Genomic DNA, 115,343 nt, shown 5'->3' on the forward strand with positions numbered 1-115,343 from the left:
GGACGCGGAGGAGTACGCCTTCCTTCGCCGCGACAAGCGGAACCCTGACCAGAGCCTGCCACTGACTAAGGAGCAGGTCTTCAAGGACCTTTTCGCGGCGGAGGGCTCCCCGTACTGGCGGCTCAAGCAGGTCATGGACGCGTGGTGCGCGCTGTGGTTCTGGCCGCTGGAGAGGGTGGGGCTGCTAGATGGGGCGGACGCGGAGTACGCGACGGCTCCGGTGGTGACGGCGCAGGCCGGGGCCGACCTGGACGCGTTGTTGTCGTCGGTGGCCGGGCCGGTGGTGGAGGTCGCGGAGCGCGCGCCCGAGCCCACGCCTGTGCCTCAATTCCTTGAGCCCGGCCTGCTGTTCATCATGGACGGCGACCAGATTTCCCTGGGTGAGGCTGAGAGCGACGACGAGGCCGGGAAGAAGAAGACGGCCAAGAGGACACGTGGTTCCTCTGCTCCCAAGAAGCCCAGTGGACCGGCGCGCCGCCGCGATGTCATTCCGCTGGCGGACATGGACGACTGGATCGCCTTCCTGGAGTCCATGCTCGGCACGGGATCGGTGCCGGAGGAGACCTTTGCCACGACGGTCGACTCCCTGGAGGAGCTGAAGAAGCTCGAAGACCTGGTCCAGGCCGAGATGGGTATGGACGACGCCCGTAAGGCGGTTGAGACGCGGTATCCGTGGATGCGGGTCGTCCGTGATATCGCGGAGGGCCAGGGTTTCCTTCACTGGGAGTTGGACTTCGCTGGTGTCTTCACCGGCGAAGCGGGGGGCTTCGACCTTCAGGTGGGTAACCCGCCATGGGTGCGACCGGAGTGGAAAGAGGATCCGGTCCTGGCGGAGTACGAGCCTTGGTTCATGCTCACGGAGAAGCCAAAGGCGGAGGACAAGAACCGGCGGCGGGGTGTCGAACTCGCACGCGAGGAGGTGCAGGAGTACCTGCTCGGCGAGGTGACGAACACGGTGACGATGGCGAGCTACCTCTCGGCGGCCCCTGTATATCCGCTGATCTCGGGAAGTCAGCCAGATCTGTACCGAGCGTTCATGTGTGAGGTGTGGGCCCACGCGGGGCGCGGCGGAGCAGCCGGGATGGTGCACCCTGACACCCATTTCGCGGGGGACAAGGAGGCCGCGCTGCGGGCAGCGGCGTACCGGCGGCTGCGCGTGCATGGTGACTTCGTCAATGCGGGCAATCGCTTCTTCCCGCCGCCGGTGGGGCGGTCGAGCCACTTCGGTGTGCACATCTACGGGGCCGAAGGCGAAATCTCCTTCGATTCGTTGTCGTGGCTCTTCACTGTCGACACGCTTCGGTTGTCCGCCTCCGCCGAGAACACGGGCGCCGACCCCGGAGTCAAGTACGACGGCGACTGGGACGAACGCCCCCACCCGAAGCGTGTCGTCCACGTAACCCCGGACACCCTCAAGCGGTGGCGTCGGCTGGCGGGTGATGAAGGGCCCTTGGAGCACACGCGTCTGGTCACGCCGGTGAGTACGGCGGAGGACCCGGCGATCGACGCGCTGGGTACCTATGCCTTGCGCCTCGGCGCGCTGCATCCGGATATCTCACCTGGGTACCACGAAAGCGGCGCCAAGAAGGCGCACTTCGGTCCGAAGAAGGACCAGCGGCTCATCGACTACAACACCGGTATCGACGGCCAGGACGACTACCACGCGAAGACGTGGAGCGACGTCATCCTCAAGGGACCGCAGATCGGCGTTGCCAACCCGATGTTCAAGCAGCCCAGCCAGGGCGGCGGTGAGGTACGCGGCCTTGACCCGAAGGGGCTCGCGAACGACGCGGTGCCGGAGTCGGAGTACCGGTGCGTGGCTCCCCAGGACGTGTTCCTGGGCGAGCAGGACAAGTGGCCCGACTGGGAGGAGTACGAGGCGCTGCTCGCATCGCAGGAGGAGCGAGCACAGGCTCGGCTCCGGATCGCGGAGAAGCGCGAGGTGGAGCTGGAGGAGGTAGAGGACGAGCAGGTCGAGAAGTTCCTGCTTGCCAAGGCGAGTTATCCGTACAGCGAGGACTATCGGATTGCGTGGCGCCAGATGATCGCGCCGGACACTGAGCGTGCCTTGTATTCAGCGTTGTTGCCCCGTGAAGTCACGCACGTGGACAACGTGCAGAGCATGCGCGTAGGCAGCGAGAAGCGCACAGTCCTCGTTAGTGGCATGTGGGCGGGGCTTCCCCTGGACTATCTGCTGCGCATCACCGGGCTTGGGCACTTGCGGATCGGTGCCGCAAGCGCCCTTCCGGCCCCTCAGGAAGACCACCCCCTAGCCCCCGCCCTTCTCCTCCGCACCCTCCGCCTCAACGCCCTCACCACCGCCTACGCCGACCTCTGGTCAGAGCTCTACGACCCCAAGTGGCCCGGCTACGAACCCTGGGCGATCAACTGGCCCAACCTCAAGACCGAGCTGCACAACGTCACCCCCACCTGGCAGCGCGACACCCCCCTCCGTACCGAGTACGCCCGCCGCGCCGCCCTCGTCGAGATCGACGCCCTCGTCGCCGTGTGGCTCGGCATCGACGCGAACACGCTCATCGCCATGTACCGGGCCCGTTTCCCGATCATGCAGGACTTCGACCGGGTGACCTGGTTCGACGCCGAGGAGCGGAAGATCGCCGGAGACCGGTACACCTACGGCTTCGACCAGACCAAGGACCACTGGACCCAATTCGAGAAATACCGCGAGGCCTACGACAAGGACCCGCACACCGACACCCCCGTCCCCGACGGCTACACCGCCCCCTTCTACAAGGCCAACCGCGAACGGGAAATGCGCAAAGCCCACGCCTACTTCAAGCAGCGCCTCGACGAAGCCGTAGCCAAGGGTCTGTGGGACCCGCAGAAGATGGAGGTCCCGACCCCGTGAGGCCGACCCTCGAAGCACAGGGACTCAAGGAGAGCCTGCTCCAGTACCTGTCCACGACGTACGGCCTGGCAGACGAGGGTGCCCGTAAGGCCCTGAACTCCTTCCTCGGGGACGAGACGACGGGTATGTTCCGCGGCCCGTACCTCCGCCTGCGTACCCCCTTCACTCCGGCCGACGACGGCTGGCAGCAGCACCTGGACTGGGTCCGTACCGACGGCTGGACGCCGTACGCCCACCAGGCCCGCGCCTTCGCCCGGCTCACCTCCAAGGACGGCCACACACCTCAGCCCACGCTCGTCACGACAGGCACTGGTTCCGGCAAGACCGAGTCGTTCCTCTACCCCGTACTCGATCACTGCGCCCGCGAGCGCGCGGCCGGGAACAACGGGGTCAAGGCGGTCTTCCTGTACCCGATGAACGCCCTGGCCACCGACCAGGCGGCCCGTATCAACGATCTGCTCACCGATTACGACGAGTTGAGCGGTGTTCGCGCTGGCCTGTACATCGGGGAGAAGGCGGCGACGCACTACGACCGGGTCTACACTCGCCGCCAGGACATGCAGCTGTCCCCGCCGGACATCCTGATCACCAACTACAAGATGCTCGACCTGCTGCTCCAGCGCGCGGCCGACGCCCCGCTGTGGGACGACAGCGACATCCGCTACGTGGTCGTTGACGAGTTCCACACGTACGACGGTGCGCAGGGCACCGACGTCGCCATGCTGCTGCGCCGCCTCGCTATCGCCGTCGATGCCAACCGGCCCGGCATGCCGCTCGGCTTGATCACCCCTGTCGCCACCTCCGCGACCCTCGCCTCCGGCACCGATGAGGACGGGGTACAGCAACTCCTCTCCGTGGCCACCAACGTCTTCGGCGCGGAGTTCACCGAGGATGCGATCGTCGGCGAGGACCGGCTGACGGTCGACGAGTTCATCCTGGGCGAGGACGAGTCGATCCCGGACGCGAGATTCCTTCCCGGCCAGGCCACTCCCCCCGAGACCCTGACCGCTCTGCCAGACCCGGCGTCCGGCCCCGAAGAGCTCGCGGACCTCGCCGAGGCTGTCACCGGAAGCCGTGTCACCGACCCGGTCGCCCTCGGTGCCGCGCTCAAGCGCAACCGGCTCACGTATGCGGTCCTGAACGCCTTCGACGGCACGGTGCACACCTACGACGAGGTGCTCGACGTGATGCGCCGCAGTGGTGCGAAGAGCTGGGACGAGGCGATCACGACGCGGCCGCAGATCGCCGCGCTGGCACTCGCCCGCTTCGTGGCCCTGCTGTCCGAGGCTCGCGACCCGGAGGCGCCGGCCGCGATCAGCCGCCCCTTCGTCCAGATCGAGGTGCACCAGTGGGCGCGGTCCGTCACCCGCATGCTGCGTGGCGTACTGCCGTGGCCGAGGGCCGAGTTCGCGTGGGACATGGCCGGGGCGCAGAGCCAGTCGCGTACGACGCCGGACACCACCACCTCCCGCGACACCAAGGTCTTCCTGCCCGCGGTGTACTGCCGCGAGTGCGGGCGTTCCGGTTGGTCGGTCCTCGCCCCCGAGTCGGACTTCGAGGAGCTGAACTTCGAGGCCCACAAGATCCGTCGGGCCACCGTCACCGCGGAGAAGGCCAAGGTGCGCACCCTGGTGGCGGCCACCGACAACGAGGCCCGCGAGGGCAACGGCCGTACCGCCATGGATCCGGCGGCGCAGAAGTCTCTGACGACCGGCGGTGCGGGCGTGCTCATGGTGCTCGACGGTCTGTCCCAGCGCCTGCGTCTGCCCGATCCCCAGGGCGACTACGACGACGAGGGCAACCCGGCGCCCGCCGGTCCCGACTCCGCCTTCGTCCTCGTCCAGCTCGGCGACACCGCGGAACGGGCCGCCAAGGACGACTGGTGCCCGGCCTGCGGTACGCACAACGCGATCCGCTTCGTCGGTACGGGTGCCGCCGCGCTGGCCGCCGCGTCCGTCACCCAGCTGTTCACCGGAGGGGAGATGGACAAGGAGCAGCGTGAGACGAAGACGCTGATGTTCAACGACTCGGTGCAGGACGCCGCGCACCGGGCCGGGTTCGTCGCCTCCCGCTCGTACACCTTCTCTCTGCGGGCTGTGTTCACCAAGCACCTGAGCGAGCAGCGGCCCAGCGCGCTCAACGACCTCGTAGCCGACGTCGTCGCGGCCACGACCGACCGTGAGACGCTCGCCGCCGTTGTCCCGCCGGACCTGCACGACGACACGGGTGTGGCGCGCCTGCTGTCCGGCCAAGGACGCGGCGGGGACAAGAAGACCTGGGACCTGATCGGTGAACGGTTCGCGTTCGAGGCCGTGATGGAGTTCGGGCACCGCTCCCGCAACGGCCGTACCCTCGAACTGACCCGTACCTCAGCCGCTTGGGTGGACATCCCCGACGAGCAGGGGGCCGTGGCGCTCGTACGCGCCGCTCATGAGGAGGCCGCCCACCGTGGGCTGACGCTCACCGAGCACGATGACGCCCGCTATCTGGCGTTCCTGCGCGGCCTGTTGGAACGGCTGCGCACGCGGGGAGCGGTCGGGCACCGGTGGCTGGAGAAGTTCCTCGACGAGGCGGGCACCAGCCGCTACTTCATCTGGGGCGGCCGCCCGCGCGGTATGAAGGCCTTCCCCAAGGGGGTCTCCGCACCGAGCTTCCTGCTCGCGCGGCCCAAGCCGAGCAGCGAGTTCGACTTCGCCGCCGGACGTCTGTCTTGGTACCAGACCTGGGCCCAGCGCTGCCTCGACATGACCCGTGAGCAGGCCGACGAGTTCTGGGTGCGGCTGCTGCCCGGGCTCACCGACGCCGGGCTGCTCGCAGCACGTACCCCGAGCGACACGGCCGCCCGCCTGTACGGCCTCCAACCAGGGGCCATCCGGCTGCAGTTGCTGACCGACGCCCAGGTCAACGAGTCGTATGTGCGCTGTCCGAAGTGTTTCTGGGAGCAGACCGTCCACCCTTCGCTGCTGGCCCAGTACCACGGGCAGCCCTGCCAGGCGTACCGCTGTACGACCGGGCGGCTGGTCGCTGGCGACCGGTGGCTGGAGACCGTGGACCGGCACGACCGGGACCGCGACTACCGCGACGACTACTACCGCAGCCTTTACCGGCGAGCGGGTACCTATCAGGTCATCACCGCCGAGCACACCGGTCTGCTCTCCCGCGGTAAGCGCGAACGCGTCGAGGACGCCTTCCGCAACGGTCAAGGATTCAACGACCCCAACGTGCTGTCCTGCACGCCCACCCTGGAGATGGGCATCGACATCGGCGACCTGCCCGCCGTCGTCCTTGGCGCCCTGCCACGCCGCCCGGCCAACTATGCCCAGCAGGCGGGCCGGGCCGGACGCCGTACGGGAAACGCCTTCCTGCTGACCATCCCCGACCGCAAGCGCCGCGACCTGTACTTCCTCGACCGGCCACGGGACATGATCGACGGACGGATCGTGCCGCCGGGCTCGTATCTGTCGGCCATCGAAATCCTGCGCCGCCAGTACACCGCCCACCTCCTCGATCTCGCGGCGCGCGGACGGCTGCTGCGCGAGGACGGCAGGCCGCTGGCCGCGCTGTCACGCCGGGTCGACGAACTCTTCGGCCCCTCCGGCTACCTCGCCGACTTCACCGACGCCGCCCTCGCCCACGGCGAGGAACTCGTCGCGGGCTTCCTCGCGCTCTTTCCGACCGGCGTGAGCGACACCGCCAAGGAGGAGTTGGAGAAGTACGCGGTTCGCGGTATCCGCAGCGCGATCGAGAAGGCCGAGCGGGAGTGGGAGCGCGAGAACCAGAAGCTGCGCACCCGTATCCGTACGATCCGTTCCGCGATCGACGAGCTCAAGGACGGCGACGACGAACAGGCGGACACGAAGGCGGAGTTGGAGGCCGAACTCGGCGCCCTCTCCAAGCAGGGCGCCACGCGCCAGCGCCAGCCCGCCCAGACCGTGCTGTGCGATCTCGGCCTGTTGCCCAACTACGCCCTCATCGACGCCACGACCACCCTCGACGCCACCGTCTTCTGGCCCGAGGGCACCACACCCGAAGGCCGGCCCCGCTACAAGTCGAAGTCGTTCTCCTACGGGCGACCGCGCGGCTTCGCCCTGTCCGAACTCGCCCCCGGCAACACCTTCTACGCCGAGGGCTACAAGCACCGGATCACCGGCATCGACATCGTCACCGGCCGAGACCAGGACTGGCGCCATTGGCGCTTCTGCCCCTCGTGCGGCTATGTCCGCACCGAGAACGCCGAGAACGACATCACACCCTGCCCGCGCTGCGGGGAGACGGGCATCGCCGACTCCGGCAGCCTGTGGCAGATCGTCCAGCCCAGTGTCGTGACGGCCCGCGACAAGCGGGAGGACGCCAGGATCGGCGACGAGAGCGACGACCGCGACCGCCGCTTCTACACCGTCGTCGACATGGTCGACATCCACCCCGACCACTTCGCCAAGGGCAAGTCCTGGCGGCACACCAAAGAGATCTTCGGCGTCGACTACACCCGCCGTGCCGTCATCCGTCGTATCAACACCGGACCGCTCAGCATCGGCGCCCAGGAGAACGACCAGCTCGCCGGAAAGCCGGTGCGCATCGCCCCCTTCCACGTGTGCACCGCCTGCGGAGCAGCGAGCGCAGACGGACGGCCGGTCTTCGACGACGACCGGGACGCCGTCGACAACTCCGCCAACCGTCAGCGCGAACTCAAGCACCACACCCCCTGGTGCCCACTGCGGCGCGGCAAGAAGGGCGTATCCCAGGAACCGGTCCTGCTCGCCCACGAGCTGGAGACCGAGGCGCTGCGCATCCTGTTGCCGGCCGCGACCGTCCTCGTCGAGGAGAAGGTCCACTCCTTCCAGGCGGCCCTGCGCCTGGGCGTGGACGGCGCCTTCGGCGGCGACCCGCAGCACCTCGCCACCACCCTCGCCACCATGCCGGACCGTGACACCGCGGAGACACGACACTTCCTGGTCCTGTACGACCGCCTCCCGCACGGCACCGGCTACCTCGACCGGCTCACCGACCCCGCGGCCTTCCGTCAGGTGCTGGAGGGCGCGCGCCGGCTGCTCGTGGAGTGCCCCTGCAACGAGGAGGGCGGACCGGCCTGTCACCGCTGTCTGTACCTCTACGCCGACGAGCAGTACATCGAGCGCGTGTCCCGCCAGGCCGCCTTGGAGATCCTCGACGAACTCCTGGGCACCGACACCGACGCCTGGGACACCAAGAAGGTCGGCAACACCGATCAGATCGGTCTCGACGGACAGGTCGAGTCCGATCTGGAGGCACGCTTCCTCAAGGCACTGCGCGGGTGGGCCGGACAGCGCGGCGACGCCGTGCTGGAGGAGAGCGGCGACAACAGCGCCTATCTGCGTCTCGACGAAGTCGGCACCGTGCACGGCTGGCGTCTGACCGCCCAGCGCAACGAGGGTTACACGCGTACCGACTTCACCTTCGAACGCGTCGAAGGCCCCAAGCAGAAGATCACCGTTTACCTCGACGGTCACCGCTTCCACGCCTCCCGCCGGCACAACCGGCTTGCCGGCGATGCCGACAAGCGCAGCCGGCTCCGGGCCGAGGGACGTGCCGTCTTCCAGCTCACCTGGGACGACCTCGACGCCTTCGAGCGGCAGACGAACACGGCCGAGTCCGGCGCGGGGCGGGAGGCGGCCGAGCCGGTGTGGCCGCCGTACCCGCGCAGTGCCCAGGACCTCGCCAAGCGGCTCTTCGCCGACCGTGGCGGCGACGACCTCGCGGCCACTGCCTTCACCGACCCGATGACCATGCTCCTCGCCTACCTGCGCAGCCCGGACGACGCGGCCTGGGGCCGGCGGGCATCAGCCATGGTCGGCGGGCTCCTCGGGACCGGCCAGGAGATCCTCGTCGGCAACGGCACCCCCGACCAGACGCGCCAGACGCTCAGCGGGCTCCTTGACGCCTGGGGCCGCACCGACGGCATCGACCCGGCGCCCGTCCAGGGCACCGGCACGCTCAACCTGTTCCAGACCTGCGACCAGTCCGGTCTCCCCGTCGCCTTCCTCGTCGACGGGGCCACCGGCCACTGGTCCGCCCTGGCCTGCCTCGACGACACCGCGCTCGACCAGCTCGGCACACCCGAACACAAGGCGCGCTGGCGCGCCTGGCTCCAGTGGTCCAACATCCTGCAGTTCCTCGCCCACGATGGCGGCGATGGTATTCAACTCACCACAGCCACCGCGGCGCGCTTCGACATCTCGGTCCTCAAGGCCTTCGGCGGCCTTGGTGAACTCGAATCCCTCGTCGTGCGGTACGGCACCGGCACACCCGCGCCGCAGCCCGTACCCGCAGAGGACTCCAACGAGACTCCTCTCGAAGCAGCGGTGCGGGATCTGCTGTGGGACCAGGAGATCCTCGAATACCTTGATGAGGACGAACCCGACGCCCCCCTCACCCGCCTCGCCCACGTCTTGGCCGACGGCGGCAAGAAGGCCCCTGCTTACGGCTACGAGCTCGGCGAACGCGGTTGGCTCGCCGACTTCGTCTGGGACCACGGCACCCCGCAGATCGCCGTCATGGCCGAGCCGTACGACCAGGAGGACGAGGAAAGCGACAAGACCTGGAGCGCTTATCGCGACGCCGGGTTCACCATCCGCTCGGCCGACGACTGGCTCGCCGATCTCGATGCTCTGTTGAGCGTGCTCCCCGACGCGACCGCCCGTCCCGACTCCGAAGAACAGAGTGCCGCACGATGACCGCACGCCTGAGCCTCTACCAGAAGGCCGAGAACGAGCTCTACAAGATGGACTCGTCGGTTAAGACGAAGTTCTACGACTTCTGCCACCAGTTCCGCCTCGACCCCGATCACCCCAGCCTCGACCTCAAGCCCCTCAAGGGCGACGGCCGGATCTTCCGCGCCAAGATCGACCGCTCGTACCGGGCGCTCCTTGCCCGGGCGGGTGTCGGCGCCGACGGTGTCCAGCAGTGGCTGATCGTCGCCGTCCGCCACCGCAAGGACGTCTACGAAGAACTCACCGTCGCCATCAACCGGATCACCGGCGAGATCGAGTTCGTCGACCTCGGCGTCGTCGGCCAGAGCGTCCTCCAGCGCGCGGGACTCCAACTCACGCCAGCCCAGGACGAGCACACCGCACCGGCCGAGCCCACGCCCGCCCTCGTCGTGACGCCACAACCGGCTGCCCCCGCCGAACCGCTCCTCGTCGGCTGCACCCCCGAGGACCTGCGCCGGCTTGGTGTCGCCGACGCTCTCATCGGCCCGGCCCTCGCCGTCACGACAGACGAGGAACTCGACCAACTCATCGCCGGCGCCCCGCGCCTGACCGCCGAGGTCCTAACGGGCCTTGGCTCCGGCATGTCCGTCGCCGAGGTCGAGCGTGAGATCACCCAGCCTGCCTCCACCGAGCTCGAACCGGGCTTCGAGAACGACATGGCGGCGGCCCTCACCCGTACCGCGGTCACCACGGTCGACGACGACATCCGCAACGTGCTGGCCGAGGGCGACTTCCGAGCCTGGAAGGTCTACCTCCACCCCACCCAGCGCAAGATCGTCGAACGGAACTACAGCGGCCCCGGCCGGGTCAGCGGCGGCCCCGGCACTGGCAAGACCATCGTCGCCCTGCACCGGGTCGCCCGCCTCGCCGCGGCTCTGCCGCCCGGCCACGGCAAGCCGATCCTGCTGACCACGTACACCAAGAACCTCACCGCCGACCTGCGCTCCCGGCTCACGTCGCTCATGGACCCGGCGCTGCTCGGCCGTATCGACATCAAGCACATTGACCAGCTCGCCCAGAGCGTCCTCAACGAGAACACCGCGCCCGGCGCGCAGCGCAGCCTGATCACCGACGACCGGGCCCTAGACGTACTGCGCGAAGTCCTCTTCGAACACGACGAGCAGCGCTGGGACGCCGAATTCCTCTTCGACGAATGGGAACAGATCATCCTCGGCCAGTCCCTCGCCACCCGCCAGGACTACTTCAAGGCCCGTCGCGCCGGCATGGGCCGTGCCCTCAACCGCCCCGAACGCGCCGCCATTTGGAAGCTGCTCGACCAGTTCAACCTGCGCCTCAACGGCCTGGGCCGCGAGACCTGGGCCCAGGCCGCCGAACGCGCGGCCCGCTACGAGATGGAGCGCGCCCGCAAGATCCAGATCCGGGCCGAGCGCAAGGAGGACATCGGCGGCGGCGACCTGGCCCACCTCGACGACAACAGCTCCGGGATGCGTTACCTCCGTCATCGCTACCAGCACATCGTTGTCGACGAGGCCCAGGACCTCAGCCCCGCCCACTGGAAGATGCTGCGCGCCATGGTCGCGCCCGGCGCGGGCGACCTGTTCATCGCCAGTGACACCCACCAGCGGATCTACGACCGGCAGGTCACCCTTTCCACCGTCGGCGTCAACATCCGTGGCCGCTCCTCGAAGCTGACTCTCAGCTACCGCACCACTCAGGAGATCCTCGACCAGGCCGCCAAGGTCGTCCGCGGGGCCACCTATGACGACCTCGACGACGGCACCGACACCCTTGAGGGCTACCACTCCCTGCTGCACGGCCCAGCCCCCGAGTACGTCGCCTGCGCCGACTGGACCGACGAGATCGCCCAGCTCGCCGAGGCCCTCAAGCAGTGGCGCGCGGACATCACCCAGCCTGCCGAGGACGGCACCGTACGCGATCCGAGCGGCACCATGGCCGTCTGCGTCGCCGACGGCGAGATGGCCGGCCGCGTCGCCGCCGACCTGGAGATGAAGCACGGCATCACCACAGCGACCCTCACCAAGGACGGTCCGCAGGGCGGCGGCGAGGTCCACATCGGCACGATGCACCGCTTCAAGGGGCTTGAATACCAGAAGCTCGCGGTCGTCGGCGCGAGCGACGGCATCCTCCCGCGCACCGTCCTGATCGATAAGTACGCAACGACCGACCCCAACCGCTACGAACGCGAACTCAAGAAGAGCCGCAACCAGCTCTTCGTCGCGACCACCCGAGCCCGGGACGCGTTGCGCATTTCCTGGCACGGCAAACCTAGCCCGTTTCTGCCCTTGTAGGCCGGGGCGACTCTGAGCCGCTGCGGCCACCACCACGGGGCAGCGCCCCCCAGCAGCAAGATTGTTCGACAGCAAAGCCCGTAGTTCGCTGGGCGGGCTCGGGAGCATCCCGCCCAGCGAACTATGTGGGTGGGGGCGCGTTTTGGGCGAGGCGGACGCGGTGGCCATCTGCGGTGTCGCCGAAGTCGCGTTCGTCGTCGTTGCGGAAGCGTTTGTAGAACCACTCGGGTACTCGGGTGGTGTCCAGGCGGGTACGGAGTACGCCGTCCTGCACGTCCCGTGCGACGCTCCGTAGGTGGTGCCATTCGTCGTCGGGGACGGGGCCGGGGCGTCCGTTGTGTAGCTCGGTGTTGACGACCTTGGTGAGTCGGTCGCGTTCGTCGGCCACCTTGCGTTGGCCGGACCAGATCTCGTAGGAGATCTGGTAGGCCGCCAGGGACGGGACGAAGAAGCTGAGGAGGGTGTCGAGCAGCGTGGCGTCCGCGACCGCGAGACCGACGACGAGGCCGATGGTGGTCCACAGGATCACGGTGGCGGCGATGAGGTGGCTGTAGCGGCGGCGGAGGCGGGCGTCCCAGGCGAGGTTCTGTTCCTGGGCGATGAACACGTCGTAGGGGTGGTGGACGTCGTTGGTGGGGTCATACCAGCCGTCGGTGATGCGCTTGTCCTTCGCGCCGCCTCGGGGGAGCTTGCGCGCGAGACGGCGGACATCGGGTTCGGGGATGGGGTCGCCTGCAACGGTTGCGCGCCACGGCAAGTGGAACAGGGCGATGTCGAACATCTCCTGGAGCAGGGCGCCCTGGCGGGCGGTGTTCCCGGCGAGGCCCTTGAGTAGGAACGCGGAGACGACGAACCAGAAGAACCCGATGATCGAGACGGCTGTCCGGCCGTGGCCGATCAGAGTGATCAGGACACCGGCGACGGCGAGCGCGACGGCGGTGGTGACGCGTACGGCTTCGAGGAGCTGGCCGCGTTGGTGGCTTGCCGCCGCGGCGCGCTGGAGGAGCAGCATGTCGTCGTCGAGCTGCCGCTCGTGGATGGCCCGAGGCGGTATCCCGCGGACGCCGCCGGGGTCGGTGGAGAGGTTCATGGCTTGGTCATCCGGTTCCCGAACAGCTTCTTCCACTCGTCGTAGGCGGCGCGTTCCTGGCCCTCGTCCTCCAGGTCGACCGCCCGTTCTGCGATGGCGCGGGCCTGGTTGAGTGCATTGGCCGCGGCGAGTTTCTGGGTCGCGTTCATGACGGCGTTGACGTCACCGCCCAGGCCGGCGGGGTCGGGCCACTCGTCGCCGATGCGTTCGGCGGCGGTGGCCAGGAACAGCACAATCTCGTCCTGGTAGCGCCCAATCGGCGGTTTCACCAGCGACTGGGCCATGACCTCCAGCAGGAAGGAGGGCGACACGGGCTCGCCGAGTTCGCGGTTGATGCCCTTGACCATCTTGACGAAGGGTACGTACTTGCCGTCGCAGTCGGCGTTCTTCGCGATGCTCAGCTCGTGGTGACGCTTGGGGTTGGTCGCGATCCAGCCGCCTGCCGAGGGGTCGGGGATGAAGTAGCCGCCGTCGGCTCGCTTGAAGGCGGGGACGACATCGATCGACATGACCTCGTCGTCGGGGCCGTAGGGGATGACAACGGCCATACCGTCACGGGCGGCGGAGCTCCACTTCTGACGGAGCAGCGTCTCCAATGCGTTGATCACTTGGATGGGAGCTTGATCGCGGAAGCCTGCCTGGGAGCCGTTGGCGTCCAGGACCACGAAGATATCGATGTCCTTGAGCTTCTTCGTCTTGGTGTCGCGCCGGTAGCTGCCGGTGAGGAAGTCGTCAACGAGGTCCCAGTGCGACCGGACGAAGTCGCGGATGGCCTCGTGCCGTGCCTTCGCCAGGTCCTGCTCGGTCTGGGTGATCTCCAGGTTGTGCTTGAGGTTGGTGAAGGCGTCGTCGACGTATCCCATAGTGGTGTCTTCCTGCTCGTGGTCTCAGGTGTGGTAGTACCGCATGCCGGTCGAGGCGTGCGGGGCAGAGCCGAGGGTGCCGAAGGTGATGCCGCGCAGGCCGTCAGTGCTCACCCGCTGGCCGGGCCCCCAACCCGGTTGCGGGGTGCGGGGTCCGTTGAAGGTGCAGAACAGCCGGTGAGTGGTGCCCGTGGGCACTTGGTCGAACTTGGCTCGGAACCGGGCGGCCCGGGCACGGGAGGCGGTGAACTCGGCGTTGCCGTCGCCGGAGGTGGTGTAGGACACCGGGAACTCGATCACCGGCGCCACGGCGCCCGAGGGCTGGTGGCACTCAAGGACGACCGTGTCGAGTGAGCCCTCCTCGATCCACGCCTTGATCGCGTTCTCGTTCTGCACCCAGTCGCGATGCAGCCGGTCCATGTTGATCCCCAGGTCGGCGAGGATGTCGGTGATGGTGCCGAGGATGACGTCGGTCAGGTGCGTGGCGGTGTGGGTCCGGGTGTAGCTGTAGGTATAGGTGGAGGTCATCACTGGGTCACCGCCCGTCGCAGAGCCTCACGGTCGATCAGCGGACCGGAGTTGGCAGCTTTCGTCTCCGGAGCGGGCGGGACAGCATCGGACAACCGGGCGTGACCGTCGGCTGCTGCCTTCACCTGCTCCTGGAGCGGGGCCGGGGACGGCAGATGGATCGTGAAATCGTCGGCGCCCGCCGCGCCTGGGACGGGGTTGAGGTTCTCCTCCAACGTCAGCGCCTCTGTGCCGGACACCGTCGTGATCTCGCAGTGCACCTTGCCGGCAACCAAGGTGATCGGGTGCTGCTGCAGGTGCCCTGCCGCGATCAGCATCCGCCCGACCGACTCGGCGGCCGACATCGCCTGCACCGCCTCGTCGCGGGACAGCGCGGAGGACTGCTCCACGGTGTCCGCCACGAGGTCCGCGATCACCGTCCAGGTTCCGCTGGCGCTGCGCATAGGAGAGGCCGCCACCTGCCTAGTACGCCGCACGGGACACCTCCGACTGGCCCGTCTCCCCGACGGCGTTGCGCACTGCGGCGGCCAGGTCGTCTTCGGTGAGGCGGCCGGGGTCCAGCACCGTGTCCAGCCGCTGCGCCAGGGCTTCGAAGACCACCTTGCGCGTACGGCGGCCGTCCAGCCCGTGAGCCGCTTCGGCGATGCGGTCCATCGCCGAGGAGCGGGCCAGCTCGCCCAAGGCGGGGTACTTGTCGGCCAGCGTCAGCAGCGTGGAGGCCAAGATCTTCCGCAGCGCCTCCGGCTCGGGAAGCGGGACGAGGATTGCGGCGTCGGAGCGGGAGAGGAACGCCTCGTCCAGTGCGGTGGTGAAGTTGCTGGTCGCGACGAAGAACAGGTGCGGGTGCTCGGCGGCGTTGAGATCCAAGGCAGTGAGAACCGCGTCGGTGGCACGGTGGACATCGGCCGGGTTGGCTGCCAGCGACGCCGCCGAGCGGGCGACCGCCATCGACTCGACCTCGTCGAGGATCACCACGGTCGGCACGCCATCCGATGCGAGACCCGGCACGTACTCGCCGAGCAGCTCGCTGACCCGCTGCTGCGACTGCCCGTGCTCGGCGCTCATTAGCCCGTGCGGGTTGATCTCGATCCGCCGGACCGCACCTCCGGCGACATAGCGGGCGACCTGCGCCGGCAGACCCCGTGCCAGGGTGGTCTTGCCGGTGCCGGGAGGGCCGTAGAGCGTGCACAAGCCGTGCAACGCCGTCACCGCAAACGGCAGGTCAGGCCGCACAAGCAGCGACAGCACAGTCTGGTTGCGCAATCGCTCCTTGATCTCCTCCGGCACCACGATGGCGTCCCACAACGCGACCTCCGCCGAGTCGGCGGTGATCACCTCGTCCGACAGCACGCACTCCTGAACTCTCAGCACCTCAGCTCCGTCCCCCCACACGTGGCGGGTCACCTCAGATCTGAACATCATATTCCGCGTTTTGGGTACAGTACACGACGTGGAGGAGATGCAACTCGACACACTTCACTCGGGCGTGTTCCGCTGGAGCTGAGCGATTTGACCGACCGGTAACCAAGGTGTGCCTAAGATGCGAGCGGAGCATTCAAGATCGAGAATCGTCCGCTGATCAGTGGACGTTGACTGGCCCGGAGACGAGCGACGTGAACGACCCGCAACTGGACCCCGGCGACATCGCAGCCCTGTTCGATCGCGCCCGACTGCGAATGGCGCGCGAACTCCGTGGGCTCACCCAGGTGCAACTGGCCCGGGAAGTGGGCTCCGTCACCGCAGCCTCGATCAGTCAGTTCGAGAACGGACACACCAAGCCCGCCACATCGACGCTTCGCCGGCTTGCGGTCGCCTTGCGGGTACCGCCGTCGTTCTTCGCCGCTCCAGCCCGCCCCCCTGCCCAGGATCAGGTCAACGGGTTCTTCCGCAGTCTTCGATCCACCTCCCCCCGAGATCGCCAACAAGCGCTCGCCTACGTGCACCTCGCGAGGGAACTCGCGCTTGAGCTCGAAAAACACGTCGCGTTGCCCGACCTCAATCTGCCGCGCGTCCCAGTTGGCGAAGGACAGCCTCTTCAGTCCGCCGATATCGAACAAGCGGCAGCCCAGGTCCGTGACCACTGGAATGTCCCACGCGGTTCAGTTCAAGATGTTGTGCGACTGCTGGAAATGAACGGAATTATTGTCGTCCGCTTCCGTGTCAGCATCGAAAAAGTTGATGCATTTTGCGTCGACTTCCCCGATAGGCCCGTTGTCGCTCTCGGGGCCGACAAAGGGCTGCGCGACCGCTCCCGCTTCGATGCGGCCCACGAACTAGGCCACCTGGTCTTGCATGGCGTCACTGGAAAAATTGGCGACAAGGTCACTGAGAGCCAAGCCCATGAGTTCGCCGCCGCGTTCCTCATGCCAGCCGACGACATCAAATCCGAACTTCCGGAACGGCTCGACTGGCCCGTATTTCTCCGCTTGAAGGCAAAATGGCACGTCTCTCTAGCCGCCCTCCTGGTCAGGGCAAAAACGCTCGGCGTCATGAGTGAACACACCTACGCGCAGGGATGGAAAGCCTTGTCAGTCCGAGGATGGAGGAAAGTAGAGCCAGGCCCCCTGGGAAATCCAGAGGCTCCGGTACTCCTGCAACGCGCACTAGAACTCATGGAGACAACCGGCATCTCCTTCGCCGATTTCATCTATCGTTCCGGACTTCCGGAGGCCGACGTTCGAACCCTGCTCAGCCGGGATATCAGCGAACGCCCCCGCGTGGAATTCTGACCCACCTCACCCGTCACTCGGTACCCGAAGCTATAGAGGCCGAAGTGGTGGCCTTCCCAGCGCCGACGTAGTTCGACGAGCCCGACTTGGTCCGTGATTACGACCTCGGTGCTTGCTTCATCGGATACGCGCGCGGCTGGGACCCGTCCGGCGTCGACCGCGCCTGCCCCGCACCCCGCGAGCGCGGTCCAGGGCCAGTTCCATGGCCCTGCCGGACACCCGTATCGGGCCCACCGCAGCCGCTCCAGCTCTGACACCCGCTTCTTCTCGGGCACTTCGAGCAGTCGGACCATCTCGGTGTGCAGGTCGTACGGCGCCGCCTCGTAAAGCGTGGCCTGCAGCCGGTCGTTCTCCTCCTAGCGGACCGCGGCCACCATCTGTCAGGTCCCCCTTTTCAGCGCCCGCATGTTCACCGAGTCGATCGCGCAGCGGGACCAGTCCAACTCGCCGCGGGAGCCGAGCTCGTCCAGGACCAGGCGGTGGAGCTTGGCCCACACTCTGGCCTTCGTCCAGTCGGAGAAGCGCCGATGGGCCGTCGCACCCGACGGCCCGAACGACGCTGCGGGCAACTGCTGCCACGTGCAGCCCGACGTGGCCACGAACACGATCGCCGCCAGCACCTCCCGGTCACCATGCCGACGTCGGCCACCGCCCTGAGGTCGCGAAGGCGCCTCCGGCACCACCCGCTGGAACAGGTCCCACAACTCATCCGGCACCAGCCGCTCAACAATCCCCACCACCGCAGACTATCGAAGACACTAAATGAGATGACGTCTCAAGAGGACCGAGGCTGCCGCGTGCGAGGGGCAGCCCAAGGGTGCGTCATATCACCGAGGGCATCCCACGTGTGCCGTCACCACGGAGCGATGCGCCGCGCCACCGAGCATGACAGCGTGATTTCACCTCCGTTGTCATCCGCACGCGGGCGATGCATTGCCGTTCGGGATACAAAGCATCAGTGACCGCGAAGCACACCGATAGGCCCCGGGCGCTGACCCGGGAGAAGCTGCTCGCGCGGTCGGCGGCCAAGAGGCATTCGTCGTTGGGTCGGTGGCACGAAACCCCAGGCCAGACGCCAATCCGCGAAAGATTTCCCAGGGACTTGTCAGGGACTTCCACCTCTGTCCGAGGGACTTTTCAGGGATTTTCCGCCGCGTAAGCGGGGAAGGCCCTGACAGCTCCGAACGATGCAAAGGAGCAGGTCAGGGCCCATTTCCTCAGAACTCGATGATGTTCACCGCAGCCCGTCCCGCGCCGTCTCCTTGTACTTGACGCTCGTGTCGGCCCTATTTGGTCATGGTCGTGAGCTTCGAATTTGGCGTTGCACGCTCGACTTGCGTCACGGTGGGAGTTCTTCAGGGACTCTATGGCGACAGGATCTACGCGGCATCCGACGGCACGTGACATGTCTGTGGGGTGGCGGGGGCGCTGGTTCGGGGTGAGGAAGCTGACTGGGGGCGTTATGGCTCCGAGTCAGATGTTGGCAAGATGGCCTATCGCTCCGGATTCCGAACGGTCGGTGGGCGCGATGCCAGGTATCGTCCTGCACGCCCGGCGGGGTGGCCTGAGGCACCTTTCCAAGCGGAATCGTCGACGACGATGCTCTACGCTGCTCGGCGGTCGCTGCCATCACCTCATCGCTCGTGACGGCTTTCCCCTTCCCTCTGGAGTCACCTGATTACCTCACGTCAACCGGGTTCGTTGGTGAACAGAGTTTTGACATCCGTGGGTGCATTCGACCGCTTCGTTGGACTCTGTACGCGTGAACGCCCAGGTATCGAGTTCGCCTAGTTCGGCTGCAACGTTGGCTGCCCTGTTATCAGTTGAAGTCGGCCCGTGCAAAACGGGTGCCGTCACCACACTGATCACTGCCCGAGTGTCCGTGCTCGGTCGCGTAATTGTGCGACTGTTGGAGGATGGCGTATGCCCACGCAATTCATGGACGTCAAGGAGACCGCGGAGTACCTGAACATGTCGGTGGCCTGGGTGTACAGGGAGGCTCCCAGCCTGGGGCTGGTCCCGTACAAGTTTGGGCGCGGCCGCAACGCGAAGATTCAGTTCAAGATCTCCGACGTTCAAGCGTGGCTGAAGCAACAGAAGTTGGGCTAGTGCAAGCTCGAGTAAGAGCTCGTAACACGATCTTGTTGAACGGCTCTGTTCGGCCGTGTCCGGTGTGACCAATCGACCGTTCGGGATGGTGTGACTACCCGGCCGTGGACGGTGGACGATGCCCTGTGGGCGCTGATCGCGCCGCTGCTGCCGCCCTGGTCCGAGAAGGCTCCTGGCCCGCGGCCGGTGCCGGGCCGGCTGTGTCTGCAGGGCATCTTGTACGTGCTGCGCAACGACATCGCCTGGCAACTCCTCCCGCTGGAGCTGGAGCTGGAGCTGGAGCTGGGGTTCGGGCAGACCTGCTGGCGGCGGCTGGAGCGGTGGCTGCCGCGGCCGTGCGAGCCATCATCGGGCCCCCGGTCACGGAAACGCCGTGACCGGGGCCCCAGGATCAGCTACCGGGGAAGGTGCCGACCGCCGCTAGTTCCGGTACCGGAACACGATCCGGCCGCGCGTCAGGTCGTACGGCGGGAGCTCCACCAGTACCCGGTCTTCCAGCATGATCTTGATGTAGTTCTTGCGGATCTTCCCGCTGATGTGCGCGAGCACCTGGTGGCCGTTCTCGAGCTCCACGGTGAACATGGCGCTCCGCAGGCACTCGACGACCTTGCCCTCGACTTCGATGACGTTCTTGTTCTTCGTCATCGCACCAGCTCCAGGTTGCTGCTCATCGGCCGGGCGCCGATGCCCTCGAACAGCGCCGAGGCTGCTTGGTTGGACTCGTGGACTTCGGTCCAGGCGCCGGCCAACCCGGAGCGGTGCAGCGTCCCCAGCGCGTGGGCCAGCAGCGCCCGCGCGATGCCGCGGCGCTGCTCGCCGGCCCGGACCGCGACCAGCCCGACGCGCGGCCGGTTCACCGTCACCACCCGGATCAGACCCAGGTAGCGGTCCGGCGCCGCGGCCACCGCGTACTTCGACGGGTCGACGATGGTGTCGCCTTCGGGGCGGCGAATTACCTCCGCGGGCATCGACTGCCACCCGACGGTCGCCTCGACTTCGTCACGGATCGCGCGGTCCACCGCCCGCAGCAGACTCTCGTCCGCCTGACCGGCGGGCACGATCGTCACGCCCGAAGGCGGCAGGACTGCTTCGAGCCCTGTGACCCGCGGGTCGGTCGGCACGACGTACTCCCACTCGCGGCGCCGGATCGTGAAACCGGCCCGTCGCCAGCCGGCCGTCAGCTCGACGTCGGCTTCGTCGACCACCGTGTACAGCGGCGCTGGCAGTTCCGCCAGCATCGCCTCGGCGAGCCGGTCGAAGGTGGCGTCGTGCCAAGCGTCGATGCTGACGAACAAGCGTCCGTCGGGCCGGTGCGACGCATGCCCGCGGCCGACCACCAGGTCGTCATCCAGTGCATGCCATTGCCTGTCCGCGACGCGCGTGATCATCACCGCGTTCTCGCTCAGGCCAGATGTGAAAGGCTTCGTGTTCATCGGAGTCTCCTTCCAGGAGTGCCTCGATCTCAGGCGCTCCTGGCGACACCGAACGTCAGCCGCCGGACCGTGACGGGTTGAGGAAGCACCCATGGGTAACTGTGTTCACGGGGCTCACCTCCATACGACGACTTCACGGTCCACCACGAAAGTAGCAACGGGGCGCCGCCTCGCTCAAATCCTTTCCTATAGGAACCTGTTGGGGATCTTCCGTTGAGATTGGGAGACCGTACCCAGGCCCCCGGTCCTTCTTGGACCGGGGGCCTTTGGCGCATCAGGCAGCCAGCCCCACGTCCAGGATTTTGGCCGCCTTGCCGATCGAGCCTGGCATGAGGTGTCGGTAGATCTTGAACGTGATGTCGAGGCTCCTGTGTCCCATCCACTCAGCCACATCGGTGATCGGGATGCCGTTGGTGAGGCAGTTCGAGGCGAAGAAGTGCCGGAAGCTGTAGATGACCATCCTCTCGGGGATGTCCACATGTCCGGCCGTCTTGATCCTCCGCCACCGGATGTCGAGGCCGTAGTACGGGAAGGCCTTGCTGGGATCCTTCGGGTGGCGGAGAAGGTACCCGTCCACGGTGCCGTGTTTGTCCGCGTACCAGTCGATGGTGTCCTTGATTCGTGCCGGAAGGGGCACGTCACGGTACTCGCCGGCTTTGCGGTGCTTGAGCCGCGCATAGTCCCTGGTGGTCTGGTTCACCTGCTCGCTGATCCGGTAGACGTCGTCCGCCACGATGTTGTTGATGTTGACTGCCGCTGCCTCACCATTTCGCATCCCGCAGCCGCTCATGAGATCGGCGATCAGAAGGAACGTGTCGTCATCGGCCGCGCGTATCTCTCGAAGCTGTGTGACCGAGGGGATGACCGCACGTGTCGGGTCGTACTGAGGAGGCTTGACACCCTCCAGGGGGTTCTGATCGAAGATCCCCAGCCGGTGAGCATCGAGGAGGATCGCTTTGAGCTTGTCGTAGGTGTTGGACTGCGTGGCCAGGCCCACGCCGTTGCGCTCCATCGTCTGAATGAAGTCGTCCACAACCTTGTGGTCGAACGTATTCATCCGGCGGCTCTGGAAAGCCGGGAAGAGGTGGTGTTCGAGGAGCGAGTTGAGGTGCCTGACGGACGCCGCGCCGAGATCCCGCTGGCCGGCCTTCCATTCAGCGGCGTACTCCCTGAACTGCATCCCCCCGTACTTGTGGATGCGATCGGCCCTGCTCTGATTCCTCGGAGCGGCCTTCTTCGCGTTGTAGACATCAGTCAGTCGCGTGATGGCCTTGTCCTGGGTGGCGAACCCGGACTCCTCGGTCTGCTTCCCGGCCGCGCTCCGGTACCGGATCTTGTACTCGTGGGGGCACTTGGACCACCGGGCCTGGGGATGCTCGCAGTCCTTGAAGAAGGTGCCCATGCCGCGGGCCAAGCTCTTGCTCGCCATGCTGTCTCGACTCCTCTGGAACCCATGCTGACGGTTTGCTGACCGCCGATGGTCCGAGACGTCTCTGACCTGCACGAAGCCGTGAAACGTGTGATATGTGGTGGAACTTCATCGGCCGCACCCAGCAGGACATCGAGCAGGCCCGCCAGGACTGGATGACGGGCTCGCGCTTCGGAGAAGTGAAGGGGTACGACGGTGACCCACTGTCTGCTCCTGAACTCCCGCCTGTGCCGCTGAAGGCGCGGGGAAGGGTGCGTTGACCTGGGAAGAGCCGGGCTCCGGTCCGAGGAGTCCGGGAACTCTCCGCCTGTCCTGCAGCGACGATCTCCGGTGGCGCGGGCCCTCGGATGCGGCCGCACAGACACGTCCGAGGCCGTCCGCGTTTCCAGGGTGTGGGTAGCTTTGGCCGGACGGATGCTGACACCCGATGGTGAGTTCAGTTCTCCGACGGGTCGTCAAAACCATTGAGTTTGCGATGTGTTCGCCTGGCGATTCGGGTCCAAGCATCAGCAGGGTGCCCATGGCGGCCATGACTCCGGGCAGGATGTCGCGACGGCCGATCCAGCATCGCAGAGACCGCCACTGCTTCGGCTCGGCGATGCCGTGTTCCATCATGATCCGCCGCCGGGAAAGGCGGCGGGCGCTGTCCTAGTAGTTCCTCTCGCCAGGCCCCGCGTCCTTGGCGGGTTTCCTCGGTGGGGCGCTGACTTGGTGGGGGAGTCGCGGGCCAGCCCGGTACAGCTGGAGTGCTCTTCGATGCCCTCGGCCCGGACCTGGGTGACGTCGGGATCCGTCCAGGGCGCACCGCACCGAGCCACAGCCTCGGCCCTGCCCGTCGCTGATCACCGCTGGAAGCGCAGCACGACGACTGTCACCGTTACCCGGTCACCGATTACCAGATCATGGTTCGGTCCGGCACCAGCCGTACGTTCCCGGTCACGACCCCGATGCTCGCGCAGTGCGTCTTCCTGCGGCGGGGCGTCAGCGCAGTGCAGCCTCGCCCGCGTGGACGGCACGCATGGCGCGCTCGACAGTCTCCTGGTTTTCGCCGACCGGAGCCACGTAGTCGATGACGTCGCGCGCGGCGTCCTCCCCCAGCATTCGGGTGATCACCCACGCGGCGAGATACTGGGACGCCAGGCAACCGCCCGCCGTGGCGATGTTCCCCTCGGCGTGGATCGGCGCGTCCAGCACGGTGACGTCGCAGGCTTCGACGAAGGGCCGGCTCTTCATGTCCGTGCACGCCGGCATGCCATCCAGCAACCCGAGCCGGGCGAGCACCAGCGCGCCGGAGCACTGCGCCCCGATCAGCTGTCGCGAGGGGTCGAGCCGCAGCCTGGAGATCAGCCGGTCGTCGGCGACCACGTCTCGCGCCTTCACCCCGCTACCGATCAGCACGACGTCGGCTTCGGTCACGAACTCCATCGGGCGCTGCCCGGTCACCTCGACGCCGTTCATCGACGTGACCACCGGCGTCGGCGTCGTAATGAAGGCTTCCAAGCCGTCCTTACGGCACCGGTTGATCAGCCCGGAAGCGATGAAGCTGTCGAGCTCGTTGAACCCGTCGAAGGTGACCACGGCTACCTGCATCACAACTCCTTCAAGTACGACATCAGATCCCGAGCCTCCCTGGTGCGCGGTTCCGGGTCGAGAGCCAATCAGCGGCTGGTGGCATGCCTACCGCCGCTCTGCGTTTCACAGTTTTGCGCCTGACTACCGTACGCCGACCTGCCGACCTGCCGACCTGCCGACCTGCCGACCTGCCGACCTGCCGACCTGCCGACCTGCGAGCATGCCGACCAGGAGGGTCGAGCCGCCCTCCCTCACCGCAGCCGCGCCGGAGTCCGAGGCGCCGTCCCGGCTGCACCCCGGCGCACTCGCCGCGCCTCTGGAACCTTGGGAGAGCCGACGTACTGGAACAAGTCAATTCAGTGGTGCGAGCTCCTGCGCCGGCCCGGCACCTCCAGGGCTCTGGTCACCGGCGTGGGCGAGGGCAGACTCGCGTTCGCGCTGGCACGGCAGCCGATCAGTGATCCCGCGTTGGACGTGCTGCCCGTCATGTCGGAACGGCTGGGCGCGGTGGTGCCGGCCGATCGGTTGGCCGAGCGGGACTCCGTGGCACCTGGACGACCTGGCCGACCTCTGTTTCGTCGTCGCACCCCAGGAAATCAGATCCGCTTATTTCGACCAGCTTGACCGGTAAATGTTCCGCCGCGCTGAGCGAGCTGCTCGACGCCGAGTTCCGCTTGCGGCCCTTCGTCCACTGGAAGGACGCACTGGCCCAGCAACGCATCACCTACAGCCTCATTCAGACACCGGAGGAGGCCGCGCAGGACCCCCAGCTACGCGTGAACGACAGCGTCGTACCGCTGGAAGGAGTCAGCGGGCTTGAGTGCATCATCAGCGGCCCGGTCAACCCCCGAAGGGTGCCGAAGGTGCCGGAGAAGCGAGCGCCTGACCTGGGCGAACACAACGACGAGATCCTCGCCGAGCTCGGATTCGGCCCGCCGAGGTTGCCAAGCTCCGCGCCCAGGGAGCGATCCCCGGCACGACGGAAGCGAAGACGGCGCACCCTGACATCCCGTGCTTTCACGGCACTTGACGCCTGCCGAGACCAGGGTGTCGGTGATCCGGTGGATGTGAGCGGCGGCGGCGACCTCGCGGGCGGCCCCGTCCAAAGCGGGCACGGCGGGCGAGGGTCAGATCAGGCGGCCGGAAGGGGCCAGCGATCGCCCGCACCTATGTGCCGTGTCTCTTGCGTCTGCCGCAGCAGCACGGATGGTCGGGGGCGATCCCAGGGCTGTGGAGCCCGACAAGGCTGCGGAGACTCCGCTGCAGCACAACCCGGATCGCCTACGTCCTGACGGCTCACAGCTCCCCGACCGCTGCACCGAAGTCGAGCTCGGTGCGGGAGCGCTCCTGCATTCCGCGCTGCATGAGAGCGCCCATCCGGGCGGTGCTCGATGCGTCGCGCGCCAGGATCTGGAAGAAGCCCGCGTCGACCTGGACGTCCTCCTTCGCCGGGAGGCCGGCCGCGTTGATCCGGCGCTTGGCGAGCCGTACGGCCGCCTCAGGGAATCCGGCGATGCGCTCGGCGAGACGCTCGACGTAGGGAACCAACTCCTGGTCCGGCAGAGCCTTGTTGACCATGCCGATGCGTTCGGCCTCGCGTGCGTCGAGGTCCTCGGCACCGAGGATCACCTGCATGGCCTGGCCGCGTCCGGCCAGCCGTACGAGCTGCTGGACCGCCCCCGCGCCTGGGAAAGTGCCCAAACCCACTTCGGGCTGGCCGATCACCGCACGCTCGACGGAGGCGAACCGCATGTCGCAGGCATAGAGGAACTCTCCGCCCGCGGCGCGCGCCCGGCCCTCGAGGACCGCGATCGTGACGGGTCGTGCCTCGCTGAGCCGGCGGTACAGCGCACCGAGGCTCACGTCGTCCGGCCCGCCGGACGTTGCCGCCGTCGCCGTGTACTCGGCGATCCGCTCGACGTCCACGTGCGGGATGAAGAAGTCGGGGTCCGCACTGCGGAAGACGACAACCCGCGTGCTGTCGTCGGAGTCAGTCGTGTCGAGCAGTGCGATCAGGTCTGCGACGAACCGCTCGTCGATCAGGTTGATCGGGGGGTTGTCGATCGTGGCCCACAGGACCCCGTTGCGCAGTTCCGTTCGGATCGTCTCGTGCTTCTCGGACATCGGCTTCAGCTCCTCCGCCAATTCCACTTGCTTTTTGCAAGCGCTACGATCACCTTGGCCGCTTCACCTGCAAAAAGCTGCGCCAGTGGGGCCAAAGGCACCTGTTCGACGACGAGCCCATCAATCGCGTCATCGACGCTCGCACGGGAAAGCAACCCCAACTGATCACGCTCACCGCCGAGGACGGCAGGGAACTGTTCCCCGAGGACATCCGGGTGGTCCAGTCGCGTGCGGCAGACCCCATCGAGACCGCCTTGCCCATCGAGACACCTCGCCGTCGCGCGGCGGCACGACCTGACCGCCCTCGCCGACGCCCGAAAGCAGAGAACTGACAGAGACCGCCCGGCGGCAATGCGACCTGGCGGACTCGCGTTCATCCAGTCGACAAGTCCGACACTCGGCGGCGTCGCCCGCGCAACGGACGTGCGGCGGCTGGACACGTGTCCCCGGCGGTGAACGGCGACGAAACGCGTGCCGTGTCAGGCATCAACGCCATGGGTGTCAGGTGTCGGCAATTCGAACCACACCGTTTTCCCTCGTCCGCTGGGCGAGTTGCCCCATGCGGAAGCCGGCGCGGAAACGATGACCAGCCCCCGCCCTCCCTCGGCCTGGTCCTCCTCGCGCGGAACCGTCACGGCTTTCGCGAGATGCGGATCACTGTGACGGACCTCAACGCGTATGCGTTCGGGAAACTCGCGGACGTAGACGTACACGTCGCTGTCGCCGTGGACCAAGCCGTTGGTGACGACCTCCGACACCAGGAGTACCTCGATCCGCGATCGCCGAAACGGCAGACGATCTTGAGGTCCGACAACCGCCCATGACCAGCACGAGCACACGACCACCAAGGCACACCAGCCCCGTGACCAGCGACTTCACTATGGTGGATCTTCACTGGTCACGACAGGGCCAAGAAGGCCCGGCCGGCCCGCGACAGCAGTCGCCCCGGGGCCGGCCTTGGCCGGGGCGGCTCAGCCCAGGTAGAAGTCCCTGCGGGCGGCCACGTACGCCTCGATCGACTGGGCGGGGATGCCCGTCACGCGCTCGACGCCGTCGGCCGTGCGGTCGTAACGGTTGTCCCGGTGCAGCCGGGCCATGGTGGCGGCGTGCTGTTCGATGTGCGGCGGCAGGCCCATCCTGGAGAGCCCCTGGGACTGCCACCGGTCCAGCGGCACGTCCACGCAGGACACCGGACGGCCCAGCGCCCGCGAGAACTCCTCGGCCAGCTCAGTCATGTCGACCGAGCGGGGCCCGGTCAGCTCGTAGGTCTGCCCGATGTGCGGAGCCGGGTCGCGGAGCACGGTGGCGACCACCCGGGCGACATCGTCCACGGCGACCGGCGAGGTGCGTCCGGTGCCGAACGGCAGCGCGATCGTGCCGCTCTCCTGAATCGACCGCGCCGCCATCATGGTGAACAGCGGATTGTCCAGGAACGACGTCGGCCGGATGTGCACCACGGGCAGCCCCGACCAGTCGAAGACCTGCTCCGCCAGCCAGTGCAGCCGCTGCTGGTGCGACTCCTCGGTGCTGGTGGCGGTCATCTGCGACACCGTCATCTGCGACAGGTCGACCAGGGCCTCCAGCTTCCCGTACTCCCTCGCAACGGAGGCCACCACGGTCGCCGCCAGCAGATGGTCCGGCGACACGCGCATCGCGAAGTACATCCGCGCCACGCCCTGCAGCGCGGCCGCTACCGTCTCGGGCCGGGTCAGGTCACCGATGACGACCTCCGCGCCGAGCGCCCGCAGCTCATCCGCACGCTCGTCCTCGCGACGGACCATGAAACGCACCGGCACTTCCTGAGCACGCAAGTGCTCGAAGACCGTACGGCCCACGCCGCCGGCACCGGGGATAAGAACAAGGTTGCTGGCAACCATCAGTCGATCTCCTTCGGAATAATGGAACAACTGAGTTGAGGTGTGATCACAGCGTCAGCGGAGCCGTCAGCAAGGCGTTGGCCCCGGCGATGTCAGCGCTGATCCGGGTGGCGACTTCACAGGGGTCTCCAGTGCTGTCGGGGGTTCTGCGATCGCCGGGCGGAGGAGGTCAGCGGCACCGAAGTCGGCACAGACCTCACCCGCGGGCGCACCCCTTCGAGCACCGTGTCGACCATCCGCTCGGACTGCCCCTCCTCGAGCTGCCGCAGCACGGTCTCGATGGTGGAGGTGTCGGCAGTGCGGCGACGTCCCCGGCAGGCGGTCGCCTCCGGTGTCTCGCGGGGATGGTTCGTGATCACCGTTGGGCTCGGACGGCCTGGCGCTGGGACTTGTCACCGTCGGCGGCCAGCGCGGCGTCCTTGCGCGGCAGGAAGAGCAGCACGACGACCGCGCCGACCAGGGCGACGGCCGCCGCCCCTATCGCGGTGATGTGCATGGCATGGATGAAGGCGTCGTGCGCGGGCCGCACCAGCGTCCTGCCGGCCGGTCCCAGCTTCTCGGCGACGGCCAGGGTCGCCTGGACGGATTCACCTGCGGCGTGCCGGTCGGAGGCGGGCAGTACGCCCAGGTGGCCGTCGATGCCGTTGCGGTAGGTGGTGGACAGCAGCGACCCCAGCACGGCGACCCCCATGGCCCCGCCGACCTGCCGGAAGGTGTTGTTGACCGCGGATCCGGAGCCGGCCTTCTCCCGTGGCAGCGACGACATGATCATGACGGTGGCGGGCGGCATCACATGGGCCATCCCCGTGCCCATCAGGAAGAACAGCACCTCCAGCACCCAGATGGGGGTGTCCTGGCCGAGCAGCAGGAAGCCGGCGAAGGCCACGGCGGTCAGGACCAGGCCGCCGGCGCACACGGCTCGGGCACCGAAGCGGTTGACGACCAGCCGGGCCCGCGGGGCGAAGAACATCTGGGAGACGGCCAGCGGCAGCACGAGCAGACCGGACTGCAGGACGCTGTAGCCCCGCACGCTCTGGTTGTAGAAGACGCTGAAGAACGTGACGCCCATGAGGGCGAAGAAGACCAGGCCGATGGCGGCGACGGACGCGGAGAACCGCCGGTTGCGGAAGTAGGTGACGTCGAGGGCCGGATGGTCGCTGCGGGCCTCGTAGACCACGAAGCCGGCGAGGACCGCCAGGCCGCCGAGGATCGTCGCCCAGGACTCGGGCCGGGTGAAGTCGCCCAGCTGGCCGCCCTTGATGATGCCGTAGACCAGCAGCGCCAGACCGACGATCGACAGCAGCACGCCGACCGGGTCGAGCCTGCCTCGCCCGGGGTCCTTGGAGTCGGGGACCAGCACCACCATCGCGACCAGCGCGACGACCACGATCGGCACATTGACCAGGAAGACCGAGCCCCACCAGAAGTGCTGCAGCAGGATGCCGCCGGCGATGGGGCCGGCGGCGATGGCGAAACCGACCACACCGGTCCAGATGCCGATGGCCTTGGGCTGCTCGTCGCGCTCGAAGACGTTCATGATGACCGCGAGGGTGGCGGGCAGGATGAAGGCGCCGCCGAAGCCCATCACGGCGCGGAAGACGATGAGCTGCCCGGAGGAGTCCGACAGCGCGGACAGCGCGGATCCCACGCCGAACACCAGCATGCCGAAGAGCAGCACCTTCTTGCGGCCGAGCCGGTCACCGAGCAGGCCCGCGGTGAAGAGCAGTCCGGCGAAGACCAGCGTGTAGGAGTTGACCGCCCACTCCAGCTGGCTCTGGGTGGAGCCGAGTCCGGTGGGAGCGGGCTCGGCGATGGTCTTCATCGCCACGTTGAGGATCGAGTTGTCCAGCATCACCACCAGGAGGCTGCACGCGAGCACGGTCAGGATGGCCCAGCGCCGGCGGTGGACCGCCTCGGAAACGCCTCGTCGCTGGGCAGGCGGCACGGGTGGTGTGGACTCCGCGGGCTTCGAGGACTCGGTGGGGGTGGGTGGTGATGCCACAGGGGGTCTCCAGTGCTGTCGGTGGTACTGCGATTGCGGGGCGGAGGCCGTCGGCCTCAGACGGTGGGAGGCAGCGCACGGCCTGCCTGACCTGCCGGGTGATCTCATCGAAGGCGAAATAGATGTCGCAATCAAACTAAACGCAGGTTAGGATAGATGACAAGCGACAGCCATCTGAGGAGAGTGATTCCGTGGGCCGCGTGTCGAAGGCGCAAGCGCAGGAGAACCGGCAGCACGTTGTGGCCACCGCCTCCCGGATGTTCCGCGAGAAGGGCACCGCGGTCAGCATCGCCGACCTGATGAAGGCCGTCGGGCTCACCCATGGCGCGTTCTACAAGCAGTTCACTTCCAAGGAGGACCTGGTCGACAAGGCCATCGCCCACGCCTTCGAGGATCCGGCGGCACACTCGCCGGTGGGGCTGGAGGAGCACGCCGGGGAGCACGAGGCCGCCCGCCGGACGCTGATCGAGGACTACCTCTCGGTCTGGCACCGCGATCACGTCGGGGACGGCTGCCCCGTCTCAGGATTCGCCGCCGACCTGGGGCGCGACCCTGACCAGGCCGCCCGCTCCCAGGAGGTCTACATCAACGGGGTACGGAACCGCGCCGCTCGGCTGGCCACCGGCGACGACGACGGCATGGCCCAGCTCTGCACCATGGTCGGTGCCCTCGCCCTCGCCCGCGCCACCCGGGGCAACCCGCTCTCCGAAGAACTGCTGCAGGCCGCGCGCACGGCTCTCACCGAGGGCGGCACCGGGCGGTCGGAACCGCAGCAGCGCACGGACTGACCGGGGGCCGGCGGACGGCGTCGGCCGCCGTCCGGGCCCGACTGTGCGGCCGACCGGGCCCGCGGGTCGGCTCCGGGCCGGGCCCGGCCGTCAGTTCCCGGCCCGCGGCCGGACCACACCGCTGCTCATGGTGGTCGCTCTCAACGACACGGTCACCGACCTGGCACTCGCCGCCTACGAACGGGCGCTCGAACCGAAGCGGCTGCGGTTGCTCCCGGGCGGCCACTTCGACCCGTACACCACGCAGTTCGACCAGTCGAGCGCCGCTGCCCTCGCCTGGTTCCGTGAGCTCCTCACATGACAGGCGAACACGCCCGCAGGGGGCGCACCGCCAGTGCGAGACGGAGGAGGGACCATGCCCCACCTGACCTGCGCCGTCGACGACGGCCTCGCGACTCTGGTCCTGAACAACCCGCAGCAGAACCGCACCGATTCACTGACGGCCACCGAGCTCGCCGAAACCCTCGAGGCCATCGGCCGCAGCAGCGCCCGTGTCGTCCTCGTGCACGCCGAAGGCCCCGAGTTTCCGCTTGGCGGCCGGGTGATGCGTGGCCCGGCACTGACCCGTCCGGCCGAATCGCCGGCTCTGCTCCTGGACCGACGAACGGAAAGCACGGTAGGAAACCAACGTGAATGATCTGCTCACCACGGTCATCGAGGCCCATGGCGGGATCGAACGCTGGCAGGAACTGACCCAGGCGCAGGCCACCATTGTCAGTGGTGGCGACCTGTTCGCCATCAAGGGCCTGCCGCAGGATGCCACGCCACGGATGATGACGATCAGGCTGCACGAGGAGCACGCCTCGGTACAGCCCTTCGGTGCTCCTGACCAGAAGACCGACTTCACGCCCGGACGAGTGAGCATCGAAAAACTCGACGGGCACGTGGTGGCCGAACGCAAGGACCCTCGGACGTCTTTCTCCGGACACACACTGGAGACACCCTGGGACCCGCTGGACCGCGCCTACTTCAACGGCTATGCGTTGTGGACCTACCTGACCACGCCCTTCCTGCTTGCCATGCCCGGCTTCACGGTCACCGACATCGAGCCGTGGCGGGAAAGAGATGAGGTCTGGCCAGGTCTGCGCGCCGCCTTCCCGCTCCAGATCGCAAGCCACAGCGCCCACCAGGACTTCTACTTCGGTCCCGACCGGCTCCTGCGGCGCCACGACTACCACGTCGACGTGGCCGGCGGATTCGCCGCCGCACAGTACGTCTACGACTACGCAGAAGCGGACGGCATCGTGCTGCCCACCAAACGCCGGGCTTACCGCCGCGACACCGACGGTCGTCCGCTCATGGAGCAGGTCATGGTCTCCATCGACCTCAGCAACGTCCACTTCAGCTGACAGAGCCTTCTGTCGATGCCCCCTCTGTCAGCTGCTGTCATGGCACACCGGGTCGAGAGACATCAGCGCTGTGGGTGACTCTGTCCCGACCCACCTCGGTGAGCCATACCTTCAGGAGGAACCCTGGATGGCTTGCTCGGACCAGATCGTCTTCCCGTTCTGGCCATGGCGGCAGCCCCATCGTCCGCCGAGTTGAGCGACGAGGAACAGGCCGCGTCCTCCCTCGTCGGTCATGTGGGCACGCCGAAGGCGGGGTTGGGTGCAGTTGGAGTCGGTGACCTCGCACACCAGGACGTTGTGGCGAAGCAGACGGAGGTCCATCGGCGGACGACCGTAGCGGATGGCGTTGGTCACCAGTTCGCTGACGATGAGTTCGGTGGTGAAGAGGAGGTCGTCCAGGCCCCACGTGGTGAGTTGGCGGGTTATCCACTTTCGAGCCTTGGAGACGGCGGCCGGATCGGCCGGGATCTCCCAGTGAGCGGTGTCCGCCACTGGGACGGCGCGGGTGCGGGCCAGCAGCAGGGCCGCGTCGTCGCGCGGCGCCTGGTCCGCCAGGTCGGAGAGGAGAGCCCGGCCGGTTTCGTCCAGGGCACGATCCGGACGGCAGTACGCGGCGAGGGCTTCGGTCAGGCGCCGCAGGCCTTGGCCGGTGTCGCGATCGCCTCGTTCGACCAGGCCGTCGGTGTAGAGAGCGAGGACGCTGCCCGGCTCGACGTCGATCACGGTGGTCTCGTACGGCATGCCGCTGAGGGCGAGTGGTGGCCCTGGGGAGATCCCGACTGCTTCGGCGGTTCCGTCGGGCCGGACCAGGACGGGTGGTGGGTGGCCGGCACTGGCGATGGTGCAGCGCCTGGTGACCGGGTCGTAGACCGCGTACAGGCAGGTGCCGCCAACAATGTCGCGGTCGTCGAGTGGGGCTTCGGCCGCGAGGCGCTGGACCAGGTCGGCGATCCGGGTGAGCAGCTCGTCCGGTTCGAGTTCCAGGTCCGCGAGCGTCTGGATGGCGGCGCGGAGGCGGCCCATGGTGGCGCTTGCGGGCATGCCGTGGCCGACCACGTCTCCGGCGACAAGGGCCACCCGGAGAGAGGGCAGAGCAATGGCGTCGTACCAGTCGCCGCTGCTGCCTGCTCCCCCGCCTGCGGGCAGGTAGACGCCGGCGGTCTCGGCTGCCGGAGTGTCGGTGGTGGCCGGGGGAAGGAGGCGCCGCTGCAGCGCTACGGCCGCCCTGTGCTCGCGCGTGTAACGGCGGGCGTTGTCGATGGCGAGCGCACCCCGTGAGGCGATCTGCTTCATGAGATCCGCCTCGTCCTCGGTGAAGAGGTCGGATCGGCCGCAGCGCCAGGCCGTTATGGCGCCGAGCGTGAGCCCGCGGGCATGCAACGGTGCCACCATCACCGAATGGGCGCCCTTCGGGACGAGATACTCGACCAGGTGCGGGTCTCTGACCATGGCGATGAAGTCGTCAAGGCCGAAGACGACTGGCTCGCCGTGTCGGAAACTGTGCAGCAGGGGGTGGTCGGGAAGGGGCGGGATGGACTCGCCGCGCTTGATGCCGGCCGGCCACACCGCGGTGGCCGGTGCAAGGGCCGCGTTGCCCATGTTTCCACCGTGCAGCTGCTTCGAGGGTTCTTCCCCGTCGGAAACGGAGTGCGCAAGGTCGACTGCGGCGAGATCCCCGAACGCAGGTGCGAGAACGTCCGCAAGGTCCTGTGCGGTGCGCACGACATCCAGGGATCCTCCTACTCGTTCGGCCACCTCGCGGGCGAGATCCAGATGACGGTGGGCGCGCATCTGGTCGGCGTTGTCGAAGTACAGGGCTGCGACCCCCGTGGGGCGTCCTCGCGCGTCCTCCAGACGGAAGGCGGACAGCGACAGCGCGTGCTGCCGCGCCGGATCGTGCCGCCAGCTCACTTGCTGGTTTCTGCGGATTACTGGGGCACCCGTCTCGATTACCTGGCGCAGTAGTGCCTCGAGGTTCTCGGCGTCCTTGGCGCACAGCACGTCGCTCAGCCGAGCGCCGGGCTGTACCGGACGGCCGTCGAGAGTTCCCGGCGTGGCGTTCGTCTGCACAGTGGTGAGATCCGTGTCGTACACAGCGATGGTGATCCGGTTCTGTGCGGACAGTGCACGCAGGAGCGCCGCGCCCTGTTCGTGGCCGGCGACGTGGTGGGTAGGGGCCGCCAGGACGAGGACCTCCGCCGAGCCGGAGCCCCCCACCTTGGTGGTCCGGAAGGTGACATCGATGGTGTCGCCGCACTGGTGCCACAGCCGTACCCGGCCGGATGCCGGTATCTCCGCGTCGCGCAGGTCGTCCGGGAGGCCGGCCACCAGTTCCCGCACGGGGCGGCCACAGACCTCCTCGGCGCGGAACCCCGTCAGCTCCTCTGCTGCCCCGGTCCACCGCACCACCGCGCCTCGATTGTCGAGCACGGCGGCTGCCGGACCGTCGCAGGCATGCGAGCTGTCGCTGGGACCGGAACCGGAGACGCCCGTCGATCCTTGGGAGGCGCCTGCCGAGTAGGCGTTCTTGACATTCTCTATGTCCATCCGTGGCTTCCTTCTGTGGCTTGCTTGGCGAGAGCCTGCGGCTCGAGAGATCGGCATGCTGTGGCAGCCGTCGGCCGCCCGGTCGGTCGCGCGTCACGCCGCAAGGGCTTTGGAGGGCAGGTCTTGTTCGGCCCAGACGACCTTGCCGTCCGTTGCGGAGCGGGAGCCCCACCTGTGGGACAACTGAGCGACGAGGGAAAGACCGCGGCCGTTCTCGTCGATGTTGTGGGGATGACGGGGGCGTGGGTGGCTGGGGTTGCTGTCGGAGACTTCGCAAGTCAAGAACTGGTGATGGATGAGCCGTAGGCGGATCGGCCCGCCGCCGTAGCGGATGGCGTTGGTGACCAGTTCACTGACGATCAGCTCCTCGGTGGTCACCAGATGCTCAAGCCCCCATTCGCTGAGCTGACGGGCGGCTGCCTGCCGGGCGATGCGGACAGCGGCCGGCTCGTTCGGCAGTTCCCAGGAGGCAACCTGGGCCGGTTCGAGTCCGCGAGTCCGCGCAAGGAGCAAGGTGACATCGTCCGCCGGGGCCTGAGTCGGCAAGGTCTCGATCACGTGGGAGCACAGGTCTTCCAGGGACGAACCGGACTCTGTCAGGGCGGCGCCCAGGCGATCCAGGCCCACGTCGATGTCGTCGTCGCGGGACTCGACCAGACCGTCGGTGTAGAGCGCGAGCAGAGTTCCCTCGGGCAGTTCCAGTTCCACGGACTCGAAGGGGACCAGACCGAGGCCGAGGCCGAGCGGGGCCCCGGAGGGCATGTCGGGGAAAGTGATCTGGCCCTGCGGGTCGATGATCGCGGGCGGGGGATGCCCGGCCCGCGCCATCGTGCACCGTCGGGTGACCGGGTCGTAGACGGCATACAGACAGGTGGCGCCCACCGACGCGGGGAGCTGGTCCGGAGCGTCGGCATCCTCCTCGCTCAGCCGCCTGACCGTGTCATCGAGGTGCGCCAGCAGTTCGTGGGGAGGCAATTCCATGTTCGCGAGCGTGCGGACGGCGGTGCGCATTCGGCCCATCGTCGCCGCGGCGTTGATGCCGTGTCCGACCACATCTCCGACGACGAGGGCCACCCGGGCGCCAGACAGTTTGATCACGTCGAACCAGTCGCCCCCCACGCCGTGGTCCATGTCAGCCGGCACATAGCGCGAGGCCACATCGAGGGCGGCGCCGCCTCCCACATGGTGGGGGAGCAGGTCGCGTTGGAGCGTGAGGGCCGCGGTGCGTTGGCGGGCGTACTGGAGAGCGTTGTCCAGGCTGAGCGCGGCCCGGGTGACGAGCTCCTCGGCGAGGAGGAGGTCGTCCTCCTGGAACGGCGTCGGCTCCTCGGAGCGGCCGAACACCGCCAGTCCCAGCACACAGCGCCGCGCACGGATGGGCACGACCATCAAAGAGTGGACGCCGCTGTCACGGAGCTTCTGCGTCCGCACAGGGTCGTGACGGACCCAGGGGCCTGAATAGGTGTCCAGCACCGGTTCCAGGTAAGACCTGCCCGTGTGCAGGGCGGTGGCGAACAGCGAGGTCGGGAAGGGGCGGATCACGTCTTGGCGCACCCACGGCAACTTGAGGACACCCGGGTCGATGGAGGCCACACCGGCACGGCGCAGCACAGGTGGGCGGCCGTTCGCCTTGCCGGTCCCCGCCGAGGGATCCACGCCGAACGGAACCGACTCCATCAGGTCGACGACTGCGTGGTCGGCCAGCAGGGGCACGGCAAGGTCGGCCAGTTCCTGCCCGGTCCGCATGACCTCGAGGGTGCTGCCGATGCGCGTGCTGGCTTCGCTGAGGATGGCAAGGCGCTCGCGCGCACGCCGGTTGCCGGTGACGTCCACGCTCATGGAGCACACTGCCAGTGCCGTGCCGTCCGCGTCCAGGAGGCAGAAGAACGAGGCCGAGAACGCGTGCTCCCGGCGCCGGTCCGTCGACGACCACGCCCGGTACTCGTGGACCGTGGTGATGCCACTGTCCAGCACCTGCCGCATCACTACCTCGAGCGCTTCGGCCTCGACGGCGGGCAGTGAGTCCCGCAGCCGGCGTCCGAACCATCGCTCACGAGGAGTGCCGTGGTGGCGCTCCATGACGTCGTTGACCCAGGTACAGCACAGCTGCGGGTCATAGACGGCGATGCCGATCGGTGCGTGGGCCAGGAGCGACTCCCGCACAGCTCCGTTGGACGGCCCCGAGGACAGGGTGCCTATGTCGGTCACGGACACCAGCCACCGGGTGCCGGCGTCCTGCCCCCACAGCAGCGAGATCCGCAGCGTCATTTTGATGGGGTGGCCGTCGCGGTGGCGGACCGTCACGGTGCCGGACCAGCCCTCCTGGGCGCGGCACTGCTCGGCGAACGCCGAAGCACTCGGGGCGTCCTCGGCGGGCGGCAGCACGTGTGCGGCGGACCGGCCCACCACTTCCCCCGCCGAGTACCCGACAAGCTGCTCGGCGGCGTGCGTCCACCCCACGACGGTCCCCTCCGCATCGAGCATGGCTATTGCCGCATCGGGTATCTCTCGGGGGCTCACCGGTTCGGTGAGTGGCGTGTGGTCGGTGTTCGTCATCCGGTTCTTCCCATCGGTGCGGGTGTGAGACAGCGTCGGCATGTGCGGCGTCGGCCCGATCTGTGGCCGTGGTGGAAGCCGGCACGACGTCTGCCAACCTTGGACGACTTTGTCCACTTCTGATGAAATAGTCAGATACGACCGCTTTATCGTCAAGTCCCCCGAAGCTGATCAAATGCCCAGATATGACCGTGCGCTGTCAGGTCACGCCATCGCGGAGTCGGGACTGGTGGGCCAGGGTGGACAGTTGAGACTGGCAGTGCAATGATGAATTCATCAGAATTGCTGCTCTTGTTTATGGAGCACGCCGATGCCAGTCACACGCAGGAACCGATTCGAACGCCGTCGCGCCGAGACCCGCCAGGCACTCGTCCGCGCCGCGCGGCAGATCCTGGCCGAGTCCGGCGGCACCAGCGCCAGCATCCATGCCATCGCGGAGCGCGCGGACGTGGGCCTCGGCTCCTTCTACAACCACTTCACGGGCAAGCCGGACCTGTTCGACGCGGCCGTGGCCGATGCACTCGAGGAGTACGCCCAAGCCGTCGACGAACGCCTGCACGGCGTCGATGATCCCGCCGAGCGCCTCGCTGGGGGCGTGCGGCTCAGCGCGCGCATGGCCGAGTCATACCCGGAGATCATGCAGATCCTGTGCCACAGCCAGCTCGGTCGTATATGCGCCGGCGACAGACTGGCTCCGCTGGCGAAGCGCGACGTGGAGCAGGGCATGGCCGCAGGCCGGTTCACCGTGGTCGACCCGGTGATCGCCCTGACCGTGCTGAACGGCAGCCTGCTGGCGCTCCTGGAGTTGTGGTGCAACCAGCCCGGGGCCGACAGCGACCAGGCCGCAGGCACGATGGCCGAGATGATCCTGCACATGCTCGGCCTCTCCCCGGATGAGGCCCGTGACCTCGCCCGGCGGCCCCTTCCCGCGGCAGCGTGAAGAGCATCCTGTCGCGCACCGGCCGACTGGCGCCGACTGCGCACCGGTTCCTGCGGCCTGCGTAATGCAGCGGGGTGGCTGGTTTCCCTCGCTTGCTGTCGCCCCGCAGCCTCAGAGTTGGATGGGCAGGTGGCGGGGTCCGCGGAGCATGGCGTTCTGGCGGTAGGGAGGCGGGTCCTGGACCAGGCGGGCCGTGCCGAGGTGGGGGAGCAGCGCGCCGAGCGCGGCCTCGGCTTCGATACGGGCGAGTGGCGCGCCGAAGCACAGGTGGATACCGCTGCCGAAGCCGACGTGCTGGTTGTCCGGGCGGGTGGGGTCGAACCGGTCGGGTTCGCTGAACCGCATGGGGTCGCGGCTGCCCGAGGCCAGCGCCAGGATGACTGACGTGCCGGCGGGGATCGTGGTGCCGGCGACGTCGATGTCGACGAGGGGAACCCGCTCGCGCATGTGGACCGGGGGCTCGTAGCGCAGCAGTTCCTCCACCGCTTGCGGCAGCAGGCCGGGATCTTCGCGCAGACGGTCCAGCTGGTCGGGCCGGCGCAACAGGGTGAGGACGCCGTTGGCGATCAGATTGACCGTGGTCTCGTGTCCGGCGATGAACAGCAGGATGGTGTTCACCGCCAGGTTCTCCTCGCTGAGCCGTACGGCCGGGTCCGTTTCGTTGACGAGGTCGGAGAGCATGTCGCCGGTGGGCCGACCGCGGCGCTGTTCGGCGAGTTGGACCAGGTACTGGCCCATCTCCTGCTCCGCCTGGCCGGCCGCCTGGTCCCGTTCGGCGGTGTCACCTTCGGGCCCGATGTCGGCGGACGCGACGAGGGTGTCGGTCCAGTCCTGGAAGAGCTGCTCGTCCTTGTCCGGGATGCCGAGCAGGCGGCAGATCACGGTAACGGGAAGTGGGTAGGCGAAGTCGTCGACGACGTCGATCTGCCTGCCCTCCTGGAACACTTCCGCCAGTTCCTTGGTCAGCTGGACGATCTCGCCGCGCATGGAGTCGACCCGGCCCGGACTGTGCGGCGGGCCGAACGGCCGCATGGCCGAGTTGCGCAGCCGGTGGTGCTCGGGGTCGTCGAGCCGCAGGAACGACGGTTGTCGTGTCACCTCGTACGGAGCGGGAGCGGTGCGCGAGCGCGCATCAGCACTCATCCGGGGGTCGTGCAGCAGCGCGACGATCTCGTGGTAAGTGCCGATCAGGTAGCTGCCGTCCGCCTGCCGCACCGCGGGCCCCGCCTCGCGGAGTTCCGCATACAGCGGGTAGGGGTCGGGGCGGTTGGCGTAGTCGGAGATCCGGGCCAGCAGGGTGTCGGAGGCCATGGTGGCTCCTCGTGGTGGGGCGGGACGTGGGTCAGCCGGGCTGCACCAGCGTCAGCCGGCGATCCGGCAGGTAACCGGTGAGCGCCACGGTGGGGCCGTGGGACAGCCCGCTCGGATCCGGCACGTCGGACGGAATCGCGACGTCGGCCGCGATCGCACGGTCCTGGGCGCCGGGCGGGGGCGGGAACGGAGCAGCCGTCTCGATCAGGTGCTTGTAGTAGTCGAGCGACTTGGCCATGTCGACGGTGACCGCGGCGGTGACCCGCCCCTTGTAGCCGTAGACCACTGCCAGGCGGCGCGCCTCCAGAGAGCCTTGGGCGATGACCACATGGTCGGAGTAGGTGGGCACGCCCACCGACTTGATGTTGAGCCCGAACTGGGTCGACCAGAACGACGGGACGGCCAGGTGCGGGCGCTGCAGGGGCCCCGGATTGACCATGTTGTGGGCCGCAACCTCGGCCTGCTCGACCGCGTTGCCCCAATGCTCCAGGGAGAGCATCTGATAATCGAACAGTGGGTGGGGGAAGCGGGAGACGTCACCGGCCACGAAGACGTCGTCGGTGACGATTCCGTACATGTTGAAGGCCCGGCATCCGGCGTCGCAGGCGATCCCGCGCGGGCCCGCCGCCAGCCCGGACTCCGCCAGCCATTCGACGTTGCGTACCGCGCCCAGCGCCACGACGCAGACGTCGGCGTCGACACGGGTGCCGTCGGACAGCTCCGCACCGGTGAAGCTGCCGTTCCCGCGCAGGGCGGTGACCGTCACCCCGGTGCGCAGGTCCACGCCGTGGTTGCGGTGCATGACGGCCGCGAGCTTCGACAGGGTGCCGCCGAGCGCGCCCACCAGGGGTGCGGGGCCACGTTCTGCGACCGTGACCTCCAGTCCCCGCTCCCGGCAGGCCGAGGCGATCTCCGAGCCCGTGAAACCGGCGCCGATCACCAGCACCCGCTCAGGCCCGGCGGCCAGCCGCTCGGCCAGCCCCCCGGCGTCCTCGCGGGTGCGCAGGGTGAACACCCCGTCCAGGGAGGCTTCCTCCGGGTTGGGCCAGGGCCGCGCGCGGGTCCCGGTGGCGATCAGCAGCCGGTCGTACGGCAGTGACTCGCCGTCCTCCAGCAGCACCTGTTTCGCGAGCAGATCCACGCCGGTGGCGCGCACGCCCAGCCGCCAATCGGCGTTCGGGTCCCGGCGCATCGGCAGCCCGGTGGTGTCCGCCGTAGCCTGGCCGAGCAGCACCTGCTTGGACAGCGGCGGTCGGTCGTAGGGCGGGTGGGGCTCGTCCCCGACCACGGTCAGTGAGCCGGTGAAGCCCTCCTCGCGCAGCGCCTCCGCGGCCCTGAGCCCGGCCAGCGACGCGCCGACGATGACGATACGGCCCTCCTTGAGGTCACCGGGCACCGGCGCTCACCTCCTCACCGAGGAGGATCGCCTGCACCGGGCACGCCGCCGCGGCCTGGCGCACGCGCTCGACCTGGTCGTCGGGGACGGCCGTGGCGTACAGCAACCCCTCTTCGCCGTGCAGCTCGAACACCTCCGGCGCGAGGAAGACGCACTGCGCGTAGCCCTGGCAGCGCGTGAGATCCACAACGGTCTGCATCCCCACCACTCCCTCCGTTGTCGCACCCCCTCCTTTCCAGCATGGGGCCGGACCCGGGCGCCCGCATGCCACGGCTCCGGAGACGGAAATCCCGGGCAGCTCGCCTGCCCAGGGCGACGGCTCAGCTCAGGGCGTGGTCGAGTCCGAGGGCCGCGCCGATGAGGGAAAGGGTGGGTGAACGCCCGGGAATTGCTGGGAAGTTGCTTGCCGGTGTGGCTGATCTCCTCGGTGTAGAGCCCGAGGTGGTCGATGCAGGTGAGCATCTTCCCGAAGGCCGGTCGGACTTCGTCCAGGCGGCCGACGCGGTCTCGGCGAGGACGCCGTGCTGTTCATGCCGCTGCCGGCAGTGCGGGCCATTTTCGCCGCGCCTCGACAGTTCCATACGTCGTATGGTAATCCTGGGGGGTACTTCCGTACGCCGTATGGAAGAGTTTGCTCGGATCACACCAGGCGCCGCATATCGCCTGCATGTAGCCGATGGTGCAGATCGCACAATCGGGAAGGAAAGACCATGAAGAAGCTCACGAGGCGCGTTGCCGTCACCGCTTTCTCTGTGGCGGTCGCGGGTGTCGCCGTTCTCGGCGCCGGGGGCACCGCTTCGGCCGCGACTTCTGCATCCGCGCACGTTCAGCGCCCGGCCCTCAGCGTCAACGCCGTCGACTACCGCTGGGACCACGGTGTCGGCTACCTGCTCGAACTGGGCTACTCCTGGGACGAGATCTATGGCTGGCACCACGACGGCCGGGATGAGATCAGCGGTCGCTGAACGCCGCTCAGGCAGGAGTGAAAGTCGATGGAGTCTTTGAAGACCGTCATGCAGGGGGTGGCCGTAGAGCTTGTTGTCTCGCGCACCTACTCGCTGTCGATGTGCATGAGCCTGCGCTACGAGCCCACTGATCCCTATGTCGTCCGTGCCACCTTTTTCACCGACACCGACGAGCCGGCCGAATGGGTCCTGGGGCGTGATCTTCTGGCCGATGGCCTGAGGGGTTCCGCAGGCTGTGGGGACATCCGGGTGTGGTCGGCCGTAGGCCGTGGTGACCATGCGATGTACATCGTCCTCGGGGCTCCCGCGGGCACCGCCTTGCTCGAGGTTCCCGTGCGGGACGTCAGGGCCTTCCTGGAGGACACGGAGGCGCTGGTGCCACGGGGTACCGAGTCCGGACACATCGACTGGGAGCTCGAACTGGCGAATCTGTTCGCGAAAGGCTGAGAGAAGCCTCCCAACCGCCGTGCCGCTGGGGACCTTTGACCCGGCGACAGAAGAGAAGGAAAGAGTGTTCATGTCCCAGTACCAGCTTCGTGTCTACACACTGCGCAGCCCTGAGGCGCTCGTCGCCTACGAGAACATCTGGGCGAAGCACATTCCCGGTATGGCCAAGCACAGGATCGCCACGCACGGCGTCTGGACGGTGCCCGCAACTCCTGGGAGTGAGGCGCCCCAGCTGTACGCCCTCGTTTCCTACCGGGACGCCGACGACGTTCAGGAGCGGCTGGAGGCGTACCTGTCCAGCCCCGAATTCCGCGCGGACATGGAGGGCTTCGACATCAGCCAGATCGTCGGCGTCGCCGAGTCCGTGCTGACGCCCACCGCCGACTCTCCCTTGCGGTGACGGGTACCGAGCCGCTCGAAGTCTGCGGCGACCTTCTCGGTCGTGTCACGCCGCGCAACTCCGCCAAGGCGCCCGCTGGACGGCAGCGGGCATGGACGAGACCGGCGAGGTCGGGGGGAGTTGCGGAGGACCCGGTTGAGTGCGTGCTTAGGGCGGGCTGTCGCCCGCAGAGCGCGCACGTGGATCCGCTGACGGTGTACACCACCAGGTCGGCCACGGATCGGTCGCCCGGCCCAGCCGCAGCGCACCGCGCATCTGCAGCGGCCGCATGGAGAGGGCCTTCCCGGATGTGATGGGTGCCTCCTCATACGCCGCAGCCTGAGCCCGCCCGACCACGGGCCGCAGGCGACTTCCAGGAACAGGAACCACGGCCCGTTCCGCCCGTTCGGGTGCCGTACGTAGGTCCGCAGGAGTGACCGTCACCACGGGCGGCGAGTCCCCCTCGCTGGCATACGGCTTGATAACGTACATCGTATGGAAAGAGCGAAGCGTACCCCTAGAGGTACTCGGAAGAGGGATGTGCCTCTGACCGAGGCAGGGATCTGCACCTCCGCCCTGCGACTCATCGACGCGGACGGGGTCGAGGCGCTCACGATGCGCAAACTCGCCGCCGCGCTGGACGCGAACCCAATGTCGCTGTACCACCACGTGCCGAACAAGGAAGCATTGCTGCGTGGCGTGGCGAGAATGGTCGGCGCCCGGTTCCGCACCGTGACACTGGAGGACGCTCCCTGGCAGGAGCGTATGCGCCTGCTTGCCGCGGATTTCCGGACGCTGGCACACCGCCATCCCAACCTCATGGCCTACTCGTTCAGCCAGCCGGACTTCATCCAGCCCGAAGATCCCTTCTGGGTCGCGCTCACCGCCGTGCTGGACGCCGCAGGGGTTCCGCAGTCGGATATCCCGCAGCTCGCCGCGCTCGTGTGCGCCGTCGTCACCGGCGTGATGATCGCCGAGCTCAACGGCGCGCTCCACCGGTGGTCGAACCTCCAGCCCACCACACCCGCCTCCGGCGAGGACGGGCCGACGAACGAGGGCTTTGGCGAGGACCGGATGTTCCGCCTGGTGCTGGACACGATCATCAGCGGCATGGAAAGTCGGCTCGCGGCCGATCACGCCGGTGGGCGCGACGGCCGGCCCCCGCAGAACTCCTTGCGTGCCTCCGGACGCATCCCCCGTCAACTCCGCCCACCGGCCGCACGCTGCGAAGGAGGGCCCCCGGGGAATCCCGTCTCGGACATGGCGGCCGGTTTCGACCCGAAAGAGCAGTGAGGGTCAAAAGCCTAGACATGCTGTTTTTGTTCAGCCCGGGGATGTGCTTGGCCCAGATGGTCTCGTAGGCGGCGAGCGCCTCGGGGGTGCGCAGTGTGTAGACAAGAAGCTGGTACTGGGACATGAAAACTCGGTCCCCTTGCGGTTCTCTGAGTGGGTGTCATGGGTGACACGGGACAGCGCGGGGGCAGGGCATGGCTATGGGCCACTTCACCGTGTCCGACCAGGTCATCGCCCTGACGGTGGTCAACTGCTGCCTGCCGGCGCTCCTGGAACTGTGGTTCAACCGGCCGGAGGCCGACGTTGGACGGGCAGGTGGCGCGGCCCGCGCAGCATGGCGTTCTGCCGGTTGGGGGGCGAGTCCTGGACCGGGCGTGCCGTGCCGAGGTAGGGGATCAGCGTGCTGGGTGCGGCATGGGCCTCGATGCGGGCGAGCGGTCCGCTATAAGCACAGGTGGATGCCGCTGCCGAAGCCAAGGTGCTGGTTGTCCGGGCGGGTCGGGTCGAACCGGTCGGGCTCGGGGAACCGCTTATCGTCCGGCACGGCCGTGACGTACAACAGGCCCTCCCCACCGTGCAGCTCGAACACCGCGGGCGCGAGAAACGGGCACCATGCATACCCTCGGCAGTGCATGAGGCCGACAATGGTCCGCATCTTCATCGCTTCGTCCGTTGTCTCACCCCCCTCTTCCCGCATGAGGGCGGAACGGGAGGCTCGCACGGCGACTCGTCGAGGGACGCCGCCGGGCCCGCCCGTCAGCCCAGGGCGCGGTCGAGGTTGAAGGCGGCGCTGATGAGGGCGAGGTGGGTGAATGCCTGGGGGAAGTTGCCCAGTTGCTGCCCGGTGTGGCTGATCTCCTCGGCGTACAGGCCTACATGGTTGGCGTAGGTGAGCATCTTCTCGAAGGCCAGGCGGGCTTCGTCCAGTCGTCCGGCGCGGGTGAGGGCCTCGACGTACCAGAAGGAGCAGATGGAGAACGTGCCTTCGTCGCCTTCGAGGCCGTCGGGGCTGGCCTCCGGGTCATAGCGCCAGACGAGGGAGTCGGAAACGAGTTCGTTGCCGAGGGCATCGAGGGTGGACAGCCAGACGGGATCGGTGGGGGAGACGAACTTGGTCAGCGGCATCATCAGCACCGCGGCGTCCAGTACGTCGCCCTCCTCGTGCTGGACGAAGGCCTGCCGGGTGGGCGACCAGCCCTTGTCCATGATCTGCCAGTAGATCCGGTCGCGGACCGGACCCCAGCGGCCGAGTTCGGCGGGCAGGCTACGGCGCAGGGCCATGCGGATGGCGCGTTCGATGGCGACCCAGCACATCAGCCGGGAGTAGAGGAACTTCTTCCGCCCGCCGCGGGTCTCCCACACGCCCTCGTCCGGCTGGTCCCAGTGCTCGCAGACCCAGTCCACCAGGGCGCACACCGCGCGCCAGTGGCCACTGGACAGGGGCCGGCACCACTTGTCGTACAGGTACACGGAGTCGATCAGAGCGCCGTAGATATCGAGTTGCAGCTGGGTGGCCGCGCCGTTGCCGACCCGCACGGGCGCCGAACCCCGGTAGCCCTCCAGGTGGGGCAGCTCGCGCTCGGGCAGCTCGGCCCGTCCGTCGATGCCGTACATGACCTGCAGCGGCCCGGACGGTCCGTCGTCGCGCCGGTCGATGTGCTGGGTGAGGAAGCCGATGAACGCCTCGGCCTCCTCGGCGAAGCCGAGTCTGAGCAGCGCGTAGACGGCGAACGCGGAGTCGCGTATCCACGTGTAGCGGTAGTCCCAGTTGCGGCCGCCGCCGAGCTGCTCGGGCAGGCTCGTGGTCGGGGCCGCCACGATCGCACCGGTGGGGGCGTAGGTGAGCAGCTTCAGGGTGAGGGCGGAGCGGTGCACCATCTCCCGCCAGCGGCCGCGGTAGCGGGACTGCTGCAGCCAGCGCCGCCAGAAGGCGACCGTGGCGGTGAACTCCCGCTCGGCCTCGGCGTGCGGGCAGCCGCGCGGCGGACTCTCGTCGGTGACCCGCTCGAGCGCGAAGACCGCCGTGTCGCCCTGGGACAGCGTGAACTCTGTCCGTACGTCCTTCCCGTCGGACTCGAGCGGCACCGTCGCGGTCAGCGTCAGCGACAGCGCCTCGGAAGCGAACAGAGCGGCGCCGTCCAGTATCCGCAGGGTGTGCGGTTGGGCGCCATAGCCGAAGCGGGGAGCCACCCGGGCTCGGAACGGGATCGTCCCGCGGACGCACACCACCCGCCGGATCAGCCGGTGGCGGTCGGACTCGCCGGCGTGTGTCACGGGCATGAAGTCCTGGATCTCCCCGAGCCCGTCCTCGGTGAAGAACCGGGTGATCAGTACGTTGGTGTCGGGGAAGTAGAACTGTTTCGTCTCGGCAGGCACGGCCGCGGACAGTTCGAACGCCCCGCCCAGGTCCGCGTCCAGGATGGCGGCGAACACGCTCGGGGAGTCGAAGGACGGGCAGCAGTACCAGTCGATGGTCCCGTCGGTACCCACCAGGGCCGCTGTGCGCAGATCCCCGATCAGGCCGTGCTCGGCGATCGGCAGGTACCGGGCTGACGTGTGCTGTGTCGGCGCTCCGGACATCGCAGCGGCCTCTCTACGCTCCTGCCTCCACTATGGCCCTTCGCTGTCGCGGCGGCACCAGGTCGGCCCGGCGGGGACGCCGCCGGACCGCGCACCGCCCCCCCCGGAGCCGTTCCGCTTCCGTCACGCCCTCTCGCGGGCTCGTGCGACATGGTTCTCCACTCCGGCGACCGCGGCGTTCAGCGTGGAGTTGAACATGGTGTCGATCACGTCCTTGGAGGGCGGGGGCGCGTCTTCCCCGTCGGGGCCCGACGGTGCCGGTGGCAGAGTGGCCCACCGCTGCAGTGCCCCGTTCAGTTCGCTGAGCAGCAGACCTGTGAACACACCGACCAGGGTCGCGGCGACGCGCGGAATCTCCTCCTCGGGCAGTTTCGCGGTGGCCAGGATGTTGATCAGTGCCTGCCAGAAGGGGTCCTCCGGCTGCACGTAGTCGGGGCGCGTGAAGGAATACCCCATCAGTTTCGGGTGACGGTGCGACAGTTCGCGGAAGTCCCGGGCCAGTTCACGCAGTCGGTCCTGCCAGGGGATGTCTCCCCGCTCCTCCGCGCTGAACTGCGAACCGACCCGGTGGGCCACGCCGCGCAGCACGGCGTCCTTGTTCGGCACGTGGTGGTACAGCGACATCGGGTTCGCGTCGAGCGCGGTCGCGAGTTTGCGCATGGTGAGCGCCTCGACCCCGTCGGCATCGATGAGCTGCAACGCCATGGCGTAGATGCCGTCCTTGGTGAGCGGTACGTCCCTCTTTCTCGTGCCCCGAGGGGGCTTCCGTTCAGTAGCCATACGGTGTATGGTACCAGCGTCGGCAGCAATAGTGGCACCTTGTCAGTCCCCCGTTCATCCGGCTTCGCGGCGGTGGGGCTGGTTGCGGTGCTGTGCGCGCTAGTGAACGGTGCCGACTGGCGGCGGGCGGTGGACAAGTCCCGGACTGGTGGCCTTGGTGGGCGACGAGGTCGTCAAGGCGCGCGCCTTGAACGGGAAAAGGCACGACTGGAAGCCGTGCTCGAGGAGTGCGGCAAGGCGCTCGAGCAGCGGCTTCAGTGCACTGCCGCCTGAACGCGTGCAGGCATAGAACCAGGCAAGGCGTGTCGGCCGCCCCCCTTCCGTGGTGTGCTCGCCTGCGGCAGCAGATCGCAGGTATGCCCTGCCGAGGGGACCTTGGCGAACCCGGCTTGCCCGCTCTCACGGACTGATGCCGGACCGATCGAGCGCGACGTGGAGATCAGAGGCGCAGCCGCGAGGCGGCACGCGCGCCTGCTCCTCCGGCGCTGCCGTCAGCCGCCAACGCGCATGGATGCAGACCTGGCCTCCGTGATGCGTACTGGCAGGCAGGGGGATTGGCTGCTCACCGGAATGTCGCCGGAGCCGCCGCCGCGGATCGTAGGTGTCCTCCACGGGTTGCACCCACCGGGGGAAGCCCTGTCAAGCCGCCGGCTGACGACGACCGGTCTCGCCCCTCGCCTCCTCCAGCCGGGAGAGCGTTCGGAAGCGCCTGATCTTGATGCGACCCCGCTGCGCGAGCGACGCCGTCCCTGATGAGCCGAACCTGTTTCTCGACCCCAGGCCTGCCGATTGAGGTTCCATACGTCGTATGGTATCACTGAAGGCATACAGCGTATGGAAATCGGGTGCCGCCGTACCGGCGCCCTGCCACACCGAATGGCGCCCTGCCCGCCTTTCCCCTCGAAGGAGCCACCATGACCACACAGCCCGAGACCGACCTGCGGCCCATCCGGTCTCCGCGGGGGGTCCCGCTCTTCGGCCACACGCCGCAGATCCCCAGCACCAACCCGGTGGAGTACTTCGGCAAGCTGTCCAAGCAGTTCCCCGAGGGCCTCTACGGCATGGAGATCGCCGGCATCGAGCAGGTCTTCGTCTGGGACCCGGACCTGGTGGCCGAGGTCTGTGACGAGACGCGGTTCTTCAAGCAGATCGACAAGACGCCGCTGGCCCATGTCCGGGACTACGCGGGAGCCGCCCTGTTCACGGCCCACCAGCACGAGGAGGAATGGGGCATGGCGCACCGAGTCCTCCTCCCGGCCTTCAGCCAGCGGGCGATGAAGGGCTACTACGGGCAGATGCTGGAGATCGCCCAGAACCTGGTGGGCAAGTGGGAGCGCAAGGAGGGCCAGCCGGTCAACATCACCGACGACTACACCCGGCTGACCCTGGACACCATCGCCCTGACGGGGTTCGGTTACCGGTTCGACTCCTTCGCCAAGGAGGAGTTGCACCCCTTCCTCAACGCGCTGCTGGAGGCCCTGATCGAGTCGATGCGGCGCTCGCAGGAGCTGCCGATGATGACCAAGATGCGCAAGGCCGATGACAAGAAGTACCGCGGGAACATCCAGCTGATGCGGGACCTGGTCGAGAGTGTGATCAAGGAGCGCCGCGAGGGGAAGGGCACCGGTGAGGACGACCTGCTGGGCCTGATGCTGGAGGCCACCGACCCGGAGACCGGCAAGCCGCTGGACGACGACAACGTCCGTGACCAGGTGCTGACGTTCCTGATCGCCGGTCACGAGACCACCAGTGGTCTGCTGTCGTTCGCCACGTACTCGCTGATGCGCAACCCGCACATCCTGGCCCAGGCCTACGCCGAGGTGGACCGGCTGCTGCCGGGTGACACGGTCCCGGACTACGACACGATCATGCAGATGGACGTGATCCCGCGGATCCTGGAGGAGACCCTGCGCCTGTGGGCTCCCATCCCGATGATCGGCAAGTCCCCGCTGGAGGACACCGTCATCGGCGGCTGCTACGGGCTGAAGAAGGGAGCGCGGGTCAACATCCTTGAGGGTCCGCTGCACACCCACCCCAAGGCCTGGGACCGGCCGGAGGAGTTCGACATCAACCGGTGGCTGCCGGAGAACCGGGTCAACCACCACCCGCACGCCTACAAGCCGTTCGGCAACGGCGTACGTGCCTGCATCGGCCGGCAGTTCGCGCTCACCGAGGCTCGTCTGGCCCTTGCGCTGGTGCTGCAGAAGTTCAAGTTCGCCGACATGAGCGACTACAAGATGGACGTCAAGGAGGCGCTGACCCGCAAGCCCGGCGGCTTCGAACTGAACGTGCGGGCCCGTCAGGAGCACGAGCGGACCGTTTTCGGCGCAGTGGACCTGCAGAGCGACGACACGCGGGCGCAGGCCGCGGTCAGCGGTGTGGGGGTGAACCTGACCGTCGCCTACGGCTCCAGCCTTGGCTCCTGCGAGGATCTGGCGCGCACGATCGCCGACCGCAGTGAGCGCTCCGGCTTCGGCACCACGCTGACGAGCCTGGACGAGCTGGGCGACAACCTGCCCACCGAGGGCCTGCTCGTCGTCGTGGCTTCCAGCTACAACGGCAAGGCCCCGGACAACGCGCAGCGTTTCGACGAGCTGATCGCCGCCGGACTCCCGGAGGGCTCGCTGTCCAACGTTCGGTTCGCGCTGCTGGGTGCCGGCAACACCCAGTGGGTGGCCACCTACCAGGGCTTCCCCAAGCGGATCGAGGCAGGCCTGCTGGCCGCCGGCGCCACCCGCGTCATCGAGCGCGGCATCGCGGACGCCGCCGGTGACTTCGACGGCATGGCCTCCCGCTGGATGGACACCCTGTGGGCCACGCTGGCCGAGGAGTACGCCGCCGACACCTCCGAAACCACCGGGCCGCGCTTCGAGGTGCAGCTGCTGACCGAGGCGGAGGTGCGTCCCGCGATCGTCTCCGAGCAGGCCTACCCCCTCACCGTGGTCGCCAACGAGGAGCTGGTCAGCGACGCGACCGGGCTGTGGGACTTCAGCATCGAGCCGCCGCGCCCGGCCGCGAAGTCCATCACCATCGAACTCCCCGACGGTGTCACCTATGACACCGGCAACCACTTGGCCGTCTTTGCCAAGAACGAACCGGCCCTGGTCAACCGTGCGCTGACGCGGCTCGGCGTCGAGTCCAACCAGGTGCTGCGCCTGGACCAGCCCGCCGGCGGCCGCACGCACCTCCCGGTGGGCACTCCCGTCACCGCGGGTCTGCTGTTCACCGAGTTCGTGGAGCTGCAGGACGTGGCCACCCGCTTGCAGATCCAGACGCTGGCCGGGTATACCGAGTGCCCGTGGACCCGGCCGCAGCTGGAGGCCTACACGGCCGACACCGCCGAGGCCGAGGAGGCTTACCAGAGCGAGGTCCTGGGCAAGCGGGTCTCCGTGCTCAACCTGCTGGAGCGCTTCCCGGCGGTCGAGCTGCCGCTGGCGGTGTTCCTGGAGATGATGGGCCCGATCCGCCCGCGGTTCTACTCCATCTCCTCCGCCCCGCTGGCCAATCCGCGGCACGTGCGGCTGACCGTGGGTCTGCTGGAAGGTCCGGCCCTGTCCGGCGACGGCCGGTACCGCGGCACCTGCTCCGCCTACATCGCAGGCCTCAATCCCGGTGACGTGTTCTACGGCTACGTGCGTGTGCCCTCCCCGACCTTCGCGCCGCCGGCCGACCCCGCCACGCCGCTGGTCCTCATCGGTCCCGGCACCGGCATCGCGCCGCTGCGCGGCTTCCTGGAGGAGCGTGCCCACCAGCACGCGAACGGCACCCAGGTGGGCCTGTCCCAGGTCTTCGTCGGCTGCCGCCACCCGGAGCACGACTACTTCTACGGCCAGGAGATGCAGGACTGGGAGCAGTCCGGGATCGCCCAGGTGCACACCGCCTTCTCCGCGGTGACCGGCCACCCGGCCCGGTTCGTCCAGGACGCCATCGTAGGTGCGGCCGACACCGTGTGGCAGGCCATCCAGGACGGCGCGTACATCTACGTCTGCGGCGACGGCCGCCGCATGGCACCCGCCGTGCGCGAGGCGCTCGCCGCCATCTACCGCAAGTACACCGGCAGCGACGACGAGGCCGCCCAGCAGTGGCTCGCCCAGCTGGAAGCGGACGAGCGCTACCAGCAGGACGTCTTCGCCTGACCCTCAGACGCCGGGAGGGTGCGGCGGTCCTGACACCCCGCACCCCTCCCGGCCACCACTCATCCACGAGGCACCACACGGCACCCATCGGCCCGAACGCCGGAGTGCCGCTCACAGAAAGCAGAGCACCATGGACACCATGCTCGCCGGACGCTTCCACCTGGACAGCAAGAAGTTCGCTGTGGAGGAGGTCCCCGTCCCCGTGCCCGGCCCGGGCGAGGTCCTCATCGAGGTCAAGGCCGCCGGCGTCTGCCTCTCGGACGTCCACCTGCTCGACGGCTCCCTTCCTCCGCTCTTCCTGGACTCCGACACGGTCACCGTCGGGCATGAGGTTTCCGGTGTGATCCACACCCTCGGTCCCGGCCTCAAGCGCGGCCTGACCGTCGGCACCCGCGTCACCCTGGAGGCCGGCAAGAGCTGCGGCCAGTGCGCCGGCTGCGTGCGCCGCCGCCCCTGCAGCCAGATGCGCACCGCCGGCATCGACTACGACGGCGGCTGGGCCCAGTACATGGTCACCCCCGAGGAGACCCTCATCCCCATCCCCGACAACCTCCCCTTCGACCAGGCCGCGATCATCCCCGACGCGGTCTCCACCCCCTACGCCGCCGTCGTCGCCACCGCCGGAGTCCGTCCCGCCCAGTCCGTCGGCATCTGGGGCGTGGGCGGAGTCGGCGCGCACAACGTACGCATCGCCCGCCTGGCCGGCGCCGCGCCGATCATCGCCGTCGACCCGCTGCCCAGCGCCCGCGAGCGTGCCCTGGCCTTCGGCGCGGACTTCGCCCTCGACCCGGCCGCCCCCGACTTCGCCGACCAGGTCCGCGCGGCCACCGGCGGACGGGGCCTGGACTTCGCCTTCGACTGCGCCGGCGTGCCCGCCGTCCGCGAACAGGCCGCCGCCGCACTCGGCCTGGGCGGAGTCCTCATCCTGGTCGGCATCAGCCCCAGGCCCCTCACCATCACCGAGGGTCTGACCTTCAACTACCTCGGCAAGCAGGTGCGCGGCCACTACGGCGGCACCCCCGAGTCCGTCACCGAGCTGGTCCGGCTGGCCGAAGTCGGCCGTCTCGACCTGGCCCCCTCCATCACTGACCACATCCCGTTCGCCGAGGCCGCCGACGCGGTCAACCGGCTGGAGAACAAGATCGGCGACCCGATCCGCCTCATCCTCGTCCCCTGACACCCGAACAGAACCCGTAGCTGAGCCAAAAGTTCATCAAGACCACCTCGGGCAGGGGTGAGTGGGCGCCGGTGCTTGAGGGAGCACCGGCGCCCACGGTCTTGTGCGGACGGTCAGTTCACAAGGTTTCTTGGTGAGCGCGGAACCGACAGGGGAGTTGGCCGCGCGGATGAGGGTGCGGCGGGCGGCGGCTGCCGCGACGGCTGGACATCACCGGAGGGCGACAGCCGGGTGCTCGCCGACGGGGGGATCAGGCGTGGTTGAGCCCGTACCGGGGGCCGAGAACGGCGACTGCCTTCTTGAGCTCCTCGCCGACGTCGTCGAGACGATCCGCCTCCGCGGGGTCGACGGCCGCGGTGATCGCCGCTATCGGACTGCCGTCGGCTGCCAACAGGGGCGTGGCCACGGCGAAGGCGTCCTTGAACGTGACTCCGCGGTTGAAGGCGAGTCGGCGGGAGCGGATCTCGGGGAGCTCGGCGAGGAACTGCCGGACCTCTCCTGCCTGTTCCGCACCGGCCAGCTCCAGGAGCCGGTACATCTCCTCGTCGGGGACGCTGGCGAGCAGAGTCTTGCCGGCAGCGGTCGTGAAGAGGGGGCGACGTGCGTGGGTGCGCGCGACGAAAGTCAGGCTGGGCGACTCCTGCCCCGCATGGTCGGCGTAGACGAGGGCGTCGCCGACGCGCACCCCGACCAGGACGGTGCAGCGGAGGACTTCGCTGAGCTCGACCAGGAACTGGTGATCGAGAGACAGCGCGGCCAGCTTGTTCGCGCGAGCGGCGACGATGAAGGGCCCTGGTCCGAGGTGGAACCGGCGGTCGTCCTCGATGAGGTAGCCGCGGGCGAGAAGTCCGTTGGTCAGCTCCTGAACGGAGCTCTTCGCCGCGTCCAGGGCGGCTGCCAGCTCAGCCAGCGTCACTCCCCGCGGGTTCATGGCCACGGCTTCGAGGATCCCGATCACTCGATCGACCGTGCGATGCGGGCGGACAGGCATGCGGCTGATGCTAGCACCGCCCTGTCCGCCAAAAGTCCGTGCACAAGCCTTGTCAGGGAGGCGTGGGTCGCCGTAGCGTCCCAGCCATCCGGAAATCCGGTTCACCGTACGGAAATACGTACGCCCCTCCATGCACCCCTACGCACCACCTCGCATGTCCCGGAAGGTCCACACTCGCAACGAAAGGCCCGAAAACATGACCGCATCTGTCTCTCCCGTCGTGGCCACCACCCGCAGCGGTGCCCCGCTGCCGCTCGTCTCCCTGCCGCAGGGTGAGTTGCTGACCGTCAACATCGACCAGATCCCGCTGTTCAAGGATCTTGTCGCCCCCGGCATTCACATCCAGACGCTGCGCCTGGACCCCGAGCGCGGAGAGTGGGTTTTCCTGTCCACCTTGGCACCCGGTGTCGAGCTGCCGATCCACTACCACACCGGTACGGCTCAGGTGTGGACGATCCAGGGCCGCTGGCTGTACCACGAGTACCCCGACCAGCCGCAGACGGCGGGCTCCTACCTGTACGAGCCCGGCGGCTCGGTGCACACCTTCTACACCCCCGAGGACAACACCGAGGACACCGTTGCCCTGGCCTGGATCGAGGGTGCGCAGGTCAGCTTCAAGGAGGACGGCACCTTCCACTCGGTCATGGACGCGGTGACCCTCCAGCACCTGACCGAGACCGCGGCGGCGGCGCAGGGCACCGGACCGGTCGGCTACATCCACGGCGGCGCCGCCGGCGTGATCAAGTCCTGATCGGCAGGGGAGCAGCCATGCGACCGGCGTTCGACGGCATCCGGGTCCTGGAACTGGGCCAGATCTACAACGGCCCCTACTGCGGGCTCCTGTTCGCACAACTGGGCGCCGACGTCATCAAGGTCGAGCCACCCGGCGGTGAGCCACTGCGCTTCCGCTCGCACGAGCCGATCGAGTCCCACGAGTTCGTGATGCTCAACTCCCACAAGCGGAGTGTGATGCTCGACCTGAAGACCGACGCCGGTCGCCAGGCGCTGCTCGACCTGGTCGAGACCGCCGACGTACTCATCGAGAACTACGCGCCGGGCACGATGGAGCGCCTCCAGCTCAGCCCGGCGCGGCTCCTCGAACACAACCCGCGTCTGGTGGTGGCCTCCGGCAAGGGCTACGGGTCCACCGGCCCCTACGCCCACATGTCGGCCATGGACATCACCGTGCAGGCGATGTCCGGAAGCGCCTCGGCCACCGGGGAGGCCGACGGGCCGCCGACCAAGGCCGGAGCCGCGTTCGTCGACTTCTCCGGCGGCATCCACCTGTTCGGGGCGATCAGCGCGGCCCTGTTCCAGCGCGAGCGCACGGGACGGGGGCAGATCGTCGAGGTCTCGATGCACGACACCGTCTACCCGATGCTCGCATCCAGCCTGGGCGGCCTGCACAACAACCCCGGCCGAGAGCTCCCCGAGCGCACCGGGAACCGGCATACGGGCATGGCGATCGCGCCGTACAACATCTACGAGGCGAGCGACGGATGGCTGGCGATCATCTGCATCGCCGAGCGGCACTGGCGCGGCGTGGCAACCGCACTGGGCCGGCCCGAGCTGATCGACGACCCCAGGTTCCGCACGCAGAAGGACCGGGTCGCCCACATCGACGCGGTCGACGAGGAGGTCTCTTCCCGCACCAGGACGCGGACGCGTGCGGAGCTGGTGCGGGACCTGCAGGCAGCCGGTGTGCCCTGCGCGCCGGTCAAGTCGATCCGCGAGGTCGACTCCGACGAGCACCTGATCCAGCGCGGCATGATCCAGTACGTCGAGCACCCGGCCAGGGGCCGGGTGCCGGTTGCGGGATGCCCTCTGAGGCTCAGCGACTCGCCGGTGGGCCCGCTGCGGGCCGCCCCGCCGCTGGGCGAGTCGACGCGGGAGGTTCTCGCGGAGCTTGCCCGCCACGCGGAGGCCGCAGGCGAAGCCGGCACCCAGATCAATGATGAGGATCCCAGGCATGTTCACACCTGAACCCGGTACTCCGCTGGCGGAGTACTACGACCAGACCCACCCGCGGACCGGAGCTGTCCTCTCGCGCCGGAGCCTCGGCACGCTGGACGCGGTGAGCATCGGCCGCTACGCACTGACCATCGGCGCCGCGGACCCGGTCCACTACGACGCCGCAGCCGCACGTTCGGCCGGGTACGCGGACGTCGTGGCGCCACCGAACATGCTCGCCGCGATCGTGGAGTGGGGCATCGGCACTCCCGAGGCCCAGCTCCAGCCCGACGGGACACCCCTCGGCGGTGACACACCCCTCGGTGACGGCGACCTCGGGCTGCGCGCCATGGGCGCCGGCGAAGAGATGGAGTTGGTCAGTCCCGTGACCGCGGGCACGGAGGTCATGCTCGAAACCACCCTCGAGGCGGTCACTCCCAAACAGACCCGCGCCGGCACCTGCGTGTTCGTCACCACCCTCCACACGTTCACGTCCGCCCAGGGTGCCGTCCTCAACCGCAACCGGCGCACCGTCGTACTGCGCAACCCCTTGCAGGAGTCGTAGTGTCCATCAACTACCAGGTCGGGGACACGCTCCCACGGCTCAAGCACACGGCCACGGCCTTTCAGCTGTTCCGCTACAGCGCGGTCACCTGGAACCCCCACCGCATCCACTTCGACGAGCCCTACGCACGCGAGGAGGGCCACGGCGGTCTCGTGGTGCACTCCCACCTGCGAGCGGCGCTCGCCCTGCGCTGTGTCACCGAGGCTCTCGGCCCCAAGTGGCGCGTGACGAAGGTCGCCTACCGCCTGCGCAAGCCCGTCTGCGTGCCCGCCAACCTGGCCTACACCGCGCGGGTGACCCACATCGAGGGCGACAGCATGACCCTCGAGCTCGCCGAGGAACACCCCTCCGGCGAGGTGGGGTTCGAAGGGACGGTACGGGTCAGCAGGGCCGAGGGAGAGAACGCCGGCGGTCTTCGCTCCTCTACACCGGAAGATTTGGCATGACGTCAGCATCAGAACGGGGCCTGCGCCCCCTCCGCGTCGGGAACTGCTCCGGCTTCTACGGCGACCGCGCCTCGGCCATGGCAGACATGGCCCGAGCGGGCGGCATCGATGTCCTCACCGGTGACTACCTCGCCGAGGTCACGATGCTGATCCTCGGGAAGGCGCTCACCAAGGACAGCACGAAGGGCTTTGCGACCACCTTCCTGCAGCACCTGGACGCGGCGCTCGAGCACCTCGTCGCCAACAGGATCAGGCTCGTCGTCAACGCCGGAGGACTCAACCCCGCCGGGCTGGCCGCCGCGACCCGCGAACTGATCGCACGCCACGGTCACGACCTGCGGGTCTCCCACATCGAAGGCGACGACGTCTTCGGCAGCCTCGACGGTCTGCGGCAAGCGGGCCAATACCTGCCGCACCTGACGAGTGGTCAGCCGCTGTCGGACTGGCCGCACCAGCCGCTGACGGCCAACGCCTACCTCGGCGGCTTCGGCATCGCGCGCGCCCTCCACAACGGCGCCGACATCGTCGTCACCGGCCGCGTCACCGACGCCTCTCTGGTCGTCGGTCCCGCCGCCTGGTGGTGGGGGTGGACGCCTGACGACCACGACGCCCTCGCCGGCGCGGTCGCCGCCGGACACGTCATCGAGTGCGGGCCTCAGGCGACCGGCGGCAACTTCTCCGGGTTCCGTTCCGTCCCCGACCTCGTGGAGCCAGGGTTCCCGATCGCCGAGATCGCCGCCGACGGCTCCTCGGTGATCACCAAGAACCCGGGCACCGGCGGCGTGGTCACCCAGGACACGGTCACCGCCCAACTGCTCTACGAGATCGGTGAACCCGCCTATCTCAACCCCGACGTGACCGCCCACCTGGACACCGCCACGCTGACAGACCTCGGCGAGGACCGCGTCCGGATCAGCGGCGTGCGAGGCTCGTCGCCACCCAGGACGACCAAGGTCGCGATCACGGGGGTGGGAGGCTGGACGAACAGCGTGATCCTGGCGCTCACCGGCACGGACCTCGACGCGAAGGCCGCCCTCGTGGAGCGATTCGTCCACCGCTACGGCGAGGCCGCCGGCGGGCTCGCCGCGGTCGCCGTCGAGCGCATCGGGCGGGCTCAACCCGATCCCGACACCCAGAACGCGGGAACCGAGCTGCTCAGGATCACCGTGCAGGGGACGCAGCAGGCCGCCGGGCGCGCCTTCTCGTCGCGCGTGATCGAGCTGGCCCTGTCCAGCTACCCCGGGCTGTACTCCCTCGGCCCTCCGCAACCGGGGTCCGCGTTCGGTGTCTACTGGCCCGCACTGCTCGACCAGCGGACGCTCCAGCACACGGTCCACCACTACGACGGCACGAGCGAGATCATCGCCCCCGGCAACCCGGACGGCGCCGGTGGCGAGGTAGTGCCGCAGGCCGAGCCGGCGCTCGCGCCATCGGTGCCTGCGCCGCGGGCGGACGAACTCGTCGTCGCCCCACTCGGTGAGATCGTGCACGCCCGCTCCGGCGACAAGGGCGGCGACGCGAATCTCGGCGTCTGGGTACGCGACCGTGCGGCATGGGACTGGCTCAGGTCCACCCTCACCATCGACGAACTGCGACGCCTTCTTCCCGAAACACGCGCCCTGGAGATCTCGCGCCACGAACTCCCCAACCTGGGCGCGGTCAACTTCCTCGTCCGAGGGTTGCTCGGGACCGGCGCCACCTCGACACTGCGCCTGGACTCGCAGGCCAAAGCACTCGGCGAATGGCTGCGCTCACGCACTATCAAGGTGCCGCGATCTCTGGTGCAATCCTGAGGACGCCATGACCCACGACAGGCCTCACGGGTGGACGGCAGCTGGCGCGGCCCGCGGAGCACGGCATTCTAGGCTTCCGGCATCAGCCGGAGATCGGAGGCTCGCACGGCGACTGCTCCAGGGACGTCGCCGGCCGGGCCGCCCGTCAGCCCAGGGCACGGTCGAGGTTGAAGGCCGCGCTGATGAGGGCGAGGTGGGTGAACGCCTGGGGGAAGTTGCCCAGTTGCTCACCGGCGTGGCTGATCTCCTCGGCGTACAGGCCGACATGGTTGGCGTAGGTGAGCATCTTCTCGAAGGCCAGGCGGGCTTCGTCCAGTCGTCCGGCGCGGGTGAGGGCCTCGACGTACCAGAAGGAGCAGATGGAGAACGTGCCTTCATCGCCTTCGAGGCTTGCCTCGGGGTCGTAGCGCCAGACCAGGGAGTCGGAGACGAGTTCGTTGCCGAGGGCATCGAGGGTGGACAGCCAGACGGGATCGGTGGGGGAGACGAACTTGGTCAGCGGCATCATCAGCACCGTCAGCGCGTAACCCGTTGCAGAGTCAGCCGCCGACAGCCGGGTGATCCGTGTGCAGATGGTCAAGGATGGCGCTGGAGATCTCGGCGAGATGGTCGATCTGCTCTGCTGTGAGACGGTCGATGACCAGGCGCCGCACCTCCTGGGCATGGCTGGGGGCTGCTTCTTCCAAGGCTGTGCGTCCTTCTGGCGTGAGCGCCGCATACATGGCGCGTGACGCGCCGCTCTGGCGCTCCACCAGGCCGCGCTTGCACATGCGGGTGAGCTGGTGGTGGAGGCGGCTCTTCTCCCAGCCCAGCTCATCGCTGAGCTCATAGGCACGCAAGCGCCCGCCCGGTGCTTCCGACAGGGCGACAAGTACCGAGTAATCAGCGTTTGACAGGCCGCTGCCCGCCTGGAGCTGCTGTTCGATACGTGACCGCAGAACCTCCTGCATCTGAATGAACGCCCGCCAGGCGCGCAATTCGCGCTCGCTCAATCCGTGCCGCTCCATGGCCCCAGCATACCTTTGAGTTGACATGTCTACTCGACTGAGTACTGTTGAGGTGACACATCAACTCGATGGTGGTTCCGGAGGGACGTAGGTCATGGAAGCCCGGCAAGGCGCAGCGGAGCGCAGCGTCGTCCGCGTCGAGAGGAAGATGCATTTCGGAGGGGACACGCAGGTCGACGACAGGAACGTGGTCATCACACCCATGAGGCCGGAACTCACGGATCCGTTCCTGCTGCTGAGCGAGGACTGGTTCTCCTCGCCGGGCTTCGAATGGCATCCCCACCGCGGTCTCGAGACGGTCACACTGGTCCTCGACGGCGTCCTGGAGCACGGTGACAACATCGGTCATGTTGGCGCGCTGACCACTGGAGACGTGCAGTGGATGACCGCAGGGCGCGGAATCATCCATCGCGAGCTCGCCTTCCGCAACGAACGGGCGCACATCCTGCAGCTGTGGGTGAACCTGCCCGGCGAGATGAAGATGGTCGACACCCGTTACCAGGACCTGCTGGCCGACGGTCGACCCGTCATCGAGACGGACGGCGCCCGCATCGACCTCATTTCGGGCGAGGCCGGCGGCGTCCAAGGCCCCGCACTGAACAACTGGCCCATCTCCGGAGCGGTGATCACCCTTGAGCCCGGCCGACGCCTGGATCATCTGCTGCCCGGCCGGGATCGTGCCTTCGTCTACGTCCTGTCCGGCAGGGTGACGGTCGCCGGGCGTCCCGTGCGCGCAGGGGAGATCGCCTGGTCCGACCCCCTTCCCCAGGCTTCGCTCTCGAGCATCGCGCTTGAGGCCGCCGACGGCGACGAGCACAGCGTGGTCATGGTCTACAGCGGTGAGCCGATCGGTCAGCCCGTCACGATGGGGGGCCCGTTCGTCATGAACAGCGCGAGCGAAATCGAGCAGGCCTTCCGCGACTTCCACAGCGGCGGGTTCGGCGACATCCCGAACCAGGCCCGCCTGCAGTTCCGCTGACATCGGGGTACCCGGCACCCCCGTCTTCCCAGACCGTGTGCCCGCAGGCCCGGCGCGGCACGCATAATCCGGTGCCTTCACCTCCGGCTCCAGCCCAGGAAAGGAGAACCTCGGAACCCGCGCATCGCCGGCTCTGATGCACCTTGCCGTGGCCGCCGTGCTCATTCCGGGACTGGTCGGCACCCGAAACCCGGGGCCAGGCCGTGAGCCGAAGCACGACAGCGGGCAGACGTGACCCGGCGGCGCCTTGAGGGCGACCCAGCAGGATCGGCGGCTCCGGCGTCAGCGGGCGGGTGTCGACACGGTGCGCTTTGGCCGAGCTCAGCACCATCCTCACGGCCTACAGGTCCATATCGGCGTTGCCCTCGTCGTTCCAAGAGTCTCGCCGCTTGGTCGCGCTCTTGGCGGAAGCGCCCTTCTCCTGCCCCTCCAACAGCTCCAGGAGCGCAGCGTCTGCCTTTTTGCAGTCTTCCTTGGTCAGTTCGAGAGGGGCGTTGTTGTAGACGGTGTACCGGTCGGGATGAATGATGTTGTTGGTCCTCAAGGTGAAGGTCAGAAGCGAGCACCACCCCTTGCGGTGGCCCACCCTCACTTGGATTTGGACCTTGTAGTCACGGTGCTCCGGAACCAACCAAGAAAACGGTGCCTCGAACTCGAGGAAGAGTTGTTGCGCTTCTCTGCCGGCCACGACGAATCCGGTCGGCAACTCCGGGTCCTCGTCCGGCTCGGGTTGGAGACGAGATCGTGAACCCGTCCACAGGAGTGGCAGATGGGAGGCGGGGTCATCAGGGAAGCTCAGCCTGAGATCCTGCACGACGATCGGCTTGACACCAGTGTTGTGAAGGACGAGCGGAAGCCGCAGGCGAACCGTGGAGCCGTGGACAATCGCCGCAAAGGACTGAGGCTCCCACGACTGCAGGCGCCCCTGTCTGGCGTTGAGCCACCAGAACGAGGCGATGGTGAAGAGCAATGCGCAGATTGACAGCAAGCCCGCACCCGAAATCGATGAGGATGCATTCTGATCAGCAACGGTCATCACGAAGATCACAAATTCACCTCAGGGTGGGCGCGCTATCAGGACTCGGTGAGGCGAGGGCCTCGTGGGCGATCGCCCACTCCTTTCATCCCCGCTCGGCCGCGTCCAGCTCGGCTCGGATGCGGCCGGGTTCCCCACGCAGCCCCTCGACTCGACGGCGCGCGGCGAGTTCGTGCTGCTCCGGCAGTACGACGGCCCACGACATCCGCGGCCTCCCCCGGGATCGACGACACGACAGCCCACCACTCCCACGGAATCACCGAGCCCATGCCTCATCGGAGAAAACGCACTCATCACGCCGGAAAGACAACAGCTCCTCAGGCATTCCAGTGCGCCTCAAGGGCTGCGGCGACCTCGGCCGGCTTCTGGATCAACGTCCAGTGGCTGCAGTCGAGTTTGACGACCCGGGACGCTCGCACAGCTTGGCCGAGTTCATCGGCGAACGCGATCGGACAGGCCGGGTCGAGCGTCCCCCAGAGGACCAGGGACGGCGCGCACACGTTCGCCAGTTCCGGTTCCCATTCCGCGCCCACCGTCACGGCGGAGCGGTACAGATTGAGGATGCTGTCCCTCATCGACCCGTCCACGCGACGGACCATTTCCTCGGCCACGTCAGCCGGGACATCGAGTTTGCTCAGGTCCTTGGCGAAGGACGCTGGGTCAAGCTCGTTCATGAACCGGTTGCCCTCGACCGGGTCCTGCCAGATCTTGGCCAGCGGATGCCAGCCGTACCGAGCACTGACCGGAGCGCTGCTGCCGGCCCACGTACGAACCAGGTCCGGCCGTATCGAAGCGACGCGCGCGGCGAGAATGCAGCCCCAGTCATGGCCGACCAGATCCACCGGCTCGCCGACTTGCTCCAGCCGATCGATGAGCCAATCGACGTACTCCTCTTTGGTGGAGCCGAAGTCTTGCGGCCGCGGCGCGCCGAAGCCGGGCAGGTCCCAGGCCTCGACGTCACTTCGGCTCAGGTGCCGGCGCACACCGTCCCACACACGGTGGGTGTCGGGGACGCCGTGGATCAGAACTGCAGGCATGGACGAGCTCCTCGTGGGTCAAAAGCCTCATACATGAGGTTTTTATCATTATTACGTCCTTTGGTCCCGAAGTGCGAATCGGGGCCTTGGGGCCGGAATGTTCCGTCCCCATGCCGTGAACGCATGGTGAACGCATGGCCGAGGGGTGCCGCCGCTCCGGAGGCATCGTCAGACCGCTGAACAAGGGACGACCACCGGCGACCCGGCTGTCCATCACAGCCTGCGGCCGGTGGATGTGGTGGGGACGAGAAGGGCAGACGCACCCTTCGGTGGTGTGCCATGAATCGGTGGCCCGGCGAGCCCCCCGTAGAACCGCTTGGGCAGCGAGAGCACCGGCAACAGGGCACCTGCCGGCGGCGCAGGCCCTTCCGCTGCCGGCCGGGTCACAGCCTGATCGTGGGAATGCGATGCCTGCCGGCGTGGCGGTGCGCGTCAAACTGAGCAACGGTCCCGCGACCACGGTGGGCGATCACTCGGCTGTCGGTGTGACCCGCGAGTAGCGTGAGTTACGGACGAACCCGCCTGGAAGGGGTGTGTGACCATGGTCGAGCACCGCACCGTCACGGTTGGAGGGCGTCGGCTGCACATCGCGGAGGAGGGTGAAGGACCCCTGGTTCTCCTGCTCCACGGCTTTCCCGAATGCTGGTACAACTGGCGCCACCAGTTCACGCCTCTGGCCGGGGCCGGATACCACGTCGTCGCCGTTGACCAGCGCGGTTACGCCCGCAGCGACCGGCCCGCCGCGGTTGAGGAATACACCATCCTGCACCTCGTCGGCGACGTCATCGGCCTGATCCGCGAACTCGGCGCACAGCAGGCCGTGGTCGTCGGCCACGACCTGGGCGGCATGGTCGCCTGGTCCACCGCGCTGATGCGGCCCGACGTCGTCCGGGGGGTCGTGGGCCTCAGTGTCCCGCCGCCGCAGCGCGGTCCGGTTCCTCCGCTGCAGGCGATGCGCGAGCTGTTCGGCGGCCAGTTCTACTGGAACTACTTCCAGACCCCCGGCGTCGCGGACGCCGAGCTCGCGAAGGACCCGCACGCCACCATCCGTCGCGTGATGTACGGCCTCTGCGGCGACAACCCGCACAGCGACCCGCCGGTCGAGCCGCTCGTCCCACCGGGCAAGGGATTCCTGGACCTCTTCGAGGACCCCGAGGAACTTCCCGCCTGGCTCACCGAGGCCGACATCGACACACTCGCGACGGAGTTCACCGAAGCCGGGTTCACCAGCGCCCTCAACTGGTACCGCAACTTCGACCGCAATTGGCAGCTGACCGCCCCATGGGACGGCGCGCAGTACCAGATGCCCGGCCGCTACCTCACCGGCGATCGGGACCTGGTCTACGGGTTCCCGGGGATGGACCAACTCCTTCCCGCCCTGCCCACGCTCCACCCGACCGTCGGACCGGCGCACATCCTGCCCGGCTGCGGCCACTGGATCGCCGAGGAACGCCCCGGCGAGGTGAATTCGGCGCTCCTGGAATTCTGCGGCGCCCTGAACAGTTGACGATCAGTCGGCTGCGGTCGAAGTCGGCACGTCTTTCGGCAGCTGTCCGCGGGAGCGCCGGGCGCCCACAGTGGTGCGGGTGCTGTCACTGCAGCCGCTACCGCTGCGCCTACTTCGGCGCCTACCCCGGTGTGTGGCGGCACGGCGACTGGATCACCCTCACCTCGCACGGCTCGGTGATCGTCCACGGCCGCTCCGACGCCACCCTCAACCGCAACGGCGTGCGCCTGGGCAGTGCCGACATTCACGACGTCGTCGAACGCCTCCCCGAGATCACCGAGGCACTCGTCATCGGCGCGGAGGAACCCGGCGGTGCAGAGCTGCGAGGTCCTGTCACCCCTGGGTTCCCCGACCGCTTCGGCGGTAGTCGGCCGGACCTGTCGGCGCGAGCCGATCGGCTCGCGGTCCGGTGCGGGTGCCACCGATCCGATCACTGCACGCGTGTGAACTGAACCGGTGTGGCGCAGGTCACTCTGAGACAAGTTGACTCATAGGCGCTCTGTGAGTCAATCTGTCTCACATGAGGGGGAATGCCGTTGCACCAGCGGCGTTCCCACGTAACCCGACCGGTGCCCTTGCCCCTCCCCTCTCTCTGCACAAAGGAGCAAGTCCATGACCACGCAACCCGTGAGCGACCGCCGTGCCACGTCCCCGGGCGGCATCCCGATCCTGAGCGACGCGCAGATCCCCGACACCAACCCGTCCGCGTACTTCGTGAAGCAGTCCGAGCAGTTCCCCGAGGGCGTCTTCAGCATCGAGGTCGGGGGCCAGGAGAACCTCTTCGTCTACGACCCGGACCTGGTGGCCGAGGTCTCCGACGAGACCCGTTTCGGGAAGCCGATCTTCGCGCCGCTGACCCATGTCCGGGACTACACCGGCACCGGCCTGTTCACGGCCCATGAGGAGGACGACGGTGAGATCTGGGGCATGGCGCACCGGATCCTCATGCCGGCCTTCAGCCAGCGGGCCATGAAGGGCTACTACGGGCAGATGCTGGAGATCGCCCAGAACCTGGTGGGCAAGTGGGATCGTAAGGAGGGCGAGTCGGTCCACATCACCGATGACTACACCCGGCTGACCCTGGACACGATCGCCCTGTCGGGGTTCGGCTACCGGTTCGACTCCTTCGAGAAGGAAGAGCTGCACCCCTTCCTCCGGGCGCTGCTGGAGGCGCTGGTGGAGTCGATGCGGCGCGCGCAGGAACTGCCGAGCATGACCGCGCTCCGCAAGGACGACGACAAGAAGTACCGCGAGAACATCCAGCTGATGCGGGACCTGGTCGAGAGCGTGATCAAGGAGCGTCGTGAGGGGAAGGGCACCGGTGAGGGCGACCTGCTGGGTCTGATGCTGGAGGCCACCGACCCGGAGACCGGCAAGCCGCTGGACGACGAGAACGTCCGTGACCAGGTGCTGACGTTCCTGATCGCCGGTCACGAGACGACCAGTGGTCTGCTGTCGTTCGCGACGTACTCGCTGATGCGCAACCCGCACGTGCTGGCCCAGGCCTACGCCGAGGTGGACCGGCTGCTGCCGGGCGACACGGTCCCGGACTACGACACGATCATGCAGATGGACGTGATCCCGCGGATCCTGGAGGAGACCCTGCGCCTGTGGGCTCCCATCCCGATGATCATGAAGGCGCCGCTGGAGGACACCGTCATCGGCGGCCGCTATGAGCTGAAGGCAGGGACGAAGACCAACCTGCTGATGGGTCCGCTGCACAGGCACCCCAAGGCGTGGGACCGGCCGTACGAGTTCGACATCGACCGGTGGCTGCCGGAGAACCGCGCCCAGCACCACCAGCACGCCTACAAGCCGTTCGGTAACGGCCGACGTGCCTGCATCGGCCGGCAGTTCGCGCTCACCGAGGCTCGTCTGGCCCTTGCGCTGGTGCTGCAGAAGTTCAAGTTCGCCGACATGAGCGACTACAAGATGGACGTCAAGGAGGCGCTGACCCAAAAGCCCGGCGGCTTCGACCTGCTCGTCCGTCGCCGTCAGGAGCACCAGCGGACCGTGTTCGGCGTCGCGGACCTGCAGAGCGACGACGAGCAGCAGCAGGCCGCGGTCAGCGGCGTCGGGGTGAACCTGACCGTCGCCTACGGCTCCAGCCTGGGCAGCTGCGAGGACCTGGCGCGCACGATCGCCGACCGCAGTGAGCGCTCCGGCTTCGGCACCACGCTGACGAGCCTGGACGAGCTGGGCGACAACCTGCCCACCGAGGGCCTCCTCGTGGTCGTCGCCGCCAGCTACAACGGCAAGGCCCCGGACAACGCGCAGCGTTTCGACGAGCTGATCGCCGCCGGACTCCCGGAGGGCTCGCTGTCCAACGTTCGGTTCGCGCTGCTGGGCGCCGGCAACACCCAGTGGGTGGCCACCTACCAGGCCTTCCCCACCCGGATCGAGGAGGCGCTGCTGGCCGCCGGCGCCACCCCGGTGGTCGAGCGGGGCATCGCGGACGCGGCCGGTGACTTCGACGGCATGGCCTCCCGCTGGATGAACACCCTGTGGGCCACCCTGGCCGAGGAGTACGCCGCCGACACCTCCCAGGCCAGCGGCCCGCGCTACCAGGTGCAGCTGCTCACCGAGGCCGACGTGCGCCCGGCGATAGTCTCCGAGCAGGCCTACCCCCTCAGGGTCGTGGCCAACGAGGAACTCGTGGCCGACGCGACCGGCCTGTGGGACTTCAGCATCGAGCCCCCGCGCCCGGCCGCGAAGTCCATCACCATCGAGCTCCCGGACGGCGTCACCTATGACACCGGCAACCACTTGGCCGTCTTTGCCAAGAACGAACGGGCCCTGGTCAACCGTGCGCTGACGCGGCTCGGCGTCGAGTCCAACCAGGTGCTGCGCCTGGACCAGCCCGCCGGCGGCCGCACCCACCTGCCGGTCGGCGTCCCCGTCTCCGCAGGGATCCTGCTCACCGAGTTCCTGGAACTGCAGGACGTGGCCACCCGCGCCCAGATCCAGACGCTGGCCGAGCACACCGAGTGCCCGTGGACCCGACCGCAGCTGCAGGCCTACGTCGCTGATACCGCCGAGGCCGAAGAGGCTTACCAGAGCGAGGTCCTGGGCAAGCGGGTCTCCGTGCTCAACCTGCTGGAGCGCTTCCCGGCGGTCGAACTGCCGCTGGCGGTCTTCCTGGAGATGATGGGCCCGATCCGCCCGCGGTTCTACTCCATCTCCTCCGCCCCGCTGGCCAATCCGCGGCACGTGCGGCTGACCGTGGGTCTGCTGGAAGGTCCGGCCCTGTCCGGCGACGGCCGGTACCGCGGCACCTGCTCCGCCTACATCGCAGGCCTCAATCCCGGTGACGTGTTCTACGGCTACGTGCGTGTGCCCTCCCCGACCTTCGCGCCGCCGGCCGACCCCGCCACGCCGCTGGTCCTCATCGGTCCCGGCACCGGCATCGCGCCGCTGCGCGGCTTCCTGGAGGAGCGTGCCCACCAGCACGCGAACGGCACCCAGGTGGGCCTGTCCCAGGTCTTCGTCGGCTGCCGCCACCCGGAGCACGACTACTTCTACGGCCAGGAGATGCAGGACTGGGAGCAGTCCGGGATCGCCCAGGTGCACACCGCCTTCTCCGCGGTGACCGGCCACCCGGCCCGGTTCGTCCAGGACGCCATCGTAGGTGCGGCCGACACCGTGTGGCAGGCCATCCAGGACGGCGCGTACATCTACGTCTGCGGCGACGGCCGCCGCATGGCACCCGCCGTGCGCGAGGCGCTCGCCGCCATCTACCGCAAGTACACCGGCAGCGACGACGAGGCCGCCCAGCAGTGGCTCGCCCAGCTGGAAGCGGACGAGCGCTACCAGCAGGACGTCTTCGCCTGACCCTCAGACGCCGGGAGGGTGCGGCGGTCCTGACACCCCGCACCCCTCCCGGCCACCACTCATCCACGAGGCACCACACGGCACCCATCGGCCCGAACGCCGGAGTGCCGCTCACAGAAAGCAGAGCACCATGGACACCATGCTCGCCGGACGCTTCCACCTGGACAGCAAGAAGTTCGCTGTGGAGGAGGTCCCCGTCCCCGTGCCCGGCCCGGGCGAGGTCCTCATCGAGGTCAAGGCCGCCGGCGTCTGCCTCTCGGACGTCCACCTGCTCGACGGCTCCCTTCCTCCGCTCTTCCTGGACTCCGACACGGTCACCGTCGGGCATGAGGTTTCCGGTGTGATCCACACCCTCGGTCCCGGCCTCAAGCGCGGCCTGACCGTCGGCACCCGCGTCACCCTGGAGGCCGGCAAGAGCTGCGGCCAGTGCGCCGGCTGCGTGCGCCGCCGCCCCTGCAGCCAGATGCGCACCGCCGGCATCGACTACGACGGCGGCTGGGCCCAGTACATGGTCACCCCCGAGGAGACCCTCATCCCCATCCCCGACAACCTCCCCTTCGACCAGGCCGCGATCATCCCCGACGCGGTCTCCACCCCCTACGCCGCCGTCGTCGCCACCGCCGGAGTCCGTCCCGCCCAGTCCGTCGGCATCTGGGGCGTGGGCGGAGTCGGCGCGCACAACGTACGCATCGCCCGCCTGGCCGGCGCCGCGCCGATCATCGCCGTCGACCCGCTGCCCAGCGCCCGCGAGCGTGCCCTGGCCTTCGGCGCGGACTTCGCCCTCGACCCGGCCGCCCCCGACTTCGCCGACCAGGTCCGCGCGGCCACCGGCGGACGGGGCCTGGACTTCGCCTTCGACTGCGCCGGCGTGCCCGCCGTCCGCGAACAGGCCGCCGCCGCACTCGGCCTGGGCGGAGTCCTCATCCTGGTCGGCATCAGCCCCAGGCCCCTCACCATCACCGAGGGCCTGACCTTCAACTACACGATGAAGCAGGTGCGCGGCCACTACGGCGCCACCCCCGAAGGCGTCACCGAACTGGTCCGGCTGGCCGAGGTCGGCCGCCTCGACCTGGCCCCCTCCATCACCGACCACATCCCGCTCGCCGACGCCGCCGACGCGGTCAACCGGCTGGAGAACAAGATCGGCGACCCCATCCGCCTCATCCTCGTCCCCTGACACCAGAACAGAACCCGTAGCTGAACCAAAAGTTCATCAAGACCACCTCGGGCAGGGGTGAGTGGGCGCCGGTGCTTGAGGGAGCACCGGCGCCCGAGAAACCTCCTCCAGCGCTGCCGCGTCCGAGAAGGTGCCGGGTGACGTTGCCGAGGGCCAGGTCCAGGATCCCGGCGGGGGCGCGGCGTACGTCGTCCTGCTGCCGATCGGTCAGGGCGTCGACAGAGACGGGGACGCCGGTGGGGAAGGCCATCAGCGTGTCCAGCAGCGCGCAGTGCGAGTCGCTGATGTACTTGAGGCCGGTCTGCTGGCGGCGCGCATGCTCGCCGGGGTCAATGGCCAGGTGCAGGGTCGCGGCACAATAGCCGCGTGGCGACGGCATCATTACGGGGCAGGTCACCTCAGCCTGGATCCACCGTGTGAATTCTGTTGACCGTATTCAGGCGGTTCAGGGTGATCTTTCGGTGTGCGGGCAGCGGTGAGAGCCGGGTGGCCGTCCGGTGCGGGGTCTCCGAGTTCTTTCGGGTCGTGGGCGGACAGGGACGGTCGCCCGGGTCAGGTGCGCATGCGGTGTCCTGTCGCTGTCCACAGGGCGGCGAAGTCGTCCGCCCAGGGCCAGCGTTGAGGCAGGTGCAGAGTGAAGCGGCGGGCTCCGGTGGCGATCCGGGCCGGGATGTGGATCAGGTGGCGGCGGATGGTGCCGCTGCGGGCCCGGGCGTGGAAGGTGGAGGCGAGGTGGCCGGCGACCCGGGCGAGGTTGTAGGCGGTGGCGGCCAGGGTGAGCCAGGCGGCGTTCGCGGTGAACTTCCCCGACGGAAGATGGGCGAGCGCGGAGGCCTCCAGGTCGGCGAAGACCTGCTCGACCTGGGCGTGTTCGCGACGCATGGGTTCGGCCTGGGACGAACGGGCTGTCGGTGAAGATGACGTGGTGGCGCCAGACGCCGAACAACTCGGCCTGCCCCTCCGGCACACTCTTCGAGGCCAGCCGCTTCACGCGGCGCACGATCAGTCGGGCGGTGGTGCGGAACGCCTTCTTCTTGCTGGTGAACGCGGTGAACGGAGCTTCGGCGATTTCCGCGTCGGAGATCCAGCGTTCCTCCGCGGCGTCCCACGCCGCGCTCGTGTACTTGATCGGTGTCCAGGCGGACTCGTCCATGCCCGCGATCGACTCGCGGATCGTCTTCTTCACCGCCACGGCCAGCGAGAAGTGCGCGCCCGCCGTTCGGCACACGTCCACCACCTTGTGGGAGAAGTACGCCGAGTCCGCACGCACGATGATCTTCGCGGTAATGCCCATTGCCCACCGCCCGCACCGTGGCCAGAGCCTCGCGCAGCAGGCTCGCCGCCCCCTTGCCGGAGCCTGCCGAGCCCTTGCGCAGCCGGGTGGCGACGATGACCCGAGCACAGGTTGCGGTCTTGACGGTGACGATCTGGAAGTGCAGACCGCGCTGCTTGGTGTAGCCGAAGGAGGCGCCCTGCTTGGCCGGCCCGTAGACCTGCTTGACCTTGGAGTCGATGTCCACGAACACCACCTCGTCCCGCTTCGGGACCAGACCGGTGTGCGCAGCCAGAGTGCAGGTGAACGCCCGCACTGCGGACTCGAGTTGGCGCACGTGCCCCCCAGGTGAAAGCGCGCAGGAACGTGCCGAGCGTGGACGGCGCACGCACCCCGCCGAACAGGCGGGACAGGCCACCGTGCCGGTGCACGTCCAGGTCCTCGATGCTGTCGGCCCCGGCGATCATGCCGCCCACGATCGACAGGGCCTTCGCGTCGGCCGCCGTACCGGCACCGTTCTTCGCGCCGGTGAGTTTCACCTTCTCGGCCATCAACCGGGGCAGACCGCACCGCTCGGCCAGCCGGATCGTCGGGATCAGCCCGGCATGCGCGATCAGGTCCGGGTCGTCGAACGCGGCGAACAGCGTCGCCGGACTATGGGAGACCCTCACTTACGAGGTGCCTTGCTTCGTGGGACTGATGAGGGCGTACGAACTCCCATCATCCCAGGTCAGCGGGCACCTCTTTTCATTTCGTCGTCCACAGACCGACTATCGTGCGGTGGATCCTGGTCACGACACACCTCGGTAGATCTGGACTGCAGGATGAGAGGCCAAGCGGTACGTCCGATACTGGCAGAACCGGGGGGGCATCCTCTGCTCATGCTCATGCTCATGGGCCGCGTCAGGTCCACCTGGCTGGTCGAGCTCTTCGTCGAGCGGCTCCCCATCACCGTCATCGTGGCGGCCGCCGGCGTCGACACCCTCCACGGCCTGTCCCGCATCCTGCCGTTCCTGGACCCTGTATCCACCGACGAAGCGGCTCGCCTGTTGCGAGGCGGCAAATGATGACCTCACAAGACCTGCCCAGCGAGCGCCACGAGCACCTGATGGCGATGCGCGGCGCGGAGCGCATCGACGCTTCGGATGTCAAAGCGCAGGTTGCGGATCGGCGCTGGTCACATGGGCGCTGTCAGCCCAAAGTAAGCGGACTTTTGTGTTCCGGGGACCAAGAGCCGGTGCCGCGGTCGCGGGTTAACTGCTCTGTGTGGGTGGCAGGAGCCGGCCACTCGGCCCGGCCGCTGGGGCGTCACCGTGGTGCTGTGACGGTGCCTGCGCGGCCGGGCCGACGGTACTGGAGCAGTGTGCGAGGCAGCCATGGACAGTTTGGTCGGAGCATGGGCCCTTGAGGACTTCTCGGAAACATGTCAGGGGACGGTCGTCCGTCCGCTCGGGGAGCGTCCCAGCGGGGTGCTGCTCTACGCCGCCGACGGGTGGATGAGCGCACTGCTGACAGCCGATCCCGATGTGGCCCCGGTCGCATCCCACGTCCAGGAGACAGTGGGCCGGACCGTGGCGTATGCCGGCCGCTGGGAGCGCGAGGCGGACGGGCCGGTCATGCACCTTATTCAGGCCAGTCACTACGCACCGTGGGTGGGGACGACCTTGGTGCGCGATGTCCGGTTCAGTCCGGGACGGCTGGAGCTGACAGCCGCCGGGGCCGATGAGTCCCTGTTGCGCCTGCGCTGGCGACGGGCCGACGCCTGACGGCGTGGGACCGGGCCGGCCGCCCGCCTCACAGCCGGAGCAGCGACAACGACCGCCTGGCTGATCACCCTCTCATCCCCCTTTCCCCTTTCCCCTTTATTGTCATGGAGGTGTTGTGCCATGCGCACAGCCAATCTGAACGGCCGTCTGGTGCTCGTCCTCGACGACGGTGTGGTGGACGTGGAGACGGCCAGTGACGGGCTGTTCTCCTCGGACCCGCAGGCAGTCTTCGACCGCTGGGCCGAGTTCCGCGACTGGGCCCGGTCCGCGGCCGCGACCGGCCACGAGCGGACGCCCTTGGAGGAGCGGCAGCTGGGCGCGCCGGTTCCGCGCCCGCGGCAGGTCTTCGCGGTCGGGCTGAACTACGCCGACCACGTGGCGGAGTCGGGGGTCGCCGTACCGGAGCGTCCCGCTGTCTTCACCAAGTTCCCCACGTCCCTGACCGGGCCGTACGACACGGTCTCGCTGCCGAGTGCCTTGGTCGACTGGGAGGTCGAGCTGGTAGCGGTGATCGGTCGTGAGGCGTCCCAGGTCGCCGTCTCGGACGCTTGGCAGTACGTGGCCGGCCTCACGCTCGGCCAGGACCTGTCCGAGCGCGGCATCCAGTTGTCGGGACCGGCGCCCCAGTTCTCCCTTGGCAAGTCGTTCCCCGGCTTCAGCCCGACCGGGCCGGTGCTGGTCACCCCGGATGAGTTCGACAACCCCGACGACCTCGCGCTCGGCTGCGCGATCGACGGCGAGACCATGCAGGACTCGCGCACGTCCCAGCTGATCTTCTCGGTGTCCCAGCAGATCGCCTGGATGTCGTCGATCTGCCCGCTGCTGCCCGGCGACCTGATCTTCACCGGCACACCGGCAGGCGTGGGCGGTACCCGGGACCCGCGCCGCTTCCTGGCCCCCGGCGAGGAACTGCGCAGCTGGATCGACGGCATCGGTGAGCTGCGCAATCCGCTGGTCGCCGGCCCCAGCTACCCCGAAGGCCCGCAGGCCGTCTGACGCGCGGCTTCCGCACCTTCCTGCGTACACCACCCGCACACTGAAGCTCTTGGAGGAGACTGCCATGGCCCTGCACCGCGTGGCGCACATCACGATCGGGGTGCCCAATGTGGCCGACACCTCGGCCTACTACGCCGATTTCGGGCTGACGGACCTCGGCGACGGCCGATTCGCCACTGCCGACGGCGGCGAACAGCTCAAGATCGTTCACGCGGCGCGGCGCCGCCTGGAAGAGCTCACCCTGAGCGCCGACGACCCCGACGACCTCGGCCGGATCGGCTCGGCCCTGGACCGGCTCGAGGTGCCGTTCGTCCGGGAATCCCACCGCCTGCGCGCGGTCGACCCGGGCACCGAGGTGACGGTGACCGTCGAGGTGCAGCCGCGCATCGTGCAGCCCGCAGCCGCGCGGATGCCGAACAACGCTCCCGGGCGGATCGAGCGGACCGGCGAGCGTGCCCCCGGCGTACTGCGTGAGGGGCCGGTGCGCGTCCGCCGCCTGGGACACGTCGTCCTGGGCTCCACCAACCAGGAGGCTTCCCAGCGCTTCTTCACCGAAGGGCTCGGCTTCAAGGTCAGCGACCAGGCACCGGGCGCGGCGTTCCTGCGCTGCTCCACCGACCACCACAACGTCCTCGTCCAGCAGGCCCCCATCTCCTTCCTCCACCACACCTCCTGGCAGGTGGACGACGTGGACGAGGTCGGACGCGGCGCCACCCGGATGCTGGAAGGCCACCCCGAGCGCCATGTGTGGGGTCTGGGCCGCCACCAGCTGGGGTCGAACTTCTTCTGGTACCTCAAGGACCCGGCCGGCAACTTCTCCGAGTACTACTCCGACATGGACTGCATCGTCGACGACCAGCTGTGGACGCCCGGGATATGGGAGGACGCCCGCGTCGCCCTGTACAACTGGGGCCCGCCGGTACCGCCGTCCTTCCTCCGACCCGAGGACCTCGCCGCAATGATGACCGGCGCGCACGACGCCGGCTGAGCGAACGAAAGGAACGCAGGCGCGTTATGAGCACCCCTACCAAGGGCCCCGCCGCGGGGGCCTACGACGTGCTGGTCGTCGGCGCCGGTCCGGTCGGGCTGGCCACGGCGATCCAGCTGGCCACCCGAGGCCGGCGGGTCGGCATCGTCGAACGCTGGCCGCAGCACTACCCGCTGCCGCGCGCGGTCGTCTTCGACCATGAGGCCGGCCGCATCCTGGCGTCCCTGGGGCTGGACATGGCCGCTGTCAGTGAACCCGCTGTGGACTACGAGTGGCGCAACGGCGAGGGTCAGCAACTCCTCCGTTACGACTTCTCGGACGGCAGCTACTCCGGCTGGCCCAACCTGAGCGCGTTCAACCAGCCCACCCTGGAAGCGGCCCTGAACGAGCGCGTCCGGTCGCTGCCGGAGATCGACATCCTGCGCGGCTGGGAAGCCGTCGGCGTCCAGGCGGGCTCCACGGCGGTGGAGGTCACAGTGGCGGAGAGCACCGGAGACGCGCCCTTGCTCCGTGACGGAGAACGCGCGCAGCGTACCCTCCAGGCCGCGTACGTCGTCGGCTGCGACGGCGCCAACAGCTTCATCCGCTCGTGCATGCGCACCTCGGTCACCGACCTCGGCTTCGAGTTCGACTGGCTGGTCCTCGACGTCATCCCCCATGACCGGGACCGCGAGTGGACGCCACGGAACCTGCAGCTCTGCGATCCGGCCCGGCCGACCACGGCGGTGGTCGGCGGCCCGGGCCGCCGCCGCTGGGAGTTCATGCGCCTGCCCGGCGAGTCCATCGCCGAGCTCCACCAGGCCGAGACCGCCTGGAAGTTGCTCGAGCCGTGGAACCTGCACCCGGACAACGCCACCCTGGAGCGGCAAACTGTCTACACCTTCCAGGCACGCTGGGCGGACTCCTGGCGCGACGGCCGGCTGCTGCTGGCCGGGGACGCGGCCCACCAAATGCCGCCGTTCGCCGGGCAGGGCCTGTGCTCGGGCCTGCGTGACGCCATCAACCTGAGCTGGAAGCTCGACCTGGTGCTGTCCGGGAAAGCCGAGGACAGTCTGCTGGACACCTACACCACCGAGCGATGCCAGCATCTGCAGCATGCGATCGAGAAGTCTGTGGGCCTGGGGAGGGTCATCTGCGAGCCGGACCCGGCCGCGGCCGCCGAGCGCGACGCCCGCATGATCGCCGACCAGCAGGCAGGCCGCGTACCACAAGGAGATCAGTTCCTGGTGACCTTCACCGGCGGACTGCTGGACCGCGACTGCACCGGCGCCACGGCGGAGCCGACCGGGCAGCTCAGCCGGCAGGGATGGGTGCGGTTCGGGGACCGTACCGGCCTGTTCGACGAAACCGTCGGCATCGGGCTCACCCTGCTCACCACCGGTGATCCGCGTGACGGGCTCGACGAGGACACCCTGGCCTGGTGTGAAGAGGTCGGGCTCCGCCTGCTGAGGATCACCGACGACCCGGCGGCGAACGGCCCCGACGTCGTCGTCGATCTCGACCACACCTACCTGGCCGACCTGGCCCGTACCGGCCTTGAGGCCATGCTGGTGCGCCCCGACTTCTACATCTTCGGCGGCGCCAAGAGTGCGGCCGACATCCCGCGTCTGGTGGCTGCGCTGCGCGGCCGGCTCACGGCGGTCCCCGCCCCGGAGGTCACCGCTTGAGCCACCGGCGCCACAGCCGGTGCCCATGGCCGGCCTCGCTGAGCACAGCGACGCGTGACACGGCCGGCGCTCACCGCGCTGCGCCGTGCCGACGCGCGGAGTGAACCAGCCCGGCCGGTGAACGGTGCGACCGTCCCGGCCGGGCAGCACGCCGTCGGCCGCACGGCGGCGCTCGTCAGCGGCGGGGTCCGCGGCTGCTCGACTCTCCGGGGAAGATATGGTCCCCTGACCTGGGTGGCAGCAGCGAGCGGCCCGCTCGCGCGCCTCCCCGGCGACGGAGGGACGGGAAGCGTGACGGGACAGTGGCTCCAGTGGTTGCGGCCGGATCCCGGCCGCCTGACCGAGCCCGTCCTGTCGCCGGTGGAGCTGGCCGCGGCACGCACGGAGCTTGGCGCGGCCGCGGTCGAGTGGGCGCTCCAGAGCGCCGACGCCATCGCAGAGGAGGTTTTCAGGAAGGTGCCCGAGCACGGTGGCGGTCCCACTGCCGGGACCACCCTGCGACGTGTGACCCAGTCCGCGGTGCTGACCGGCCTGCACTTGATGGCGTCCGACTTCAGCCGGCCCATCCCCACCCTCGCCGAGGATGCGCTGGAAGGATGCCGGGAGTTTGCACGCCGCGGAATCCCGCTGGAGCTCGTCCTGCGGGGAGTGCGGCTCGGGCACGCGCAGCTGGCGCACCGCCTGGCAGCAGGAGTCGAGGAGCACGTCCCGGCCGACCAGCGCCTGGCCGAGCTGCGCCGGATCGACGACCTGATGTTCACCTACGTCGACGCCCATTCGAGCGCCATGGCCGAGGAATACATCGCCGAACGGGACCGCTGGCGCGGCAGTGACGAAGCCGCCCGCCGCGCCGTCATCGACGAACTGCTGGCCGCCCGCCCGGTCGACCGGGAAGCCGCCGCCCTGCGTCTGCGGTACGACCTGTCAAGCACGCACGTGGCCGCGGTGCTGTGGGGCGACGACACTGCCATCTCCGCGCCCGCCGCAGAACGGCTGCACCACGTGGCCTCGACCATGGCCCGCGCCCTGGAAGCGGCCAGGACGCTCGTCATCCCGGCCCACGACAACAATGTGTGGGTATGGTTCGCCGTCAGCGGCGAGACCGCCGAAGACCACATCCGACACCTGCGCAGCTCCCTGCCCGAGCCGGCAGGGGTGCGTGCGGCTCTCGGCCCGCCCGCACCAGGGCCCCACGGCATGCGCCGCAGCCATCTGGGGGCGTTGCAGGCACAACGGATGGCCTTGCACGCTTCGGGCTCCTGGCTCTGCGACTACCGGGACATCCGCCTGGCAGCCCTCGTCACGGCTGACTCCGAACACGCACGCTGGTTCGTACAGGAGGTCCTCGGGCCGCTGGCCTCCGAGGGAGCCCGCCTGCATGAGCTGCGCGAAACCCTGCGCATCTACCTCGCCGAGGAACGCAGCCCCCGCACCGCGGCCGAACGCCTGCACATTGCCCGCAACACCGTCACTTACCGCGTCAAACGCGCGGAGGAACTGCTGCCCGTGACCACCACAGCAGTCAGCTCACTGGAAGTGCGCGTAGCGCTCGAAATGGCGGCTGCCTCGCCAACCGGCACGTCGGCCATCAGCTGAAGGCTGTCCTACCTTCAGCCTGGATCCACCGTGTGAATTCTGTTGACCGTATTCAGGCGGTTCAGGGTGATCTTTCGGTGTGCGGGCAGCGGTGAGAGCCGGGTGGCCGTCCGGTGCGGGGTCTCCGAGTTCTTTCGGGTCGTGGGCGGACAGGGACGGTCGCCCGGGTCAGGTGCGCATGCGGTGTCCTGTCGCTGTCCACAGGGCGGCGAAGTCGTCCGCCCAGGGCCAGCGTTGAGGCAGGTGCAGAGTGAAGCGGCGGGCTCCGGTGGCGATCCGGGCCGGGATGTGGATCAGGCGGCGGATGGTGCCGCTGCGGGCCCGGGCGTGGAAGGCGGAGGCGAGGTGGCCGGCGACCCGGGTGAGATGGTGCTCATACGACCCCAGGAATACCCTCCACCTCCAGCGCTGCCGCGTCCGAGAAGAGCTCCGGCGCGCCCAGGGCGCACTCCGCCCAGACCGTCTTGCCACGTCGGGCATGCCGCGTCCCCCAGTGCTCGGTGAGTTGGGCGACGAGGAACAGACCTCGCCCGCCCTCGTCGAAGACACGGGCCCGGCGCAGGTGCGGAGTCGTGCTGCCGGCATCCGCGACTTCGCACATGAGGGTGCGATCGTGGATGAGACGCAGCTGGATGGGAGGCCGGCCGTAGCGGATGGCGTTGGTGACCAGTTCGCTGACGACCAGTTCGGTGGTGAAATCGAGTTCCTCCAGTCCCCAGGTGGTCAGCTGCTGGGAGACGCTCGCTCTGGCCCGGGCGACCTCGGCCGGGTCGGCACCCACGTCCCACGTGGCGACCTGACGGTCCCCGAGGGTGTGGGTGCGGGCCAGGAGGAGTGCCACGTCGTCGTGCGGTCGGTCTGCGGGCAGCAGCGCTTCGAGGACGGTGTCGCAGGCGGCCTCCAGGGAGGGAACAGGCTGGGCGAGGGCCTGGCGGAGCAGGGTGAGACCCGCCTCGATGTCGTGGTCGCAGGCCTCGATCAGGCCGTCGGTGTAGAGGGCGAGGAGGCTGCCCTCGGGCAGGTCGATCTCCGCCGCCTCGAACGGCAGGCCGCCCAGGCCGAGTGGCGGGCCGGCGGGCAGCTCGAGGATGTCGGCGATTCCGTCCCGGGTCATCACGACGGGCAGGACGTGGCCCGCGCGGGCGAGGGTGCAGCGGCCGGCGACGGGATCGTAGACGGTGTACAGGCAGGTGGCCCCTATGTCCCCCGCGGATTCGGTGTCCGTTTGGGCAGAGACTTCGGCGGACAGGCGGATGACGACGTCGTCCAGGTGGGTGAGGAGTTCGTCGGGCGGCAGGTCGATGTCGGCGAGGGTGCGTACGGCGGTCCGCAGTCGGCCCATGGTGGCGGCGGCGTGGATGCCGTGCCCGACCACGTCGCCCACCACGAGGGCGACCCGGGCACCGGACAGCGGGATGACGTCGTACCAGTCGCCGCCCACACCGAGCTGGGCGGCAGCAGGCAGGTAGCGGCAGGCGACCTCCACGGCGGACTGCACGGGTGTACCGCGCGGGAGGAGACTGCGCTGGAGGGCGAGGGCGGTGGCGCGCGCGTGCGTGTATCGGCGGGCGTTGTCGATGGCCACCGCCGCCCTGGCCGCGATCTCCTGGGCGAGGAGCAGTTCCTCGTCCCCGTACGCACCGGGCTTGTGGTGACGGAAGAACTGGGCGACACCCAGCGTGGTGCCACGGGCGCACAGCGGTACCAGCAGCATCGATGCGGACGGGCCGAGGTGGTGCCGTGAGGGTCGGCCGGTGACCAGGGCGCGAGCCGGTGGTGATCCGTCCGGATACCTGTGGACCTGCTGCGGCGCAACCGACGATTCCCCGTAGATCGCTTCCGGGTTCGTCGTCTCGGGGTAACCGTCCGTCACCGACTGCTGGGCGACCCGGCGGACCACGAGTGTGCCCTTCGCGGGAGGCTCGTCTCCGGAAGGCGTTTCGAGGAGGTCGACGGTGACGGCGTCGGCGAAGTGCTCCGTGGCCAGGTCCGCCAACTCCTGGGCGGTGCGGGCGATGTCCAGGGTCGTTCCGACGCGTACGCTCGCCTCGTTCACCACCGACAGCCGCCACTGCACCCGGCGATCCCGCTCGTCCTGGAAGGCCAGGACGCCCGTCTCGGATATGCGGTCCATGTACTCGGTCGCCAGTGCGATCAGCTTGCGTGTCGCCGCGTTGATCGGCTCGGCATCGCTGGTGAGCCGGGGCAGCTCTTCGAGCAGCCGGTCGAGGACGAGGCCCTGCGCGAGCCGGAAGGCGCGCAGCATCGCTGTGACCGGCTTCCCGCGCTGAGCCAGCCGACGCGCGCGCTCTGCGTCGGCGGCCGGCGGATCGATCCGCCTTGGCTCGATGTCGTGCTCGATGCCGAAAAGCAGGGCGACGACGTGCTCGGCGACGTTCTCCCTCGTCATCTGTGCGATGTCGGGTTCGTCCCACAGTTCGGGGACCTCGTGCCGCAGGCATTGCTCTACGTCGTGGATCAGCTCGTCCGCTCGCGGGCTGAGTTCATGTGCGGCACGGGACAGAAGACTGTCCGCGGTGAAGTCCACACTGAGGACGTTACGCCGTCCTGGTGGACCGCGAAGCCTCAGCCGGCCGCATCTGGCTGCGCGGTGTCCGGGAGGAATCCGGTCTCACGGGCTGGGCGTGGTCGAGGGCAAGGGTCCGCGCGGCCACCGGCGGAGGCGCCCACGGCTTTCCGGTGTCCACGGGGCCTGGCGCAGCCGGTGCTCGGGTCAGTCGAGGTCGGGCAGTGGCCGCCGGGTCACCTGATGGGCGTCGTCCGGTGGGACGCCGAGCATGCGCAGGACCATCTCGGCCAGGTCGGAGGCGGCCTCGTCCCCGTCGAGGTCGGGGCGGGCCAGCCGCAGGGCCACGAGGGACAGCAGGGTCCCGCCGAGGGCGGACAGGGCGGTGGTCGGGTTGGTGCAGGTGAAGCGGCCCGAGGCGATGCCGATCTCCAGGTCGCGCAGGGCTCGAGGGGCGAGGCCCCGGTCGGTGTGGATCTGGGCCAGCCCGCGGTCCCGCAGGATCCGCATGAGTTCAGGGTGGGAGTTGGCCATGCGGGCGGTGAGCCGGAAGCCCGCGGCGACGAGCTCGGCCGGGTCGTCGATTCCTTGTACGCGCTCGTCTATGACCTGCCCGAACTCGTCCAGGGCGTCTGTCACCGCGGCGTCGAACAGCTCCGTCTTGGACTCGAAGTGGTTGTAGAAGGAGCCGAAACCGACGTCCGCGCGCTCGGCGATGGCCTGGATGCTGGCGCTGGTGTCCCCGGTCTCCGCGAGGATCTGCCGGGCCGCACGGACGAGCGCCTGGCGGGTCTCGGCACGGCGCCTCTCGAAGCGGTTCTTGGGCGGGGCTGACGTCGGCATACGGCGAGTGTAACAACCGCTGCGATGAGTCCTCCATTACTGATGAGATTATCAATTATTTGGGTCCACCCTATTGACGATGGGTAACGGCAAAGTTGATGATTTCCTCATTACAGCAGTGTTGCTTGGAGGACACCATGTCCCACACCCCCGTTAACAGGGCCGCTCCCCAGACGCCCCACCAAGACCTCCACAGTGAACAGGGGGCCCTGCGCGGCGAGCACCCCGGACGTTCCCGGAATCCCGTGATCAAGGCGGCGGACCTGGCCTGGCTCGAGTTCGAGAAGCCGGACCTGGACCGGGCCGAGGTCTTCGCGCGTGACTTCGGGTTCGCGGTCGCCGCCCGCACCGAGGGGGAGCTGTGGCTGCGCGGCACCTTCGCGGGCTCACCTTGCATGGTCATCCGGCGGGGGCGTGCGTCCCGGTTCATCGGGCCGGCGTTCCGCGCGGCCGAGCGAGCCGACCTGGACCGGCTGGCCAGCGCCACCGGCAGTACCGTCCGGGACATCGGCGTACCGGGCGGCGGGCAGTCGGTCGCCCTGCTCGATCCCTCGGGCCTGCCGGTCCGGGTCGTGTACTGCGCCGAGCAGCTGCCCGCCCTGCCCGAGCAGGAGCCGCTGATCCTCAACTTCGGTACCGATCACCGTCGTACGAACGCCACCCAGCGTCCGTCCCGTGAGCCGTCCCGAATCCAGCGGCTGGGCCATGTGGTGCTGGAGACACGCGTGTTCGCCCGCACCCTGGACTGGTACCTGGACACCCTCGGGATGATCGTGTCCGACTTCCTGTTCCTGGACGGGCAGCGAGGGCGCGGGCCGACGATGGCGTTCATCCGGTGCGACCAGGGGAGCGTGGCCGTCGATCACCACACGCTGGCCCTGCACCTGGGGCCCGGTACCGGCTACGTCCACTCGGCCTACCAGGTCACCGACCTCGACACGATCGCCGCCGGTGGGGAGTACCTGGCCGAGCGCGGCTACAAGCGCAGCTGGGGCATCGGCCGGCACATCCAGGGCAGTCAGCTGTTCGACTACTGGCGCGACCCCGACCACTTCATGCTGGAGCACTTCGCCGACGGCGACCTGTTCTCCTGCGACCTGGAGCCCGGCTGGGCGCCGATGTCGGCGAGCGGCCTGGCCCAGTGGGGCCCGCCCGTCACCCGCGACTTCCTGGGCACCAGCCCGTCCCCCGCCAAGCTGCGAGAGGTCATGACGGCCCTGCGTGGCGACAACGAACTCGACCCCGCACGCCTGCTGGGCCTGATGAAAGCGATGAGCTCATGAGCACCAATGTTCTGCGCACCACCGAGGGCTGGTGGGTCATCCGGGACGAGCGCGCCGTCCGCGTCGAGACCAAGGCGGTCACCACCGCCGAGCTGCTCGCCGACCGGGGCGCGGTCCGCGAGGCCGCCGCCTCCGCCGAGAGCGGCACGCCCGTCGCCGACCTGGTGGCCCTGCCTCCGGTCACCACCCCGTGCCGGGTGGTCGCCCAGATGGTCAACTACCGCAGCCACGCCAATGATTCGGGCTTCACCGGCGACATCCCGCCCACCTTCTTCCGTAAGGCGTCCGGCTCGGTCAGCGGCCCCCATGACACGATCATCCGCCCCGCGCACGTGAAGTTCCTCGACTACGAGGTGGAACTCGGCCTGGTCATGGGCGCGACCCTGCCCGTGGGCGCCGTCGTCGAGGAGCAGGACCTGCCGCGCTACGTCGCCGGCCTCGTCCTGACCAACGACGTCAGCGCCCGCGACGTCCAGCTGACCAAGACCCAGTTCTACGAGAGCAAGTCCTATCCGACCTTCACCCCGACGGGTCCGTACCTGACCCTGCTGGAGCCCGAGGACTTCGCCCATCTGCTGAACCTGCGGCTGCGGCTGTCGGTCAACGGCGTGTCGCGCCAGGACCGCACGCTGGCCGACATGATCGTGCGGCCCGCACAGGCGCTCACCCTGCTCGCCCGCTTCCAGACCCTCGACCCGGGCGACCTGCTGCTGACCGGCACTCCCGGCGGTACAGCCCTGAAGGCCCCGCCCAAGGCGGCCGAGAAGATCGGTGCGCTGCTGCCGCCCGCACTGAAGTGGAAGGCGTTCTTCAAGGGCCAGGCCAAGAACCCCAAGTACCTGCACAGCGGTGACCTCATCACCGCCACGATCGCCACCCCGGACGGACGCATCGACCTCGGTGAGCAGCGGACCCCCGTTACGGACGCAGTATGAAGGCCGCATCCCGGAGACCGGTGGTGATCATCGGTGCGGGACCCGTCGGGGTCACCGCCGCCCTCCTGCTCGCCCGGCACGGAGTGCCCAGCTTGCTCCTCGAACGCCACCGGGACATCTACCCCCTGCCGCGCGCCGTCGTCGTGGACGACGAGATCCGCCGGCTCCTGCAGAGCGTCGGTGTGCACGAGGAGTTCGCCGCCCTCGCCCGTCCGGCGCCCGGGCTGCGGCTGCTTGACGCCCGGCGCCGCGTGATCACCGAATTCCCGCGGTCTTTGCAGGGACTCCACGGCTTCCCGCAGCTGAGCATGTTCAACCAGCCCGAGCTGGAACGCCTGCTGCGTGACGCCTTGGCGCGCCGCCCGGAGTGCGAGCTGTGGAGCGGGGTGGAGGTCGTGTCCGTCACCCAGTCCGACACGCAGAACACCGACGCACCCGACGATCCGACGGGTCCGGTCCGGGTCACCTTCCGGCGCGACGGCAGCGACGAGGAGGAGCACCTGTGGGCCGATGCCGTCCTCGGCTGCGACGGTGCGGGCAGTCTCACCCGGGACGCCATCGGCACCGACTTCGAGGACCTGCACTTCCAGGAGAGCTGGCGGGTCATCGACGTGCGCACCAGCCGCCCGGTGCGTACCTGGGAAGGCGCCGAGCAGATCTGCTGCCCCACCCGGCCGGCCACCTTCATGCGCATCAGCGAGGACCGCTACCGCTGGGAGTTCCGGCTGGCCGACGACGAGAACCTGGACGGCCCGGACGGATGGGAGCGCCTGCGCGAGCTGGTCGCCCCCTGGGTGGACCTGCCGGCCTCGCAGGGCGACGACTTCGAGGTGATACGGCAGGCGCAGTACACCTTCCAGGCCCGTCTCGCCGACCGGTGGCGCAGGGGGCGCGTCTTCCTGCTGGGCGACGCCGCCCACCTCACCCCGCCCTTCGTCGGGCAGGGTCTGTGCTCCGGCCTGCGCGACGCCAACAACCTCACCTGGAAACTCGCCCGCGTCCTCCAACAGGGCGCACCCGAGGGGCTGCTGGACACCTACGAACGCGAGCGCAAGCCGCACGTCCGCCATGTGATCCGCGTCGCGGTCGCCGTCGGCTGGGCCATGACCGGTGGACAGGACCGCGGTGCGGCCTTCCGCCGGGCCGTGGTGGGCGCGGTCTGTCGCATCCCCGGCGTGACCGCGGCGGTGAGCCGCGACCTCAGCCCCGCCCTGAGCGCCGGTCCACTCGTACGGCGCCGTCCCAGGCTGACCGGCCGCGTGCTGGCCGGCACCTTCTGCCCGCAGCCCTGGGTACGGCATGACGGCAGGCGAGTGCGCCTCGATGACGTCCTCGGGGACTCCTTCGCCGTCCTGACCGCTGTGCCGCCCACGGCGCAGATGACGGCCGTGGCCACGGCACTGGGCGCCCAGACGATCCACGTCGACGACCTGGGCGACGACGGCACCCTGGCCGGCTGGCTGGCACGCGGCCGTGCCGACGCCGTCCTGCTGCGCCCCGACCGCGTCGTGACGGACACCGTCCCGGCCGGCACCGGCGACTTCACGGACACCGTCGCCTGGGCCCCCCTGCTGCACACGGCCCGCCGTATCGCCGACGCCCGGCCCGCCTGACGAGGAGCACCACACCATGACCGCCCCGCACCCCGCGCCGTATGCGGACCCCTTCTTCACCCCCGACCCGAAGTCGGCCGCCCACAGCCGCATCGCGGACTTCGCCCGATGGGCGGCCCGGCACCGGGGCGCCGAAGGGATCCAGGACCCCACGGACTACCGTGCCTTGCACCAGTGGTCCGTCACCGACCTCGAAGGGTTCTGGGCCGCGGTGTGGGAGTACTTCGACATCGAAGCGACAACTCCGTACGAGGGGGTGCTGGCCGAGGAGTCCATGCCCGGCGCCCGCTGGTTCCCCGGCGCCACCCTCAACTACGCCCATCACGCGCTGCGCAATCTGCAGCCGGACGCTCCCGCGATCACGGCCCTGGACGAGACCGGAGCCGGCTACGAGATCACGGGGCGGGAGCTGCGCGCCCGGGTCGCCTCCGTCGCTGCCAGCCTGCGCGACCTGGGCGTCGGACAGGGCGACCGGGTGGTGGGCTATCTGCCCAACACCCCCCACGCCATCGTCGCCTTCCTTGCCACCGCAAGCCTGGGCGCGGTGTGGTCGGTGTGCGGCCAGGACTACGCGCCCAAGGCCGCCGCCGACCGTTTTGCCCAGCTCGAGCCCACAGTGCTCATCACCGCGGACGGCTACCTGTTCAACGGCACCACCCACGACCGCCGCGCCGCCTCGCTCGAACTCGCCGCCGCCCTGCCGACGGTGAAGGCCACCGTGCTCGTGGACCACGTGGGCCTTGCCTGGCCCGAGGGCGGGGACTCGGGGCTGATGGTGCCCTGGGAGGACGCGGCCACCCGCGTCGAGTACCTCACCATCGCCCCGGTGCCGTTCGACCACCCTCTGTGGGTCGTCTTCTCCTCCGGCACCACCGGCCTGCCCAAGGGCATCGTCCACGGGCACGGCGGGGTCCTGCTCGAACACCTCAAGATGCTCGGCCTGCACACCGATCTGGGCACCGGGGACCGCCTGCTGTGGTACACCACCACCCACTGGATGATGTGGAACCTGGTCGTCTCCACCCTGCTGACCGGTGCCACCACCTGCACCTACGACGGCAGCCCGGCACCGCAGGCGCGTCCGGACGTCCTGTGGGAGCTGGCGGCCCGTCACAGGGTCACCGTCTTCGGCACCAGTCCTCAGTACCTGCTGGCCATGGCCAAGCTGGGCATCGAACCCTCCGTGCACGACCTGTCGGCCATCCGCGTCGTCGGCTGCACCGGCTCCGCTCTGCCCGCATCCGCCTACCCCTGGGTACGCGACCATGTGGGCGCCGGCGTCCAGCTGGCCTCCACCAGCGGCGGCACGGACATCGTCTCCGGCTTCGCCGGCAGCGCCTCCACGACCCCCGTCTGGGCGGGGGAGCTGTCCGCCCCCAGCCTGGGCGTGGCGCTGGCCGCCTACGACGCGACGGGCACCCCTGTCCTCGATCAGGTCGGCGAACTGGTCGTCACCCGCCCCATGCCGTCCATGCCGCTGTACTTCTGGAACGACCCCGACGGCAGCCGCTACCGCGACGCCTACTTCGGCGCCTACCCCGGTGTGTGGCGGCACGGCGACTGGATCACGCTCACCTCGCACGGCTCGGTGATCGTCCACGGCCGCTCCGACGCCACCCTCAACCGCAACGGCGTGCGCCTGGGCAGTGCCGACATCCACGACGTCGTCGAACATCTCCCCGAGATCACCGAGGCCCTCGTCATCGGCGCGGAGGAATCCGACGGCGGCTACTGGATGCCGCTCTTCGTGGTCCTCGCCGACGGGGTCGGCCTGGACGATTCCCTGCGCGACAGGATCCGCGACGCGATCCGCGCCGGCGCCTCACCCCGCCACGTCCCCGACGAGATCCTCGCCGTACCGGCGCTCCCGCACACCAAGACCGGCAAGAAGCTCGAGGTTCCCGTCAAGCGCCTGCTCCAGGGTGCCCCCGCCGAGCAGGTCCTGAACCCCGCGGCGGTCGACAACCCCGAACTGATCGCCTACTTCGCCCGGTTGGGCGCGGAACGGAACAAGCGGTCAACACACCAAACATGACGTCGGTCAGGGGACCACAGGCCTACCTGACAGCACTGGGTCCTTGCGCCCCGCCCGGCTCCGCAAACCCCGTCCCCACGGGGTGGTGCCGGGGCGGTCAACCCGCCCCGGCACCACACACAACCGAAGTAAGAGAGAAATGATGAGCATGACCGACCGCGAACCGCAGGCCCTCGATGTCCTCGACGACGCCGGACGAAAGGTGCTGTTCACCGAGGCCCGCACCGCGAACACCTTCGCCGAGGTGGCCGTTGCCGACGACGAACTCGCCATGATCTGGGAACTCGCCCGCTGGTCGCCGAGCGCCGCCAACGGCCAGCCTCTGCGGGTGCTCTTCGTGCGCACCCGCGAGGGCAAGGAGCGACTCGTCCGGCATCTCGACGAGGGCAACAGGGCCAAGACGCTCAGTGCGCCGGCCGTGGCGATCCTGGCGTACGACGTCGACTTCCACGAGCAGATGCCGACCGTCTTCCCGGCTCGCGGCGAGATGCTGCGAGCGGCGTTCGCCGACCAGACGGAGAAGCGCGAGAGCCTCGCGGCCTACAACTCGGCACTGCAGACCGGGGTCTTCCTGCTCGCGGTGCGCGCGGCGGGGCTGGCGGCCGGTCCCATGGCGGGCTTCGACAGGGCCGGCGTGGACGAGGAGTTCTTCGCCGGTACCAGCTGGCGTTCGCATCTGGTGGTCAACATCGGTCACCCCGGCGCCGACCCGTGGTTCCCGCGGCTGCCCCGCGTGCCCGTCGAGGACGCCGTCGCCTATGCCTGAGGCACTACCGCCGTCTGGTAGGTGAGAGGCGCCATGCCGTGGGCGCCGGTGCTCTTCGGAGTGCCGGCGCCCCTTTTCATCGGTGACTCGGGCACCGGTAAGTCCCAGCTGCTGATCGCCCCTTGTACCGTAGCCGCGATGGCTGGCTACCGGGTCACGTCCTGGCCACCAAGCTCGTCGGGGCCGCCGACGAGAAGCAGCTGACCAAGACGATCGCCCGCTACGGCCGAGTCGACCTTCTCTGCATCGACGAGCTGGGAAACCGATGACTTCAAGCACAACGAACACTCCGGGCACGGCGAGCACCTTCTCCATCGGAGGCGAACACCGGGTAACTCGGCTTGGGTTCGGTGCCATGCGCCTGGCCGCCGAGCCCGGCCCTGAGCGGGAAGCCGCCATCGCGGTAGCCCGGCGCGCCGTCGAGCTGGGCGTCACCTTGATCGACACCGCCCACATGTACGGATGGGGTGCCAACGAGGAACTCCTGGCCGAGGCCCTGTGTCCATACCCGGACGACTTGCTGATCACCACCAAGGTTGGGGTCACCCAGTCCGGGCCGGAAGGGTGGGCGTACGACGCACGGCCGGAGAGCCTGCGAGAGCAGGTCGAGCAGGGCCTGTACCGGCTCCGGACCGAGCGCGTCGGCCTCCTGCAACTGCACCGGATCGACCCGAAGGTTCCGGTCGCTGAACAGGTTGGCGCGCTCCGCGAACTCCAACTGGAGGGGAAAATCGGGCACATCGGGCTGTCCGAGGTCACCACTGTGCAGCTCGCCGAGGCTCGGCAGACCGCCGAGATCGCGAGCGTACAGAACCGCTACAACCTCTTCGACCGAGACCACGAGTCGGTTCTGGAGGCATGCGAGGCCACTGGCATCGCCTTTCTTCCCTGGCGCCCCGTCGCCGCAGCAGCCAACTCAGGCCAAGCCTCCGCGCTCGCCACCGTCGCCACCGAACTCGGCGCCACCGCCCACCAGGTCCTGCTCGCCTGGCTGCTCGCCCGTTCCCCGGTCGTCCTGCCGATCCCAGGAACCGCCTCGCTCGCCCATCTGGAGGAAAATCTCGCTGCGGCAGACCTCCGGCTCACCGACTCCCAGCGGCAGCGCCTCAACCGTACGGCCGTGCCCGCGTAGCGGACCGACCGACGTCGGCCGGTGTCAGAAACCGTAACTCACCGACAAAGCCACGCATCCCCCGCGGTCAGTCGGCCTGCTGCTCGGCGGGGCGCAGCCCGGCGGTCCACTTCTCCTCGATGCGGCCGAGCTTCCACACGGCTAGGGCAGCCGCCCACGTGGCGAAGAAAAGGCCGACGATGACGAAGCCGATGGTGTTCAGGCCCAGGCCGCTGATCCAGTCCCAGAACGCGCCGTGCAGGCCGGCCTTGTCGGCGAGCAGGCCGAGCAGCTCGGCGGTGCCGATGATCAGCGCGACGGCGACGGCGACGGACAGGCCGGTGATGGTGAGGTTGAAGTAGACCTTCCGTACCGGCTTGGAAAAGGCCCAGCCGTAGGCGAAGTTCATGAAAGAACCGTCGATGGTGTCCAGCAGGCTCACGCCGGCCGCGAAAAGGACCGGCAGGCAGAGGATGGCGTACCAGGGCAGGCCGGAGGCGGCTCCGGAGCCGGCCAGCACCAGCAGAGCGACCTCGGTGGCGGTGTCGAAGCCATGGCCGAACGGCAGGCCGAGCGGATACATCTGCCACGGCTTGGTGATCGACTTCATCACGCCTCCCAGCAGGCGGTTGATGAGGCCGCGGTTGTTGAGCTGCTGCTCCAGCGGCCTCGTCGAAGTGGCCGGACCGCATCTGCCGGTGTTCCGTGCGTTGTATGAAACAGGTGCAGGCAGGAGGGTGCCCTTGAGCCCCTCCTGCCTGCACCTGTCGGGTGCGGTCAGGAGTCGCTGATCTCGAGATCAGCGGCCATCTCCCTACCGCCGGCGGTTGTCATGGCGACGTGCACGGTCTGAGCCCACCCGTGCCGATGGCGCCTGACTCACCGGTTGTCGCGGCCTCGGTCGTTGTCGGACCGGTCCGAGTCGCGGTCATACCGGTTCGAGTCGTGGTCATACCGCTTGGAGTCGTGGTTGTACCGGTCCCAGTCGCGGTCGTACCGGTTCGAGTCGCGGTCGTTCCGGTCCCAGTCGCGGTCGTTCCGGTCCCAGTCGTAGCGGTGGTTCCTGTCGTGCTTCCAGCTGCAGTCCTCGTCATCCCAGTAGTAGAAGTGACCGCGGCGGTCGTACCGGTCCGAGTCGGTGAAGTGGTCGCTGTGCTGGCGGGCGCGGTCTCCGTCCCGGCGGTAGTCCTCGGAGTTGTGCCGGTAGGCGACAGTGCGGTCCCCGCGGTGGTCGTCGGCCTTGACGCTGACGGCCGGGCGCTGCACGTGCGCAGACTCGGGAACCGCGGCCGATGCGGTGCCCCCGGCGCCGAGAACGGCGCCACCCGCGACCGCGGCGGAGGCGGCAGCGAGAGAAATGCGCTTCGTGAGCTTCCTCATGGTTATCTCCTTCGTATTGGCGTCGTCCGCAAACCCAGCGATTGCTGTGCAGGTGATGCGGTGCGCCCCATCTATGTCGAAGCCGTATCGGCGAGTTCACCCCTCGTGAGGGCACAGCCGGCGACCATCAGTCGAAATGGAGGCCGCCGGTCCGGCGGCTCTCCGCTGCTTTCCATACGCTGTATGGAAGTACAGTGATATCAGAGAATGTCCGAAAATGTCGAATGCAAGGGTCCGCGGCGCTGAGGTGCAGCTCACTGGATCTGGTCGCGGCCTGGGTGTGCCGGCCTGCTGAACGGCCAGGACGTGGCTTGCGGCGGACCGAGACTCTGCTGGCCAATTCTGGGGGGCTGGGGTGAGCGGGCCGTGGGTCCGGGGGGATCGTCTGCGCGGCCGTTGACCAGGTGCCGAACTGCTTCCTTGCCTCTGCGGAGGAGCGAGGCCCGCCGGCGACGTCACTCGACGCCTATGAGACGTCTTGACTCACAGAGCATGTTCGATACATAATGTCTCACAGGCGGGGGGATCTCCTGCCGAGTACAGGACCTATGAGTGGTTGAGGAGTGGCCATGGACAGGACCGAGAACGTCGTCGTCTTCCGCTTCACCGAACAGGCCTCCGCCTACCAGGCGCTCAGTGAGCTGAAGCAGCTCGGCGGCCCGACCGTGGAGGTCACGGGCGCGATGCTCGTCGAGCGCCGACTGGACGGGACAGTGCGGATTCCCGAGGGTGCCGACGCCAGGGCGGGAGAGGGCACCTTGGTCGGAGGGCTGGTCGGTGCGGTAGTGGGCCTGCTGGGTGGACCGGTTGGCGTGGTGCTGGGCTGGGGCACCGGAGCCCTGGTGGGCGGCGGCGCCGACTGGCGGCGGGCGACGGAGAGCTCCGGCCTGGTGGCCCTGGTGGCCGACGAGGTCAGCGCGGGCAGCACGGTGCTGGTCGCCGAGGTGGCCGAGCGCGACACGGCGGCGATCAACCTGCTCGCCATGCGATTCGGTGCGGTGCTTGAGCGCAGGCCGTCCGAGCGGGTGCGAGCCGAGGTCAAGGCGGTCCGCGAGGCGGAGGAGGCGGCGGAACGCGAGGCCGCCAAGGCGCGCCGGGAGCAGAAGAAGGCCGAGCTGGAAGCCACGATGGAGGCCCGCGGGAAGGCGCTCAAGAAGCGGCTCCAACGCCCCGCCGCCTGACTCGCTCACACGTCATCACAGGCAGGGCCCAGGTCGCGGAACTGGGCCCTGTTGCTGTTTGCTGTCGGCGTCCGTTGGCTCCGCACGGCCCTGAAACGCGCTGATGGACGATGGCCGACCTGCGGTCGGCTGAGGCGCTGGTCGATCCAGTGCAACTGCTCGATTTCACCTCGCCGGGCGGGATGCCCTCAGTCCCTGCAGCCTCGGCATGCTGATGCACCGCGTGATGGGCCGGGGCGGCTGTCGGCGGGGACGGCGTTGTGGACTAAGGGTCGGGTCCTCGCCCGCTCGGGGCGTGTGCCGACCGGGCGGGCGAGGACGTTCGGGCTGCGCCGGCAGGTGCCCGGCGCGGGTGGGTCAGGCGGGCGGGGCTCCCCAGGCGGGCGTGGTACTGAGGTACGCGGGGATCGCTGCGGCGTCGGTGTACGTAGTGGAGGTGCCGCGGCTGTAGTCGCCGACCTCGTCGAAGTTCGACCAGTCGGACTTGCTCATCCGCAGTTGCAGGTCGCCGGTGTTCTGGCCCATGGCCAGGGTGCCGCCTGTGAAGCCGACTTCGAGGTAGGCGTCGGCTCCCGGCACGGGCGTGGTGAGGGGTACGACCTTCAGGCTGACGTTGGAGCAGCCGACGGCCGCGTAGTCGCACCAGGCGTTTACGGTGGGCGAGCCGCCGTCCCGGGTGAAGTAGTAGCGGGCCGTGACCTTGGACAGGTCGAGGGAGCCACTGCCGGTGTTGACGATCTGAAGGCCTGGCCGGATGGCGTTGTCGGTGGCCGAGGAGTCGTTGTTCTTGTAGAGGACCTTGAGGCCGCCCGAGGGGTCCGGCGTGCCGCCGGACGTGTCGGTGGTGACGCTCAGCGCGGCGGAAGGCGCCGAGGCGTTCCCGGCGGCGTCACGGGCGCGGACGGTGTAGCTGTACGCGGTGCCCGCGCTGAGCCCCGTGTCCGTGAACGCGGTGCCGGCCACCGGCGCGGCCGTGACCTTCGTGCCGTCGCGGTAGACGTCGTACCCGCTCACGCCCGTGTCGTCGGTGGACGCCGTCCAGGACAGGGAGACGCCGGACGCGGTCTTCGCGGTGGCCTTCAGACCGGTCGGCGCGGTCGGCGCGGTGGTGTCATCGCCCGGGGTGCCGCCACCGTCCGTGGGCACGGCCGGGTAGGCGTTCCTCACCAGCATCGCGAACTGCTCGGGGAACCAGTGGCCCGCCAGGGGGGCGTTCGGCAGCGCACCCGTCTTGTTGCCTCCCGCGTTGGGCGCCGTGTACGTCGGGTCGCACATGGGGTCCATGCGCTTGCCCTCGTCGTTGGGAATGTCGGAGCTGGCGCCGTCCGACTCGCCCGGCGGCTTGATCCACAGGAACGCGTCGAGGTGGGAGTCGGGGTAGCCGGAGGGAGCGGCCTGCGGTGGCAGCCCGAGTCCGGCGCCGCTGACGTTGCACCAGAGGCCCCGGTGTGCCCGTCGGTCGGCGCGGGATTCGTTGACGTAGGTGTCGAGGGTGGTGCTGGTGCTATCCGCGGTGGGACGTCCGGTGCCGCCCCACCCGTTGCGGGAGGTGTCGATCACCATGCCCGTCGACGTGGGCCAGCCGGCCGCGACGAGCGCCCGGTGGACGTTCCCGGTGAAGTCCGACTCGTCGAAGTTGGGGTTCCACTCGTAGAACTTGCCGGACTTGGCCATGTTCCCGCCGACGATCTTGTCCGGATCGGTCAGGAACGGCTCTTCGAGCGGCGTGTAGTTGGCGACGTTGCTGATCAGCCCGTCGACGCTGGAGAATCCGGCCGCGGTGCCCTTGGCGACGTCGGTGTAGAGCTGCACGGTCTGGGACAGGTTGTTGTCCCAGCCGAGCCAGCCGGAGTGCGCGAAGTCCAGGTACGTGTAGACGTTGGGGACGGCGTGCAGGTTCTCCAGGGCGTACTGGATGCCCTTGACGTAGATGCCACTGCTCTTGGCCTGGGCGCACTCCGGGTCGGCGCTGTTGGTCACGAGGTTGGGCAGGCCGTCCGGCTCGATGACCGTCGTGATGCGGATGTCCTGGTACTTCGGGTTCTTGAGGACGTTCGCGATGGCGTCGACGTACTCGCTCTTGTAGCGGTCCAACCCCGCTTGAGTCAGCGGGAGTTCGCCGTTGGAGGCGAGCGCCGCGCAGTCCCGGCCGGGCAGGTCGTAGACCACGAACGTCGCGGTGATCGGCTGCCCGGGCTTTTTCTGGGCCAGGGCCAGATCGAGGTGGTCGGCGAGGCTCTTGCGTCCGGCGTTGGCGGCACCGCCCCTGATGGCGGCGATGCGGTCGAGCCACACCGCGGTGGGATAGGTCCCCACCTTCTGCATCCTGGCCTTGAGCGAAGCGTCCGAGGTCTGCGCCGCCGAGGTGCCGACGAGGTCGGTGTAGTCGGGGTTGACGTAGAAGCTCGCTCCGGCGAACGGGTTGTCGGCGTGGGCTTCGGCGGCTGCTGCCGGGTGCCCGGCGAGCTGCCCTGCCAGGCTCAGTGCCAGGGTGGCGAGCGTCGCGGCCAGTGCGGTCGTCCGGCGCCGTCGACGGCCCGGTCTCGGCCCGTGTGCCGGTGCTCGGCCGGTTCGGTGTGTCATGTGCCCTCCTCGTGGGTGATCTGCGGGTGATCTGCGGGTGGTACGAGGTGGTGTGGGGTGGAGCAGGGTGTAGTCCGTGGGCACGGGGCCGACGTGCGGTCAGCTGCCCGTGCAGTGCAGGGCGGGTGTGCCCGCGGTGCCGTTCGCGGTGAAGCCGAAAGAGGTGGTGACGCCGGGGAGCAGGGAGCCGTTGAAGGCGGCGTTGCGGACGGTGGCCCGGTCCTGGGCGGTGGTCAGTGAGCCGTTCCACAGGCTCGTGAGGGTGGAACCGACCGGGTCCCAGTCGACCGACCAGCCCGTCAGCGCAGCGGAGCCGGTGTTCTCGACCGTGACCTCCGCCTGGTAGCCGCCCTGCCAGGAGGAAACGGTGCGGAACCGCGCGGTGCACGCGCCCTGCGTCGGGGTCGGAGTGGGCATCGGCGCCGGGTCCGTGGCGTCGTACGTCAGCCCGTACCCGTACGGGAAGAGCGCAGCCTTGCCGTCGCCGTCGTTGATCGGCTCCTGCGAGGCGCTCTTCATCCAGGTCACCGGCAGCTTGCCGGTGGGGGCGTAGTCGCCGAACAGTACGTCGGAGACGCCGGCGCCCTCGGTGCCGGGCAGCCAGGAGGCGAGCAGTGCCTTCCAGTCGGGCAACTGGGCGGAGATGTCGAGCGGCCGGCCGGAGACCAGGACCACGACGACCGGCACCCCGCTCGCCTTCAGCCGGGCGAGGGTCTGCAGATCCTCCTGGTCCAGCCCCATGCTGTTCGGCCGGTCGCCCTTGCCTTCGGCGTACGGTGTCTCGCCGACGACGGCGACAGCGGCGCCGTAGCTCGCGTCGACGCCGTTGCCGTAGCGGTCGTAGGTGACCCGGGACGGGTCGGTGACGGCGGCGCGGATGCCCTGGAGGATGGTGGTGCCGTCGGTGACGGGACCGCTGCGGCCCTGCCAGCCCACGGTCCAGCCGCCGCTCTGGTTGCCGATGTCGTCGGCGGACTTGCCGGCGACGAAGAGCTTCGCGGACTTGGGCAGCGGCAGGATCCTGCCGTCGTTCTTCAACAGCACCTGGGACTCGCGCGCCGCCTGCCGGGCCAGGTTCCGGTGCGCGGCCGACCCGACCGTGGCAGTGTACGACCGGTCGGTGAACGATCGCTCGAACAGCCCGAGTTGGAACTTTTTCGTCAGGACGCGGCGGTTGGCGTCGTCGATCCGGGACTGCGGGATCCGGCCCGCACTGACCTCGCCGCGCAGCAGAGTCAGGAAGTTCTTGTAGTCGTGCGGCACCATCACCATGTCGACGCCCGCATTCACGGCCGTGCTGATCTCGGCGCCGGTGAAGCCGTTCTGCCCGTCGAGCTGGTCGACGGCGGCCCAGTCGGATACGACGAACCCGGTGAAGCCCAGTTCCCCCTTGAGGACATCGGTCACCAGGTACTTGTTCGCATGGGACTTGATGCCGTTCCAGCTGCTGTACGACAGCATCACCGCCCCCACGCCGCGGCGCACCGCCTCCTTGAACGGCGGCAGATGGATCGCCCGCAGCTCGGTCTCGGACAGCTCGGTGTTGCCCTGGTCCACGCCGTCGGTGGTGCCGCCGTCGCCGAGGTAGTGCTTGGCGGTGGCGAGCACGGAGGCGGGGCCGGCTCCCAGGGTCTCGCCCTGCAGGCCGGTGACGAACGTCGTCATGGCGGAGGGCAGTTCGGGTGTCTCACCGTACGACTCGTAGGTACGGCCCCACCGGTCGTTGCGGGCCACGCACAGGCAGGGGGCGAAGTCCCAGTCGATGCCGGTGCCGGACACCTCCTCGGCGACCGCGCGCCCGATGCGCTGGACGAGCGCGGGGTCACGGGTGGCGCCGATGCCGATGTTGTGCGGGAAGAGGGTGGCGCCGCGCACCGCGTTGTGGCCGTGCACGGCGTCGATCCCGTAGATCATCGGGATGCCGAGCGGGGTGGTCAGCGCGGTGCGCTGGAGGCTGTCGTACATGTCGGCCCAGGTCTGGGCGTTGTTGGGGCTGACCGCGGAGTCGCCCCCGGACAGCACGGACCCGATGCGGTACGTGGCGAGGTCGGACTGCGGGACGAGGGCGTCCTTCTCGATCTGCGTCATCTGGCCGAGCTTGTCGTCCAGCGTCATACGCGACAGCAGGTCGTCGACGCGGTCGGCCACCGGTAAGGACGCGTCCAGGTAGGGGAGGCCGGCGGCGGACGAGGTGGCGGCGGGCTCCGGGACGGCGGCGGCCGGCCCGATGAGGGGCAGAGCGGTGGCGCACAGGGCCAGGGCGGCCGTCGCCGGGCCGCGGCGGGCGGTCAGGAGGCGCATGCGGGTGGGCCTTTCCGGGAGGGGCCGGGAGCGGGCGGCGCCGAGCGAGGGCCGGGGCCCGCCCGCTCGACGGCGGGGAAGGCGGGCGGGCGCCGGAGTGAGCGGATGCGTCAGACGGTGGTGCAGGCGGCGCCGTTCAGGCTGAAGCCGGCGGGCGCGGCGAAGGTGCCGGAGTAGCTGCCCTGGAAGCCGAAGGACACCTGGCCGCCGGGCGCGATCTGCGCGTTGTACGCGAGGCTGCTTACCGTGACCGCTCCCGATGACGGGGAGACGCCGGCGTTCCAGCTGCTGGTGATCTGCTGTCCGGCGGGCAGGGTGAACGCTAGCTTCCAGCCGTTGACGGGGGAGGAACCGGTGTTGGTGACGGTGACATCGGCGGTGAAGCCGCCCTGCCAGACGTTCGTCGCGTAGGCCACCTTGCAGGCCGTGGGGCTGCCGGGGTCACCGGGGTTGCCGCCGCCGGTGTTGACCGTGGAGGAGAACGAGGTCACGGCGAGGCCGGCGCCGTCCTGCCAGGGCTCGAAGCCCGCCTGAACGCTGGTCAGGTACCAGCTGTTCTGCGCCAGCCCGCGGGAGACGGCCTGCCGGGCGAAGTCCATGACGTCGAAGTTCCAGCTGGTGATCGCCGACGGTGCGACGAAGGACAGCACGTCGTTGGAGCCGTTGTTGCCGGACCACACCTGCCACTGGCGCCCGGCCACGGTGGCCGTGCCGACCGGCGAGCCCACGGGCTGAACGGATCCGACCTTGTTGAACCAGACCATGATCTCGGTCCGGTTGACGCCGTCGGTGCGGGGCGTGGGGTCCAGCCAGATGTCGTACGCGGCGTCGTACATCGCGTTGCTGACATAGCTGTAGGAGATGCCGGTCGGCGCACTGGAGATGGTACTGAGCTGGGCCGGAAGGCTCGATCCGGGCGAGCAGTTGGTGTAGTGGCAGCCGTTGTAGACGGACGGGTAGGAGTTCGGGGCGCCGTTCGTGGGTACCGAGCCGTCGGCCTGGGTGATCCTGAATCCCGAGTCGGTGGCGGTGATGCACTGGGCCTCGCTGGTGCCCCAGCGGTTGTTCTGGACGACGTAGCGGCCCTGGATCGTCGTCGACCCGAACGGTTCGCAGATGGCGGTGTCGGCCTGCGCCACCGGGCCGGTGGTCAGCAACGCGGCCAGCGAGACGAGCGAGGTGAGCAGGACGCCTAACAGGCCACGCACGCTACGGGCATGGGGCGGTGACTGTCGCATGCGGATCCTCTCCGAAGGGGTGGGGAGTAGGTGCGGGAGCGCTCCCACAACACGAAGATGGGAGCGCTCCCATTCCCTCGGTTTCGGCAGGGACACTAGGGGGGCTTCATGTTCCTGACAAGACTGTCGGCGTGAACCTGCCGAAGCGTTTTCGAAGCTGCAGGTCACAGAAGTGCGTGATGCGCCAGCACCGGACCCCGCTTGGGAGCGCTCCCAAAAGTGCTGTGTTCGCCGACGGCGGTCAGGCCGACTCGCGCACCACCAGCTCCGTACGGAGGATGACGTGGCGCCAGGCCATGGCAGGCTCCTCCACCTCCTCGAGGAGCAGCCGGACCATGGCCCGCCCGATCTCCTCGATCGGCTGACGAACCGTGGTCAGTCGCGGCTCGGTCTGCTGAGCCAGCGGAAAGTCGTCGAAACCGATCACGGCGACGTCCTCGGGCACCCGCCGTCCCGCCGCGCGCAGCGCCTGAAGAGCCCCCGCCGCCGTGGTGTCCGACGCGGCGATGACGCCGTCGATCTCCGGATGCCGTTCGATGAGCTCGGCCATGGCGCGGCGCCCGCTCTCTTCCGTGAAGTCGCTCTCGGCGACCCAGGACGGCTCGCCCCTGAGACCCGCCATCGCCAGGGCCTCCTGATAGCCGCGCAGTCGGCACTGGGCGACGTGCATATCGAGTGGTCCGGTGATGGTGGCGATCGCTCTGCGGCCCCGTTTCAGCAGGTGGGAGACGGCGCTGCGGGCACCGCCGACGTTGTCCGCGTCGACGTAGCTGACGTACTCGTCGCCCGAGCGGCGTCCCAGCAGTACGGTCGGCAACCCGGCCTCGACGAGCATGTCCGGCAGTTGATCGCCGGCGTGTACGGACACAAGCAGGGCTCCGTCGACCCGGCCGCCACGCGCGTACTCGAGGAAGCGCTGCCGCTCGGCGTCCGAGCGGACCAAGGTCAGCAGCAGTTGCATCCCGGTGTCTGCCAGCGCGTCCCCGAGCGAGCGGACGATCTCGGAGAAGAACGGCTCCGCGAACTGCCTCCAGTCCGGCTCCGTCAGGACGAGGGCGACGGCGTCGGCCCGCTGCCCGGCCAGGGACCGGGCGGCGAGATTGGGCACGTAACCCAGTTCCTCGATGGCTTGCCGCACAGCCCGGCGCGTCGACTCCTTCACACCGGCCGCGTTGTTGATGACGCGGGAGACCGTGCCCCGTCCCACCCCCGCGTGGGCGGCCACCTCCTCCAGCGTCGGCGCGCCAGGGCGTCGCCTGCCCATGACCACCTCCCCACGAGATCACCGATCTTACGGCCCGAAGGAACCGAGCACCCAGCTTCTGCAGCGGCGTGACCGCACGGCTGAGGAGCCTGGCGCCGGGCCGTACCGCGACCGGCACTTCGCGTGCGCCGCCGCCGTCACCGGCCATGCGCTCCTCGAAGCGCATAGGACATGGTCAGCCGGTCGCCGGCCTGGGCAGCCAGGGTCGAGGGAGCGTTTGAAGGCGGGCAAAGAGGTCTCCGTGTCGTCGCGGACGACCTGGTGGAAAGCACCGATCCAGAACAGCGCCTCGCACTCGCCCCGCACATCACCACGCAACGCGCAGGGTGCCCGCCCCGGCCGCCGAAGGCCGGGGCGGGCACCCCCACGTTCACCGATCCGCGCGGTGGAAGCTCACACCAGTGGCCACAGCGCTGCGGTGAGGGCGAAGCCCATGAGGCCCATGGCGGTCGTCTGGACAGTCCACGTCCGCAGGCCGGTGGCGACGTCGAGGCCGGCGAGCCTGGTGAACATCCAGTACCCGGCGTCATTGACGTGCGAGAGCGCGAGGGCGCCCGCACCCATCGCCAGCGCCACCAGCGACAGGTGACTCGCCGACAGGTCGGCTCGGTCCAGCAGTGGCGTGAGGATGCCCGCGGTGGTGATGAGCGCGACGGTCGCCGAACCCTGGGCGGCGCGCAGCGCAAGGGACGTCAGGAACGCCAGCAGCAGGACGGGCAGTCCGGTGCGCTCCAGGACGTCGGCGATCGCGTTGCCGATGCCGCTGGCGACCAGCACCTTTCCGAAGACACCGCCCGCCCCCGCCACCAGGATCACCGCCGCGACGGGCGGCAACGCCGAACCCATCACCTCGGCGATGCGTACCCGGTCCCAGCCACGCCGGGCCCCGAGGAAGTAGGCGCACAGGCCGAGGTCGATCAGCAGCGCCACCATCGGGGCCCCGACCACGGTGAGCACGGACCGCAGGACCGAGTCCGCTGCGAGGGTGTTCTGGCCGATGGTGCCGAGGAGGATCAGCACGATCGGCAGGACGATCAGCGTCAGCACCATGCCGAAGGACGGCGGGCGCACGTCGGTACCCGACACAGTCGGCTTGGTCAGGACCGCGGTGCCGTGGCCCTCCGGCGCCACGCTCCCGGTCGTCTCCGCCGGGGCGGGCGTGTCCTCGGCGGTGCCCGTGGCGCCGTACACCTCGGCGTACACCGCCGGGTCCATCGGGTACTCGCGGCGCGTGAGGCGGCGGGAGAGCAGGTAGCCGAGCAGGGCCACCACCGCCGTGATCGGAATGCCCATCAGCAGGACCAGCCCCTGACTGGCGCCGATCGCCTCGATGGCCGCGACCGGGCCGGGGTGCGGCGGGAGGAAGGCGTGCACGGTGAGCATCGCGGCGCCCATCGGCAGCGCGTAGACCAGTAGCGGCTTGCGGGCGGCGCGGGCGACGCCTTGCGCGATCGGCATCAGGATGATCAGGCCGACCTCGAAGAACACCGGGATGCCCAGGAGGAACCCGGCGACAGTCAGCGCGAGCGCGGTACGTCGGGTGCCGAACTTCTCGATGAGCGCGTGCGCGAACGCGTGGGCGCCGCCGGAGAGTTCGATGATCCGGCCGACCATCGCGCCGAGGGCGATGATGGTGGCGATGTGCCCGAGCGTGGAGCCCATGCCGTCCTCGATGGTCTTCACCAGGTCGGCGGCGTGCACGCCCGCGGCGAGCGCGACGCCGATGCTGACGACCATGAGGGCCACGAAGGGCTGTACCTTGCCCTTCAGGATGAGCAGGAGCAGGGCCGCGACTCCGGCTACCGCGATGATCAGAAGGCTGCTGTTGCTCATCGTCCCGCCCCCTCCGCACCGTCCCGCGCCTTCGGGGAGAGCACGGTGACGACAGAGGAGTCGTCGTGGGCGCCGAGCCCCGCGCCTTCCCCGAGCAGGTACAGCTGGCAGGCGGCGGCAGCCAGCGGCACCGGCACATGGGCGTCCTTCGCGATACCGGTCACGATGCCCATGTCCTTGACGAAGATGTCGAGCCGCGACTTGACCTCGGGCTCGGGGCCGTCCTCGTACGCCTGGACCATGCGCGGCCCGCGGTCGGCGAACATGAAGGAGCCCGCGGCGCCGTGCTTGAGGCTCTCCACCACCGCGGCCGGGTCGAGCCCGAGCCCGCGGGCGAGCGCGATCGCCTCGGCCGCCGCGGCGATGTGCACGCCCGCCAGCAGCTGGTTGACCGCCTTGAGGGCCTGCCCGTCGCCGGGTCGCGGTCCGACGACGGTGAGCGTCGAGGCGAGCAGGTCGAGCACGGGCCGCGCCGCCTTCAGCGCGACATCCTCGGCGCCGACGACGATCAGCAGGTCGCCCTCGCCGGCCCGCACCGGGCCGCCACTGACCGGCGCGTCCACGGTCAGCACACCGCGCTCGGCGAGCCGTCGGGCGGTGGCGCGCGCCGCCTCGGGACCGACGGTGCTGGTCAGCACCACCACCGAGTCCGGGCGGAGCGTTTCCACCGCGCCGTGTTCGCCGAACAGAGCGCCCTCGACCTGGGCCTGGTCCCGGACGGCGAGGACGACGACGTCGGCCTCGCGGGCCGCCTCGGCCGGGGACGCCGCGTCGCGGGCCCCTTCCGCGGCGAGTGCAGCCCTGCGGTCGGCCGCGATGTCGTAGACGGTGACGGGAAGTCCGCCGGCCAGTCGCCGGGCCATGGGCATACCCATGGCGCCGAGGCCTATCACGGCTGCGTGGGGACGGGGGTGGGGAGACATCTTTGTCCTCCAGGGGAGAAGGGAGAGGGGAGGTGCGTCGCGGCTGGGGAAGGGCCGCGACGGATGAGTGGGGGGCCGCGGGGGACGGCGAGTGGTGTCAGCCCAGGCCGTCAGGGGGCGTCAGGCGCGTGATGACCTCCAGCGCCGCGGCGGTCACCGCATCGCGGCCCGCCGCCCACACGGAGACCACGTCGGAGCCGGGCAGGGCGCCCGGGAGGGTCGTGCGGACGGCTTCCAGGAAGGCGCGCCGCAGTTCGGCGTTGACGTTGACTTTGGCGACACCACGGGCGAGGGCGCCGTGGAGCTGTTCGACGGGCAGGCCACTGGCGCCGTGCAGGACCAGCGGCACCGGTACGGCCTCGTGGATCGCGGCCAGGCGCTCCAGGTCGAGGCGTACCGGATCCTTGGTGAAGCCGTGGACGTTGCCGACCGCGACGGCAAGTGCGTCCACGCCCGTCGTGGCCACGAACTCGGCCGCCTGTGCGGGGTCGGTCATCGCCGCGGCCCGGGCGACGGCGTTCGTGGAGACGTCCTCGTTGCCCGCGAGGGCCCCGAGTTCGGCCTCCACCCAGGCGCCGTGGTCGCGGGCACGGCGTACCGCCTCGCGGGTCAGGGCGATGTTCTCCGCGAAGGGAAGGTGTGAGCCGTCGACCATGACGGAGGTGTAGCCGGCCCGGAGGCAGGCCGTGATTTCCTCCATGTCCCGGCTGTGGTCGAGATGTACGCCCAGGTGGGCGGCGGAGTCTTCGGCGGCGTCCAGCGCCAGCCGCATCAGCGCCTGTCGCCCGGCGTGTTTGAAGGGACTCGAGCCGGCCTGGATCAGCACGGGCCGTCCGGCGGCCTCGGCGGCCGCCGTGATGCCCTGGACCGTTTCCAGGTTGTACGCGACGAATCCGGGCAGCGCCCGCCCCTGGGTCACGGCCCGCTTGAGGGCGTCGGTTCCGTGCAGCAGCATCATGCGCTCCTGAGCAGGTCGAGGGTGTCGGCGAGGGCGTCGTCAGCGCCGACGTTCCCGGCGAAGACGATGTAGGGGATACCGGCGGCGGGGCCGTCCACCGGCTCCCACAGCGAGACGATGCCGGGCAGGAGCGTGCCCCGTGCCCAGGCGCGGCGGATCCGCAGACCATGGGTGGCGGTGTCGCTGGAGGTGATACCGCCCTTGGCGATGACGAATGCGGGTCGGCGGACGTCGTTGACCCGGCGTACGGCCTCTACGAGCGCCGCCGAGACCTGGCGCGAGATCGCCAGGCTGTCGTCCTTGTCGGCACCCGTCACCAGCGTGCGCGAGGTACGGATCACCGCGTCGGAGGACTCGAGTGCAGAGGCGGCGGCCGCTGCGACCTCGGTGATGTGTGCGTCGCGCCGCTCCTCGTCGAGCAGGAGGGCGACATCCAGCTCGAACTCGCTGATTCCGCCGCGTTCCCGCAGCCGGTCCAACTGCCGTGTGGTTAGCGACACATGGGAACCGACGGCGATGAGTCCGTGCGGGGCGTCCCCGCGCAGTCGGTGCAGTTCCGCCGGCGTCAGGGGCGGCCGACCGGACTGGCCTGCGCGGGCCCGCACGAAGGACGGCCCCACCCGGTACAGCAGCCGCGAGCCCTTCTCCTCCGCCTCGGCGAGAGCCAGGGCCAGCACGCGCAGGTCGTCGTCGCAGACCGCGTCGACCACGGCGGTACGCCCGTCGCGCAGCGAGGCGAGCATCCGCGCCGTGTGCGGCGGGCCACCGCCCCGCAGGTCGTCGAGCGTGATGCGCAGCACCTCGTCCGCGGGCACACGACCGTCCGTCTTCTCCTCGACCCACTCGGGCAGTGAGGAGCTGCGGTAGCCGAAAGTGGCGTCGCGGGCGAACTCGCTCTCGCCGACCGGCAGTAGCCCGTCCGTGGTGCGCATCCAGTGGCGCGAGTCGACGGTCAGCCGGCCCGCCTCGATGTAGGCGGGTACCAGTACGACCCCGTCCGGGGCGCCGATGCCCAGCTCGGTGAGCTCCTCCGCGAGGACGTCGGTCTCCAGCGGGAAGTGGCCGCGCAGGGTCGAGTCGCCGCGACTGGCCAGCACGTAGCCCGCGCCTTCGGCCTCCGACGCTTCCTGAAGGGCGCGCACCACCTCGCGGTTGCGGGCGGCGGCGTCCTCCGGCGACAGACTGCGGGTGTTGGTGAGCACGAAGAAGGCGGAGCTGTCCTGGCGCAGCGCCCAGCGCAGGTCGTCCACCGTCCAGGAGGTCAGCACCGGGACGTCGGCGACGGTCTGGGTGCCGGTCGGATCGTCGTCGAGGACGACCAGAGGGGGCCCTGAGGAGATACGGGCGGCCACCTCGTCGGCGGTCACCTCGCGGATCGGGGGCAGTCCGTCCAGCACTTCGTGTTCGGGCACCGGCGTGCCGGGCCGAGTGGGGGCGGAGCGGGAAAGGGGCATGACGCATTCCTGTGCTGAGCGGGGAGATGGGGGAAGGTGGAACATCAGTCGCCGTCCCGCTTGATGACGTGGGCGCGCAAGTCGTCCGCGGTCTGGTTCATATGGGCCTCCATGGCGGTACGCGCCGCTTCGGGGCTTCCCGATTCCAGTGCGGCCAGCACTGCCACGTGGTGCGCGATGGCGTTGTCGCGGATCTCTGGGACGGCCGAGGTCTCCCGCCGGCCCTCGACGAGCAGCGGACCGAACGGCTCGAACAGCAGCGGGACGAAGAGGTTGCCCGTCGCCCGCATCACTGTGTCGTGGAAGTCGATGTCGGCCTGCACGAACTGCTCGGTGTCACCGGCTTCGGCCGCCATGCGCATGACGTCCAGATGCTGCCGCAACGCGTCCAGGTCCTCCTCGGTACGGCGGGAAGCGGCCAGCTCGCAGGCGCCGTTCTCGATGAGGCGGCGCGCCTCGATCAGCCGCTCGGACAGGGCACCGCTGGAGGTGCGCGAGGCCGCGCGCACCACGGGCTCCAGGGCCGTCCACCGGTCCGGCGGGTTGACGTAGGTGCCCCGGCCGCGCACCACCCGGACGACGTTCTGCGCGCGGAGTTGCTTGACCGCCTCGCGCACGGTCAGGCGGCTGATCCCGCCCTGCTCCGAGAGCTCGCCCTCCGGCGGGAGGGCGGAGTCCGGCGGGTACCGGCCGTCGATGATCGCGGTGAGCAGCTGCTCCGCGAGGTCGTCTGAGAGCGACATGGTGAGCACCTCACGTTCTATGACATCAGACGTCAGACATCAGACGTCAGACATCAGATGTCTACCTGCCGGAAACAATGACAGCGAGAGAGGGGCGCGTCAATACCTGGTGTAGTGACGTCGAAAGGGTGCTGCGCTCGACCGCCTACCCGGGGGAGACGCGACCCGAGCGCTCGCCCTGCAGCGGCCAAGGCCGCCCGCCGCGGCCCGCCTACCCGATGCCGCACAGCACCCTGCGCGCCCTCGTCCTGGCCGCCGGACAGCGCCGCCCGGAGCGTGAACATCAGGAATTGCGCAGCAGAGTCGATCGACGGCCGTGCGGCTGTCGGGACTTCCTGCCAATGTCGCCCTCGGCCGGTGTGCCGAGGTCGACTCGCGAACGCCAGAGCTGTGCTCCCGCGTCCGGGACCCCGGTATGACCATGACTCCAACCGGTCCAACGATGGCCGAGGCGGCAACAACCGGTGAGACATGGGCCGTCGGCACGGGTGGGCTCAGACCGTGTGCGTCGCCGTGATGCCCGCTGGCGGTAGGCAGGCGGGCGCTGATCTGGGGATCAGCGACTCCTGACCGCGCCCGGGCGGCAGGCGGGAGGGGCTCATCGGCACCCTCCTGCCTGCACCTGTCGACATTCCATACGACGTACGGAACAGGTGATACCGTACAGCGTATGAAACGTCCCGCGCCGACTTCGCCCGGCCGGAAGGCCCCCTGGGCGGGGGCTCGGGTCTGCTCGTCGGAGGTCGGCTGGACAGCTGGCGTCCGCTCCACCCCCGCCTTGGCCCACTCCGGCCTGCCGCTCGGCGCGCGTGGCCACGTCGACACCCTGCACCCTCCAGGTCAGGGGCCTCGACCACGTGTGGGTCGCGGGCGACAACGCCCAGGTTCCCGATCTGGCCGAGGGCGCGTGATGCCCTCCCGACGCGCAGCACGCCGTACGCGACCCCGGTGTTCGCCGACAACGTGATCGCGGTTCCGCGCGGCCGTCCGCCGAAGGAGTACCGGCACAAGAACCTGGGCGCGCTGGCCCGCCTCGGCCTCCACAAGGGCGTCGCGATCCTCTTCACCGAGGCGGCCACTCCACCGAGGCGGCCACGCCGTCCCACAGCCGCATCTGATCTCTCCGCCCGTTTTTGTCCCTGTCTCTTTCCGCCGTACCCCGTCCGCTGCCTGGAGCGCTGTCCCCATGACACAGAACGCCATCGCCGCCGCTCGCGGCGCTGAGACCGCACCTGAGAATGTGCCTGTCGACCCGTCACACCAGCGCCGCTGGTGGATTCTGATGGTCATTTCCCTCGCCCAACTGATGGGAGTCCTCGACGGCACCATCGTGAACATCGCCCTGCCGTCCGCCCAGCGCGACCTGGGCTTCTCGGACGGCGACCGGCAGTGGGTGGTCACCGCCTATGCGCTGGCCTTTGGCAGCCTGCTGCTGCTCGGCGGCCGGGTCGCAGACCTGGTCGGGCGGAAGGTGACCTTCCTGGTGGGTCTGACCGGCTTCGCGGCCGCTTCCACGCTGGGGGGCGCGGCGAACAGTTTCGGCATGCTCGTCACCGCGCGTGGGATCCAGGGCCTGTTCGCTGCTCTGCTGGCCCCGTCCGCGCTGTCGCTCCTGATGACCACCTTCACCGATCCGCGCGAGCGGGCGAAGGCCTTCACCGTCGCGGGCTCGGTCGCCGGTGCGGGTGGAGCCATCGGCTTGATCCTCGGCGGGGTGCTGACCGAGTACCTGGACTGGCGCTGGACCATGTACGTCAACGTGGTCTTCGCGGTGGTGGCGTTCGTCGGTGGCGCGGCCCTGCTGCACCGCACCCCGCGCAACACGTCCTCGAAGCTCGACGTCCCTGGCACCCTGCTGGTCTCCGCCGGCCTGTTCTGCCTGGTCTACGGTTTCTCGAACGCCGAGACGCACGGCTGGGGTTCGGTGGCGACCTGGGGCACGCTGGCGGCCGGTGCCGTACTGGTGGCCCTCTTCGTCTTGCGGCAAAGCAGGGCGGCATATCCGCTGCTGCCCCTGCGGGTCCTGCTGGACCGTAGCCGCGGCGCCTCCTTCGCCGCCCTCTTCGTCAGCGGCGCGGGCATGTTCGGCGTGTTCCTGTTCCTGACCTACTACCTGCAGCAGAGCCTCGGTTACAGCGCCCTGAAGACCGGCTTCGCCTTCCTGCCCATGATCGTGGCATCGTCGTGCGCCTCCGCCGTGGCCGCCAACGTCCTGGTGCCGCGCATAGGCCCCAAGCCGGTGGTACCGCTGGGCATGGCCATTGCGGCCGCCGGCCTGGTCTGGATGACCGCGCTGGACCTGAACAGCGGATACGTGACGCAGGTGGTGCCACAGCTGGTGCTCGTCGGCATCGGGCTGGGCGCGGTCATCGCGCCCGCGATGAGCCTGGCCACGTCCGGCGTGGCCGCGGCCGACGCCGGAGCCGCGTCCGCCGCCGTCAACACCGTCCAGCAGGTCGGCGGGTCCATCGGCGTCGCCCTGCTCAGCACGATGGCCTCCGAAGCCGTCACCGACTACCTCTCCGGCCGCAACCCCGAGGACCCTGGCGTCCTGGCCCAGGCCGGCCTCGAGGGCTACTCCTCCGCCTATTGGTGGTCGGCGGCCATCTTCGTCATCGGCCTGGGCGTGACCGCCCTGCTCTACCGCCGCGGCGTGCCGCGGCGGGACGAGAATGCCGCGCCTGTCGTTCACATGTGACCAACGAACGGGTCTGTCGGAGAGAGGCGCAGACCGGACTGCAGTCACCTGCTGCCGTGCACGAGGAGTAAAGGGGGGAAGTGTCCGGGTACCTTTGGCGGGGCAGCACCGGGTAGTCCTGTAGCTACTCTGCGGCTGCCCAGTTCCCGCCTCTGAGACAGAATGTTTCATAGTAAGGTGAAGGCCGCGTTGTCTCACAGAAGGGAACAGAGAGGTGCAAGACAGAATCGATCCGCGTCTGTTGCGCAGCCGTGACGCGATGGTCTCGGCGGCCACCGCGTTGCTCACGGAAGGCGGGCTGGAGGCCGTGACGCATCAAGCGGTTGCCACCCGTGCCGGCGTTGGCCGGGCCACCGTCTATCGGCACTGGCCCGGCCTTCTCGACCTCCGCCTGGCCGCACTGGAAGCCGGTATGCCGCCTCTGCCTCCGATGCCTGAGGAGCTTCGGGCCGCTTCGGGCAACGATCCGCGAGCGGAGCTCGTTCACCGTCTGGGCGTGCTTGCGGAGCGGTGGGACGACGAGCGGGCTGGTGCCGTCCTTGCCGCGGTCCTCGGCGGCTCACGGCATGACGAAGGCATGCGCCGCCTCCGGGAGTCGCTGATGAACCAGATCGCCGATGCCCTGCGTCCCGCTGTTGCCGCGGCCGTGGAGCGCGGCCAGCTCCGGTCCGACGTCACCCCCGAAACCTTTGCCATGGCTACCGCGGGGCCCCTGTTCTTCGAGCGCTTTCTCGCCGGAAACCGCCTGGGGCGTGACATTGTGGACGCCGTCGTGGATGCCGCAATGCGGGGCTGGTCCTAGCGTCGCTGAGTCCCCGGCGTGGCTGGATGTCCGCCGTTGGGCCGGGGCTGATCAAGGTGGCAATCCCTCGCACTCGTGAAGAGCTGCGAGGTCCTGTCATCTCTGGGTTCGCCGCCTCAGTGACAGTCGGTCGAACCTGTCGGCATGAACCGATCGGCTCGCAGTCCGGTGCGGGTGCCACCGATCCGATCACTGCGCACCTTTGGACTGAATCAGCGTGACGTAGGCCTCTCTGAGGCAAGTTGACTCATAGTCTCTCTGTGAGTCAATCTGTCTCGCATCGGGGTCGCGAAAAGGTAGATCCCGTGACCATCCGCAGATATCGCCAATGTCATCGCATTCACGCACAAAGTCTCTGATGGAGGAAACCGTGGCCGCTTCGATCACCAAGAAGGCGGGCAAGGGCAACACCGACGGTCCAGCACACGTTGCCGCTGACGGAACTGACGGCGGGCTGACGGTCGATGCCCATCGGCTCATGGCCCAGCCCTGTCATCAACCGATGCCGCGCGTGACCAGGCGGATGCGTCGCGTCGCCGAGCAGGAGGACGCGTCCCCGGCGCCGGCGATCGATGCGGACCCGGAAGCTGTAGGAGCAAGCCATGGCCAAGTTCTCGACCTGCCCGTGACCACGTGATGGGCCGGGTATTTCGAAACGGCCGCCCTCGGGTTCCGGTGCCGCGTCGCCGTCATCACGAGTGACAGGTGAGTCTCTCCCTCGCGAAAGAGCCCTTCAACTTTCCGTACAACGTATGGTATCACTGAAGAAGAGTTCCGTACGACGTATGGAACCTCGGGGTATCAACGCATCGGCACCTCTCTCGCGTCCGGTGACGCAGTGCAGAGCCGACCGACGCGCAGGAAGCAGCGCGGCCCGCGCTGCTGCATTCGAACCCTGCCCCGCGAATTGCATCAGTGACCCGAGCGCCGCTGCACTGGCACGCGCTCTGAGCCGAAGGAAAAACCTGTGAATAACCTCGCGAAGCGCATGTCTGTCGCCATCGCCTCCCTGGCGGTGGCCGGCGGAGCCGTTCTTGGTGCCGGGAGTGCTGCGTCGGCTGCGAAGGCGACGCCCGAACACCCCCAGCGCCCGGCTGTCAGCGTCGGGACCAACGGCCACCGATGGGGCGGCGACCGCAACGACCGCTGGGGCGCCGACCAGGGCCACGGCTGGCGTCATGGCGGGGACCGTGACGAGGAAAGCCGGTACAGCGACGACGCCTACGGCATCGGTCGTTGACACGAAGGTCGCCTTCGTCAGGCAACTGATGTTGGTGACATCCCGCACTGGTCGTCGTAGTACCGCTTCTCTGTTCAGGCCTCGCTTGTTCCGACGACAGAACTTCCGATGGCCCTCCCCGTATGACTCAGCACCAAGAGTGAGAGCAATGAAGTCGTTGAAAACTTTGATTCGGGGGCTATCTGTACAGCTGGTCGTCTCCCAAGAGATGTCCTTGTCCATGACCATGAGGCTGCAGTACGAGCCCAGCGATCCCTATGCTGTCCGCGCCGCATTCGGCGTTGTCGGCAGCGACGAGACGGTGGAATGGATCATTGGGCGAGATCTTCTGGCCGATGGTCTGGAGGGCCCCGCCGGCGAGGGGGATGTACGCGTATGGCCCGCCGAGGAGCAGGACGTCAGCGACTTTTACATCCTTCTCAATCCGCCAGATGGCACGGCCTTGTTCAAAGCCCCGGCGCGGGAAATCAAGAAGTTCCTGCAGGAAACGGAGGCACTGGTGCCCAAGGGGGTCGAGCCCGGGCGCATCGACTTGGACGCTTTGCTGGCGCACCTCATCGCCGAAGGATGAAGGAACCCAGCTGCTCCGCACCGAGTGGGTGGGCCGCTCAAGGGCTCCGCGTCACCGAGTTCTGTTCGCGTGCGCATTCCGGGGCTGGCACACTGAATTTGTGCTTCCGTTGATGGCCGCCGCAGTTCAGGATGGGTTTCCATCGATTCCTGGCGCCGGCGTCGTGTCGGTCTGCGCGTTGCTCTTCACCGTCGCATCCTTCTGGTGGATCAACGCCAGGCAAGGGCACCTGAAGTCCTGGGAGCCTCATTCCTTTGCCGCGATTGCCCACTGCTCCATGGCTCGCCTGAGGCTTCCGCTCGTCCTTCACAACACCGGTGCCAAGCCGATAGTCGTGCAAGATCTCAGGCTGAGCTTCCCTGATGAGCCCGCCTCGCATCTGCCGTTCCTGTGGATGTCTTCACCGTCCCGGCTCCAACCCGGGCCGGAGGACGAGCCGAAGTTGCCGGCCGGATTCGCCGTGGCCGGCAGAGAAGCGCAGCAAATCCTCATCGAGTTCGAGGCACCGTTTTCCGGATTCGTTCCGGAGCCCCGTAATTACAAGGTCCAGCTCCAGGCGAGGGTCGGCCACCGCAAGGGATGGCGCACCCTTCTGACGTTCACCTTGAGGGCCGCCAACATCATTGATCTCGACCGGTACACCGTCTACAGCAACGCACCGCATGAACTGACGAGAGAGGAGAGGCAGAAGGCAGACGCCGCGCTCCTGGAGCTGCTGGACGAGCAAGAGAACCTCTCTGCTCCGGGCGAGAGGGAGCAGCGGGACTCTTCGAATGACGAGGGCGACACCGGGACGAATCGCTAGAGCGGGAAGACGGTCCCGGGCTTCGCCGTGGCGAATGTGCCGACGCCCCGCCCGCTAGACCATCGTCCGGCCGTCACCGGAGCGTTCGGCGACCACGGCGTGAGTGACCGCCCCAGGCCCGCGCCCAGGAGGTCTGCCGCGGCCGCCCCGCTGCGACGGCGGTCCCCCTTGGCCTGGCTCAGCCGACACCTGCTCCCGAGGGCGGGCCGTGTGGCACCAAGTGTGCAGCGTGTCCGCGAAGTTCAGCATGGGCGGGATCTTCAGAAGGGACAGCCTGGGCAGCGGTGTGGTGTGCACCGCTGCCCGGGGCTCGGCTCAGAGCAGGGACTCGGCGGTGATGGGCAGGTCGCGCACCCGTCGGCCGGTGGCGTGCGCGCCGGCAGGCGTCGAGGGCTTCCCGGGTGTCGGACGCTGTGGTGAGGGAGAAGGGATACATGGCCACTCACTTCCGGCCCGTGGCCTGCTCGACCGCGCGCACGATCTTCACGTAACACCCGCAGCGGCAGATGTTGCCGCTCATCCACTCCCGGATCTCGTCAGCGGAGCCGGTGTGGCCCTCCTGGATACAGCCGACGCCCGACACGATCTGGCCCGGCGTGCAGTAGCCGCACTGGAACGCGTCCTGGTCGATGAACGCCTGCTGCAGCGGATGCAGTTGATCGCCGTTGGCCAGGCCCTCGACGGTGGTGACCTCGGAGCCGTCCAGGCGCACCGCCAAGGTGAGGCAGGAGTTGACCCGGTGTCCGTCGACCAGGACCGTGCAGGCCTCGCAGGCACCGGCGTTGCAGCCCTTCTTCGAGCCGGTCAGGCCGAGGTGCTCGCGCAGCAGGTCCAGCAGCGAGGTCCGGTTGTCGACCGTGACGGTGTGCCGCCGGCCGTTGACGGTCAGACTGACGCGGCTGCTGGGCGCCGCCTCGGCGGCAGCGGCCTCCTCGACGCCGAACAGCGACTGACCGGCGGCCAGACCGCCCGCCGCGATCACACCGCCGGCGACGGACGTCGTCGCGATGAAGGTACGGCGCGACGGTGCGGACGGAGGTTAGGGCGGGGGAGACGCGGCTGACTCGGAAGTTTCGGTAGACATGCTCACTCTCTCGATACAGGGAAGGTGGGGGACTTGCTGATCGGCGTGAGCCCACGACGGAGGTTCACCGTTGCCTCTCACGGCATTTCGGATTCCGCCCCCAGCCTGGTGCGCCAACCGGCCGTGTGGCAGGGCGGGTTGTGCCAGGTAACGACTAGCCAGGGTGTGACAGGGCCCCTCTCCCACCTGTCGCACAGGCCACGGGGCTGTCAGACTGTTCTGTTCGAGAAGCGGGGTCAGTCCTGGAGAACGCCGATGCGCCGCAGCCACGACCGGACTTCGGCATCGGCTTTCCGGACTTCCTCGCCGCGCACCGCGAGTCCTTCACCGATGGTCGCGCCCCGGCAGGAGGCCGCGTAGTCGCGCTCGGTGGTACCCAGTCCGCTCATGGCATACGTCGTGACCGGATGGACCGTCTTGCCGCGGAATTCGTACCTCTCGGCGAAGGTCGACATGATCATGGGTGCTCGGACGTTCCAGATGGGGCTGGCCAGTAGCACCACGTCGTAACGGTCGATCGAGGACGGGGGGTTGGCGATGGCCGGCCGTGCATCGGCGTCCTGTTCGCGGACATTGCGGGCGACCGTCGCGTCGTAGTCGTCGGAGTAGGGGTCGACGGCTTGGATGCGGTGCACGTCGCACTCGATGTGCCCGCTGATCATCCGGGCGAGGACTTCGGTGTTCCCGGTCTTGAGATTCGTACGCCCACCGTAGGAGTAGTTCTCACCCGGCCGGGAGAAGTAGGCCAGCAGGATCCGCTTCCCGGATCCAGTGGCCGGAGCCGGGCGCTCACTTGACTCCGGCGCCGCCCCGCTCGACCGCGACCGGGAACAGCCGGTGATCTGGACACCGGTCATGACGGTGGCTCCTCCCAGAAGTACGCCACGAAGGAGCGTGCGTCGCCCCGGCGCGGCGGGTTTGCCCTTCCCAGTGCCGAATCCGCCCGCTGTCATCCGGTGCTTCCGTTCACGGAACGGACAGCGTCGAGATCCGCGCGCACTGCCTGCGGCTCGGCTTCGACAGGCAGGTCGGCCGGGTCCAACACGCCGTCCACGGAGCCGGATTCATCGCTCTTCAGGACGCCGAAGAGCCCGTCCCAGTCGGACGGCTCCTCGCCCTCGGCGGCGATGAGCTCGAACGTCTTGCCCAGCGCGGTGTCCGTCAGCAGGCTGCGGACCAGCGTCTCGGCGATCTGGTCCCGGGCGATCCCGCCGTCGGCCGTACCGCCCTGCTCCAGGACGAGCCGCCGCTGTGTGGGGCCGGCGTGGTCGAACCAGCCGGGCCGGACGATCGTGCAGGGCAGGCCGCTGGCTCGCAAGAGACGTTCGGAGCGCCGCTTCCACGGGGTGGCGCCGGGGATGTCGCTGCGCGTGGCGTAGATGGAGGTCATGAGTGCCACGCGCGGCTGGGCGCCGTCGAGGGCTTCCAGGATGTTGCGTACGCCGCCGTAGTCGACGTGCGCACGGGCGTCCGGGCTGGGATCGCCACCGGATCCGTGGGTGAGGACGATCGCGTCGGCTCCGCTGACCGCGTGCCGCAGGGAGGCGGGATCCTCGAGGTCGCCCTGTACCAGTTCGACGCCGGGGAGCAGTTGTTCGGCTCGTCGCATGTCGCGCACGAGTGCCCGCGGGCGCAGACCGTGTCGCTGCGCGGCGCGCACGGCGAGCTGTCCGATGCTGCCGGTCGCGCCGACCATGAGTACGTCGGTGATGTTCTGGTTCCGGGACATGGTGAGGCCTTGGTCCGTGAGGTGGGTGCTGCCGTGAGAACGGCGAGGAAAGGTCCCTCTCGGGCGGGTGCCTGGGGTCGTACGGTTGGCGGCACCCGCCCGAGAGAGCCGGGTCAGCCGTCCAGACGCCGCGCGCTGAGCCAGTTGACCATGGCCGGGTCGTGGTGGTCGAAGAACAGCGAGGCGCCGGTTTCCAGTGTGGCGATGGACGCCATCTGGTCGTCGGTGAGCTCGAAGTCGAAGATGTCGAAGTTCTCCGCCATGCGGTCGGCGCGGACCGACTTGGGGATCGCGACGACGCCGCGCTGGGTCAGCCAGCGGAGCACGACCTGGGCCACGGACTTGCCGTGCTTCTCACCGATCTCGCTCAGGACCGGATTGGTGAAGAGGTTGTTCTTGCCTTCGGCGAACCCGCCCCACGACTGGATCTGGACCCCGTGCTCGCGCATGAGTTCCTGGTCGGCGGTGCGCTGGAAGAACGGGTGGGTCTCGATCTGGTTGACCGCGGGGGTGACCTCGTTGTTGAGGATGAGGTCGAGGAGCCGGTCGGGGTAGAAGTTGGCGACGCCGATCGCCTTGATGCGGCCCGCGCGGTGCAGGTTCTCCATCGCGCGCCACTGGCCGTACACGTCACCGTAGGGCTGGTGCATCAGGTACAGGTCGAGGTGGTCCAGGCCGAGCTTGTTCAGCGAGGTCTCGAAGGCACGCTTGGTGTTCTCCTCGGCGGGCGCGTCCTGGACCCACAGCTTGGTGGTGACGAACAGCTCCTCGCGCGGGATGCCGCTGGCCTTGATGGCGCGGCCGACGGCCTCCTCGTTGGCGTAGGCGGCGGCCGTGTCCAGCAGCCGGTAGCCGGCCGCGAGGGCGTCCGTGACGGCCCGCTCGGTCTCCTCCGCGGGGATCTGGAAGACGCCGAAGCCGAGGATCGGCATCTCGACGCCGTTGTTGAGGGTGACGTTCTGCATGGGATTTTCTTTCTGTGCGGGACGGGGTGGGGCAGGTGACCGGTCAGCGTTCGAGCGGGCGCGGGCTGGCGTCGGCGGCGGGGGCCGGAATCTGATGAGGGACTTGAGTGCGCAGCAGCACGGTGGCCACGACGCTCACCGCCACGGTTGCCGCGGCGATCAGGAGACTGGTGTGCAGGCCGGAGACGAACCCGGTCCGGTCGGCGACCAGCGCGCCGAAGACGGCGACGGCCAGAGCGCCGCCGAGCTGGCGGGCGGCGTTCAGCACGCCGCTGGCGACGCCGACACGTTCGGCAGGCACCTTTTCCAGCAGCAGCGCCGTCAGCGCCGTCACCGCCATCGCGCCGCCGGCGCCGACGGGCACCATCAGCACCACCGTCAGCCATACCGGCGCGCCGGCGGGCAGGGCCACCATCGCCAGCAGGCCTGCGGCCATGAGGGACTGCCCGGTGATCACCGGCATCCGCGCACCGAGCCGGGAGGCCAGGCGGGCGGCGACGGGGCCCATGAAGGAGGTGAGCACGGTCATCGGCAGGAAGGCCACGCCGGTGGCGAGGGCGCTCAGCCCGTGCACCTGCTGGAGATAGAGGCCCAGCAGGAAGATCATGCCGTAGAAGCCGACGTTCAGGGCGAACCCGATGGCGACCGAGAGCGACATCGTGCGGGAGCGCAGCAGTGGCAGCGGTGTCATCGGATGCCGCCCACGGGCCTGGGCGACCAGGTAGACGACGGCCGCCACGATCGCCACCGCGAAGGCGACCAGGACCCGCCCGGCGCCGAACCCGTCGGCACCGGCCTCGATGACCGCGTAGGTCAGCGCACCCATGGCGGCGACGGCGGCCACCTGCCCGGTCCAGTCGAAGGGCACCTCCTGGCGCGGGGAACGCTGGGCATGCTTGAGGAGCAGCAGGGCCACCGCGCCGACGGGCAGGTTGACGAAGAAGATCATCCGCCAGTCGATGAGGGTGAGCAGCCCGCCGGCCACGGGCCCGGCCGCGGCGCCGACGGAGCCGCCCACGCCCCACAGGGCGATCGCCTTCGCTCGGGCCGCCGGGTCGGGGAAGGTCTCACGCAGCAGGGAGAGGGAGGACGGAACGACGACCGCGGCCCCGGCTCCCTGCACCAGCCGCGCCGCCACCAGAACGCCCAGGTTCGGCGCCATCGCGCAGACCGCGGACGCCGCCACGAAAAGGCCCAGACCGCAGGCGAACGCCTGGCGCGCCCCGATACGGTCACTGACCGCGCCCGCGGACAACAGGAACGCGGCGAAGGCGAGGGTGTAGCCGTCGACCACCCACTGCAGCCCGGTCATCCCGCTGCCGAAGCCGCGTCCGATCGAGGGCAGGGCCACGTTCACGATCATCGCGTCGACCATGATCGTGAAGAAGCCCAGCAGTACGGCGGCCAGCGCCGGACGTGCGCCGGGCTTGATCTGCGGCGGCGGACCGGCCGCGCCGACTCGTAGCGATGCGGGCGAGGCGGACGTGGACAAGGGGTGATCTCCTGCACTGGGAAGGCCGGGTGTGCTGTCAGAAATCGAGCCTCGCGCTTTTCCGGCCCCGGTGGCAGGCCGGGATCTGCCAGGGAG

General features: G+C 68.8%; 92 protein-coding genes and 8 pseudogenes (1 of these 100 cut by a window edge). 52 read left to right on the plus strand and 48 right to left on the minus strand.

From position 1 onward, the window contains the following. The 3 genes in view from AB5J53_RS43750 to AB5J53_RS43760 are tightly spaced (each overlapping or abutting the next) and all read left to right on the plus strand, a layout consistent with a single transcriptional unit that may run on beyond the window. A protein-coding gene (locus AB5J53_RS43750) for a hypothetical protein (RefSeq protein WP_369251138.1) crosses the window boundary here: on the plus strand, positions 1–2,869 show its 3' portion. 2,633 nt of this gene lie to the left of the window's left edge; 2,869 of the gene's 5,502 nt are visible here — the last part of the coding sequence; its start codon lies beyond the left edge, outside the window; the stop codon is at positions 2,867–2,869. Beyond that, positions 2,866–9,579 (plus strand): DEAD/DEAH box helicase, encoded by a 6,714-nt coding sequence (locus AB5J53_RS43755; RefSeq protein WP_369251139.1) that lies wholly within the window; start codon positions 2,866–2,868, stop codon positions 9,577–9,579. The genes AB5J53_RS43750 and AB5J53_RS43755 overlap by 4 nt, the downstream gene beginning before the upstream one ends. Beyond that, positions 9,576–11,885 carry a UvrD-helicase domain-containing protein gene (locus AB5J53_RS43760; protein ID WP_369251140.1) on the plus strand — a complete coding sequence of 770 codons (2,310 nt, stop codon included), beginning with the start codon at positions 9,576–9,578 and terminating at the stop codon, positions 11,883–11,885. The genes AB5J53_RS43755 and AB5J53_RS43760 overlap by 4 nt, the downstream gene beginning before the upstream one ends. Before the next feature lie 121 nt (positions 11,886–12,006). Here the strand turns inward: AB5J53_RS43760 and AB5J53_RS43765 are convergent, their stop codons facing one another. Genes AB5J53_RS43765 through AB5J53_RS43785 form a run of 5 tightly spaced genes read right to left on the minus strand, consistent with a single transcriptional unit; the run spans position 12,007 to position 15,737 of the window. Further along, positions 12,007–12,975, minus strand: coding sequence for an S-4TM family putative pore-forming effector (locus AB5J53_RS43765; RefSeq protein WP_369251141.1), 969 nt, complete (start codon positions 12,973–12,975; stop codon positions 12,007–12,009). Beyond that, positions 12,972–13,838, minus strand: a complete 867-nt coding sequence (locus AB5J53_RS43770) for a CBASS oligonucleotide cyclase (RefSeq protein ID WP_369251142.1) — start codon at positions 13,836–13,838, stop codon at positions 12,972–12,974. Before AB5J53_RS43770 ends, AB5J53_RS43765 begins: the two co-directional genes overlap by 4 nt. A 24-nt stretch (positions 13,839–13,862) precedes the next feature. Further along, positions 13,863–14,366, minus strand: a complete 504-nt coding sequence (locus tag AB5J53_RS43775) for a hypothetical protein (protein ID WP_369251143.1) — start codon at positions 14,364–14,366, stop codon at positions 13,863–13,865. Continuing rightward, positions 14,366–14,809, minus strand: coding sequence for a hypothetical protein (locus tag AB5J53_RS43780; RefSeq protein WP_369251144.1), 444 nt, complete (start codon positions 14,807–14,809; stop codon positions 14,366–14,368). Before AB5J53_RS43780 ends, AB5J53_RS43775 begins: the two co-directional genes overlap by 1 nt. 19 nt (positions 14,810–14,828) lie before the next feature. Then, positions 14,829–15,737, minus strand: coding sequence for an AAA family ATPase (locus tag AB5J53_RS43785; RefSeq protein WP_369251145.1), 909 nt, complete (start codon positions 15,735–15,737; stop codon positions 14,829–14,831). A gap of 242 nt (positions 15,738–15,979) precedes the next feature. Here AB5J53_RS43785 and AB5J53_RS43790 point away from each other — a divergent pair, with 242 nt between their 5' ends. Continuing rightward, positions 15,980–17,095, plus strand: a complete 1,116-nt coding sequence (locus AB5J53_RS43790; RefSeq protein WP_369251146.1) for a helix-turn-helix domain-containing protein — start codon at positions 15,980–15,982, stop codon at positions 17,093–17,095. A gap of 392 nt (positions 17,096–17,487) precedes the next feature. Here AB5J53_RS43790 and AB5J53_RS43795 read toward each other — a convergent pair. Beyond that, a pseudogene (locus tag AB5J53_RS43795) lies at positions 17,488–17,835 on the minus strand (transposase); the annotation flags it as partial. A 1,183-nt stretch (positions 17,836–19,018) separates the two neighbouring features. Here AB5J53_RS43795 and AB5J53_RS43800 point away from each other — a divergent pair. Together AB5J53_RS43800 and AB5J53_RS43805 are read left to right on the plus strand one after the other, a co-directional pair. Continuing rightward, the gene (locus AB5J53_RS43800; protein WP_097287580.1) at positions 19,019–19,204 is read left to right on the plus strand and encodes an AlpA family transcriptional regulator; all 186 of its coding nucleotides are present in this window, start codon (positions 19,019–19,021) and stop codon (positions 19,202–19,204) included. A 111-nt stretch (positions 19,205–19,315) separates the two neighbouring features. Continuing rightward, positions 19,316–19,516: pseudogene (locus AB5J53_RS43805) on the plus strand (transposase); the annotation flags it as partial. A gap of 108 nt (positions 19,517–19,624) precedes the next feature. Here the strand turns inward: AB5J53_RS43805 and infA are convergent. The 3 genes from infA to AB5J53_RS43820 all read right to left on the minus strand — a co-directional run bounded on the left by infA (position 19,625) and on the right by AB5J53_RS43820 (position 22,066). Beyond that, entirely contained in the window at positions 19,625–19,849 is a 225-nt protein-coding gene (gene infA / locus AB5J53_RS43810; protein ID WP_010981942.1) for a translation initiation factor IF-1, read from the minus strand. Continuing rightward, entirely contained in the window at positions 19,846–20,637 is a 792-nt protein-coding gene (locus tag AB5J53_RS43815) for a GNAT family N-acetyltransferase (protein ID WP_369251147.1), read from the minus strand. Before AB5J53_RS43815 ends, infA begins: the two co-directional genes overlap by 4 nt. Before the next feature lie 274 nt (positions 20,638–20,911). After that, a complete protein-coding gene (locus tag AB5J53_RS43820) occupies positions 20,912–22,066 on the minus strand; it encodes a tyrosine-type recombinase/integrase (protein WP_369251148.1) in 1,155 nt (384 codons plus the stop codon). A gap of 95 nt (positions 22,067–22,161) precedes the next feature. On the opposite strand from AB5J53_RS43820, the pseudogene AB5J53_RS43825 reads away from it, so the two are divergent. Next, positions 22,162–22,326, plus strand: a pseudogene (locus AB5J53_RS43825) (pirin family protein); the annotation flags it as partial. Between the two features lie 721 nt (positions 22,327–23,047). On the opposite strand, the gene AB5J53_RS43830 reads toward AB5J53_RS43825, so the two are convergent. After that, positions 23,048–23,656 carry a DJ-1/PfpI family protein gene (locus AB5J53_RS43830; protein ID WP_369251149.1) on the minus strand — a complete coding sequence of 203 codons (609 nt, stop codon included), beginning with the start codon at positions 23,654–23,656 and terminating at the stop codon, positions 23,048–23,050. Positions 23,657–23,962: 306 nt separating this feature from the next. Here AB5J53_RS43830 and AB5J53_RS43835 point away from each other — a divergent pair, with 306 nt between their 5' ends. Next, on the plus strand, positions 23,963–24,262 hold the full coding sequence (locus AB5J53_RS43835) for a LysR substrate-binding domain-containing protein (RefSeq protein ID WP_369251150.1): 300 nt from the start codon (positions 23,963–23,965) through the stop codon (positions 24,260–24,262). A 50-nt stretch (positions 24,263–24,312) separates the two neighbouring features. Next, positions 24,313–24,930: a CoA transferase gene (locus AB5J53_RS43840; protein ID WP_369251151.1), complete on the plus strand. Its 618-nt coding sequence runs from the start codon at positions 24,313–24,315 to the stop codon at positions 24,928–24,930. A gap of 4 nt (positions 24,931–24,934) precedes the next feature. On the opposite strand, the gene AB5J53_RS43845 is transcribed toward AB5J53_RS43840, so the two are convergent. The 4 genes from AB5J53_RS43845 to AB5J53_RS43860 all read right to left on the minus strand — a co-directional run bounded on the left by AB5J53_RS43845 (position 24,935) and on the right by AB5J53_RS43860 (position 29,584). Next, a complete protein-coding gene (locus tag AB5J53_RS43845; RefSeq protein ID WP_369251152.1) occupies positions 24,935–25,762 on the minus strand; it encodes an enoyl-CoA hydratase/isomerase family protein in 828 nt (275 codons plus the stop codon). A 479-nt stretch (positions 25,763–26,241) separates the two neighbouring features. Next, positions 26,242–26,520 carry an ATP-binding protein gene (locus tag AB5J53_RS43850; protein WP_369251153.1) on the minus strand — a complete coding sequence of 93 codons (279 nt, stop codon included), beginning with the start codon at positions 26,518–26,520 and terminating at the stop codon, positions 26,242–26,244. A gap of 213 nt (positions 26,521–26,733) precedes the next feature. Continuing rightward, positions 26,734–27,639 (minus strand): NAD(P)H-binding protein, encoded by a 906-nt coding sequence (locus AB5J53_RS43855; protein ID WP_369251154.1) that lies wholly within the window; start codon positions 27,637–27,639, stop codon positions 26,734–26,736. A gap of 355 nt (positions 27,640–27,994) precedes the next feature. Next, on the minus strand, positions 27,995–29,584 hold the full coding sequence (locus tag AB5J53_RS43860; RefSeq protein WP_369252849.1) for an MFS transporter: 1,590 nt from the start codon (positions 29,582–29,584) through the stop codon (positions 27,995–27,997). 248 nt (positions 29,585–29,832) lie between these two features. Between AB5J53_RS43860 and AB5J53_RS43865 the strand changes: the two genes are divergently transcribed. The 4 genes from AB5J53_RS43865 to AB5J53_RS43880 all read left to right on the plus strand — a co-directional run bounded on the left by AB5J53_RS43865 (position 29,833) and on the right by AB5J53_RS43880 (position 31,778). Then, positions 29,833–30,429 (plus strand): TetR family transcriptional regulator, encoded by a 597-nt coding sequence (locus AB5J53_RS43865; RefSeq protein WP_369251155.1) that lies wholly within the window; start codon positions 29,833–29,835, stop codon positions 30,427–30,429. A gap of 127 nt (positions 30,430–30,556) precedes the next feature. Then, positions 30,557–30,730: a hypothetical protein gene (locus tag AB5J53_RS43870; protein ID WP_369251156.1), complete on the plus strand. Its 174-nt coding sequence runs from the start codon at positions 30,557–30,559 to the stop codon at positions 30,728–30,730. Positions 30,731–30,784: 54 nt separating this feature from the next. Then, positions 30,785–31,066, plus strand: coding sequence for a hypothetical protein (locus tag AB5J53_RS43875; RefSeq protein ID WP_369251157.1), 282 nt, complete (start codon positions 30,785–30,787; stop codon positions 31,064–31,066). Continuing rightward, positions 31,059–31,778, plus strand: coding sequence for a hypothetical protein (locus tag AB5J53_RS43880; protein WP_369251158.1), 720 nt, complete (start codon positions 31,059–31,061; stop codon positions 31,776–31,778). The genes AB5J53_RS43875 and AB5J53_RS43880 overlap by 8 nt, the downstream gene beginning before the upstream one ends. A gap of 111 nt (positions 31,779–31,889) precedes the next feature. On the opposite strand, the gene AB5J53_RS43885 is transcribed toward AB5J53_RS43880, so the two are convergent. Continuing rightward, the gene (locus tag AB5J53_RS43885) at positions 31,890–34,325 is read right to left on the minus strand and encodes a SpoIIE family protein phosphatase (RefSeq protein ID WP_369251159.1); all 2,436 of its coding nucleotides are present in this window, start codon (positions 34,323–34,325) and stop codon (positions 31,890–31,892) included. A gap of 93 nt (positions 34,326–34,418) precedes the next feature. Then, positions 34,419–36,881 (minus strand): SpoIIE family protein phosphatase, encoded by a 2,463-nt coding sequence (locus AB5J53_RS43890; protein WP_369251160.1) that lies wholly within the window; start codon positions 36,879–36,881, stop codon positions 34,419–34,421. A 310-nt stretch (positions 36,882–37,191) separates the two neighbouring features. Here AB5J53_RS43890 and AB5J53_RS43895 point away from each other — a divergent pair, with 310 nt between their 5' ends. Beyond that, complete coding sequence (locus AB5J53_RS43895) at positions 37,192–37,821, plus strand: TetR/AcrR family transcriptional regulator (RefSeq protein WP_369251161.1); 630 nt, start codon at positions 37,192–37,194, stop codon at positions 37,819–37,821. A 111-nt stretch (positions 37,822–37,932) separates the two neighbouring features. Here the strand turns inward: AB5J53_RS43895 and AB5J53_RS43900 are convergent, their stop codons facing one another. The 3 genes from AB5J53_RS43900 to AB5J53_RS43910 are packed head-to-tail and all read right to left on the minus strand — an operon-like array spanning position 37,933 to position 40,727. Then, positions 37,933–39,132 (minus strand): cytochrome P450, encoded by a 1,200-nt coding sequence (locus tag AB5J53_RS43900; protein WP_369251162.1) that lies wholly within the window; start codon positions 39,130–39,132, stop codon positions 37,933–37,935. Between the two features lie 31 nt (positions 39,133–39,163). Next, positions 39,164–40,528, minus strand: coding sequence for an NAD(P)/FAD-dependent oxidoreductase (locus AB5J53_RS43905; RefSeq protein WP_369251163.1), 1,365 nt, complete (start codon positions 40,526–40,528; stop codon positions 39,164–39,166). After that, the gene (locus tag AB5J53_RS43910; RefSeq protein WP_369251164.1) at positions 40,518–40,727 is read right to left on the minus strand and encodes a ferredoxin; all 210 of its coding nucleotides are present in this window, start codon (positions 40,725–40,727) and stop codon (positions 40,518–40,520) included. Before AB5J53_RS43910 ends, AB5J53_RS43905 begins: the two co-directional genes overlap by 11 nt. A gap of 511 nt (positions 40,728–41,238) precedes the next feature. Here AB5J53_RS43910 and AB5J53_RS43915 point away from each other — a divergent pair. The 4 genes from AB5J53_RS43915 to AB5J53_RS43930 all read left to right on the plus strand — a co-directional run bounded on the left by AB5J53_RS43915 (position 41,239) and on the right by AB5J53_RS43930 (position 43,612). Then, positions 41,239–41,493 (plus strand): hypothetical protein, encoded by a 255-nt coding sequence (locus AB5J53_RS43915; RefSeq protein ID WP_369251165.1) that lies wholly within the window; start codon positions 41,239–41,241, stop codon positions 41,491–41,493. 27 nt (positions 41,494–41,520) lie between these two features. Beyond that, positions 41,521–41,940 (plus strand): SsgA family sporulation/cell division regulator, encoded by a 420-nt coding sequence (locus tag AB5J53_RS43920; protein WP_369251166.1) that lies wholly within the window; start codon positions 41,521–41,523, stop codon positions 41,938–41,940. 70 nt (positions 41,941–42,010) lie between these two features. Then, complete coding sequence (locus AB5J53_RS43925) at positions 42,011–42,340, plus strand: NIPSNAP family protein (protein WP_369251167.1); 330 nt, start codon at positions 42,011–42,013, stop codon at positions 42,338–42,340. A 474-nt stretch (positions 42,341–42,814) separates the two neighbouring features. Continuing rightward, positions 42,815–43,612 (plus strand): TetR/AcrR family transcriptional regulator, encoded by a 798-nt coding sequence (locus AB5J53_RS43930; protein WP_369251168.1) that lies wholly within the window; start codon positions 42,815–42,817, stop codon positions 43,610–43,612. Between the two features lie 442 nt (positions 43,613–44,054). Here the strand turns inward: AB5J53_RS43930 and AB5J53_RS43935 are convergent, their stop codons facing one another. From AB5J53_RS43935 to AB5J53_RS43945, 3 genes are all read right to left on the minus strand, one after another. Next, positions 44,055–44,273: a hypothetical protein gene (locus AB5J53_RS43935; RefSeq protein ID WP_369251169.1), complete on the minus strand. Its 219-nt coding sequence runs from the start codon at positions 44,271–44,273 to the stop codon at positions 44,055–44,057. A 95-nt stretch (positions 44,274–44,368) separates the two neighbouring features. Then, the gene (locus tag AB5J53_RS43940; protein WP_369251170.1) at positions 44,369–46,192 is read right to left on the minus strand and encodes a glycoside hydrolase family 15 protein; all 1,824 of its coding nucleotides are present in this window, start codon (positions 46,190–46,192) and stop codon (positions 44,369–44,371) included. Between the two features lie 123 nt (positions 46,193–46,315). Continuing rightward, positions 46,316–46,972, minus strand: coding sequence for a TetR/AcrR family transcriptional regulator (locus AB5J53_RS43945; RefSeq protein WP_369251171.1), 657 nt, complete (start codon positions 46,970–46,972; stop codon positions 46,316–46,318). A 914-nt stretch (positions 46,973–47,886) separates the two neighbouring features. On the opposite strand from AB5J53_RS43945, the gene AB5J53_RS43950 reads away from it, so the two are divergent. Together AB5J53_RS43950 and AB5J53_RS43955 are read left to right on the plus strand one after the other, a co-directional pair. Continuing rightward, on the plus strand, positions 47,887–51,108 hold the full coding sequence (locus tag AB5J53_RS43950) for a bifunctional cytochrome P450/NADPH--P450 reductase (protein ID WP_369251172.1): 3,222 nt from the start codon (positions 47,887–47,889) through the stop codon (positions 51,106–51,108). 130 nt (positions 51,109–51,238) lie between these two features. Then, positions 51,239–52,285 (plus strand): zinc-binding dehydrogenase, encoded by a 1,047-nt coding sequence (locus AB5J53_RS43955; protein ID WP_369251173.1) that lies wholly within the window; start codon positions 51,239–51,241, stop codon positions 52,283–52,285. A gap of 250 nt (positions 52,286–52,535) precedes the next feature. On the opposite strand, the gene AB5J53_RS43960 is transcribed toward AB5J53_RS43955, so the two are convergent. Then, entirely contained in the window at positions 52,536–53,276 is a 741-nt protein-coding gene (locus tag AB5J53_RS43960; RefSeq protein ID WP_369251174.1) for an IclR family transcriptional regulator, read from the minus strand. A 196-nt stretch (positions 53,277–53,472) separates the two neighbouring features. Between AB5J53_RS43960 and AB5J53_RS43965 the strand changes: the two genes are divergently transcribed. Genes AB5J53_RS43965 through AB5J53_RS43985 form a run of 5 tightly spaced genes read left to right on the plus strand, consistent with a single transcriptional unit; the run spans position 53,473 to position 58,030 of the window. Then, a complete protein-coding gene (locus AB5J53_RS43965) occupies positions 53,473–54,027 on the plus strand; it encodes a 2,4'-dihydroxyacetophenone dioxygenase family protein (protein WP_369251175.1) in 555 nt (184 codons plus the stop codon). Positions 54,028–54,044: 17 nt separating this feature from the next. Next, positions 54,045–55,259, plus strand: a complete 1,215-nt coding sequence (locus AB5J53_RS43970; RefSeq protein ID WP_369251176.1) for a CaiB/BaiF CoA transferase family protein — start codon at positions 54,045–54,047, stop codon at positions 55,257–55,259. Beyond that, a complete protein-coding gene (locus tag AB5J53_RS43975) occupies positions 55,246–55,791 on the plus strand; it encodes a MaoC family dehydratase N-terminal domain-containing protein (RefSeq protein ID WP_369251177.1) in 546 nt (181 codons plus the stop codon). Before AB5J53_RS43970 ends, AB5J53_RS43975 begins: the two co-directional genes overlap by 14 nt. Beyond that, complete coding sequence (locus AB5J53_RS43980) at positions 55,791–56,237, plus strand: MaoC/PaaZ C-terminal domain-containing protein (RefSeq protein ID WP_369251178.1); 447 nt, start codon at positions 55,791–55,793, stop codon at positions 56,235–56,237. Before AB5J53_RS43975 ends, AB5J53_RS43980 begins: the two co-directional genes overlap by 1 nt. After that, a complete protein-coding gene (locus tag AB5J53_RS43985; RefSeq protein ID WP_369251179.1) occupies positions 56,234–58,030 on the plus strand; it encodes an acyclic terpene utilization AtuA family protein in 1,797 nt (598 codons plus the stop codon). Before AB5J53_RS43980 ends, AB5J53_RS43985 begins: the two co-directional genes overlap by 4 nt. A 145-nt stretch (positions 58,031–58,175) precedes the next feature. On the opposite strand, the gene AB5J53_RS43990 is transcribed toward AB5J53_RS43985, so the two are convergent. Together AB5J53_RS43990 and AB5J53_RS43995 are read right to left on the minus strand one after the other, a co-directional pair. Then, positions 58,176–58,610, minus strand: a complete 435-nt coding sequence (locus AB5J53_RS43990; RefSeq protein WP_369251180.1) for a glycoside hydrolase family 15 protein — start codon at positions 58,608–58,610, stop codon at positions 58,176–58,178. Then, entirely contained in the window at positions 58,570–59,037 is a 468-nt protein-coding gene (locus tag AB5J53_RS43995) for a MarR family winged helix-turn-helix transcriptional regulator (protein ID WP_369251181.1), read from the minus strand. The genes AB5J53_RS43990 and AB5J53_RS43995 overlap by 41 nt, the downstream gene beginning before the upstream one ends. A 94-nt stretch (positions 59,038–59,131) precedes the next feature. Here AB5J53_RS43995 and AB5J53_RS44000 point away from each other — a divergent pair, with 94 nt between their 5' ends. Then, the gene (locus AB5J53_RS44000; protein ID WP_369251182.1) at positions 59,132–60,016 is read left to right on the plus strand and encodes a pirin family protein; all 885 of its coding nucleotides are present in this window, start codon (positions 59,132–59,134) and stop codon (positions 60,014–60,016) included. A gap of 340 nt (positions 60,017–60,356) precedes the next feature. Here AB5J53_RS44000 and AB5J53_RS44005 read toward each other — a convergent pair whose 3' ends face one another. Together AB5J53_RS44005 and AB5J53_RS44010 are read right to left on the minus strand one after the other, a co-directional pair. Continuing rightward, entirely contained in the window at positions 60,357–61,064 is a 708-nt protein-coding gene (locus AB5J53_RS44005; protein ID WP_369251183.1) for a hypothetical protein, read from the minus strand. Between the two features lie 305 nt (positions 61,065–61,369). Then, a complete protein-coding gene (locus tag AB5J53_RS44010) occupies positions 61,370–62,089 on the minus strand; it encodes an alpha/beta fold hydrolase (protein WP_369251184.1) in 720 nt (239 codons plus the stop codon). A 541-nt stretch (positions 62,090–62,630) separates the two neighbouring features. On the opposite strand from AB5J53_RS44010, the gene AB5J53_RS44015 reads away from it, so the two are divergent. The 4 genes and pseudogenes from AB5J53_RS44015 (at position 62,631) to AB5J53_RS44030 (ending at position 68,604) form a co-directional block, all read left to right on the plus strand. Further along, a complete protein-coding gene (locus AB5J53_RS44015; protein WP_369251185.1) occupies positions 62,631–63,596 on the plus strand; it encodes an alpha/beta fold hydrolase in 966 nt (321 codons plus the stop codon). A 92-nt stretch (positions 63,597–63,688) separates the two neighbouring features. Beyond that, positions 63,689–63,904 (plus strand): annotated as a pseudogene (locus tag AB5J53_RS44020) (acetoacetate--CoA ligase); the annotation flags it as partial. A 304-nt stretch (positions 63,905–64,208) separates the two neighbouring features. Beyond that, positions 64,209–67,427 (plus strand): cytochrome P450, encoded by a 3,219-nt coding sequence (locus AB5J53_RS44025; RefSeq protein ID WP_369251186.1) that lies wholly within the window; start codon positions 64,209–64,211, stop codon positions 67,425–67,427. Between the two features lie 130 nt (positions 67,428–67,557). Then, positions 67,558–68,604, plus strand: a complete 1,047-nt coding sequence (locus AB5J53_RS44030) for a zinc-binding dehydrogenase (RefSeq protein WP_369251187.1) — start codon at positions 67,558–67,560, stop codon at positions 68,602–68,604. On the opposite strand, the gene AB5J53_RS44035 is transcribed toward AB5J53_RS44030, so the two are convergent. Together AB5J53_RS44035 and AB5J53_RS44040 are read right to left on the minus strand one after the other, a co-directional pair. Next, entirely contained in the window at positions 68,588–68,986 is a 399-nt protein-coding gene (locus tag AB5J53_RS44035; RefSeq protein ID WP_369251188.1) for a hypothetical protein, read from the minus strand. The genes AB5J53_RS44030 and AB5J53_RS44035 overlap by 17 nt on opposite strands. A 170-nt stretch (positions 68,987–69,156) precedes the next feature. Next, positions 69,157–69,486 (minus strand): transposase, encoded by a 330-nt coding sequence (locus tag AB5J53_RS44040; RefSeq protein WP_369251189.1) that lies wholly within the window; start codon positions 69,484–69,486, stop codon positions 69,157–69,159. 131 nt (positions 69,487–69,617) lie between these two features. Here AB5J53_RS44040 and AB5J53_RS44045 point away from each other — a divergent pair, with 131 nt between their 5' ends. From AB5J53_RS44045 to AB5J53_RS44075, 7 genes are all read left to right on the plus strand, one after another. Beyond that, entirely contained in the window at positions 69,618–70,229 is a 612-nt protein-coding gene (locus tag AB5J53_RS44045) for a hypothetical protein (RefSeq protein ID WP_369251190.1), read from the plus strand. A 529-nt stretch (positions 70,230–70,758) separates the two neighbouring features. After that, positions 70,759–70,944, plus strand: coding sequence for a hypothetical protein (locus AB5J53_RS44050; protein WP_369251191.1), 186 nt, complete (start codon positions 70,759–70,761; stop codon positions 70,942–70,944). A 309-nt stretch (positions 70,945–71,253) separates the two neighbouring features. Then, positions 71,254–71,643 carry a lipocalin-like domain-containing protein gene (locus AB5J53_RS44055; protein ID WP_369251192.1) on the plus strand — a complete coding sequence of 130 codons (390 nt, stop codon included), beginning with the start codon at positions 71,254–71,256 and terminating at the stop codon, positions 71,641–71,643. Between the two features lie 120 nt (positions 71,644–71,763). Continuing rightward, entirely contained in the window at positions 71,764–72,639 is an 876-nt protein-coding gene (locus tag AB5J53_RS44060; protein ID WP_369251193.1) for a fumarylacetoacetate hydrolase family protein, read from the plus strand. Between the two features lie 64 nt (positions 72,640–72,703). Beyond that, positions 72,704–73,627 (plus strand): VOC family protein, encoded by a 924-nt coding sequence (locus AB5J53_RS44065; protein WP_369251194.1) that lies wholly within the window; start codon positions 72,704–72,706, stop codon positions 73,625–73,627. Positions 73,628–73,653: 26 nt separating this feature from the next. Continuing rightward, positions 73,654–75,294 carry a bifunctional 3-(3-hydroxy-phenyl)propionate/3-hydroxycinnamic acid hydroxylase gene (locus AB5J53_RS44070; protein ID WP_369251195.1) on the plus strand — a complete coding sequence of 547 codons (1,641 nt, stop codon included), beginning with the start codon at positions 73,654–73,656 and terminating at the stop codon, positions 75,292–75,294. A gap of 291 nt (positions 75,295–75,585) precedes the next feature. Continuing rightward, positions 75,586–76,890, plus strand: coding sequence for a PucR family transcriptional regulator (locus tag AB5J53_RS44075; RefSeq protein ID WP_369251196.1), 1,305 nt, complete (start codon positions 75,586–75,588; stop codon positions 76,888–76,890). A gap of 168 nt (positions 76,891–77,058) precedes the next feature. Here AB5J53_RS44075 and AB5J53_RS44080 read toward each other — a convergent pair. The 3 genes and pseudogenes from AB5J53_RS44080 to AB5J53_RS44090 all read right to left on the minus strand — a co-directional run. Further along, positions 77,059–77,214: pseudogene (locus tag AB5J53_RS44080) on the minus strand (IS1380 family transposase); the annotation flags it as partial. Between the two features lie 49 nt (positions 77,215–77,263). Beyond that, the gene (locus AB5J53_RS44085; RefSeq protein WP_369251197.1) at positions 77,264–79,438 is read right to left on the minus strand and encodes a SpoIIE family protein phosphatase; all 2,175 of its coding nucleotides are present in this window, start codon (positions 79,436–79,438) and stop codon (positions 77,264–77,266) included. Between the two features lie 186 nt (positions 79,439–79,624). Then, the gene (locus tag AB5J53_RS44090; RefSeq protein ID WP_369251198.1) at positions 79,625–80,260 is read right to left on the minus strand and encodes a TetR/AcrR family transcriptional regulator; all 636 of its coding nucleotides are present in this window, start codon (positions 80,258–80,260) and stop codon (positions 79,625–79,627) included. 137 nt (positions 80,261–80,397) lie between these two features. Between AB5J53_RS44090 and AB5J53_RS44095 the strand changes: the two genes are divergently transcribed. From AB5J53_RS44095 to AB5J53_RS44125, 7 genes and pseudogenes are all read left to right on the plus strand, one after another. Next, the gene (locus tag AB5J53_RS44095; protein WP_369251199.1) at positions 80,398–81,543 is read left to right on the plus strand and encodes a VOC family protein; all 1,146 of its coding nucleotides are present in this window, start codon (positions 80,398–80,400) and stop codon (positions 81,541–81,543) included. Then, a complete protein-coding gene (locus tag AB5J53_RS44100; protein WP_369251200.1) occupies positions 81,540–82,478 on the plus strand; it encodes a fumarylacetoacetate hydrolase family protein in 939 nt (312 codons plus the stop codon). Before AB5J53_RS44095 ends, AB5J53_RS44100 begins: the two co-directional genes overlap by 4 nt. Next, positions 82,475–84,091 carry a bifunctional 3-(3-hydroxy-phenyl)propionate/3-hydroxycinnamic acid hydroxylase gene (locus AB5J53_RS44105; RefSeq protein ID WP_369251201.1) on the plus strand — a complete coding sequence of 539 codons (1,617 nt, stop codon included), beginning with the start codon at positions 82,475–82,477 and terminating at the stop codon, positions 84,089–84,091. Before AB5J53_RS44100 ends, AB5J53_RS44105 begins: the two co-directional genes overlap by 4 nt. Before the next feature lie 16 nt (positions 84,092–84,107). Next, entirely contained in the window at positions 84,108–86,126 is a 2,019-nt protein-coding gene (locus AB5J53_RS44110; RefSeq protein ID WP_369251202.1) for an acetoacetate--CoA ligase, read from the plus strand. A gap of 148 nt (positions 86,127–86,274) precedes the next feature. Next, the gene (locus tag AB5J53_RS44115; protein ID WP_369251203.1) at positions 86,275–86,892 is read left to right on the plus strand and encodes a malonic semialdehyde reductase; all 618 of its coding nucleotides are present in this window, start codon (positions 86,275–86,277) and stop codon (positions 86,890–86,892) included. A gap of 78 nt (positions 86,893–86,970) precedes the next feature. Next, positions 86,971–87,152 (plus strand): annotated as a pseudogene (locus tag AB5J53_RS44120) (AAA family ATPase); the annotation flags it as partial. Between the two features lie 5 nt (positions 87,153–87,157). Next, positions 87,158–88,024: an aldo/keto reductase gene (locus AB5J53_RS44125; protein ID WP_369251204.1), complete on the plus strand. Its 867-nt coding sequence runs from the start codon at positions 87,158–87,160 to the stop codon at positions 88,022–88,024. A 67-nt stretch (positions 88,025–88,091) separates the two neighbouring features. Here the strand turns inward: AB5J53_RS44125 and AB5J53_RS44130 are convergent. Both AB5J53_RS44130 and AB5J53_RS44135 read right to left on the minus strand, forming a co-directional pair. Next, positions 88,092–88,701 (minus strand): annotated as a pseudogene (locus tag AB5J53_RS44130) (HoxN/HupN/NixA family nickel/cobalt transporter); the annotation flags it as partial. A 181-nt stretch (positions 88,702–88,882) separates the two neighbouring features. Beyond that, positions 88,883–89,383 (minus strand): hypothetical protein, encoded by a 501-nt coding sequence (locus AB5J53_RS44135; RefSeq protein WP_369251205.1) that lies wholly within the window; start codon positions 89,381–89,383, stop codon positions 88,883–88,885. A 569-nt stretch (positions 89,384–89,952) separates the two neighbouring features. Between AB5J53_RS44135 and AB5J53_RS44140 the strand changes: the two genes are divergently transcribed. Next, positions 89,953–90,564: a histidine kinase gene (locus tag AB5J53_RS44140; protein WP_369251206.1), complete on the plus strand. Its 612-nt coding sequence runs from the start codon at positions 89,953–89,955 to the stop codon at positions 90,562–90,564. Positions 90,565–90,921: 357 nt separating this feature from the next. Here AB5J53_RS44140 and AB5J53_RS44145 read toward each other — a convergent pair whose 3' ends face one another. From AB5J53_RS44145 to AB5J53_RS44185, 9 genes are all read right to left on the minus strand, one after another. Then, entirely contained in the window at positions 90,922–93,147 is a 2,226-nt protein-coding gene (locus AB5J53_RS44145; protein WP_369251207.1) for a glycoside hydrolase family 6 protein, read from the minus strand. 99 nt (positions 93,148–93,246) lie between these two features. Then, positions 93,247–95,448, minus strand: coding sequence for a glycoside hydrolase family 3 N-terminal domain-containing protein (locus AB5J53_RS44150; RefSeq protein ID WP_369251208.1), 2,202 nt, complete (start codon positions 95,446–95,448; stop codon positions 93,247–93,249). A gap of 110 nt (positions 95,449–95,558) precedes the next feature. Next, a complete protein-coding gene (locus AB5J53_RS44155) occupies positions 95,559–96,686 on the minus strand; it encodes a cellulose binding domain-containing protein (protein ID WP_369251209.1) in 1,128 nt (375 codons plus the stop codon). 241 nt (positions 96,687–96,927) lie between these two features. Further along, positions 96,928–97,950 carry a LacI family DNA-binding transcriptional regulator gene (locus AB5J53_RS44160; protein WP_369251210.1) on the minus strand — a complete coding sequence of 341 codons (1,023 nt, stop codon included), beginning with the start codon at positions 97,948–97,950 and terminating at the stop codon, positions 96,928–96,930. 393 nt (positions 97,951–98,343) lie between these two features. After that, complete coding sequence (locus AB5J53_RS44165; RefSeq protein ID WP_369251211.1) at positions 98,344–99,783, minus strand: gluconate:H+ symporter; 1,440 nt, start codon at positions 99,781–99,783, stop codon at positions 98,344–98,346. Beyond that, complete coding sequence (locus tag AB5J53_RS44170) at positions 99,780–100,706, minus strand: NAD(P)-dependent oxidoreductase (RefSeq protein WP_369251212.1); 927 nt, start codon at positions 100,704–100,706, stop codon at positions 99,780–99,782. Before AB5J53_RS44170 ends, AB5J53_RS44165 begins: the two co-directional genes overlap by 4 nt. Before the next feature lie 97 nt (positions 100,707–100,803). Continuing rightward, complete coding sequence (locus tag AB5J53_RS44175; RefSeq protein ID WP_369251213.1) at positions 100,804–101,661, minus strand: ketose-bisphosphate aldolase; 858 nt, start codon at positions 101,659–101,661, stop codon at positions 100,804–100,806. Beyond that, on the minus strand, positions 101,661–103,118 hold the full coding sequence (locus AB5J53_RS44180) for a four-carbon acid sugar kinase family protein (protein ID WP_369251214.1): 1,458 nt from the start codon (positions 103,116–103,118) through the stop codon (positions 101,661–101,663). Before AB5J53_RS44180 ends, AB5J53_RS44175 begins: the two co-directional genes overlap by 1 nt. A 44-nt stretch (positions 103,119–103,162) precedes the next feature. Beyond that, a complete protein-coding gene (locus tag AB5J53_RS44185) occupies positions 103,163–103,861 on the minus strand; it encodes a FadR/GntR family transcriptional regulator (protein ID WP_369251215.1) in 699 nt (232 codons plus the stop codon). Between the two features lie 727 nt (positions 103,862–104,588). On the opposite strand from AB5J53_RS44185, the pseudogene AB5J53_RS44190 reads away from it, so the two are divergent. The 7 genes and pseudogenes from AB5J53_RS44190 to AB5J53_RS44220 all read left to right on the plus strand — a co-directional run. Further along, positions 104,589–104,923: pseudogene (locus AB5J53_RS44190) on the plus strand (NAD(P)/FAD-dependent oxidoreductase); the annotation flags it as partial. A gap of 124 nt (positions 104,924–105,047) precedes the next feature. Then, positions 105,048–106,559, plus strand: a complete 1,512-nt coding sequence (locus AB5J53_RS44195) for an MFS transporter (RefSeq protein WP_369251216.1) — start codon at positions 105,048–105,050, stop codon at positions 106,557–106,559. 214 nt (positions 106,560–106,773) lie between these two features. Next, complete coding sequence (locus tag AB5J53_RS44200) at positions 106,774–107,361, plus strand: TetR/AcrR family transcriptional regulator (RefSeq protein ID WP_369251217.1); 588 nt, start codon at positions 106,774–106,776, stop codon at positions 107,359–107,361. A gap of 358 nt (positions 107,362–107,719) precedes the next feature. Next, positions 107,720–107,998, plus strand: coding sequence for a hypothetical protein (locus AB5J53_RS44205; RefSeq protein WP_369251218.1), 279 nt, complete (start codon positions 107,720–107,722; stop codon positions 107,996–107,998). 351 nt (positions 107,999–108,349) lie between these two features. Further along, the gene (locus AB5J53_RS44210) at positions 108,350–108,601 is read left to right on the plus strand and encodes a hypothetical protein (RefSeq protein ID WP_369251219.1); all 252 of its coding nucleotides are present in this window, start codon (positions 108,350–108,352) and stop codon (positions 108,599–108,601) included. Between the two features lie 220 nt (positions 108,602–108,821). After that, positions 108,822–109,172 carry an SsgA family sporulation/cell division regulator gene (locus tag AB5J53_RS44215; RefSeq protein ID WP_369251220.1) on the plus strand — a complete coding sequence of 117 codons (351 nt, stop codon included), beginning with the start codon at positions 108,822–108,824 and terminating at the stop codon, positions 109,170–109,172. Between the two features lie 112 nt (positions 109,173–109,284). Further along, positions 109,285–109,977, plus strand: coding sequence for a hypothetical protein (locus AB5J53_RS44220; RefSeq protein WP_369251221.1), 693 nt, complete (start codon positions 109,285–109,287; stop codon positions 109,975–109,977). Between the two features lie 442 nt (positions 109,978–110,419). On the opposite strand, the gene AB5J53_RS44225 is transcribed toward AB5J53_RS44220, so the two are convergent. The 5 genes from AB5J53_RS44225 to AB5J53_RS44245 form a co-directional block, all read right to left on the minus strand. Further along, a complete protein-coding gene (locus AB5J53_RS44225; protein ID WP_369251222.1) occupies positions 110,420–110,959 on the minus strand; it encodes a (2Fe-2S)-binding protein in 540 nt (179 codons plus the stop codon). 338 nt (positions 110,960–111,297) lie between these two features. Beyond that, complete coding sequence (locus AB5J53_RS44230) at positions 111,298–111,918, minus strand: flavodoxin (protein ID WP_369251223.1); 621 nt, start codon at positions 111,916–111,918, stop codon at positions 111,298–111,300. Between the two features lie 92 nt (positions 111,919–112,010). Further along, positions 112,011–112,790: an SDR family oxidoreductase gene (locus AB5J53_RS44235; protein WP_369251224.1), complete on the minus strand. Its 780-nt coding sequence runs from the start codon at positions 112,788–112,790 to the stop codon at positions 112,011–112,013. 113 nt (positions 112,791–112,903) lie between these two features. Beyond that, a complete protein-coding gene (locus tag AB5J53_RS44240) occupies positions 112,904–113,755 on the minus strand; it encodes an aldo/keto reductase (RefSeq protein WP_369251225.1) in 852 nt (283 codons plus the stop codon). A gap of 43 nt (positions 113,756–113,798) precedes the next feature. Further along, on the minus strand, positions 113,799–115,247 hold the full coding sequence (locus tag AB5J53_RS44245; protein ID WP_369251226.1) for an MFS transporter: 1,449 nt from the start codon (positions 115,245–115,247) through the stop codon (positions 113,799–113,801). Between the last annotated feature and the right edge of the window lie 96 nt (positions 115,248–115,343).

This window comes from Streptomyces sp. R41, assembly GCF_041053055.1.
Classification (GTDB): Bacteria; Actinomycetota; Actinomycetes; order Streptomycetales; family Streptomycetaceae; genus Streptomyces.

Coding starts and splice junctions, on each gene's coding strand:
- AB5J53_RS43760 (WP_369251140.1), top strand. CDS start 9,576: ATGACCGCACGCCTGAGCCTCTACCAGAAGGCCGAGAACGAGCTCTAC.
- AB5J53_RS43765 (WP_369251141.1), bottom strand. CDS start 12,975: ATGAACCTCTCCACCGACCCCGGCGGCGTCCGCGGGATACCGCCTCGG.
- AB5J53_RS43770 (WP_369251142.1), bottom strand. CDS start 13,838: ATGGGATACGTCGACGACGCCTTCACCAACCTCAAGCACAACCTGGAG.
- AB5J53_RS43775 (WP_369251143.1), bottom strand. CDS start 14,366: ATGACCTCCACCTATACCTACAGCTACACCCGGACCCACACCGCCACG.
- AB5J53_RS43780 (WP_369251144.1), bottom strand. CDS start 14,809: ATGCGCAGCGCCAGCGGAACCTGGACGGTGATCGCGGACCTCGTGGCG.
- AB5J53_RS43800 (WP_097287580.1), top strand. CDS start 19,019: ATGCCCACGCAATTCATGGACGTCAAGGAGACCGCGGAGTACCTGAAC.
- infA (WP_010981942.1), bottom strand. CDS start 19,849: ATGACGAAGAACAAGAACGTCATCGAAGTCGAGGGCAAGGTCGTCGAG.
- AB5J53_RS43815 (WP_369251147.1), bottom strand. CDS start 20,637: ATGAACACGAAGCCTTTCACATCTGGCCTGAGCGAGAACGCGGTGATG.
- AB5J53_RS43820 (WP_369251148.1), bottom strand. CDS start 22,066: ATGGCGAGCAAGAGCTTGGCCCGCGGCATGGGCACCTTCTTCAAGGAC.
- AB5J53_RS43830 (WP_369251149.1), bottom strand. CDS start 23,656: ATGCAGGTAGCCGTGGTCACCTTCGACGGGTTCAACGAGCTCGACAGC.
- AB5J53_RS43845 (WP_369251152.1), bottom strand. CDS start 25,762: ATGTCCGAGAAGCACGAGACGATCCGAACGGAACTGCGCAACGGGGTC.
- AB5J53_RS43855 (WP_369251154.1), bottom strand. CDS start 27,639: ATGGTTGCCAGCAACCTTGTTCTTATCCCCGGTGCCGGCGGCGTGGGC.
- AB5J53_RS43870 (WP_369251156.1), top strand. CDS start 30,557: ATGGTGGTCGCTCTCAACGACACGGTCACCGACCTGGCACTCGCCGCC.
- AB5J53_RS43875 (WP_369251157.1), top strand. CDS start 30,785: ATGCCCCACCTGACCTGCGCCGTCGACGACGGCCTCGCGACTCTGGTC.
- AB5J53_RS43885 (WP_369251159.1), bottom strand. CDS start 34,325: ATGGACATAGAGAATGTCAAGAACGCCTACTCGGCAGGCGCCTCCCAA.
- AB5J53_RS43890 (WP_369251160.1), bottom strand. CDS start 36,881: ATGACGAACACCGACCACACGCCACTCACCGAACCGGTGAGCCCCCGA.
- AB5J53_RS43895 (WP_369251161.1), top strand. CDS start 37,192: ATGCCAGTCACACGCAGGAACCGATTCGAACGCCGTCGCGCCGAGACC.
- AB5J53_RS43900 (WP_369251162.1), bottom strand. CDS start 39,132: ATGGCCTCCGACACCCTGCTGGCCCGGATCTCCGACTACGCCAACCGC.
- AB5J53_RS43910 (WP_369251164.1), bottom strand. CDS start 40,727: ATGCAGACCGTTGTGGATCTCACGCGCTGCCAGGGCTACGCGCAGTGC.
- AB5J53_RS43915 (WP_369251165.1), top strand. CDS start 41,239: ATGAAGAAGCTCACGAGGCGCGTTGCCGTCACCGCTTTCTCTGTGGCG.
- AB5J53_RS43920 (WP_369251166.1), top strand. CDS start 41,521: ATGGAGTCTTTGAAGACCGTCATGCAGGGGGTGGCCGTAGAGCTTGTT.
- AB5J53_RS43925 (WP_369251167.1), top strand. CDS start 42,011: ATGTCCCAGTACCAGCTTCGTGTCTACACACTGCGCAGCCCTGAGGCG.
- AB5J53_RS43930 (WP_369251168.1), top strand. CDS start 42,815: ATGGAAAGAGCGAAGCGTACCCCTAGAGGTACTCGGAAGAGGGATGTG.
- AB5J53_RS43935 (WP_369251169.1), bottom strand. CDS start 44,273: ATGAAGATGCGGACCATTGTCGGCCTCATGCACTGCCGAGGGTATGCA.
- AB5J53_RS43940 (WP_369251170.1), bottom strand. CDS start 46,192: ATGTCCGGAGCGCCGACACAGCACACGTCAGCCCGGTACCTGCCGATC.
- AB5J53_RS43945 (WP_369251171.1), bottom strand. CDS start 46,972: ATGGCTACTGAACGGAAGCCCCCTCGGGGCACGAGAAAGAGGGACGTA.
- AB5J53_RS43950 (WP_369251172.1), top strand. CDS start 47,887: ATGACCACACAGCCCGAGACCGACCTGCGGCCCATCCGGTCTCCGCGG.
- AB5J53_RS43955 (WP_369251173.1), top strand. CDS start 51,239: ATGGACACCATGCTCGCCGGACGCTTCCACCTGGACAGCAAGAAGTTC.
- AB5J53_RS43960 (WP_369251174.1), bottom strand. CDS start 53,276: ATGCCTGTCCGCCCGCATCGCACGGTCGATCGAGTGATCGGGATCCTC.
- AB5J53_RS43965 (WP_369251175.1), top strand. CDS start 53,473: ATGACCGCATCTGTCTCTCCCGTCGTGGCCACCACCCGCAGCGGTGCC.
- AB5J53_RS43970 (WP_369251176.1), top strand. CDS start 54,045: ATGCGACCGGCGTTCGACGGCATCCGGGTCCTGGAACTGGGCCAGATC.
- AB5J53_RS43975 (WP_369251177.1), top strand. CDS start 55,246: ATGTTCACACCTGAACCCGGTACTCCGCTGGCGGAGTACTACGACCAG.
- AB5J53_RS43985 (WP_369251179.1), top strand. CDS start 56,234: ATGACGTCAGCATCAGAACGGGGCCTGCGCCCCCTCCGCGTCGGGAAC.
- AB5J53_RS43995 (WP_369251181.1), bottom strand. CDS start 59,037: ATGGAGCGGCACGGATTGAGCGAGCGCGAATTGCGCGCCTGGCGGGCG.
- AB5J53_RS44000 (WP_369251182.1), top strand. CDS start 59,132: ATGGAAGCCCGGCAAGGCGCAGCGGAGCGCAGCGTCGTCCGCGTCGAG.
- AB5J53_RS44010 (WP_369251184.1), bottom strand. CDS start 62,089: ATGCCTGCAGTTCTGATCCACGGCGTCCCCGACACCCACCGTGTGTGG.
- AB5J53_RS44015 (WP_369251185.1), top strand. CDS start 62,631: ATGGTCGAGCACCGCACCGTCACGGTTGGAGGGCGTCGGCTGCACATC.
- AB5J53_RS44025 (WP_369251186.1), top strand. CDS start 64,209: ATGACCACGCAACCCGTGAGCGACCGCCGTGCCACGTCCCCGGGCGGC.
- AB5J53_RS44030 (WP_369251187.1), top strand. CDS start 67,558: ATGGACACCATGCTCGCCGGACGCTTCCACCTGGACAGCAAGAAGTTC.
- AB5J53_RS44035 (WP_369251188.1), bottom strand. CDS start 68,986: ATGATGCCGTCGCCACGCGGCTATTGTGCCGCGACCCTGCACCTGGCC.
- AB5J53_RS44040 (WP_369251189.1), bottom strand. CDS start 69,486: ATGCGTCGCGAACACGCCCAGGTCGAGCAGGTCTTCGCCGACCTGGAG.
- AB5J53_RS44050 (WP_369251191.1), top strand. CDS start 70,759: ATGCTCATGCTCATGGGCCGCGTCAGGTCCACCTGGCTGGTCGAGCTC.
- AB5J53_RS44055 (WP_369251192.1), top strand. CDS start 71,254: ATGGACAGTTTGGTCGGAGCATGGGCCCTTGAGGACTTCTCGGAAACA.
- AB5J53_RS44060 (WP_369251193.1), top strand. CDS start 71,764: ATGCGCACAGCCAATCTGAACGGCCGTCTGGTGCTCGTCCTCGACGAC.
- AB5J53_RS44065 (WP_369251194.1), top strand. CDS start 72,704: ATGGCCCTGCACCGCGTGGCGCACATCACGATCGGGGTGCCCAATGTG.
- AB5J53_RS44070 (WP_369251195.1), top strand. CDS start 73,654: ATGAGCACCCCTACCAAGGGCCCCGCCGCGGGGGCCTACGACGTGCTG.
- AB5J53_RS44090 (WP_369251198.1), bottom strand. CDS start 80,260: ATGCCGACGTCAGCCCCGCCCAAGAACCGCTTCGAGAGGCGCCGTGCC.
- AB5J53_RS44095 (WP_369251199.1), top strand. CDS start 80,398: ATGTCCCACACCCCCGTTAACAGGGCCGCTCCCCAGACGCCCCACCAA.
- AB5J53_RS44100 (WP_369251200.1), top strand. CDS start 81,540: ATGAGCACCAATGTTCTGCGCACCACCGAGGGCTGGTGGGTCATCCGG.
- AB5J53_RS44105 (WP_369251201.1), top strand. CDS start 82,475: ATGAAGGCCGCATCCCGGAGACCGGTGGTGATCATCGGTGCGGGACCC.
- AB5J53_RS44110 (WP_369251202.1), top strand. CDS start 84,108: ATGACCGCCCCGCACCCCGCGCCGTATGCGGACCCCTTCTTCACCCCC.
- AB5J53_RS44115 (WP_369251203.1), top strand. CDS start 86,275: ATGACCGACCGCGAACCGCAGGCCCTCGATGTCCTCGACGACGCCGGA.
- AB5J53_RS44125 (WP_369251204.1), top strand. CDS start 87,158: ATGACTTCAAGCACAACGAACACTCCGGGCACGGCGAGCACCTTCTCC.
- AB5J53_RS44135 (WP_369251205.1), bottom strand. CDS start 89,383: ATGAGGAAGCTCACGAAGCGCATTTCTCTCGCTGCCGCCTCCGCCGCG.
- AB5J53_RS44140 (WP_369251206.1), top strand. CDS start 89,953: ATGGACAGGACCGAGAACGTCGTCGTCTTCCGCTTCACCGAACAGGCC.
- AB5J53_RS44145 (WP_369251207.1), bottom strand. CDS start 93,147: ATGACACACCGAACCGGCCGAGCACCGGCACACGGGCCGAGACCGGGC.
- AB5J53_RS44150 (WP_369251208.1), bottom strand. CDS start 95,448: ATGCGCCTCCTGACCGCCCGCCGCGGCCCGGCGACGGCCGCCCTGGCC.
- AB5J53_RS44155 (WP_369251209.1), bottom strand. CDS start 96,686: ATGCGACAGTCACCGCCCCATGCCCGTAGCGTGCGTGGCCTGTTAGGC.
- AB5J53_RS44160 (WP_369251210.1), bottom strand. CDS start 97,950: ATGGGCAGGCGACGCCCTGGCGCGCCGACGCTGGAGGAGGTGGCCGCC.
- AB5J53_RS44165 (WP_369251211.1), bottom strand. CDS start 99,783: ATGAGCAACAGCAGCCTTCTGATCATCGCGGTAGCCGGAGTCGCGGCC.
- AB5J53_RS44170 (WP_369251212.1), bottom strand. CDS start 100,706: ATGTCTCCCCACCCCCGTCCCCACGCAGCCGTGATAGGCCTCGGCGCC.
- AB5J53_RS44175 (WP_369251213.1), bottom strand. CDS start 101,661: ATGCTGCTGCACGGAACCGACGCCCTCAAGCGGGCCGTGACCCAGGGG.
- AB5J53_RS44180 (WP_369251214.1), bottom strand. CDS start 103,118: ATGCCCCTTTCCCGCTCCGCCCCCACTCGGCCCGGCACGCCGGTGCCC.
- AB5J53_RS44185 (WP_369251215.1), bottom strand. CDS start 103,861: ATGTCGCTCTCAGACGACCTCGCGGAGCAGCTGCTCACCGCGATCATC.
- AB5J53_RS44195 (WP_369251216.1), top strand. CDS start 105,048: ATGACACAGAACGCCATCGCCGCCGCTCGCGGCGCTGAGACCGCACCT.
- AB5J53_RS44205 (WP_369251218.1), top strand. CDS start 107,720: ATGGAGGAAACCGTGGCCGCTTCGATCACCAAGAAGGCGGGCAAGGGC.
- AB5J53_RS44210 (WP_369251219.1), top strand. CDS start 108,350: ATGTCTGTCGCCATCGCCTCCCTGGCGGTGGCCGGCGGAGCCGTTCTT.
- AB5J53_RS44215 (WP_369251220.1), top strand. CDS start 108,822: ATGACCATGAGGCTGCAGTACGAGCCCAGCGATCCCTATGCTGTCCGC.
- AB5J53_RS44220 (WP_369251221.1), top strand. CDS start 109,285: ATGGCCGCCGCAGTTCAGGATGGGTTTCCATCGATTCCTGGCGCCGGC.
- AB5J53_RS44230 (WP_369251223.1), bottom strand. CDS start 111,918: ATGACCGGTGTCCAGATCACCGGCTGTTCCCGGTCGCGGTCGAGCGGG.
- AB5J53_RS44235 (WP_369251224.1), bottom strand. CDS start 112,790: ATGTCCCGGAACCAGAACATCACCGACGTACTCATGGTCGGCGCGACC.
- AB5J53_RS44240 (WP_369251225.1), bottom strand. CDS start 113,755: ATGCAGAACGTCACCCTCAACAACGGCGTCGAGATGCCGATCCTCGGC.